Origin of the sequence: Streptomyces sp. NPDC000075 (assembly GCF_040301925.1) — a bacterium.
GTDB lineage: Bacteria > Actinomycetota > Actinomycetes > Streptomycetales > Streptomycetaceae > Streptomyces > Streptomyces polychromogenes.
Genome location: NZ_JBEPFL010000002.1, coordinates 113,157 through 228,499, shown reverse-complemented (window position 1 = coordinate 228,499; position 115,343 = coordinate 113,157). Strand labels below are relative to the sequence as shown.

Below are 115,343 nucleotides of genomic sequence, written 5' to 3'. Positions count from 1 at the left end.
GCCGACCTCGGTGGCGCGGCTGGCCGGCAGGTAGCGGTGGGCGGCGCTCACGTACGCGGGCGCGTCCGGGGCGGTGGGCAGCAGGGCGCGCTGGAGGGTGAGGGAGATGTCCTGGACCCGGCTGTAGAGGCGGGCGTTGTCCAGGCACAGGGCGGCGCGGGAGGCGAGTTCGCGGGCGAGGCCGAGGTCCGGTCCGGTGAAGGCGGGGCGCGCGGCGGAGCGGCCGAAGACGGTGATGCCCTGGACGTGGCCGCGGGCGATGAGCGGGGCGATCAGGACGGAGCCGACGCCGCTGTCGAGGAGCTGGCGCGCGAGGTCCCGGTTGCCGACGGTCCGGGCCGCGAACTCCTCGTCGACGCGGACGCACAGCGGGCGGCCGGTGCTCAGCATCCGGTGGATGCTGGAGCCCGGCGGGTAGGTCACCCGGTCGAGGGCGGCGAGCAGTTCGGCGGCGGGCGGCGGCAGGACGGTGCCGGAGGCGATCCGGCGGGTGATCAGGGGCAGGGCCGGGTCGAAGGCCTCGGAGGGGTACGTCCACTCGACCATCTCGACGACGGAGCCGTCGCAGAACTCCGGCATGACGACGTCGACCAGCTCGCGGGCGGTGGTGTCCACGTCCAGGGTGGTGCCGATGCGGGCACCGGCCCGGTCCAGCAGGGCGAGGCGGCGGCGGGCCGCGGTGGCCTCCAGCAGGGCCCGCTCCCGGTCCGTGACGTCGACCAGCAGGCCGCCCACCCCGGGCCGGGTCCCGGCCGCCCCGCTGAGCGGGAAGAGGCTGACGGAGCGCACCTGGTCCACGTCGGGGCGGCCGGGCGTGCGCATCCCGACCAGGACGCCGACCAGGGGGCGCCCCTCGTCGGCGACGGCGCGCAGCATCCGCCGGAACTCCCCGCCGTCGGCGGTGATCATGATCTCGGAGGTGTCGCGGCCGAGGTGCCCGGCGACCGGGACCCCGTCCATGTCGGCGAGCGCCTGGTTGAGGTGGACGTAGCGGAGGTCCTCGTCGAGCATGACCAGGCCGATGGGGCAGGTCTCGAAGAGGGCGTCGAGGAAGGCGAGGTTGGTCTTGACCCGGTCGAGCTCCTCGCCCCGGCTGGCCAGCGCGATGACCACGGTGCCCTCGGCGGCGTCGGCGGCGCCGGTCACGGGGAAGACGCGGAACCCGCAGTCGAAGACGGTGCCGTCGCGGTGCCGGACCGGCACCCGGCCCCGCCAGTAGCCCAGGGCCAGGGCCCGCTCCACGAGCCGCTCGGCCGGGCCCGGGCCGTCGGGCGGCTCGGGGAAGAGGGCGGCGGCGGGCCGGGCCAGCGCGGTGGCGGCCGGGTACCCGAAGAGGTCCTGTGCGCCCGGGCCCCAGTACCGGACCCGTCCGGCCGCGTCGAGGCCGAGGACGGCGACGGGCACGTGCTCCAGCAGGGACCCCGGCTCGGACCGGATCGGCCCGGGAGCCCGCTCACCCCCCGGCTGGTCCGACGGCACGAGTGGCCTCCTCTGCCCGGAGCACGCCGCGTGGCCGTCCGCCCGCGTGGAGGGGGAGGGCCCCCTTCATTCTGCGCGCCCGCGCCGGCGGCGGCCCCCGGGACGCGCGGAACGCCCCGGCGCCCCGCCCCCGGACCGGCCCGGGGGTCAGCCCTTCGTCAGCGGGGTGTTCGCGGTGGCGGTGCCGTCCGTGCCGGAGACGGTCACCGCGTGGCGGACGCCGTCCGGGCCGAGGACCACGGCCCGCCAGGAGCTGCCGCCGCCCTGCTGGGGGACGGCGCGCAGCGCCTCCACCTTGCCGCCGGGGACGGCCGCGGCCGCCTTCTGCGCGGCCTGGTCGATCGGCAGCGCGGGCAGCGGGGCGGGGGCCGCCGCGCCCTTCCTGCCGGCCTCCCCGTCCAGGCCCGCGGCGCCGTCGCGCACGCCCGGGTGCTTCGGGTGGGGGCGCTCGCCCTGCGGGCCGTGGCCGCCGTGTCCGCCGGGACCGCCGCCGTGGCCGCCGTGGCCGCCGTGGCCGTCCTCGTGGTCGGGCGCGGACCAGGCCCCGCGGCCGTCCTTCCCCATCGGCTCGGGGTGGCCGTGGTGGTGGCCGGCGACCGCCACCGCCACGGCCCCGCCGCCCACGATCACCGCGGCGGCCGCCCCGGCCACCGCCCAGCGCGCGCCGGCGCCCCGGGGCACGACGCGGCCCACGCGGGCCAGCCGGCCCTTGCGCTCGGCCGGGCCCTCACCGGCCACGGCCTCGGGCTGCGGCTCGGGGGTGTGCTCGGGCTGCGGGAAAGACTCAGACATGGCGGGACTCCTCGGAAACCACCGGGCACCGCGCCCGGCTCGTCGCAGAGCCTGCCCAGGCGATGCTGAAGCCCACCTGAAGCCCGCTGAAGACCTCTTCAGCAAAGCGGCGGCCGGGCCTGAGACCCTGGTCGGCATGCGCGTACTGGTGGTGGAGGACGAACGGCGGCTGGCCGCCGCCCTGCAGCGGGGCCTGCGGTCCGAGGGGTTCACGGTGGACGTGGCCCACGACGGCCCGCAGGGGCTGTGGATGGCCTGCGAGCACGCGTACGACCTGATCGTGCTCGACATCATGCTGCCCGGCCTCAACGGATACCGGGTCTGCGCCCGGCTGCGCGCGGCCGGCAACGAGTCCGGGATCCTGATGCTGACCGCGAAGGACGGCGAGTACGACGAGGCGGAGGCGCTGGACACCGGCGCCGACGACTTCCTCTCCAAGCCCTTCTCCTACCTCGTCCTGGTCGCCCGGCTGCGCGCGCTGGCCCGGCGTACGGGCCGGCGCGGCCCCCAGGCGCTGCGGCTGGGCGACCTCGTCGTGGACCCGGCCCGCCACCTGTGCTCGCGCGGGGAGACGGAGATACGGCTGACCGCCCGGGAGTTCGCGGTGCTGGAGTACCTGGCGCGGCGGCCCGGCGAGGTGGTGCCCAAGCGGGAGATCCTGGAGCAGGTCTGGGACAGCGCCTTCGACGGCGATCCGAACGTGGTCGAGGTGCACGTCAGCGCGGTGCGCCGGAAGATCGACGCCCCGTTCGGCCGGTCCGCCCTGGAGACGGTGCGCGGCGTCGGCTACCGGCTGGCGGCCGACGGTGGCTGAGAACCCGGCGGCGCGCGCGGCCGCGAGCGCGGCGGCGCGCGTCCGGCGCGCCCTGACCCCGCCGCTGCGCCGCTGCCGGTCGCTGGCGGGCCGGCTGTGGCCGACCACGGTCCGGGCGCGGGCCACGGCGGGCGCCGTCGTCGTGGTGGCCGCCGCCCTGGCCCTGGCCTCGGTGGCACTGCTCGGGCTGCTCAGGGCCGGGATGCTGCGCAACGCCGAGCGCGACGCGGAGGAGCAGGCGGCGGCCGTCGCCCAGCTCGCCTCGGGCGGCCGTCTCGACCGGATGCGGGCGCCCTTGCGCGGCGTCGACTTCGTACAGGTGGTCAACGCCCGCGGCCGGGTGCTGCGCGCGACCCCGAACCTGGCCGGGCTCCCCGCGCTCGGGCCCGCCGGGCCGCTGCGTCCGGGCACGGTCTTCCACACCTGGCGGATCCGCCCGCTCGGCGGCGAGCACCGCCAGCGGGTCGTGCAGGTCACCACGCAGACCCCGGACGGGCTGGTCGCCGTCTACGTCGGGACCTCGCTGCGGGACGTGGACGCGGCGGACGACACCACCACCGCGGCCCTCGTGGTCGGCGGCCCGCTGCTCCTGGCGCTGGTGGCGCTGGTGACCTGGCGGGTCACCGGCCGCGCCCTGCGGCCCGTCGAGGCGATCCGCGCGGAGGTAGCCGAGATCACCGACCGCGACCTGCACCGCCGGGTGCCGGTGCCGCCCACCGGCGACGAGGTGGCCCGGCTGGCCCGGACGATGAACGGCACGCTGGACCGCCTGGAGTCCTCCGGGATCCGCCAGCGCCAGTTCATCGCGGACGCCTCGCACGAGCTGCGCAGCCCGCTCACCGTGCTGCGCACCCAGCTGGAGGTGGCCCTCGCGGTACGGGACCCCGAGCTGTGGCCGGAGCTGATCAGCGGGGCGCTGGAGGACACCGACCGGCTGGAGCGGCTCTGCTCCGACCTGCTCCTGCTGGCCCGGATCGACGCGGCCCGGCCGGCCGCCTCGGCCAGGCTGGACCTGGGCGGCCTGGTGCGGGACGCGGTGGACTCGCGGCTGGGCGACCGGGTCCCGGTCGGCGTCCGCGCCGAGGCCGGGGTCGAGGTGGAGGGCAGCGAGCTGTGGCTGACCCGGGTGGTGACCAACCTGCTGGACAACGCCCAGCGGTTCGCCGCCGGGCGGGTGGAGGTCACGCTGCGCACCTCGGGCCCGCCGCAGGCGCGCACGGCCGTCCTGGAGGTCCGCGACGACGGCCCCGGCATCCCGCCCGCCGACCGGGAGCGGGTCTTCGAGCGGTTCACCCGCCTCGACGACGCCCGCAGCCGCGACCACGGCGGCGCCGGCCTCGGACTGGCCATCGCCCGAGACCTGGCCGCCCACCACGGCGGCACGCTCACGGCCGAGCGCTCCCGCGAGGGTGCCCGCCTGGTACTGCGGCTGCCCGTCCTCCCGCCAGCGTAGGACCGGACCATCCTCCATTCCACACCTGCCGCCCATATGGCTGTTTCCACAAGCATCTGCGAGGCGGTATACGAAACCACCCTCGTGGATGCAGGATGCAACCATGAATGTACGCACTCAGGACGGCAGCGCCGGGGACGTGGATTACGGAACCATCACTTCCGGCCATTCCCCGTTCAGGCGGCCCGACACCCGTATCGCGCGCTTCATCGCCGAAGCCCTGGGTGAGGCCCGCACGGTCCTCAACGTCGGAGCCGGCGCCGGCTCGTACGAGAACGCGGCCCGCGAGGTGACCGCAGTCGAGCCCTCCCGGTCGATGCGCGCCCGGCGCCCGGCCCGCCTGACGCGCGCCGTCGACGCCGTCGCCGAGGAACTGCCCTTCGCGGACGGTGAGTTCGACGGGGCGATGACCCTGTTCAGCGTGCACCAGTGGAGCGACGTCACCCGGGGCCTGCGCGAGATGCGGCGGGTCACCCGGGGCCCGGTGGTCGTGCTCACCTGCGCCCCCGAACTGGTCCGCGACTTCTGGCTGTACGAGTACGCCCCCGAGGTCCTGGACACCGAGGCCCTGCGCCACCCGCGCGTGGAGGACATCGCGGCGGCCCTCGGCGGCACGGGGGCGGTCCACACCGTGCCGATCCCGCTGGACTGCACCGACGGCTTCAACGAGGCCTACTACGGGCGCCCCGAGATGCTCCTCGACCCGGCCGCCCGCCAGGCCTGCTCGGCGTGGAGCTTCGTCGACGACGGGGTGCGCCAGCGCTTCGACGAGAACCTGCGCCGCGACCTGGCGTCCGGTGCCTGGGACGACCGCCACGGGCACCTGCGCACGCAGAGCACCTACGAGGGCTCGCTGGTCCTCGTCCGCGCGACCCCGGATCCCGCCTGACGCCCGCCCGCGGCCTGACGCGCGCTCGCCGCCGGGCGCCCGCTGCGGCCGTCCTGACGGGACCCTGACGCCCCCGGCCCGGGTCCATACGGATCGCTGACGGCCCGCGCACCCGGACCTGCCGTTGAATGGAGCCCGGACACGGCCCGCCGGATCCCGGCGGGCGGGCGGCTGGGGAGGAGCGGCGGTGCGACGACGCGTGGTGGCGGGTGTGAGCGGGAGTCCCGGGAGCCTGACGGCCCTGCACCGGGCCGCCGCCGAGGCCCGGTCGCGGGGCGCGGAGCTGTGGGCGGTGCTGGCCTGGCAGGCCCCGGGCGGGGGCCTGGCCGGCCGCACCTCGTGCGTGTGCTCCCCCTATCCCGAGTGCCGTGCCGCCGCGGTCGAGCGGCTGCGCGAGGCCCTGGACGCGGCCTTCGGGCCCGGCGGGCCGGGCGTCACTCTGGCCGGGCAGGCGGTCCGGGGCCTGCCCGGGGCCGCGCTGGTCGACGCCGTCCGGGGCGACGAGGACCTGCTGGTGGTCGGCGCGGGGCGGCACGGGCGGCTGCTGGGCGCGCTGCGGCCGTCGGTGGCCCGGTACTGCGTGGCGCACGCGCCGTGCCCCGTCCTCACGGTGCCGCCGAGCCCGCTGGAGGCCGAACTGCGCGCCGCGCGGAGGCGGGTACCGCTGGACGCGCGGGAACTGGCGCCCTGACCCCTCCGGGCGACGGCCGTCCGGAACCCGGCCGTCTCTTGTCCGATTCGCGGCCCCTCGTCACGCGGGGGGCACGCTAAGATCACGGCGTGGTCACAGCCCGGTCGTCCCGCATGCCGCGGGCCCGCTCCCGCGCGGGTCTGCCGCACCTGCTCGGGCTGACCCTGCTGCTCCTGGTGCTGGCCTGCGCACACGGCGCCGACGGCGCCCACGCCGCGACCGACCACGCCACCGCCCAGCACGCCGCGGCACCCGCCACCACCCCCGAACCCCAGCCGGCCCGGACCACCACGGTCGCGGCCACCCCTCATACCGCCACCATGGGTCCCGACGTCCTCCGCCCCACCACCACCCAGGCCGACACCGCCGGGGGCACCGCGCTCCAGGTCGGCGCCGTCTGGGGCGACGCGCCCCTGAGCGGTGACGGCCGGGCCCGTGCCGATCGGGCCGGTGTGGCCGCGGCGGGGGACGCCGTCGGGCGTCACGACCCCGGGCACCCCGTCCACGAGTGCGTGCCCGCGCCGCCCCGGGCGGCCTCCGGCAGCGACTCCCCCGCCGCCCCCGCCACCCCCGTCGAGGGCTGCGCCCCGGCCGGTGGCCCCTCCCGTACGGGCACGGCCCGCGCGGCCGCGCCGTCGGGCGCCGCCGCACCGGCCCCTCCCGGAAGCCCGGCCGTCCTGCGGGTGTAGGCAGCGGGGTCCACGCCGCCGGCGACCCCGCACGCACCGCCGTGCCCGGGAGCCTCCCCCGCGATCCCCCGCCGCCCCGCCCCTGACCCGGGCCGGGGGGCGCCCGCCGCACGGAGGAAGAGTGCCCGCCCATCCCCGCGTACGCCCGTTCCACCCGCTCAAGGCCCACCGCTCCGCGCTGCTCGTCGCCCTGCTCGCGGCGCTGCTGTTCACGGCCCCCTCCTGCTCCTCCCCCACGCACGCGCACGTCGCGGACGGCTCGCCGGTCGCCGGAGCCGCGCTCCAGCCCGGACCCACCGGGGCTGAAGGGCACCCGCACCCCGGCCACGGCCACGGCTTCGCCTGCTCCGCCTCCGACCCGGCCCCCGCCGCCCGGCCCGGCACCCCCCAGCCCGCCGGAGCCGCCCGGCCCCAGGCCGTACCGGGGCCCGTCACCGCCTCCGGCCAGGCCCGAGCGCCCGGCACCGCCGGGCCCGCCCGCGCCCGTTCCGCACGTTCCACTCTGGCCGTCGTCTGCCGGTGGCGGCTCTAGGCCACCCCGTGAGCCCGCGCGCGGCGGCTGAGGCGGACCCCACGGGGAACTCGGCCCCGCCACGGCACGACTCCTCCCGAGAGCGACCACCCGACGCACCACCAAACGAGAGCGGAACCATGCATCCTTCGGCCACCGACGTCACCCCGCCCGCCCGCACCACCCTCTCCGGACTGGTCGGCAACACCCCCCTGCTGCGCGTCAGCGAGCCCCTGTCCCCGGCGGGCCGCGGCTTCTGGGCGAAGCTGGAGGGCTTCAACCCCGGCGGCATCAAGGACCGCCCCGGCCTGCACATGGTCGAGCGGGCCCGCGCCCGGGGGGACCTGGCACCCGGCGCCCGGATCATCGAGTCCACCAGCGGCACCCTGGGCCTGGGCCTGGCCCTGGCCGGGATGGTCCACGGACACCCCGTCACCCTGGTCACCGACCCCGGCCTGGAACCCTCGATGACCCGGCTGCTGACCGCCTACGGGGCCCGGGTCGACGTCGTCTCCGAACCCCATCCCGCCGGCGGCTGGCAGCAGGCGCGCCGGGACCGGGTCACCGAACTGCTGGCCAGGCACCCCGGCTCCTGGTGCCCGGACCAGTACAACAACCCGGACAACACCACCGCCTACACCCCGCTCGCCCTCGAACTGGCCACCGAGCTGGGCCACGTCGACGTCCTGGTGTGCAGCGTCGGCACCGGGGGCCACTCGGCGGGCGTCTCGCGCGTCCTGCGCCAGCTCTACCCCGAGCTGAAGGTGGTCGGCGTGGACACCATCGGCTCCACCATCTTCGGCCAGCCCGCCCGCACCCGGCTGATGCGCGGACTCGGCTCCAGCATCTACCCCCGCAACGTCGCCTACGAGCAGTTCTCCGAGGTGCACTGGGTCGCTCCGGGCGAGGCCGTGTGGACCTGCCGCCAGCTGGCCTCCTCGCACTACGCCACCGGCGGCTGGAGCGTCGGCGCGGTCGCCCTGGTCGCCGGATGGCTGGCCCGCACCATGCCCCGGGAGACCCGGATCGCGGCGGTCTTCCCCGACGGCCCGCAGCGCTATCTCGGCACCGTGTACGACGACGACTACTGCGCCGCGCACGGCCTGCTCGACTCCCCTCCCGCACCGGAGCCCGACACGATCGGGCGGCTGGACGAGAAGGAGGTCACCCGCTGGACCCGCTGCGCCACCGTGGTCGACCCGCTCACCCTGACCCGGGCGGAGGTGCCCGCCTGATGAAGGGCACCCTCGCACAGGTCCGTACGTACGAGCGCAGCGTCCAGCTGCTGATGGTGAACCAGTTCACCATCAACCTCGGCTTCTACATGCTCATGCCCTACCTGGCCGCCCACCTGGCCGGACCGCTCGGGCTGGCGGGCTGGACGGTCGGGCTGATCCTCGGCGTCCGCAACTTCAGCCAGCAGGGCATGTTCCTCATCGGCGGCACCCTCGCCGACCGGCTCGGCTACAAGCCGATGATCGTCGCCGGGCTGGCGCTGCGCATCGCCGGTTTCGCCACGCTCGGCCTGGTGGACTCCGTCCCCGCGCTCATCGCCGCCTCCGCCGCGACGGGCCTGGCCGGGGCCCTGTTCAACCCGGCCAGCCGGGCCTATCTGGCGGCCGACGCGGGCGAGCGCCGTGTCGAGGCCTTCGCCCTGTTCAACGTCTTCTACCAGGCCGGGATCCTGCTGGGCCCGCTGGTGGGCATGGTGCTGACGGGCGTCGACTTCCGGATCACCTGCCTGACGGCGGCCGGGATCTTCGCGGTGCTGAGCCTCGTGCAGATCCGGGCCCTGCCGCAGCGGCGCGGCGGGGACTCCCCGGCGGAGCGGGCCCACGGGCCCCGGGAGGGGGTGCTGACGCAGTGGCGCGGCATCCTGCGCAACCGCCCGTTCCTGCTGTTCTCGGTCGCCATGATCGGCTCGTACGTGATGACCTTCCAGGTGTACATGGCCCTTCCGCTGGAGGTCCGCCGCATCGGCGGCGAGGGCCGCTTCGGCACGGCGGCGGTGGCGGTGCTGTTCGCCGTCTCGGGGCTGAGCACGATCCTCTTCCAGACCCGGGTCACCGCCTGGTGCAAGGCCAGGATGGAGCCGGGACGGGCCCTGGCCTGGGGGCTGTTCGCGATGGGCGCCGCCTTCCTGCCGCTGCTGGCCGCCACGGCGCTGCCGGTTCCGGACTCGGTGACGGGGACGCGGCTGCTGGCGGCGGTACCGCCGGTGCTGTCGGCGCTGCTGCTGGCGGTGGGCACGATGATCGCCTACCCCTTCGAGATGGACACCATCGTCCGCCTCTGCGGGGACCGCCTGGTGGCGACGCACTACGGGCTGTACAACACCGTCTGCGGGGTGGGCATCGCGCTCGGCAACCTGCTCACGGGCGCCGCGCTGGACGCGGCCCGCGCGGCGGGGATGTCCGCCCTGCCCTGGCTGGCGCTGTTCGCCCTCGGGCTCGGCTGCACGGCCGCGCTGTACGGGCTCCACCGCACCGGCCGCCTGGCACCGCCCCCGCGCGAGGCCGCGGCGCGGGAGGCCGTGACCGCCTGAGGCGGGCCCGTTCCCCGGTGCTCCCGGCGCCGGGGAACGGGCAACACAGCCGCCAAACTCCTGTAACACCACGGTCGTTGTACGGTACACACCGCCCGCGTAGCGTCATCGGCATGTCCGAACTCCACCTCGCCGTCGCCCTCGACGGCGCCGGCTGGCACCCGGCGGCCTGGCGCGAGCCGGGTGCCCGGCCGGCGGAACTGTTCACGGCCCGCTACTGGGCCGACGTGGTCGCCGAGGCCGAGGCGGGGCTCCTCGACTTCGTCACCTTCGAGGACGCCCTGGCCCTCCAGTCGTCCTCGGCGACCGCCCCCGACGAACGCACCGACCAGGTGCGCGGGCGGCTGGACGCGGTCCTCACCGCCGCCCGGGTCGCCCCGCTCACCCGGCACATCGGGCTGGTCCCCAGCGTGACGGCCACCCACACCGAGCCCTTCCACGTCTCCAAGGCGATCGCCACCCTCGACTACGTCAGCCGGGGCCGGGCGGGCCTGCGCGTCCAGACCTCCTCACTGCCGTACGAGGCCGCGCACTTCGGGCGCCGGACCTTCCCGGCGCCGGTGGGCGAGCCGGCCGGGGAGGCGGCCGACCACGTGGAGGTGGTCCGCAGGCTGTGGGACAGCTGGGAGGACGACGCCGAGATACGCGACGTGGCCACCGGCCGCTTCCTCGACCGGGCCAAGCTCCACCCCATCGACTTCACCGGGCCGCACTTCAGCGTGCGGGGCCCGTCGATCACCCCGCGCCCGCCGCAGGGACAGCCCCTCGTGACGGCCTCGGCGGGCGCGGTGGCCCCCCGGCCCGGCTCCGTCGACCTCGTGTACGTCACCCCGCGCGACGGGGACGAGGCGCTCGCGGCGGCGGCCGCCCACACCGGGACCGCGCACGTCTTCGCCGACCTCACGGTCTTCCTGGACCTGGACGGTCCGGCGGCGGCCGCCCGCCGCGAGCGCCTCGACGCCACGGCGGGGCAGCCGGCCCCCACGGACGCGGCCGTGTTCACGGGGACCCCGGCCGCCCTCGCCGGGCTGCTCCTCGACCGGCGGGACGCGGGCCTGACCGGCTTCCGGCTGCGCCCGGCCGTGATCGCCCACGACCTCCCGCTGATCACCCGCCACCTGGTCCCCGAACTCCAGCGGCGGGGCGCCTTCAGGACGGCGTACGGGGCCCCGACGCTGCGCGGGCTGCTGGGCCTGGAACGCCCCGCCAACCGGTACGCCGCCGCCCCCACGGCCTGACCCCGCCCCGGCGGACGCACCCTCCAGACGGAACCGGAAGGACACGATGAGCACCCAGCCGCGCAAGCGGATCCACCTCGCGGCCCATTTCCCCGGGGTCAACAACACCACCGTGTGGAGCGACCCGGCGGCCGGCAGCCACATCGAGTTCGACTCCTTCGTGCGCTTCGCCCGGACCGCGGAGCGCGCCAAGTTCGACTTCCTCTTCCTCGCCGAGGGGCTGCGCCTGCGCGAACAGGGCGGGAAGATCTACGACCTGGACGTGGCCGGCCGGCCCGACACCTTCACCGTCCTCGCCGCGCTGGCCGCCGTCACCGACCGGATCGGCCTGACCGGCACCATCAACTCCACCTTCAACGAGCCCTACGAGGTGGCCCGCCAGTTCGCCACCCTCGACCACCTGTCCGCCGGACGCGCCGCCTGGAACGTGGTCACCTCCTGGGACGCCTTCACCGGTGAGAACTTCCGGCGCGGCGGCTTCCTGCCCCGCGAGGACCGCTACACCCGGGCCCGGGAGTTCCTGGCCACCGCCACCGAACTGTTCGACTCCTGGGACGGCACCGAGATCGCCGCCGACCCCGCCACCGGCACCTTCCTGCGCGACGCCCGCGCCGGCGCCTTCGAACACCGGGGGCACCACTTCGACATCGGGGGCCGCTTCAACGTCCCGCGCGGCCCGCAGGGCCGGCCGGTCGTCTTCCAGGCGGGGGACTCCGACGAGGGCCGGGAGTTCGCCGCCGCGCACGCCGACGCGATCTTCAGCCGGTACGGAACCCTGGAGGAGGGCCGCGCCTTCCACGCGGACGTCAAGCGGCGCCTCGCCCGCTACGGCCGCCGCCACGACCAGCTGCTGATCCTGCCCGCCGCCACCTTCGTCCTCGGGGACACCGACGCCGAGGCCCGCGAACTCGCCCACGAGGTACGCCGTCTCCAGGTCAGCGGGGCCACCGCCATCGCGTTCCTGGAGCACGTCTGGAACCGGGACCTGTCCGGCTACGACCCCGACGGGCCGCTGCCCGACGTCGACCCCGAGCCCGGCGAGAACACCGTCGCGCTGGGGCGGGCGAGCGTACGGATGTTCCGCGACCCCCTCGCCACCGCCCGGCAGTGGCGGGAGCTCGCCGAGGCCAAGAACCTCTCCATCCGCGAGCTCGTCATCGAGACCACCGGCCGCCAGACCTTCGTCGGCTCCCCCGCCACCGTCGCCGCCTCGATCGACGAGCTGGTGCAGGCGGACGCCGCCGACGGGTTCATCCTGGTCCCCCACCTGACCCCGGACGGGCTGGAGGGCTTCGCCGACACCGTCGTCCCGCTGCTCCAGGAACGCGGGGTGTTCCGCCACGACTACGAGGGGACCACCCTGCGCGAGCACCTCGGGCTCGGCGTACCGGCGGCCGGGTCCCCCTGAGCTTCCGGGACACCGCGCCCGGTGTCCCCGCCGTCCCCCGTCACCCGGCCCGCAAGGAGACCCGGCATGTCCCGCATCCCCCTCGGGGTCCTCGACCTCATCCCCGTGCCCACCGGCTCCACCGTGGCCGACGCCCTGCACCACACCATCGACCTGGCCCGGCAGACCGAACGGCTCGGCTACGCCCGCTACTGGTTCGCCGAGCACCACCTCAACCCCGGGCTGGCGGGGGTCTCCCCGGCGGTGGTCCTGGCGCTGACCGCCTCCGCCACCTCCACGATCCGGATCGGCTCCGGCGCCGTCCAGCTCGGGCACCGCACCGCGCTGTCCACGGTGGAGGAGTTCGGCCTGATCGACGCCCTGCACCCGGGCCGCCTCGACCTGGGCCTGGGCCGCTCGGCGGGCGCCCCCGCCCCGCGCCCGGACGGCGCCGAACCCTTCGAGGGGTACACCCCGAACGGTCTGCGGATCCCGCCGCGCTTCTCGTTCGCCCACCTCCTCGGCCACCCGAACGTGGCCCTCCAGCGGACACTGCTGAACCTGCCGGGCGCCCGCCCGCAGGACTACGCGGAACAGGTCGAGGACGTGCTCGCGCTGCTGCGCGGCGAGTACCGCTCGCCCGAGGGCCTCGCGGCGCACGCCGTCCCCGGCGAGGGGGCGGACGTGGAGGTGTGGATCCTGGGCAGCAGCGGCGGTCAGAGCGCGGAGACCGCCGGCCGGCACGGCCTGCCGTTCGCGGCGAACTACCACGTCACCCCGGCGACCGTCCTGGAGGCGGCGGAGGGCTACCGGGCCGCGTTCAAACCGTCGGCCCGCCTGGACCGGCCGTACCTGAGCGTCTCCGCCGACGTGGTCGTGGCCCCGGACGACGCCTCGGCGCGGGAGCTGGCCGCCGGGTACGCGCCCTGGGTGCGCAGCATCCGCACCGCCGAGGGCGCCATCCCCTTCCCCGCTCCGGACGAGGCCCGCGCGCTCACGGCCGGCTGGTCCGAGGCCGACCACGCCCTGGTCGCCGACCGGGTGGAGACGCAGTTCACGGGCTCGCCGCAGACCGTGGCCGACCAGTTGGAGCGGCTCCAGGAGGCCACCGGGGCAGACGAGTTGCTCATCACCACGATCACGCACGACCACGCGGACCGGGTCCGCTCGTACCGTCTCCTGGCGGAGGAATGGGCCCGCCGCTGACGCCCGGGCGCCCGCCGGGGCCGGGGCCGGATCTCCGTCACGGCGGACGGAGTACTACTCTGTGCGACGTGACGATGCAGAAGGGTGCCGTTGTGGACGTCGACGCGATAATCGAGGACCTCCGTACGCTCGTCGAGGTCGAGTCCCCCTCGCGCGACGTGGAGGCCCTGGCGGCGTCGGCGAAGGCCGTGGCCGGGATCATCGAGCACCGTCTGGGCGGCCACGCGGTCCTGGTCGACAGCGAGGCCGGTCCGCACGTCCACTGGTCGGGCGGCGGCGAACCGAAGGTGCTGCTCCTCGGCCACCACGACACGGTGTTCCCGCTCGGGACCCTGGAGCGCCGCCCGTTCACCGTCCGGGACGGCCGGGTCACCGGCCCGGGGGTGTTCGACATGCTGGGCGGCATCGTGCAGGCGGTCCACGGGCTGGCCACGCTCGCCGACCGGTCGGGCGTCGAGATCCTGATGACCGCCGACGAGGAGGTCGGCTCCCGGTCCTCCCGGGCCCTGCTGGAGGAACGCGCCCTGGCCTGCGGAGCCGTCCTGGTCCTGGAGGGCGCCGCCGACGGCGGGGGCCTCAAGACCGGGCGCAAGGGCTGCGGCGCCTTCCAGGTCTCCATCGCCGGCCGGGCCTCCCACGCGGGGCTGGAGCCCGCGGCCGGGGTCAACGCCCTGGTCGAGGCGGCCCACCAGGTCCTGGACATCGCGGCGTTCGGCCGTCCCGAGGCCGGCACGACCGTCACCCCGACGGTGGCGGCCGCGGGCACCCTGGAGAACGTCGTCCCGGCGGAGGCCACCGTCGTGGTGGACGTGCGCGTGGAGACGGCCGAGGAGCGCGAGCGCGTCGAGTCCGCCTTCGCATCCCTGGCCCCGCACCTGCCCGGCGCGCGGATCACGGTCGAAGGGTCCATCACCCGGCCCCCGATGCCCGAGTCGGCGGCGGCCGGTCTGTTCGCGGTGGCGCAGCGGCTGCTGCCCGGAATCGAGGCCCGGGCGGTGGGCGGCGGCAGCGACGGCAACTTCACGGCCGCGCTGGGCGTCCCGACGCTGGACGGCCTCGGGGCCGTCGGCGGCGGCGCCCACGCGGACCACGAGTACGTGGTGATCGAGGCCATGGCCGAGCGGGCGCTGCTGGTCGCGGGCCTGGTGGCCACCCTTAAGAACCCCTGAACTCAGAACCCCTGAACCCACCGGAGCGCCGGGCCCGTCGCGGTGGACGGGCCCGGCGTTCGCGTGCGGCGGCCGGCTCAGGGCCGCCGCCGGGTCAGACGCGGTCGGCCGCGATCAGGACGTACTGGAACGAGCCGTCCCGGTAGGACTCGATGAACGCCTCCTCGATCCCGGTGACCAGGGAGGACGTGGCCCGCAGCTCCCAGTAGGGCAGGGTGTCGGGGGTCAGGTCGATCACGGCCTGGGGGACGAGGCGGTTGTCGGCCATGGCGCGCAGGTACTCGCGGCGGGAGTGGATGTTGCACTCGAAGTGGGCGTTGATCTGCGAGACCCACTTGGAGGGCTGGCCGTAACGCGGGTTCCAGCAGCCGGTGATGGTGACGTAGCGGCCGCCGACCGCGAGGATGCGGGAGTGCTCGGCCATCAGGTCGTGCAGGTCGACGTACATGCTCGACTCGTTGTTCCAGGAACCGGCGGCCTGCCCGGTCTCGAAGGGCATGTCGAGCATGTTGCAGACGCGGGAGTGAACCGATTCCTCGATCCCCAGTTCGCGGGCGCGGTTGTTGCCGAAGTCGGCCTGCTTGGCGGAGAGCGTGACGCCCTCGACCTTGCAGCCGAAACGCTGGTGGGCCATCACCATCGAACCGCCGCGGCCGCAGCCGGCGTCCACGAGGGTGTCGTCGCGCCCGATGGCGCCGAGGTGGTCCAGGAGGAGCTCGGCCTGGGCCGACTCCAGCCGGTGCAGTTCGGCGACCAGCTTCTTCTCGTATGCGCTGTCCTCGGTGTCCCCGAGGGCGGCGTGGTCGACGGCCCCGATGCCGTAGTGGTGGTGGTAAAGGCCGTCGACGTCGCCGAGGCGCAGGTTGACGGGCCTGGCCTCCTCGTTCCAGTAGCGGGCGATGTCGCCCTGGTAGGGCGTCGCGGGAGCGGGGATGAACGGGGTGGTGCTGACGGTGCTGGTCATGGAATAAGTCCCCTCGTTTACCAGAAATCGGGCAGGGTGTATCGGTAGGTGTTGGATGCGTGCCAGTAGTGGTTGCCGTCGACCCACGTGGCCACGCCCTTCAGGAAGCGGGCCACGCGCGGGTCGGGGCAGGCCGCGGCGAGCGCGGCGGACTCGGCCTCGAACTCGTGCATGAGGTCGTTGTGGACCTCGACCGCCTTCAGGTAGGCCTCCTTGTCGGAGAGACCTTCCTTCTCGGCGATCACCACCGGCAGGTTCAGGTGCTTGCCGGGGCTGCGGAGCTCCTTCATGTAGGAGTAGAGGTCGTTGGAGAGGGTGGTGGCGTTGCCGGCGAGCGCGATGACCCGTTGCATGGCGGGCAGCGCGTGCAGGTCCGCCGGGAGTTCGTAGCCGCCGACGGTGTCGGTGATCGTGGGGCAGGGGCGGAAGTTGTTGAACTGGCGCATGGCCAGGTACTCCCACACCTCCGGGACGTACTCCGTCTCGTCCCAGGCGGCCTCGGCGAGGTATCCCAGGTGCAGCCGGGCCATGTCGTGCCGGAAGCGGTCGGCCTGGGACGGGCTGGCCGACCGGGTGAAGTACTCCATGGCCGACGCGTAGCAGCGGCGGGCGGCGTCGGAGGAGAGCGACTCCTCCCACGCCGACTGGTACTCCTTCGTGGTGTGGACCGGGTCGAGGGCGGTGTGCGCGAGGAGCAGCCGGCCTCCGACGTCGGGCTGGGTGGCGCCGTCCTCGCAGTAGGCGTCGTCGACCACGTTCTCGGCGACCATCAGGCGGGCCGCGAGCATCAGGTGGTCGACGGTGGGGGCGTCCGGGTGGCAGGCCACCATGTATCGGCTCACGGAGAAGCCGTCGAACCGGTCCTCCCATTCCGGGGGGAAGGCCTGGACCTCGTCCACCGCCCACGCCTTGACGCGGCGGCTGAGCTCCTCCACCCGTACGGGGTCCGGTTCCGGGACCGGGTGGTGGTAGAGGCCCGGGATCGGCCGGATGGCCGCCGGCGCGGCGGGCTCCGGGGCGGCCGGGGGTTCCTCGCCCCGGGTCCAGTGCAGGCCCACCGTGCCCAGGCCGCTCGGACCGCGCAGGATCCGCAGCAGGGCGTCGGCCGAGTGCGCGCCCACGTCGGTCCCGGTCGGCGGGGTCACGGGCGCCGGGGCGGGGGCCTCGGCCGCCGGGGCGCTGCCGAAGGGCCGTACCGGCCGGCCGGGCAGGACCCGGCCGCCGCCCACGGCCGCTTCGGCGGGTACGTGGACGGGCGCGAGGGCGTCGGCGAGGGCAGGGGCCCCGAAGCGGGCCGCCGGGACGGGTGGGCCCGGCTGCTGGGTGGAGGGCCCGGGGTCGGGCATCCGAAACTCCTTGGTGAGGTGGGTGGGCCGTCCCGCGCCCCGGGCATGCTCGGTCGGCCCGGGACGGCCCGGGCTGTCGTGGCCGTCGCGGCCGTGGTGGAACTAGTCGCGCCGGCGGGCGATCTGTACGTTCTCCAGCACGCCGAGCGCGTCGGGCACGAGGATCGCGGCGGAGTAGTAGGTGGAGACCAGGTAGGAGATGATCGACCGCTCGTCGATGCCCATGAAGCGCACGGACAGGCCGGGCTCGTACTCCTCGGGCAGGCCGGTCTGGCGCAGGCCGATGACGCCCTGGTTGTCCTCGCCGATGCGCATGGCGAGGATGGAGCTGGTGTTCTCCTTGGTGATCGGGATCTTGTTGCAGGGCAGGATCGGGACCCCGCGCCAGGCCGGGACCTGCTGTCCGCCGAGGTCGACGTGGTCCGGGTAGAGCCCGCGCGCGTTGAACTCGCGCCCGATCGCCGCGATCGTCTTGGGGTGGGCGAAGAGGAAGCGGGTGCCACGGCGGCGGCAGAGCAGCTCGTCGAGGTCGTCCGGGGTGGGCGGGCCGGAGTGGGTCTGGATCCGCTGCTTGAAGTCGGCGTTGTGGAGCAGGCCGAACTCCCGGTTGTTGATCAGCTCGTGCTCCTGGCGCTCGCGCAGCGCCTCGATGGTGAGCCTGAGCTGTTCCTCCGTCTGGTTGTGCGGCCCGTTGTAGAGGTCGGCGACCCTGGTGTGGACCCGCAGGACGGTCTGCGCGACGGAGAGCTCGTACTCGCGCGGGTTGAGCTCGTAGTCGACGAAGGCGCCGGGCAGTTCGGCCTCGCCGGTGTGGCCGGCCGACATGGCGATCTCGGCCTCGCCGTGACGGTTCTGCCGCTGGAGCGGGAGGGAGCTGAACCTGCGGATGTGCTCCTGGAGGTGGGGCGCCTGGGCCAGGACGGCGGCGAACTCCGCGCGGGAGAGCGTGAGCAGGGTGCCGGGGGTGTCGGCGGTGGCGGTGTAGTCCCAGGTGGCGTCGGCGTCCAGCAGGGCGTTCTCGCCGAAGCGCTCGCCGTCGGCGAGGACGGCCACGGCGACCTCGTCGCCGTACTTGCCGACGGAGGTCTGGCTGATGCGGCCGTGGGCGATGAGGTGGATCTGGTCGGCGGGGGTGCCCCGCTCCACGAGGACCTCACCGGCCCGGAAGTCGCGCTGGACGCAGCGGTCGGCGATCGCGGTGAGCACCTGGACGTCGTCGAAGCCGCGCAGCAGGGCGAGTTCGCCGAGCTCCTGCGGGATCACGCGGACGCTGGCGCCGTCCTGGACGAAGTCGATGGTGCCGTCGCCGACCGTGTAGCTGAGGCGGCGGTTGACCCGGTAGGTACCGCCCTTGGTCTCGACCCAGGGGAGGGTCCGCAGCAGCCACCGGGAGGTGATCTCCTGCATCTGCGGGGCGGACTTGGTGGTGGTGGCAAGGTTGCGGGCCGCGGCCGTGCTCAGGCTCTGCTGCTGGGGCGGTTCCTGCAGCTGCGCTTCCGGGCTGGTGTCAATGGTCATCGGACGAGCTTCTCCTTCGTAAAACTGGAAAAAACAGGATGAATATCCGGGAATCCGTCCAGATCCTGAGGAACAGTAACGGCCTGTTCGGCCGAGCGGCCTTGAAACGCCGTTGGTATTACTTCGATGCAGTGATCTTTCCGGGTGGGATGTTTGGGGCGCCGACCAGCGGTTTCCGGCCGTCGGTGCACGAAAAAGGCCCCTCCCGTCGCGGTGGTTCCGCGGCGGGAGGGGCCGGAGACTGCCCGTGGGGGCGGTCCGTCAGGTGCGGTACGCGAAGTACGTCGCGTTCGGGTACGACGCGAGGATGCTCGCGAGCGACTTCCGGTACGTGTTGGTGGAGTGGTACGTCAGGTAAGGCATTCCGGCCTTGCTGCGGTACGTCACCATCATGGAGTGGTCCTTGGACCCGTCCCGGTTGAAGTCCGCCTGCAGGATGTCGCCGACGTCCAGCTGGTAGACGTTGGCCAGGTTCGCGGCCCGCTGGTTGGAGAGCGTGAACCAGGCCCACTCGTTGGCGCCGACCCACGAGTCGGACTGCCGGCTGCCGTCGTACCACCAGTTGCGGTAGTCCGTCGAGGTGCCCGGTACCGGCTTCCATCCCCCCGCGTTCAGTGCCTGGCTGATGAAGTTGGTGCAGTCGCCGCCGTTGCCGCTGAACTTGCGGTACGCCGGGTTGTAGTTGCTCCAGTACTTCTCCGCGTACTGCGCCATGGCGGTGTAGTTGTACGCACCGCCGGTCAGCGTCTTGGGCTTGGCCGTCGCCGGGTACTTGGTGGACGCGGGCGTGCCGTCCGGGTACTGGTTGCCGTCGTCCGTGACGACGGCCGCCTTGACGGCGACCGGCTCGTTGACGGCCACCGGGCCGTTCTCCTGCGACTTGATCGTCTGGAGCTCCCAGTCACCGCCCTTCTTGCCGGTGAGGGTGAGCTCGTAGCGCGTCTTGAAGTCGGTGGTCGAGGGCTCGTCCCCGTTCACCTTCTTGTAGGTGAGCGTGGTCTGCTCGGTGACCTGGACGGTCGCCTTCCCCCCGGTCACGGTGGCACGGTCGACCGTGACCTTCGTGTCGGCGCCGCTGTAGACCTCGCCCAGCTGCGCCAGCCGCGTCTTGCGCTCGCGCAGCGACTGGATCGCCGCGTCCTGTTCCTTCTTCAGCCCGTCCGACACGCGGGCCTTCTTCTTGCCCCCCTGGCCGTGGCCGTGGCGCACGGTCTGGCCGTCGACCAGCGCCTGGGTGCGCTGCGAGAGCACGTCGTCCGCGAGGCGGCCGAAGGCTTCGGTCGTGGCCTTGTCGGCCTCAGCGGGCCCGGAGACGGCGTTCGCCGAGTAGGCGAAGAAACCTCCGGACGCCACGGCCACGGTCAGGGCCGCGATGGCGGCGGGCCTGAACCTCTTAGGTATCACTGTTTTCCCCTTGTCACCCGGTCCACACGGACCGGGAGGACGGAATTTTCGCACAACTAGCCGACTGATTCGCCGCGTTCCGCTTTGTCACCGGATGCCCGGTAGGAGCAGCCCACCAGCGCAGCCGCGCGACTCCGCTTCGTCACCATGACGGGCCCCCGGCCCGCGGGGGCCGCCGGGCGTGGGCACACCCACCGGCTCACAGCAAATGCATCTAGGGTGTCCGGGAAAGCACGGAAGAGGGAGCATCCGCAGTGGCCAGGCACGATACGGGCGGAACAGGGCGGTCCCGGGGCAGGCGCATACCCTCGGAGGCCGGCGGAGCGCCCTCCCCGGGCCGCCGGGGCGGAGCGGGGTCGCGCCGCCGCCCCCGCGCGGGCGCGGGCCGGCTGCGGGCACGGCTGGGGGCGCTCGCGCCGGGTCTGGCGCGGGTGCTCGCGCCCGCCGCCGCCCGCGTCCGCCCGCTGCTGCGGCGGATGCGGCCCGCGTACCCGAGGCCCGGCCGCAGCGGCTGGCGGCGCTGGATACCCTCCTGGCGCCAGTGGCTGGGCGCCTGCCTGTACCTGTGCACGGGCCTCGTCGGCTTCGTGGGCATCGCGTACGCCACCACGGACATACCGGACGACCTCAACTCGTTCGCCACACAGCAGGACAACATCTACTACTGGGCCGACGGTTCCACCATGGCCCGCACCGGCTGGGTCAGCCGGCAGGAGATGCCCCTGGACAAGGTGCCCCCCAAGGTCCAGGGAGCCGTGCTCGCGGCCGAGAACGCCAGTTTCTACACGGACCCCGGGGTCTCCCCCTCCGGGTTCATGCGCGCCGTGCGCGCCGCGCTGACGGGCGGCGAGACCCAGGGCGGGTCCACCATCACCCAGCAGTACGTGAAGAACGCCTACCTGAACCAGGACCGGACCCTCTCCCGGAAGTTCACCGAGATCCTGCTGGCCCTGAAGCTGGACAACCAGACGGGCAAGAAGCAGATCCTCCAGGACTACCTCAACACCAGCTGGTTCGGGCGCGGCACGTACGGCATCCAGCGCGCCTCCCAGGCGTACTACGGCAAGGACGTCTCGAAGCTCAACGCCAGCGAGGGCGCCTTCCTCGCCTCCCTCCTCAAAGGCGCCGGCCTCTACGACCCCGCGCTCGGCCCGGAGAACCACAAGCGGGCCGTGGAGCGCTGGAGCTGGATCCTGGACCGCATGGTCGACACCGGGCAGCTCACGGCCGCGGAGCGGGCCACGTACACGCAGTTCCCGGAGCCCTCGGGTCCGGGCACGGCCGGCACCCCCGGCGCCCAGAACGGCTACCTGGTGGAGCTGGCCAAGGCGTACGCGATCAAGGCCGGGCACATCAAGGACTCCGACTTCGACCTCGGCGGCTACCAGATCTACACGACCTTCGACCAGTCCCGCATGGCGGCGCTGACGGACGCCGTGCAGAAGGCCCAGAAGGACTTCGACCCGGAGAAGCGGCCCGCGACCGACACCCACGCGAAGATCGGCGCGGCGAGCGTCGCCCCGGACGGGCGGCTGCTCGCGGTCTACGGCGGCCCCGACTACCTCAAGCAGGGCTTCAACCAGGCGAACTCGACGACGATCCCGGTCGGGACGGCGTTCACCCCGCTCGTCTACGCGGCCGCCCTGGAGGAGGGGGTGGTGCGCACGCGCGGCAAGGACCGGACGCCCGTCTCCCCCACCACGGTGTACGACGGCAACGACCAGGTGACCGTGCAGACCCCGGAGGGCCCGTACTGGGACCGCAGCGGCAAGGTGGTCAAGGGCCGCAACGACGGGAACAAGAGCTGGGGACAGGTGACCCTTCAGCAGGCCGTCGCCAACTCGGTCAACACCCCGATGCTCCAGCTCGGGCTCGACGTCGGACTCGACCGGGTGGAGACCTTCGCGGAGGGGGCGGGCCTGCTGCCGTCGAGCCTCGGGACGCGGATCCCCACGTTCTCGCTCGGGGAGAACTCCAAGCCCAGCGCGATCCGCATGGCCGGCGCCTACGCGGCCTTCGCGGCCGACGGCATGCACACCGACCCCTACTCGGTGCGCTCGGTCAGCCGCAACGGCGCCGCCGTACCGCTGGAGGCGGCGCCGAAGCCGGTCCGGGCGATGTCGGCGAAGACGGCCCGCTCGGTGACGGAGGCCCTGCGCGGCGCCGTCACCGACGGTTCGGCGAAGACGGCGGCCAAGGCGCACCCCGGGGCGGCGGGCAAGACCGGGACCACGGCGGCGAACACGGCGGGCTGGTTCGTGGCGAACACCGAGAAGGAGTCCACGGCGGTGGTCGTCTACCGGATGGCGCTGACGGACCTGATCGCGCAGCCGCTGACCGGGCTGGGCGGGGACGCCCCCGGCACGCCGGGCAGCGAGCGGGCGGTGCAGGTGTGGGCGGATTACATCAGAGCGGTGAAGTGACCGGGGGCGGGGGCGGGGTCACCTCCGGCCCCGCCCCCGGCCCCCTCACTTGACCAGCGTGTTCCAGTCGGGCGCCTGCGCCGGGTCCAGCATGCGCAGCTGGGCCAGGACCTTGGGGTCCTGGGCGTCGAGCCAGTCCGACAGCTCCTTGAAGGACACGCAGCGGACGTCCGAGCGCGGGCAGACGTCCCGCATCACGTCCTCGACGGCCTGCATGTAGATGCCGCCGTTCCAGTCCTCGAAGTGGTTGCCGATGAACATCGGCGCCCGGCTGCCGTTGTAGACGCGGTTGAAGCCGTTCATGTACGAGCCGCGGGTCTGCGCCTCCCAGGCCGGGTACTTCGCCGGGTCGCCCTTGGTGCTGTCGCCGGACTGGTTGTAGAGGAAGTTGAAGTCCATGGAGAGGACCTGGAGCTCCTTGCCCTGGAGGGGCACGAGCTGGAGGGGGAAGTTCCAGATGCCGTTCATCTTGGACGGCCACAGCTGGAAGTCGCCCGAGGAGCTCGCGTCGTAGCGCCAGCCGTACGGCTTGATCGCCGTCAGGAGGTTCTTCTGGCCCTCCAGGCAGGGCGCGCGGCCGCCGACGACCTCGCGGTCGGGGTCGAAGGGCAGCGGCGCCTCCTTGGTGAAGCCGGTGTTGGTCTTCCAGTTCTTGACGAACGCGTACGTCTGGTCGATCTCGCTCTTCCACTCGTCGGGGCTCCAGTCCCCGCCGCCCTTGGGGCCGCAGAAGTGCCCGTTGAAGTGCGACCCGATCTCGTTGCCGTCGGTCCAGGCGCCGCGCAGCTGGCCCAGGGTGGACTTCACGTGCGGGACGGTCGGGTAGGAGATGGCGGCCGCGCCCTGCGGGTGCTGCGGCGGGCGGTAGAGCGCCTTCTTGTCGTCGGGCAGGAGGTAGATGCCCGTGAGGAAGAAGGTCATGTGGGCCTTGTTCTCCTTGGCCACCTGGCGGAAGTGCGAGAAGAGGTGGTCATCGCCTTCCAGGGCGCCGTCCCAGGAGAAGACCACGAACTGCGGCGGCTTCTCGCCGGGCTTGAGCTTCTCCGGCTTGAGCTGGTTCGGCTGTGGTCCGGTGTAGGAGGTGGAGCCGTCGCCCAGCACCTTGACCTTGCCGTCCCAGGGCTGCTCGGCGCCCTTGGCGGCGGCGGCCGCGTCGGCGGCGCTCTCCGAGGCGGCCAGCTTGGCGTCGCGCTGCGCGGCCCCCGAGGCACCGCCCAGGGTGAAGGCGTACGCGGTGGCCGCCGCCCCACCCAGGGCGACGACGGCCGTGGCTATGCCCAGGCGCTTGCGGCTGCGCGCCTTCCGCCGGAGCTTGCGGGCACTCCGGGACTCCGTCCGGTTGCCCGGAACGGTGTCGGTGTCGGCCATGCCTGTCGTCCCCCCTGATCACCGCAGCCGGGCCGCCGCGCGTGGATGGTTCGTACGAATATAGAACTTGTCGGCACTCTTCCCGCACCCCGGACCCCCCTCGTCCGGTACTTCACAGCCACCTCACAGTCCGTTCGGGCCTCCGGCGCGCGTGCGCCTCCTGTCCTTCCCGGAACATTCCGTTCCATTCCCGCCACGGGGGCGGCGGCGCGGGCTCCGGTCGCACGGGCGGCCGCCTCCCGCCGGGGGCGTGCGCCGCCCGGGCGGGAGGCGGCCGCATGGGACTTATACGGCATCTGGCCAAGGTGCGTGTTCACGGCGGGCTTCGCCGGGTAGGCGCCGGGCGTGGGTTATGTGACCGCCGGCCAGGGGTTCTCCCGCGACAGCCGGTACCTGACGACGCGGATCACCGCCGACGGGCGGGACGGCTACCCGGTGGAGCCCGGGCGCTACCGCCTGGTGGTCAGCCGGGCCTGCCCCTGGGCGAGCCGGGCGGTCGTCGTACGGCGGCTCCTCGGGCTGGAGGAGGCCCTGCCCATGGCCGTGGCGGGGCCGGTCCACGACGAGCGAAGCTGGACCTTCGACCTCGACCCGGGCGGGCGCGACCCCGTGCTGGGCATCAAGCGGCTCCGGGAGGCCTACTTCGCCCGCGACCCCGGCTACGACCGGGGGATCACCGTGCCGGCGATCGTGGACGTCCCCACCGGGCGGGTGGTGACCAACGACTTCCCGCAGATCACCCTCGACCTCTCGCTGGAGTGGACGGCGTACCACCGCCCCGGCGCGCCGGCGCTCTACCCGCCGGAGCTGCGCGCCGAGATCGACGGCGTGAACGAGGCGGTCTACCGGGACGTGAACAACGGCGTCTACCGGGCCGGGTTCGCCGGCTCCCAGGAGGCGTACGCCGAGGCGTACCGGAGCCTGTTCGACCGGCTGGAACGGCTGTCCGAGCGGCTGGAGCGGTCCCGCTACCTCGTCGGTGACACCATCACGGAGGCGGACGTGCGGCTGTTCACCACCCTGGTGCGCTTCGACGCCGTCTACCACGGCCACTTCAAGTGCAACCGGCGCAAGCTGACCGAGATGCCCGTGCTGTGGGCGTACGCCCGGGACCTGTTCCAGACACCCGGCTTCGGCGACACGGTCGACTTCGTCCACATCAAGCGGCACTACCACCTGGTGCACACGGACATCAACCCGACCGGCATCGTGCCGGCGGGTCCCGACCTGCGGGGCTGGCTCGCCCCGCACGGCCGCGCCGGCCTGGGCGGCCGCCCGTTCGGCGACGGCACCGCCCCCGGCCCCGTACCTCCCGGTGAGGCGGTGCCGTACGCCCACGGCCCGCTCGGCTGAACCGCGGGCACGAAGGGGCGTTTCCAGAGGGTTTGTCCACCCGACGGGTGGGCAGCCGCGCTCGTACAGGCGCGAGGCGCCCGGGACGGAGGACCGAGATGTCGACCAACACACTCATAGCCGTCGTCGTGGCCGCGGTGGTCGTGGTGCTCGCCATCACCGTGACGCTCGCGCTCCTCGCGCGACGGCGTCACCTGCGCAACCGCTTCGGGCCGGAGTACGAGCGCACGGTCGAGGAGAAGGGCGGCGTCCTGGCCGCCGAGCGCGATCTGCACGCCCGCGAGGTCCGGCACGACAAGCTCGACATCAGGGAACTTCCCCCCGAGCGGCGCGGCGAGTTCGCCGACCGCTGGAGCGAGGTCCAGGAGCACTTCGTGGACCAGCCGGCGGGCGCGGTCGACGAGGCCGACGAACTGGTGGCGAAGCTGATGAGGGAACGCGGCTACCCGACCGACGGGTACCGCGGCGCCGTCCGCGACCTCTCGGTCGAGCACGGCCGGACCCTCGAGCACTACCGGGCCGCCCACGACATCAGGACGCGCGGCGCGGGCGGACAGGCCACCACGGAGGAGCTCCGTGCGGCGATGGTGCACTACCGCGCCCTGTTCGACGAACTGCTGACGGACCAGAGGAGCCGGTGACATGGGCACCCACGACGAGACCGAGCGGGGCACGGCCCCCCTGACCACCGAGGACCTCGCGGACCCGGGCAGTGCGGGCGCCGGCCCGGGCACGGGACCCGCGGTGTACCCGGGCGAAGCGACCGGGGAGGACCTGTCGGGCGGCTCGGCCGCCGGACGGGAGGACGAGGGGTTCGGCGCGGCGGACGAGGCGGACGAGGAGATCAGCGGGTCCGGCCGGGCGGTGGACGGCTCTCCCGGCCCGGCGGGCGAGGCGTCCGCCGGAGCCGGGACGGACGGGAGCGGGGACGGGCAGCCGCTGCTCGCCACCGGGGACGCCGAGCGGTTCCGCACCGCCTGGAGCGAGATCCAGGGCCGCTTCGTCGACGACCCGCGCGAGGCCGTCACCTCGGCCGACACCCTGGTCGCCGAGGTCATGCAGAGCCTCGCCGGCACCTTCGCCTCGCACAAGCAGGAGCTGGAGGGCCAGTGGCAGCGCGGTGACGACGTGGCGACGGAGGACCTGCGCCAGGCCCTCCAGCACTACCGCTCGTTCTTCAACCGCCTTCTGAACGCCTGAGGACCGACGCGGAGGTGCCGCCGGCCAAACCGGCGGCACCTGCGCGTCCGGCCGCTACACCCCGGGGATCTGCCGGGCCCTGAACGCGGCGCGTACGGCGGCCGCCGCGTCGGCCCCGTACATGCGCTGCGCGGTGGCGACGGTCGCCAGCGCCGCGTCCTGGAAGCTCGTGTCGGGGCGGAACCCGAACTGGGCGTTCACGATGATCCGGCCGGCGGTACGGGCGCCGAGCGCCTGCCGGATGTCGAACAGCGCCCGGGACCAGATCTCCCCGTCCGCGTGGACCTCGCCGACGCGGTCGGCGTAGACCTTGTTCCCGTCCACCCGCCGCAGGCAGTGCGGGGCCGCGCTGTACTCGACCGAGTCCCAGTCGCCGACGCAGGCCAGGTCGGTCTTGCGCGGCCAGCCGTACTTGTCGTCCGCGTACGCGCCGACGGAGACGGCCAGGAAGTCGCCGAAGGCCTCGCCGATCGCGCCGGACTCCGGGGAGGTGCCGAAGCCGGGCACCTGGGCGTTGTGCACGGCGTGCCCGTACTCGTGGACGATGACCTCGGCGTCCTCGGCGTCGTCCACACCGCCCTTGCCGAAGCGGATCTCGGTCTTCGTGTCGGAGAAGAAGGAGTTGTCGGCGCCCCACTGGTTGATCCGGACGGGCTGCACGCGGTCGTTGGCACCGGGCAGCTCGCTGCCGAAGCCGAGGCTCTGGAGGTACTCCTGGGCCTCGTTGACCCAGAAGTACGCCATGACCTGTTCGAACTGGTCGTCCTTGCGGCTGTACGAGCCGACGTCCGCGAGGCGCGCCGGGGCGCCGGTCTCCGACCGTACGGCCGCCCACTTACCCGAGAGGGCGCCGCTCGCGTCGAGGTTGCGCAGGGCGGCCACCGCGTACGCGGAGGCGGGGACGGCGGCGTTGCCGTCCTTGCCGTCGGTCAGCGACTGGTCGCCGGAGGACTGGACGGGGTTGACCATGAAGACCCGGGCCTGGGGCAGCGCGGATCCGGCCGTGCCGGCTCCGGCGGCCTGGGCGGAGACCGGGCCGGCGAGGGTGAGCGTGGCCACGGTGGCGGTGGCCGCGGCGACGAGGCCGCGGGATATGCGGCGAGCCATACAGATCCTCCTGGGACGGGGGGTGGGAGGGGCGTGCGTGGTGCGGCCGTGATCCTTGCGCACGCGACCCCCTTTTGACCAGGCCCTTGACGCCGCGGGGTGCCTCCGCCGGAAATCATCCGGAGCCGCCCGGTGGCCGCCGGCCGTGGACACGGCCGGCGGCGGGCGTGGAGAAGCCCGGCCCCGGGGGGAAGCGAGGGGGGCCGGGCGGGACCGCGGGGGTCGTGGACCGGGGGGAAGGATCACGACGCGCCCCGCGGGCCCGTGCTGCGTCTGCCCCGCCGGAGCGGAGCCAACCCCCGCTCGTCAGCCCATGACGTGGCAGGTGCCGTCGCGGACCATGTCGAGGTGCTCGGCGACGACGGGACGCGCCTGCTTCGCGGCCGCGACCACCCGGGCGTCCGACCCGTTGGCGATCTCGCCGTCGATCGCCTTGAGGGTGGCCTGGTGGGCGTCCGACTGGGCCTTCAGCCACGCCGTGTCGTAGGCGGGGGTCCCGGCCTTGCCCTGGATCTCCTCCAGCTGCCGCCGCTGCGCCGCGGTGGGCTTGTCGGGGAGGGTGACGTCCAGCTTCCGCGCGAGCGCCTTGAGGTCGGCGTCCAGTTTGGTGTGGTCCTTGACCAGGGTGGCGCCCACGTCCTTGACGCAGGTCATGTCCGCGTTCGTCCGCGTGTCCGTGCCCGCGGCGATCTCGGCCAGGTTGCCCTGGTGGACGGTCACGACGAACTTCTGGTCGTCGTTCCCCGCCTGCCCGGCCGCGAGGGCGGCGGGGGTGAAGGTGCCCATGGCGACGGTGGCCACCGCCGCGGCGATGGCGAAGCGTGAGGGGCGCATGCCGGCCTCCTGGAGGGAAACGGCCGGCGCCCGGCTGGCGGCCGGCCGGTTTCCCGGCGTCTACCCCGGCCCGCCCGCCCAAACGGCGTCCGCCGGGGGGCGGGGCGGAGGGGTCAGCGGCCGAGCGCCTCCTTCAGTTCGGCCTTGTCCATCTGGGAGCGGCCCTTGATGTTCCGCTTCTTCGCCTCGTTGTAGAGCTGGTCCTTCGTCGGCCCCTGGGAGCCGCTGTGCGACCGCTGGCCGCCACGCTTGGACGAGGACATGTCCTCGGTGGAGGACCGGCTGGCCGTCTTCGACTCGCCGGAGCGGGCGCGTTCCTTGTTCACCGTGCGGGCGGCGATCTCCTCGGCCCGCTTCGTGGACTCGCCGCGGTCGAGCGCCGATTCCTTGATGTGCTCGTACTGCCGTTCCCTCTTGGGGGAGGAGCCACGGGGCATGGCCTTCTCCTTCCGTTCCTCTGGCCTCTGGCCTCTGGGTGACGGGCCGGCCCGTGCCGGCCGTATCCGGCGCCTACCCGCTGTGCGCGCGGTCATGGCCGCGCTCACGGGCGGACGGCATTCACCCGTCCGGCCCGCATGGGCCCCCGGATCCGGGGAAGACGCGGTCGTCCGAGACTCCGAGAGGAGGCCGTCATGTCTGCGAAGGGAAGCAGTCACCCGGACGGGGCCGTCAGCCGTTCCGGCCGGAAACCGGCGGGGCCGTGGCAGGACTTCGACGAGGTCATGGAGCGGATGCTCGACCTGTTCGGGACCGACCGGCCCGCCGGGCGCGGGCACGGCAGTGAGACCGCGCCGGAGGGGGGCAGGCGTCGATGAGTGAGAACGAGGCCCGGGGGGACGAGGTGTACCGCCCCCACGGCGAGGCGGAGCCCGGCGAATCGCAGCCGGACATGGAGAACGCGCTCGGCGAGCCGGACGCGGACCGGATCCTGGACACCGGCTACTCGCCGCCCGACCGGCCCCTGGCGGCCGAACGGCACGGCACCACCGCCGGGGAACAGCGCGCCGGGGAGACGCTCGACCAGCGGCTCGCGCAGGAGGAGCCGGAGCGGGACGACGCCGGGGCGGGCACCGGTTCGCAGACCGTTCCGGGAGAGGACGAGGCGGGCGCGGCCGGCGGGGAGGAGAGCGAGGACATGTCCGGCGATCCCCACGGCGACGCGTCCACGGCGGGCCGGGAGAGGGCCGGCCGGATGGCCCCGGCCGAGGAGCGGCCGCCGGTGCGGCACCTCTCCGTGGTGGCCCGCGACACCGGGATCGACGGCGGCGCGGCTTCCGCGGAGGAGGCGGCCGTGCACGTGGTCGAGGAGGAACCGGAGCGCGGAACCTGACGGCGGCCGGACGCCGAGCGCGGTCCCGGGAACGCGAGCCGTCCCGGGACCGTTGCACGACCACGCCCGCCCGGCGGGGCGCTCACGCACGCCCGCCCGGCGGGGTACTCACGCCGGGAAGCGCTCCCAGACCCGGTGTCCGCCCAGTGCGTGGGCGAGTCCGTCCAGGACCGACTCGCCGGAGCCGCCGACGATGACGCCGGGGGCGTCCGCGGCGATCCCGGCGGCCGCCAGCACCCGCTCGCCCCCGTTCCAGCCGGCGATGGCCTTGCCGTGCCGGTAGGCCTCGGTGACCAGGAGCAGCACGCGCGGGTCGAGTTCCGGCGCACCGGGGGCGCCGGCCTTCGCGTCGCGCGCGCCGCCGGCGTCGGCGGCGGGCCGTGGGGCGCCGGCGAGGACGACGGCGTCGTACTCCACCGAACGCGCCGTCGCGAAGGTGCGCTGTACGGGGACGGGTTCACCGTCGCCGTCGAGCGCGGCGCCGGTCGGGGCGATGACCAGGGGGAGCATGCCCTGGGCGAGGGCGGCCCGCCGGACGGTCCGCACCTCGCCGGGGTCGCCGGCCGGGTCGGCGACGATGCCGATGACCCGGCCGGCGACCGGCCAGACCCCGCCCACCTGGGACAGCGCGGGGCTGGGCGTGACGTCGGCGAGGGGGACGGTGGGCTCGGCGGCGGGCAGACCGAGCCCGGCGGCGACCTGTGCGCACAGGCCGGGGTCGATGTTGGCGAGGACGCCGACCATCCCTTCCTTGACCGCCTGTTCGTCGCACTTGCCCAGTTCGAAGGTGTACGCGGCGATGATGTGCTCGCGCTCCGGCGGACTCATGCTCAGCCAGAACAGGCGCGCCTGGCTGAAGTGGTCGCGGAAGGAGGCGGCGGCCTCGCGGCTCTTGTCCGCGGCGGGGACGCGCACCGGCGCCTCGACGTACGCCGCCGAGTCCGCTCCCGCCGTGAACGGGCAGCCGCCCTCCAGGCTGTTGGGCCGGTAGGGCGCCACGCCCGTGTGCACGGCGCTCTGGTGCATGCCGTCGCGCAGCATGTCGTTGACCGGGGCGTGCGGCCGGTTGACGGGGATCTGGGCGAAGTTGGGGCCGCCGAGCCGGCTGATCTGCGTATCCAGGTACGAGAAGAGGCGGCCGGCGAGCAGCGGGTCGTCGGTGATGTCGACCCCGGGCACCAGGTGCCCGGGGTGGAAGGCGACCTGCTCGGTTTCCGCGAAGAAGTTCTTCGGGTTGGCGTTGAGGACCAGCCGGCCGACGGGCTGCACGGGTGAGCGTTCCTCCGGCACGATCTTGGTGGGGTCGAGGAGGTCGATGCCCTCGAAGGTCTGCCCGGGGGTATCGGGGAAGACCTGGATGCCGAGTTCCCACGCGGGGAAGGCGCCGGACTCGATGGCGTCGAAGAGGTCGCGGCGGTGGAAGTCCGGGTCCATGCCGCCGATCATCTGGGCTTCCTCCCAGGTCAGGGAGTGCACGCCCAGTTCGGGCTTCCAGTGGAACTTGGCCAGTGCCGTCTCCCCCGCCCCGTTGACCAGCCGGAAGGTGTGGACGCCGAAGCCCTCCATCATCCGGTAGGAACGGGGGATGCCCCGGTCGGACATGTTCCACAGGGTGTGGTGGGTGGCCTCGGTGTGCAGGGAGACGAAGTCCCAGAAGGTGTCGTGCGCGCTCTGGGCCTGCGGTATCTCGCGGTCCGGTTGCGGTTTGGCGGCGTGGACGACGTCGGGGAACTTGAGCGCGTCCTGGATGAAGAAGACCGGGATGTTGTTGCCCACCAGGTCGAAGGTGCCCTCCCCGGTGTAGAACTTCACGGCGAAGCCCCGGGTGTCGCGCACCGTGTCGGCGGATCCTCGGGAGCCCAGCACGGTGGAGAAGCGGACGAACACGGGCGTCTCGACGTCGCGGCCGAGGAAGGCCGCCTTGCAGACCTCTCCGGCCGCCCCGTAGCCGCGGAAGACGCCGTGGGCGCCCGCGCCCCGGGCGTGCACCACGCGTTCGGGGATCCGTTCGTGGTCGAAGTGCGTGATCTTCTCGCGCAGGTGGTGGTCCTGGAGGAGGACCGGACCGCGCGGGCCGGCCTTCAGCGAGTGGTCGCTCTCGTACAGCCGGGTGCCCTGCGCGTTCGTCAGGTACGCCCCGCTCGGGGCCTCGGGCGCGGGGGCCCCGCCGGCGGGGGCGTGCTCGGGCTCGTACTTCTCGGGCATGCTCTCTCCCGGGGGTTGGAGGGGTGTCGCGGGGGGGGGACTAGCGGGCCGGGGACAGGGCGGGGAGGACCTTGGTGCGGAAGTTCTCGAAGAAGGGGGCCTGGTCCTGTCCGATCTGGCCGATGTAGAGCTCGTCGAAGCCGGCGTCCACGTAGGCGCGGATGGCCTCGATGTGGGCCTCGGGGTCGTCCCCGCAGGGCACGCTCTCGGCGACCTGTTCCCGGGTGACCAGCTCGCAGGCCTGCTCGAAGTGGGCGGGTGTGGGCAGGATCTGGGCCAGCTCGCCGGGGAGCAGTTCGCTGGGCCAGAGGCGGTGGACGGTGTCCACGGCCCGGTCGCGGTCCTCGTCCCAGCAGACCTTCAGGCCGCCCACCACCGGCTTGCCGGCGCCGCCGGCCTGCCGGAAGGCGTCGATCAGCTCCTTGCCGGGGCTCATGAGGACGTATCCGTCCCCGATGCGCCCGGCGAGCTCGGCGGCGTTCGGGCCGAAGCCGGAGACGAGGACCGGGGGCGGGGTGTCCGGCACGGTGTAGAGGCGGGCGTTCTCGACGGTGTAGTGGGTGCCGCGGTGGCTGACGAGGTCGCCGGTGAACAGCCTGCGCATGACCTCGACGGCCTCCTCCAGCATGGCGGCCCGGTCGGCGAACGGCGGCCAGCGGTCGCCGTGGACGTGTTCGTTGAGGGCTTCGCCGGTGCCGACGCCGAGGCTGAAGCGGCCGTCCAGCAGGACGCTGGAGGTGGCCGCGGCCTGGGCGGTGACCGCCGGGTGCATCCGGACGGTGGGGCAGGTGACGAGGGTGGTGACCGGCAGGGAGACGGCCTGCGACAGCGCGCCGATCACCGACCAGACCAGGGGGCTGTTGCCCTGGGCGTCGTTCCACGGGTGGAAGTGGTCGGATATCGCCAGCCGGGTGAATCCGGCCTCCTCGGCCCGCCGGGCCTGGTCGAGCAGTTGCGCGGGCGTGAACTCCTCACACGCCAGGAAGTAGCCGAACTCGGTCATGGACAGCACCTTTCACCGGGGCGGGGGCCGGGTGGCCCCGCGGGCTCCCGGTACCGCGTCTGCCCGGGCTCCGCCGCCGGACACCGGGCGGGCATGCCTGACCGGAATGCGGGGACACGCCGGATATGACTACCAACTCTCCCGACCCCGACCCCCGCAACACCACCGGTCTGGAGCCGGGCGGCTCGGTGCCGCCCGGCGAGACCCCTCCCGCCGAGGCGAGCACCGCTTCCGGAGCCGGACCCCACCGCCCGCTCAAGCGGGGCTGGTCCAAGGGGCCGCTCGTGGCCATCGTGCTCCTGGCGGTCCTCGTGGCGCTGTTCTTCCTCGCGTACGGGATCGTCCTCGCCCTGTGACCCGTCCGGGCGTCAGGGCCCGGTCGCCGCTCCCGGTCGCCGGGTGTCGTCCAGGCGGCCCGCCCGCCCGGGACGACACGCCTAGTCGTTCTCGCGGAAGTCCGTGGTGCGGCTGATCACGTCGCGGGCGACCTCGGTCGCGGTGCGGCCGTCGCGGAAGGCCCGGGCGTGGAGCAGGGCGAGGGCCTCGTCGGGGCCGAGGCCCAGCTGGGACATGATCATCCCCGCCGCCTGGTAGACCTCGGTCCGGTGGTTCTCGGCGTCGTGGAGCCAGGCCGCGACCCCCTCGACGGGGGTGGGGCCGTGGCCGAAGGCGGCCAGCAGCACCGTCACCGCGTCCGCCGCGAGCATGGCCGTGCGCAGGGCCGGCGCCTTGAGCATGCCGGGGGCGTCGCGGTACAGGTCCATGGTGCCGAGGACCACCGTGGAGGTGCCCAGCGGCACGGAGAACACCGCCCGGGCCCCGGCTTCGACGGCCTGGGGGGCGAACAGCGGCCACCTGCGGGCGTTCGGGCCGCCGGCCAGGTCGGGGGCGAGCACCGGGGCGAAGACCTCCGCGGCGCGCACGGCCGGCCCCTCCCCCAGGATGAACTGGATCTCCACGATCCGGTGCGCGGTGTCGTCGCTCGCGCAGAGCGGAACGGCGGCGTCGTCACCGCTGAGGCGCATGGCCAGTCCGCTCACGGGCAGCAGGCCGAGGGCGGCATGGCAGAGCCGGGACGGCAGCAGGTCGGCGGGGACGCCGTCCAGGGCCCGCACCATACGCCGCACGACGTCGCGGGGCGCGCCGGCGCCTGCGTCCCCTCCGGGGTCCCCCCGGGCTCGGGGACCGTCGTCGTGCGACCGGTCCGGGGGCATGCTGCTCACCTCCCTGCGCGGCGACCGGACGGGCCCGCCGTGTCAAGGGCCGGCGGGGCCACGGGGGTCGAAGGGGCGCGGCCTTCCGGCGCCGTCCCGCACGGGCCCGGCGGCGGGCTGCGGGCCGGTGGAGAGGAGTTCGAGGAGGCCGACGATCTCGTGCCCCGCTTCGGCGGGGTGGCGGAACCGGCCGCCCGGCACGATGGCGTACCGGTTGCGCCGCCCGTCGGCGGCCCGGTCCCGCAGGAGGTATCCGTCCTGCTCCAGGTCGGCGATGATCGCCTGCACGGTCCGCTCGGTGAGGGCACAGCTCGCGGCCACGTCGCGCAGCCGGACCCCGGGGTCCCGGGAGATCGCGAGGAGGACGCGAGCGTGGCTGGTGAGGAAGGTCCACCGGGGCCGGCGCTCGATAGCCGGTTCCATAACCCCCACTATGCCCCAAACCGGCACGGTATGGATCACCTGCTGAGAATTTCCGGTAAATCTTGACGTACGTCCGGATTCTGTTGAAAATCCGATCAGAGAGCTTTTCGGGCTTCCCTGGAGCTTCCATGACCACCTCCACTGACCCCGAGATCCCCCGCGAGGGGCGCGGGCTCCCCGACGGGACGATGGACGTGACCGTCCTGCGCGAGGGCCCGGACACCGCTGCCGTACGGGTCACCGGCGCGGTCGACGTCGACTGCGCCGACGAGCTGCGCCGGGCGCTGCTCGCCGCCCTCGACGCCAGTCCCGGAGGGATCGGCCTCGACGTCGCCCGGGCGAGCTTCCGTGACTGCTCGGGGCTGAACGTCCTGCTCGACGTGGAGCGCGAGGCCGCCGAGAGGCGCCGGCCGCTGCGGGTCACCGCCGCCCCGCCCGCCGTCCGGCGGCTGCTGGAGGTGGCGGGCCCGCCGGTCGCCGCCGACGCGGACGGGCTTCCCGCCGGGTTCGCGGCACCGGCGCGGCCGGAGGGCCGGCGCGGTTTCGACGTCAGCAGGGCGCGGCTGGAGGTGCCGGACGCCGACGACGGGGTCTGGGTGGTGCTCCTGGAGGGCTCCGTGGAACCGCAGGACCGCTCGGCCCTGCGGCACGCGCTGGACGGCGCCGACCCGGGGACGCCCGCGTACGTGGTCGAACTCGGGGGCCTGACGCTGATGACCCCGGCGGCCACCGCCGTACTGAGCGAGCTGGGGCGCACCCTGTCCGGCCGGGGCCGGCGCCTGCTGCTCGTGGGGCCGCACCGGCTGACCGGCCCGGTCGTGCAGCACAGCCGCACGTCCGGCTTCGTCGAGTTCCACGCGCACCTGGACCGCGCCCTGCTCTCCGCCGCCTCGCCCGCAGGACGACCGGTCCGGGCCGACGAAGGGCCCGGCTGAGGGGCCCGGCTGAGGGGCCCGGCTGAGGGGCCGGCTGAGCAGCCCCGGTGCGGCGCGGTCAGGCCGGGTGGCCTGCTTCGAGGTCCCGTACGTCGCCGTACCGCAGCGGCGCCGAGGCCGTGCCCGAGGACGGCGCCGCCGCCTCGACCGGGGCGAGCAGGAAGCCCTCGTGGTCGCCCCCGGCGACCACGGCCTCGATCCGCCCCGTGAACCAGGCGGCCACCCCCGTCAGCACGGGGCTGCCCTCCCGGCCCGGCCTCCAGCCGACCCCGGCGAACTTGTCCGTGCGGTCCCCGGTCCGGCCGCCGAAGAGCCGCGCCAGCGCCTCCTGGTCCCGGCCCAGCACGTGCACGGTGAGGTGGCGGGCGCGGCGCGCCACGCCGTACGTGTGGTTCTCGACCGACAGCCACACCACGAAGCGCGGCGGATCGATCGAGCACTGCGAGGCGAAGCCGACGAGACACCCGGACCGCTCCCCGTCCGCGGCCGCCGTGACCACGTACAGCGGGCCGTCCTGCGCGACGGCGAAGTCCCCGAGATCCGGTTCCGGCATGGCGGCCGCCTCCTGACGTCTCCCGCCCCCGTCCGCCCCTGCCCCGCCCCACGGCCGGCCATGCGCGGCCGGGCGGCGCGGCGGGATCAGGTGGCGCCCGGGCCCGTACATGGCTCCCGGCACCCCGGGTAGACGCGACGCCATGGAAAAGCACCGTACGACACCGGGTCCGGGGCCGCTGCTCGCGGCGGTCGACCGGCTGGAGCGGGCCCCCCAGGCCGACGCCCTGATCGCGGGGCTCCGCTCGGCGGTCCGGGCCCTTCCCCTCGGCCCCGTGCGCGACCTGCTCCACGGCCGCCCGCTGGGGCATCCGGCCCATCCCCTGCTGGTCCAGGTGCCGATCGGGACCTGGCTCTCGGCCGCCGTACTGGACCTGCTCCCCGAGCGGCACCGCGCCGCCGCCCCGGTCCTGGTCGGGGTCGGCCTGGCCGCGGCGGCGCCCGCGGCCGCCGCGGGCTGGGCGGACTGGGCGGAGCTGCCGCCGGAGCAGGCCCGTACCGGGCTGGTCCACGCCCTGGCCAACACCGCCGGCGTCGCCCTCTACGCCGCCTCCCTCGCGGCCCGGACCCGCGGCCGGCATCGTCGCGGCAGGGCCCTGGCCCTGGCCGGGCTGGCCACCGTCGGCGCGGCCGGCGCGCTGGGCGGCCACCTCGCCTACCGGCAGGCGGCCGGCGCCAACCACGCCGAGCAGGTCGGGCACATGGTCCGCGACGGGTGGCACCACCTGGGCGCGGCGACCGCCTTCCCCGTGGGCCGGGCCGTCCTGGCGCGGATCGACGGCGTGGACGTCCTCGTCGTGCGCGAGGACGACAACAACGTCCACGCGCTGGCCGACCGCTGCTCCCACATGGGCGGCCCGCTGTCGGAAGGGGAGCTGGAGGACGGCTGCGTCCGCTGCCCCTGGCACGGCAGCCGGTTCCGGCTGTCGGACGGCTGGAACGTCGAGGGCCCGGCCACCGCCCCGCAACCCGCCTTCGAGACCCGCGTCGTCGCGGGCCGGGTCGAGGCCCGGCTGCTGCGCGGACGGGAACCGGCGGCGGCCTGAGCCGGGGCGGTGGAGCACGCGTGTACGGGCACGGAACGGCGACGGGGTGAGCGCGATGGCGGCCGCCCGGACGGGCGCGGTCCTGGCGTGGGTGCTGGAGCGCTCCCACGAGGTCTCGGCGCGCCAGATACCGGCACTGATCGACGAGGCGGCGCGCCGGCTGGGGCTGACCGGGACGTGCCTGTACCTGGCCGATCTCCAGCAGGTACGGCTCGTGGCCCTGCCCCAGCTCGCCGCCGACCACCCCGGGACGGAACAGACCACTGACGCCGACGAACGGGCGCGGGCCCTGGACATCGACGGCTCGCTGGCCGGCCTGGCCTACCGCGCCCAGCACCTCCAGCTCTCCCGTGACCGCACCACCGCCTGGGTGCCGATGGTCGACGGGGTCGAACGCCTCGGGGTCATGCGGGCGACCGCGCCGGGGCTGGACGCGGAGGCCCTGGAGGACTGCCGGACCCTGGCGGCCCTGGCCACCCTGATCGTCGTCTCCAAGTCCACCCACCACGACCTGCTGGTCGTCCGGGGGCGCAGCCGGCCGATGACGCTCCAGGCGGAGCTGCTGTGGGCGTTCCTGCCGCCCCGCACGATCGGTACGAGCCAGGCCACCTCGTCGGCCGTCCTGGAGCCCGCGTACGACATCGGCGGCGACGCCTTCGACCACAACTTCAGCGACGGCCTGCTCCACCTGACCCTGCTGGACGCCATGGGGCACGACCTCGCGGCCGGCGGGGCCAGCGCCGCCGGGCTGGCCGCGTGCCGTGCCACCCGCCGCGCGGGCGGCGGTCTGGAGGACGTCGCCACCACCATCGAGCGGACCCTGCACCAGTGGGTCCCGGACCGGCTGATGACCGGGATCCTGGCCCGGCTGGACACCCATCGCGGGGAGCTCGCCTGGATCAACTGCGGCCATCCGCCGCCCCTGCTGATCCGCGACGGACACGTGGTCCCGGCGGCCCTGGAGCGCCCGCCGCAGCTGCCCTTCGGCCTGGGCTTCCACACCGAGGCCCCGCCGGAGGCGTACCGGGCCCGCCTCCAGCCCCGCGACCGGGTCCTCCTCTACAGCGACGGCGTCACCGAGGCGCGCTCCGCCTCGGGCGCGCTGTTCGGCGAGGAGCGGCTGACCGACACCGTCATCCGCTCGATGGCCTCGGGCAGCACGGCCCCCGAGGCGCTGCGCCGGCTGATCCTGGACCTCCTCACCCACCAGGACCAGCGGCTGCACGACGACGCGACGATCCTGCTGTGCGAATGGCACCCCACGCCCTGAACCCGCCCGGAGGAGCCGCGGGCCGCCGGCCCGTCAGAACCCGCCGACGGCGCCCACGTCGCGGAAGCGGCCGGTGTGGCGGCGGCGGTATTCGATCAGGGAGTGCGCCACCGCGGCGCCCTCGCCGACGGCGGCGCCGACGCGCTTGACCGAGCCCGAGCGGACGTCGCCGACGGCGAACACGCCCGGCAGGCTGGTCTCCATGGGAAGGGCGTCGCGGCCGGCTCCGCCGGCGCCGGTGAGGACGTAGCCGCGGTCGTCGAGTTCCAGGGAGCCGTCGAGCCAGTCCGTCGAGGGGCGGCCGCCGATCAGGACGTACAGGCACTGGGCGGGGACGGTGCGTTCGCCGCCGGTGCGTGTCCGCAGGCGCAGGCCCGTGAGCGTGGTCTCACCCAGGCACTCGGCCACCTCGGTGCCGAGCAGGACGTGCAGGCCCGGGGTCCGTTCGATGCGCTGGACCAGGTAGTTCGACATGGAGGCGCCCAGGTCGGTGCCCCGGACGAGGAGGGTGACGGAGCGGGCGTAGCGGGCGAAGTAGAGGGCGGCCTGGCCCGCGGAGTTGCCCGCGCCCACCATGTAGACGTCCTCGCCGGCGGTGGAGGGCGCGTCGGACAGGGAAGCCCCGTAGTACACGCCGGAGTTGAGGAGCCGGTCGGTGCCGGGGCTGGAGAGGCGGTTCCACTCCACGCCCGTGGCCACCACGACGGAGGCCGCCGAGACGGTGGCGGTCTCGGCGGTGCCCGCCTTGACGAACTCGACGGTGTGGTCCCCCGACTGGGCCGGGATCAGCCGGGTCGCCACCCGGGTCGGCTGCCATTCGACGCGGACCCGGCGGGCCTGCTGGAGAGCGCGCTGGGCGAGGTCGCCGCCGGTGAGTCCGACGGGGAAGCCCAGGTAGTTCTCGATCCGGGAGGTCGATCCCGCCTGGCCGCCGGGGGCGTCGTCCTCGATGACGACCACGCTCATGCCCTCGGCGGCGGCGTACACGGCCGTGGAGAGACCGCCGGGGCCGCCGCCGATGACCGCGACGTCGTAGCGCTCGTGCTCGGCCGGCCTGATGAGGCCGAGCCGGTCGGCCAGTTCGCTGACCGGGGGATCGACGAGTTCGGTGCCGTCGCCGAGCCGGACGGTGACCGGCGCGTCCCGTCCGTCCTCCTGCGGCAGCCACCGGAACAGGACGTCGCTGCGGCCGAGGAAGTCGCGGATCGCGTAGGCGGCGGGCGAGAAGCGGTCTCCGCGCACCTCGGCGGTGGGCAGGCCGCCGCGGCGGTCGGCGTTCCAGGTGCACAGGGCGTCGTCGAGGGCGGCCCGCAGCGGCTCGGCGCCGGTGAGCGGCAGCCAGCGGGTGGCCGGGTGCCGTTCGGGATGCGCTCCCGGGTCCTCGTCGGTGACCACCGCGCAGACGGGGACGTCCTGCCCGGCCAGCGCGTGCAGCACCCGCTCCGCCTCGGACAGGCCGCCGACCTGGAGGACGCGGAAGGACGTCCGGTACCAGCCCTGTACCAGCCCGGCCGTCTCGTGGCGGCGGAGCGGATCGGGGTCCGCGACGAGGATCACCGGAAGCGCGGTGTCGGCCATGAAGGGTCTCCTGGGGGTCGATCGGTGAACGGTCCGCCCCGCTCAACGAGCCGAAGATCATTGCGTGGCGCGCGGAATCCCCAGGGGAACGGGCGAACGAAGAGTCGAAGGGGCGAATTCCGGAAGTCCTCGTGATCAATCGGGCCTTGCGGCCGTTCACCGTGAAAGCCCCCGCTGTGAGGGGAACTTGCCATCCCGACGGAGAAGGGGGAGGTCCGTTTCGTGACCGAGAGCCTGGCCGATGTCATCGAGGTCGCCGGGAGCGAGCTGCGCTTCCTGCGCAAGCTCCTCGGAGCCGCCGGCGAGGACGCCTGGGAGCGGCTGCTCGAATGGTTCATCGACGAATGGTTCCGGCTGGACGTGCTGGGGCTGGAGAACATCCCCGCCGACGGGCCTGCGGTGCTGGTCTCCAACCACTCCGGGGCCTGGGGACTGGACGCCTTCGTGCTCCACAAGGTCCTGCGCCGGTCACTGCGGCGCGAGTTGCACGTGCTCGCGGCGCCGTTCGTCTTCCGGCTTCCGGTGCTGGGGCCGTACGCCGCGCGGATGGGCGCCGTGCCCAGCGACCCGAGGGCGGCGCTCAAGCGGCTCGGCGACGGGGAACTGGTCGCGGTGTTCCCGGAGGGGGTCTCCGGGCTGGAGAAACCGTTCCGTGACCGCTACCGGCTCCAGTCCTTCAACCCCGGCTTCGCGGTGGCGGCCCTGCACACCGGGGCGCCGGTGGTACCGGTCGGCGTGATCGGGGCGGAGGAGTCGTCACCGAAGATCGGGGAGCTGCCCGCGCTGGCGAGGTTCCTGGACCTGCCCTACTTCCCGCTGACCTCGCCCTTCCCGCTGCCCGCGAAATGGCTGATCACCATCGGTGAGCCCATCACCCCGCCCGACCGGCCCCGGGGCTTCGGCGACCGCTCGGCTGCCGCCCGGCGGCTGAGCGCCGAGGTGCGGGACACCGTGCAGGGGATGGTCGACCGGGAACGCGGACGGCGGGACGGCTTCCTGCGGTAGGTCGTCCGGACGGTTCCGGGGCGGCGGAGACGGCGCCCGGAACCGTCCGGCGGCTCAGTCGGCCAGCCGGCGGGCGGCCGCGCGGACGTCGGCGGCGGCTCGGGTGCACCGGTCCGCGTGCTCCAGCAGCCGCGTCCGGAAGCGCTCCCCGGTCTCGTCGCCGTTCCAGCCCGGCTCTGCGGCGCAGGCGGCGAGGCGGCGCGCGTGCCCGTCGAGGCGGTCCGCGTCGGCGCGGGCCAGTACCGCGTACGAGGCGGGGCCGGCGGCGTGCCCGGCCGGCGGGACGGCGCCCCCGTCGGCCAGGGCGACGCGCAGGGTGTGCGGGGCGAGGGTGAGCGGCATGCGGTCCGGGGTGAGCGCCGGGGAGAGCAGGGCCGGGCGGGCGGTCGCGGTGAGGATCCGGACGATCTCCTCGGCCACCCGGACGGCGAAGGCGGCGGCGGTGCAGCCGGTCGCGGATCCGCAGAGCGGCGAGGGCCGGTCGTGGCGCGGGGCCCCGCCCGGGTGCCCGTCGGCGTCCTCGCCGCCCGCGTCCCGGGGCAGCCAGGCCGGGGCGGCCAGGACCTCGGTACCCGCCTCGACGATGAACCCCTCCCATACGAAGCGGGTCCGGACGGGGTGGACGGCCGCCTCCACCGGCGGGAAGCGGTCCAGGGCGAGGGCCACGGCCCCGGCGGGGCCGGTCACCGCGGCCGGCATGCCCGCGCCGGTGAGGGCGAGGGCCTGGAGCGCGGTCGTGACGGCCGCCTCCGAGACCACGGCCAGGGTGTGGGCCAGCACATCCTCGCGGCGCCCCTCCCCCGGCGGGACCGCGCCCTCCGTCCGGGCGGCGGGCACGGCCGCCGTGCCCCGGGCCAGGCCCGCCGCCACGGAGCCGGGGTCCGGGTCGGCCAGGTAGGGGGCGAGCCTGCGGTGCAGGGCGGCCGCGCGGCCGTCGTAGGCGCGGCTGCCCGCGGCCGCCGCCGCCCGCGCCAGCACCTCGCTGAGCAGGGTGTCGTCGGCCGCGGCCGTGCCCGCCACCACGCGGCGGGCGACGCGCAGCAGGCCGGACCGCCAGGTCTCCCAGGGCAGGACGTCGTCGTCGCCGCGGGCGCCGGCCACCCGCTCCAGCTCCTCGGCCAGCGGTCCGGCGAGGGCGTCGGCGCCCGGCGCGGCGTCCGGCGGCAGCGGGACGTGGGGGTGCAGGCCGTGGCGGCGCCCGGCCGCGTCGAGCCGTACGGCGGGGGCCAGCGCGTCCGCGGCGGCGCCCTCGGCGAGCAGCCCGGCGGTGCCGGCCGGGCCGGGCGGGACGAGGAACGAGCCGAACGGGGTGCGCAGCCGGACGGCCCGCCCGGAGCCGGTGCGGCACAGGTGCGCGAGGACCGCGCGGGCGGCGCCCTCGCGGGTGAGGGCGTCGAGGCCCAGGGCGCGGGCGGGGGCGTCCGCCCAGGGCAGGCGGTGGGCGAGCATGGCCGCGCCGAACACCGCGTTCTCCAGCGGCCGGGCGGGGGCGGGGGTGGTCATCGGGGGGTGTTCTCCCTCGGGTCACGCGGGGGCACGGACGGGGGCGCGGGCGCGGACGGGGGCGCGGACGCGGGGCGGGTCACCTGTCGCGGAGCATGTACGGCTGGTTGCCGGTGATCTCGCCGTCGTAGCACCCGATCAGGGCGTTGACGCGGTCGCGGTAGTGGGCCAGTTCCCCGCGCAGGCTGTCGGAGTAGGCCTGCGGGGCGTGCGAGAGCGGGTAGTCGTACGACTCGTCGAGCCAGGCCAGCTCCACCCACCGGTCCGGGAGGTCGTGCGGGGAGGCCGGGCCCCGGCCGTCCAGCATGGGGATCACGTCGTGCTTGTTGACCAGGCTGACCACCCGGGTGGTGTGGTCGGCGGGCCGCTTGTTGTCGATCGGGGCGCCGAGGGTGATCACGTGCGTGATCCGGTACTCCGAGGCGACGTCCACGTCGGAGGCCAGGTTCATCGCGGTCAGCCCGCCGAGGCTGTGGCCGACGAGCATCAGCTCCGATCCCGCGGGCACTCCGGCCCGGCGCAGCAGCTTCTTGGCCGCACGGGTGTAGGTGGTGTCGGTGCGCAGGCAGCCGTCGAAGGCGCCGACCAGGTCCTGCGGGGTGCTGTTGCTGAGCAGGGCGAAGCTGGTGCCGGGGAGCAGCAGGACGTGCCGCTCGGCGCCGTCCGCGCAGGCGACGCGGCGCAGCAGGACCAGGCCATGGTTGCCGAGGGCGCCGATGTCGTTGATGTAGCTGACGATGTCGTTGCGGGAGGTGCCGAGGACCTTGGCGAGGATCGGGTCCGGGTCTGCGCGTTCGGCGCGGCCGGGGCCGGGGTTGAGGTACTTGAGGAGGGAGCTGGGCAGGCCGAGGAACGGGTCGGTGGTGGGTACTCCGCCGGCGAGCGTGACCCAGGAGAACTCGTCGTTGACGGGGTTCTCGTCCAGCAGCCCGGTCAGCGCCAGGAGTTCCATGATCACGGGGCTGACGGTGGTGAGGGCGCGGGTGACGCCGAGCCGTTCCACGAGGGCGTGCAGGGCCCGGGCGGCTTCCAGCCGGTCGCCGGCGACGAGGGCGCCGGTGAGGCGGCGGGCGTGCTCGGCGCCCAGGTTGGGGTGGGTCACGGTGGCCGCCTCGATGCGCAGGGCGAAGGCGTCCACCGCCATGGCGACCGCCGCGGGCCGTCGGCGGGTGACGTTGCCGGCGATACGGGCGAGTTCGCCGACGAGGCCGCCGTTGGCGCCGAAGCCGAGCCCGGCCGGGGCGGTCAGCGCCCGTACGCAGGACACCGCCGTGCCGAGGGCCCAGGTGGGGCGGCGCAGGGCCTGGAGTGCGAAGCGGCCGCCGGTGAGCGCTCCGGTGAGGTCGGCTCCGGCCTTCTTGGCGGCGAGGGCGGCGTCGGCGAGCAGCACGGAGGCGGCGATGAGGAGTTCGGTGTCGGTACGCCCGGGGGCGGCCGGCGCCGCGGCCGCGGCCGCGCCCGGGGCGGTGGCGGCCGCGCCCGGGGCGGTGGGGCGCGCGCCGTCGGGGCCCGCTTCGGGGACCCGGGGCGGTCCGGGGGTGCCGGGAGTCCGGGCGGCGCCGGGGGTGGGCTGCCGCTGCCCGTCGGTGAGCTGCCGGGCGGGGTTCCCGGTGGCCTGAGGCGTCACGTTCCAACCTCTCGTCGCATGACCCGCTGTTCGCGACGCATGGTGGCACCGGGCGGGGGCGCCGTCGGCGCACCGGGGCGCCCGCTCCGGCGCACGTGCCGGTCCGCGCCGCCCGGAACGCCCCGCCGCCACGGGAATCCGGGCGCCCGGCGACCCCGGTCGCGCCGCTGCCCGTTCGGGGGACGCCGCCGGGGGCCCGTGGTTGACGCCGCCGCCCCCGGTGCCCGGGCTCCGGGGGCGGCGGGCTCAGCAGGGCTTGCGCCAGGTGTCCAGTTCCGGGTTCTTCATCATCGAGGACAGCTTGAGCTTGCGGGCCTCGGGGCAGAAGCCCGAGGGCGTCCCCTTGTACTCCACGTGGAAGACCGCCTTGTTCGCCTTGATGAAGGGGCTCAGCGCCTCGCACTCGCCGAACTGGGCGCACTCCTCGTTGACCGCGAAGTCGAAGACGCCTTCGAGCTGGGGGATCTGCGGCAGGTCGTTCTTGAGGCCGACGGACAGTCCGCGCGCGTGCGCGATCTCGGCGATCATCCGGTTGTAGGCGAGCTGGTGCTCCCCGGTCAGCGGGAAGCCGGTGTCGTTGCCGTAGGCCTCCACCAGATCGGGTTCCACCGCGTCGAAGCCCTTGTCCCGGCACATGTCGAAACGGCGTTCCATGATCGGGCGGAGCTGGTCGATCCGGCGGATGTCCAGCCAGCGCTCGCCCTTCCAGCCGTTGGGCCTGCCGAACAGGCTGGTGGGGAAGGCGTCCTTGTCCGGCCGGAAGTCCTCCCACGCCCCGACGTTGACGTAGCAGATCACCTTGCGGCCGTCGCGGTGCAGCCGGGCCACGTCGTCGGCGGAGTTCTCGAACCCGTCGATGTCGTACACGGGTACGTCGACCGAGGGGTCGGAGCGCCCGTCGAGCTGCCACTGCCAGGCCAGCCCGGGCTGCGGCTTCCAGCGACCCTTGGCCTGGTCTCCGGGAGCGGAGGGGGACGGGGCGGGCGGCGAGCCGGGTGCGGAGGGGGAGGCCGGGCTGGTGGGTCCGGGCGAGGCGGGTCCCGGCCCCCCGCTCGCGGTGGGGCCGGACGGGGCGGGTGCCGCGTCGTCGTCATCGTCGTCGTTGCCGGCGCAGCCCGTCAGGACCAGTGCGGTGATGACGGTCAGCAGGCCGAGGCGGGCCGGCAGGGTGCGGCTCATCGTTCCATCCCGGTGAGTGCGGGGGTCAACTGTTTCCATGGGTTGGGGAGTTCGCCCGTGACCGGCCCGGACACCGCCGCGCCGCGTTCGCGCGCGGTGCGGACGGCGAGCGGGACCAGGGCCTCGGGCACCCCGTAGACGAGGTGGCAGAAGCGCTCGGGGTCGTGCCGGGCCGTCCAGGACGGCCGGGTGAAGGAGGAGACGTACGTCGACCAGTGCCCTTCGAAGGTGACGGTCAGGTCCGCGAGGCGGACGTACCCGGCGACGGGGTGGACGCCCGGGTTCAGCACCACGGGCGCGGCGCCCAGCCGGCGCAGCGAGCGGACCAGCCGGCGGGCGCCGGGCAGTTCCTCCCGGGTGGGGGCCACGCGGTCGAGGAAGCAGCCGTCGACCGCGTACCACTCCTGGTAGCGGCACATCTCGTGGACCACCTCGACCTGTCCGCGCGCCCCGTAGAAGGTGTCCACGTAGCCGAGGAGGCGGGCGCCGGCCGTCCGCAGCGCGGCGGCCGCGGCGGCGAACGCCGGGTCGGGGCGTTCGCCGGGCCCGTCGGCCGGGTTGAGCACCACCCCGTAGGTGCCGGCGGCGCCGGTGATGAGCCGGTGCCAGGCGCCCGGGTCCTCGGCGGGGTGGACGTACAGCGGCACGAGCAGGGTCATGGCGTCCGGGTTCCCGCCGGGGCGGTCGCCGCCCACAGCGCGGCGAGGGAGTCGCCGAGCCCGTGGACCGGGTGCCAGCCGAGGGCCTCGCCGGCGGCGGTGATGTCCGAGCACTGCCAGGACACCTGGGCGGACCGGGCCGAACCGGCGGCCTCCTCCTCGATCCGGCCCCGGAAGCCCGCCCGCCCGGCCAGGCCCCGTACCAGCTCGCGGACGGGTACCGCCCGGCCGGCGCCGATGTTGAGGACGGGCGGCAGCGGGCCGGGCGCGGTGACCGCGAGCTCCACCGCCCGCGCCACGTCCCGTACGTCCACGAAGTCGCGGTGCGCGGACAGGTCGCCGAGGCGCAGGACCGCCCCCGGATCGGTTCCGGCCTCCCGCAGCAGGGCGGTGATCCGGCCGGGCAGCCCGCCGGCCGGCGCCCCGGGTCCCACCGGGTTGCCCACCCGCAGGACGACGCCGTCCAGCCCGCAGGCGGTGACGGCGACGGTGCCGGCCAGCTTGGTCGCCCCGTACGGGGTGACCGGACAGGCGGTGTCCGACTCGGCCACCCGGGTGCCGGGGGTGCCGGGCCCGTACTCGGCGGCGGAGCCCAGGTGCACCAGGCGGGCCGCGGGCGCCGCCTGCCGCAGCGCGGCGCACAGGGCGGCGGGGCCGCGGGCGTTGACCTCGGCGAGGGTCACGGCGTCCCCGCCGGTCGCGCCCGCGCAGTTGACGACCGCGTCGGGCGCGGCGGCGGCCAGGACGTCCGCCAGCCGTTCGGGCCGGTCGGCCGCGAGGTCGATGCCGAAGTCGGCGCCGGGCGAGCGTCCGCCGTCGAACACCCGCGCGCCCGGGAGGGCGCGCAGGCGGTCGTCGACGTGGGCGCCCAGGTAGCCGGTCCGGCCCAGGACGAGAATGCGCATGAGGTGCTCAGGCTCCCTTGAGCAGCAAGGACTTGCGGCTGGTGAACTCGGCGTTGGCGCGGTCGTAGTCGTCGGGGCGGCCGATGTCGAGCCAGTAGCCGTCGAACGCGTAGGACTGGGGCAGGTTCTGACTGCCCAGCAGGTCCAGGACCAGCTCGTCGAAGCCGAGCGGCAGGCCCGGTGTGTAGTCGTCGAGGGTGGACCGGCTCAGACCGTACACCCCCATGGAGACGTGGTAGTCCATGCTGGGCTTCTCGGTGAAGCCGACCACGCGGCTGGCGTCGGTGGTGAGCACCCCGAAGTCGATGTGCACCTTGCGCGGGTAGGTCGCGATGGTCAGCGGGGCGCCCGAGGCCTCGTGGCGGCGCAGTACGTCGGCGTAGTCGAGGTCGGTGAGCACGTCGCCGTTCATCACGAGGAAGTGCTCGGGGAGCCGGTCGCGGAGGTTGAGCAGGGGGCCCATGGTGCCGAGCGGGCTCTCCTCGGTGGCGTAGTCGATGCTCATGCCCCACTGGGAGCCGTCGCCCACGTAGGCGCGGATGATCTCGCCCAGGTGCCCGATGGCTATGGTGCAGTGGGTGAACCCGGCCCCCGACAGCTGGCGCAGCACGATCTCCAGGATCGCGTGCTGGTCTCCGATGGGCACGAGGGGCTTGGGCAGGGCCGTGGTGTAGGGCCGCAGCCGGACGCCCTTGCCGCCCGCCAGGATCACTGCGTACATGGGTCTCCTCCTAGGGGTTGGGTGGGGGGAGGGTGAGTGATGTGGGGATGTGGAGAACGCCGGCGGAGCGCCCGGCGGTCAGATGTTGTAGATGCCGGTCTTGTAGCGGGCCAGGTTGCCGGGGTCGCGGAAGAACTCGACGGTGTGCGCGAGCCCTTCCTCCAGGGTGTGGCGGGGCCGCCAGCCGGTGGCGGTGGTGAGCCGGGTCGCGTCGGCGACCAGCCGCATCACCTCGGAGGCGGGGGGCCGCAGCCGCTCGCTCTCCTCGCGGACCTCGATGGGGACGTCCATGACCTTGCCGATCAGGGTGACCAGGTCGGCGACCGAGATCTCGCCGCCGGTACCGGAGTTGAAGGTGCGTCCCACGACGCGGTCGGCGGGTGCGGTGCCGGCGGCGAGGAAGGCCTGCGCGGTGTCCTTGACGAAACTGAAGTCGCGGGTGGGGCGCAGGTCGCCCAGGGTGATGACGCGTTCGCCGGCCGCCACCTGGCCGATGACGGTGGGGATGACCGCGCGCATCGACTGGCGGGGTCCGTAGGTGTTGAACGGGCGCAGGGTGACCACGGGGGTCTCGAAGCTGGCGTGGTAGCTGTCGGCCAGCCGGTCGCCGCCGGCCTTCGAAGCGGCGTACGGGGACTGGGTGTTGATGGGGTGGTCCTCGGTGATCGGTACGGTCTGCGCGGTGCCGTACGTCTCACTGGTGGAGGTGTGCACGAGGCGCGGGGTGCCGAGGGCGCGGACGGCCTCCAGCACGTTGAGGGTGCCGGTCACGTTGGTGTCGACGTAGCTGTGCGGGGCCCGGTAGGAGTACGGGATCGCAATGAGCGCGGCCAGGTGGTAGGCGGCTTCGGCGCCTTCGAGGAGGCCGCGGACGGATCCGGGGTCGCGGACGTCGCCGAGGACGATCTCCACCTGGTCGAGGACGTCGGGCGCCAGGGTCTCCAGCCACCCGTACGAGGAGAAGGAGTTGTACTGGGCCATGGCGCGGACCCGGTAGCCGCGGGCGACGAGGGCCTCGGTGAGGTGGGAGCCGATGAAGCCCTCGGCTCCGGTGACGGCGGCGAGCGGTGCGGTGGTCAACGTGTGCACCTTTCAGGTGGGTTGGAGACGCGTACGGGTGTGAGCGCGGTGCGGGGCGGTGCGGTGGGGCGGTCCGGGCGGTCCGGGTGATACGGGTGGTACGCGCGGTCAGGCGTGCCGGGCCGGGCGTCCGAGGATCCACAGGGTGCAGCCGGCCAGGGCCCCGGCGGCGAGGCCGCAGGCCAGGGTCAGGGCGGACGGGCCCGCCGCCGGCCCCAGGAGGGTGACGGCCCCGGCGGCGGCCGCGGCCGCCGCGCAGAGGGCCGCCGGCGGCCAGGCGACCCCGAAGGCCTGGAGCAGCAGGGCGGTCCACAGGGTCGCGGCGAGCAGCAGCAGGGTGGCCGGGCCGGCGCCGGTCAGCAGGGCCACCGGCAGCAGGAGCAGCAGGTAGCCCGTCAGACAGAGGCCCAGGACCCCGGTGGAGCGCAGCAGGAACCCGGCGGGTGTGGAGGCCGCGCCGAGGGCGGTGACGGACAGGCCGCGGAAGCGGTAGAGCAGCCATTCGGCCGGGCCCATGCTCACGGTCAGCGCGATCACCGCGTACGGCTCGGCCCGCCCTTCCAGCAGGACCAGTACGGCGGCCGCCAGTCCGAAGAGCCCGTACGGCAGGGACCTGCGCAGGGGCGGCACGGCGCCCCCGTCGGCGGCGGCCGGGGCGGCGAAGGCGCCCCGCAGGACCCGGGCGACCGCCGCCAGCGTGGCGAGGAGGGCCAGCGCCGGGAGGGCGGTACGGATCACGGGTCCCGGCTCCCACCACGGCAGGACGGCGGCCCCGGCGACCAGCGGGGAGAGCGCGGCCAGCAGCAGCCGTTCGCGGCCCAGCACCAGCAGGATCCCGGCGGCGGCCAGGTAGAGCGACTGGGCGGCGACGGCCCAGGTCACGGCGGAGCCGCCGGCCACGGCGGCCCCCGCCGCGGTGGCGGCGGCCGCCCCGAGCGGCGCTCCGGCGAGCAGGGTCCGGCCGGCCTCGCGCCGCCCGGCCACCATCCGCAGGTAGGCGCGGTGCCCGAGGGCCTGGCCCCAGGCCCAGGAGACGATGCCGGCGACGACCGGCCCGGCGGCGTGCCGGCCGGGGTTCCACAGCGGGGCGGTGAGCAGGTAGGCCAGCCCCGGCAGGGCGAAGAGCAGTCCGCGCAGCAGGCACCGCACGGTGTCGGGGCGCCAGGGGTCCGGCGCCCGGGCGGGCTCCGGGAAGACCCGGGGCACCCGCTCGTAGAGGGCGGCGGCGAGCGAGAAGATGTTGGGGTGTCCGTACCGTTCGCGGATCACCTCGGCGGACAGGCCCTCCGCCTCCAGGAGGGCCGCCACCTCGTAGGGGTGGACGGCGGGCCCGACGCGGTCGGCGAGTTCGGCGGCGAGCCGGCTGACCTCCGCCTCGTCGGGTCCGGGCAGTCTGAGGGTGAGGGTGGTCTCGGCCCAGGCCCGGCGCGGCGGTCTCGCGGCGGTGTCCGCCAGCCGCAGGGCGAGGGTGTCCTGGTGCGCCCCGCCGGGTTCGAGTGACATCGGCCCGCTCATCCGGCGAGGCTCCCCGCGTCGGTGACCGCGTCGGCCCCGGTCTCGCGGGCCGGGCGGCCGTCGGCCGTGCGGGCCGGGACGGCGGCGGGCGGGCGGGCCCGCTCCTGTCTGCGGGCCCGCCCGGCGGCCACGGCCACCGGGGTGAGGAGGACCGGGGCGGGGGCCCCGGCGGGGGCGGGAACCAGAACCGGGGCGGTCCTGGCGCCGGCGGGGGTGCGGACGGCGGTGGCGGGGACCGTGCGGTCGAGGCCGGGCAGTTCGAGGTAGATGGAGCGGAAGGTGTCGATGGTCTGGCGCAGGGTGAACTGCTCGATGACCCGCAGCCGGGCCGCCTCCCCCATCGCGGCGCGCCGCGCGGGGTCCCCGAGGAGTGCGACGGCCGCTTCGGCCATGGCCTCCGGGTCGCGCGGCGGTACGACGAGACCGGCTTCGCCTACGGCCTCCCGTACCCCGCCGACGTCGGTGGAGACGGTGGCCCGGCCGCAGGACATGGCCTCGATGAGGGTGAAGGGGAAGCCCTCGCTGATGCTGGAGAGCATCACCACGTTCCCGGCCGCGTAGGCGTCCTTGATGTCGTCCACCCGCCCTTCGAAGGTGACCGCGTCCTCGTGGCCGAGGTCGCGGGCCAGTGCCTCGCACCGCTCCCGGTAGGCCTCACCGCCGCGCGGCGTCCCGCCGAACAGGCGCAGCCGGGCCTCGGGGACCCGGGCGCGGACCAGGGCGAAGGCACGGATCAGGGTCTCCAGGTCCTTGATCGGGTCGACCCGGCCGGCCCAGCTGAGGGTCGGTACGTCCGGTTCGGGCCCGGCGGGCGGGAAGGCGGCGGGGTCGACGCCGTTGTAGACCGTGCGGATGGCCTGCGGGTCGGCGCCGCCCTCCTCCTCCCACAGCCGGTTGTAGCGGTTGCCGGGGGTGACCAGGGAGGCCCGCCGGTAGCTCTCCTCGGCCAGCAGCCGGAAGAAGCCGAGGACGACGGCCTTGACCGGCCAGCGGTAGGGGGCGGTGCGGTAGCCGAGGTAGCGCTCGCGCAGGTAGACGCCGTGTTCGGTGAGCAGCAGCGGGACGCCGTGCCGTTCCAGTCCGGCGAGTCCGGGCAGGACGGCGACGCCGCCGCTGACGGCGTGAGCCACGCCGTGTTCCGGGGGCGGGGCGGCCAGCGGGCGCAGGGCGTGTTCCAGGAGGGAGGTGGCCGTCAGGGCGTCGTGGAGGGTCGGACGGGATTCGCGGACGGTCAGTCCCGGCCGGTTCCAGACGGCGGCGAGCACCGCGATCGCGTGGTCCCCGCGCAGGAAGGGGCTGAGGGCGCCGTCGGACGCGGCCCGCGCCATCGTGGAGAGGGCGGGCGCGAACCCGTCCTCGGCGCACGGGTCGAGGAGCGCGGTGAGGAACCGCTCGTAGGCGTCGGCGAGCCGGCGGTGGCCGCGGCCGCGGGGCGCGCGGCCCTCGGGGGGTGCTCCCCACATGGGCACCGACCGGACGCCGAGGACGTGGCCGGGCAGGTCCCAGGCCAGGGATTCCCGGCCGGTGCCGGTGACGGCTATGACGTCGAAGTCGATGTCGGGCATGCCCTGGACGAGTTGGTCGCACCAGACGCTGACCCCGCCGTGACTGTGCGGATAGGTGCCTTCGGTGAGCAGGGTGACGTGCGGCGCGCCGGGGCGCCGCGCGCCGGCTTGAGCGTGCATGGGTGTGCTCCACGGCCGGTGTGTGGGGGTGGTCGGGCCGGTCCGGGCCGCGCTGGGCGGCCCGGACGGGCGGGACGCCGGTTCAGCGCCGGCCGGTGTCCGTGCCGCCCGCGCGGACGGCGGGCGGGACGTTGGTTCCGGGTGCCGGTGCGGTGGCGGGCGCCGGTCGGGGCGCGGCCACGGCGGAGGGTGCGGCGGGCGCCGAGGACGGCAGGGTGAGTTCCAGCGGGCTGCCGGCCGAGGGGGTCCAGCCGGAGACGCGTCCCGCGTAGGGGCTGCCGAAGGCGGCGGTGCCCAGCCGGGTACCGGCGGGCAGGGTCGCGGTGACGTCGAGCCCGGCCGGCGCCGTGACGGTGACGGTGTCGCCGACGCGGTAGGCGGTGACCCGGCCGGCCTGGAGGGCGTTCTTCCAGGCGCCGCGGCGCCTCAGTTCGGTGCCGATGTCCTTCATCCGCTCGTTGACCAGCGGGGTGTCGGCGCTGAACAGCGCGTCGTAGCCGTCGATGACCCCGCCGAGCACGGGGTAGGCCAGGCGTTCCTCGGCCAGGTTCGACTGGTGGATGAAGTGCGGCTTCGGGTCGTTGGCGAGGACGTGGCCGAGCGCGGTGCGGGTCTCGGCCGGCACGATCTTCTGGGCGTACCCGGTGGCGGTGTCCAGGGGCGCGGGCAGGCAGGTCGTGGTGTCCGCGTGGTCCTCGCAGATGCCGCTGCCGCCCTGGGCGCGGGAGGTGTAGATCCAGTTGTACTCGTCGACCGCCTCGGCGGCCTTCCCGACGTTGTAGTAGACGTTCATCGGGTAGCGGGCGACGGTGGAGGCGGAGCCGACCTGGCGCTGTTCGGGGTCCCGGGAGTTGTCGGAGGCGACCCACTTGACCCCGTCGCCGGTGAGGGAGGCGGCCAGGTTCGGGTTGTCCTGCGGCTGCTGGGGCAGGACGGCCATGCCGGAGTGCTCGCCGGTGACCAGTTCGTCGTTCTGCAGGGGCAGGCCGAAGCTCTGGCCCCAGAGGCGGTTGAGGACGATCTCGTCGTCGATGGTGGTGCGGCTGACCCACTTGGTGCTGCCGTCGGGGTTGGTGGCGCACCGCCAGGGCACGACGCTGACGTCCTGTTCGCAGCCCAGGAAGGCGTGGGTGTAGGTGTGGTTGACCCAGCGGAACCGGTCGCGGTCGGCCTGGAGCTTGTCGGCCAGCAGGTCGACGCCGTTGTTGTCCTCACGCTGGTCGAGGCTGCCGGCGCCGTTGTAGACCATGTCGAGGGTGAAGTTGCGGGCCGCCTGCCAGTTCTTGGCGTACTCGGCGTCGTCGGCGGTCATCCGGATGGGGTTGGGCGTTCCGCCGCCGCCGGCGCAGTCGACGTCGCCGGGGGTGCAGTTGAGCCGGGTGTCCCAGCGGTCGTCGGCGGCGAAGACGTCGTCGACGTGCACGGAGAAGTAGTTGCGGGAGGCGCCGAGGTGGACGCCGCCGGTCATCCACTCGACGATGCCGCGGGCGAGCAGCCGGTACTGCTGCTGATAGCGGTTGTAGACGAAGGTGACGACGAGTTCGCGCCGACCGTCGTGCTTGTACTCGCCGACGAGGGAGCCGCGCCGGGCGGTGCCGGGGATGGGCGCGTCGACGTAGGGGGTGAAGTCCGCTCCGGGGGCGGGCTGCGCAAGGTAGGCGTAACTCTCGCCGACGGTGGGCGAGTTGTCCTCGAACGGGACGGCGCCTTCGAGGTAGCCGAAGGGGCCGGAGCGGCCGGCGGCGGTGACGCCGGCCTGGACGCCGTCGACGCTGCCCGCGTATCCGCCGGCGACGAAGTACTGGAGGCCGACCTGGGGGCGGGCGTAGGTGTAGGCGTCGACCTGGGGTATCCGGTAGGTCTGCTCGTACGCGGTGAGGGCGGCCATCTCGGCGGAGCCCGCGGTGAACGGATTGTCGTTGGGCAGGACGACCGCCTGGAACTTCGCGCGGGGACGGCCGGCGACGGTGTCGGCGAGGAAGGCCGCGTCGATCGTGGGCCGGTCCGGCCGCGTGAGGTCGACCTGCGTGTACGGCGTCCCCGCCGAGTCCAGTTCCGCCGTGATGGCCTGGACGGCCGGACCCCCGTCGGCCACGACCAGCACCCGCAGGTCCACGCGGGGTGTGGTGTCGGCGTGGGCCGCGCCGGCCGGCAGTCCGGCGGCCGCGATGAGCGCGCCGGCCGATAAGACGGCGGTGCGTATGCTGCGCTTGCTTCGCTTCATGCGGTGAATGTCCCCTCCCCGGGCAGGGGTGAGCGCGGCGCGCACGAAGCGGCGGACGCCCCCCTTGCGCGACGCCGGCCTCCCCCTCAGAAACCAGTCGTCGACGCATCCGTCGCGTCACATGGTGGTGCCTGTGTGTAGCTTTCGTGGGGACGTTGCGAAAACCGACGAAAAAATGTGGGCGGCCAACGGGCCTGTCAGCGTGCGGAGTTGTCCTTTGCCGCCCGTTCCCGCCCCTTCCGGCACCCGATGGGCGGACCGTTCCGCCGGGTATGAGCGCCGGTCCGGAGCCGAGCGGGGTGCCGCCGGACCGAGGCGGTCCGGCGGCACCCTGGGCTAGTGGTCCAGACCACTAGAACGTAAGAACGAGGGCGGTTTCAAGCCACCCCTGGCTGAGCTGACGATGCGTCAGGCACAGAGGACGCGCGTCTCCGGCGTGTAGACCGGGCCGCCGCTGGTGTTCGTGCTGTCGCTGAACTCGGCGTAGTAGTACGAGTAGAAGCCGATGTTGCCGTTGCAGCCGGAATCGGCGGCGACCTTGAGGGTCAGCGTCACCGTGCGGCTCTGGCCGGGGGGTATGGTCGCGCCGTAGTTGCCGCCGAGGTCGGACGGGCCGACGCCGGAACAGGCGGCGGCGCCGGTCGGGGTGGCGACGCTGCACCCGGTGAAGCTGTACTTGAGGTCGGCGCGCTGGTTGGTGAGCCAGGTCGGCGAGATGGTCTGGTAGACGAACCAGACGTCGTACGTCTTGTTGTTGGTGAGCGTCATCGAGAGGTTCACCGTCCCGCCGGGGGTGACGGTCGCGGCGTTCGTGCTGAACGTCAGCGCGGCCGGGGCGGGGTCGGCCTGGGCCGCCGGGGCGAGGCCGAACACGGCCAGGACGAAGGCGAGTGACGCGGTGAGGCCGAAGCGGCTCTTCAGAGGTGATCGCATGGCCCGGGAGGCTAGGACGGCACCTCGGGCGCCGTCTGCCCCCCGGGGGAGCGCGGGGGCGCACAACGGCCGGAAGTGCGCGCCCCGTGAAGGCGCCGTACAGAACCCGTGAACGATGATCACTCACCGTGGAGCAGCAGTCCACGCAGGGTTCCCGACCGGTCGCCCCGGTCCCCGGGGGCCGGGCGGGGCGCCGGGGGCGCGAATGGCTCGTACATGACGCTGGCATTTCCCGGAACGTTGGCCACCGCTTCGCCGTGCCCGCCGGGCCGGAGAGTGGCGGCCGGGGTCCGGGGAGCCCCCTCCGGGGCGTCGTCGCAGAGGAACAGCGTGCCCAGGCGGCCTCCCCTGCCGGAGCTGATGACCCCGGCTCCGACCTCGGTCGTGCCGCGCAGGTACGCCCCGCCGTAGCCCCGGCCGGCCAGGAACACGCCCCAGGTCAGCACGGCGGGCCCGGGCGCGCCGCCCCCTGGCGCGGGGAAGTCCTCCGTCACGGGGCGGACCCGGCGCTGGTCCTCCCAGTGCGCCGGCGCGTACCGCAGCAGGTCCACCCGCTCCCCGGACACCTCGGCCTTCTCGTCCCGGACCAGCCGGGTCCACGGCAGCAGGCCGTCGATCAGCGCCGGCTCCGCCCGGTCGAACAGGGAGCGGTTGCGCTGGTCGCTGAGGAGGGCGAGGGCGGCCTTCGTGCCGTACACCTCGTTCTCCAGCGGGGTGAACAGGTGGACGAGCCCCCGGTCGGCGGCTTCGGTGAGGGGGCGAGCAGGGCCGCGTCCGCAGCCGTGGTGACGTCGTTGACGACGAACCAGCGGTGGACGACGTCGACCCGGCGCCCGGTGACGTAGACCCCGTCCGCGCGGTACTCCACCTGACCGAGGTGGCAGGGCCTGGTCGCGGGGCTGACCGAATGCCGCCGCCCCCGCCGGGTCCTGGCCCTGGCCGCCGTGACCAACGCCGCCGCCTTCGCCGTCTTCGGGCTGCTCCTCGCGGTCCCCGGCCGGCTGGTGGCCCTCGGACTGGTACCGGCGATGGCCCTGTTCACCCTCGCCGAGATGCTCAGCATGCCGCCCAGCGGTGAACTCGGCACCTCGCTCGCGCCGGAGCACATCCGGGGCCGCTACCTCGGTGTCTTCCAGCTCTCCTGGACCGTCGGGAACACCATCGCCCCGGCTCTGCTCACCATGCTCCTGAGCCGGGGGCCGCTGTGGCCCTGGGTGGTCGTGGGGGCGCTGAACCTGCTGGCGTTGCCCCTGGTGCTGAGTCTCGGCGACCGCACCCCACGGGACGGCGCCCGGCAGGAGCCGGCCCCGCCCGCGCAGGAGGGGCTGACGTCGTGACCGGCCACCGCCGCCCGTACCCGGTCCCCCGCAAGGACCAATGGCCCGCCGCCCAGCAGCACGACCCGACCGCCCTGGTCCGCTACGCCCTGGTCCACGACGAGGGCCGGCTGGTCGCGGCCGCGCCGCTGTACGTGGTCGACACCGAGCCCAACGACCTCTACCGGGTGCACGAGGTGGTCCCGGGCCAGGAGCCGGGCAGGGTCGTGCTCGCCGGTTCCCGCCGCGGCTACGTGAACGCCCCGCTCCTCCACCCCCGTCTCGCCCCGCCCCGGCGCGGCGAGGCCCTGGGCCGGCTCGTGGCGGCCGCCCGCTCGCTGGCCGAGGCCGGGCGGGCCCGGCCCTGGTGGCTCTACGTCACCGACGCGGCGGCCGCCGAGCTCGCCGACGCCTGCGGGGCCGCGCCCGTCCGGCTGAACGAGGAGGCGCGCATCCCGCTGCCGGGCGGCTCCTTCGAGGACTACCTCGCCGGGCTGCCCCGGGCCCGCCGCACCTGCGTCCGCCGCGAACGCCGTGCCTTCGCCGAAGCCGGCTACGAACTGCGCACCCTGCGGCTGTCCGAGTGCGCCGACGAGGCCGGCGCCCTGGCCGCTCAGCTCCAGGCGCGCCACCACCACCCGGTGGACCCCGGCTTCATGGCCGCGCTGCTGCGGGAGCAGGCCGAGGGCATGGCGGGCACCGGTGTCGTCCACGCCGCCTACGCCGAGGGCCGGATGGCCGCCTTCAGCCTCTTCTCCCTGCACGCCGGCGCCGTCTGGCTGCGTTCCACGGGGTACGACTACGACCGGCTGCGCGGCGCCCACCTGCCCATCGAGTACGCCTACGCCCACGGCGCGACCGCCGTCCACCTCGGCATGGAGTCCCTGCGGGCCAAAACCCTGCGGGGCGGCGTCACTTCGGCGCTGTGGGCGGTGGCGGGGGGCGTCCCCCCAGGCCCCGCTCAGACCGTGACCGGCCCGGCGCCGTCCAGCGTCGGGTAGTCGGTGTACCCGTCCGCCCCGCCGGTGTAGAAGAGGGCTTCGTCGCGCACCTGGTTGACGGGCGCGCCGCCCCGGAGCCGCTCGACCAGGTCCGGGTTGGCGAGGAAGGGCCGGTCCAGGGAGATCAGGTCGGCCCCCGCCGCGAGGAGCCGTTCGGCCGCCTCCCGGCCGCCGTCGGCGGGCAGCGGCCGCCCCCAGCCGAGCACCGGGTTGGCGATGAGCGTGCCGTGCCACAGCGTGCGGATCCGCCGGAAGAGGGGCTGCTCCGGGTCGGCGAAGACGACGTGGAGGTAGGCGAGGCCCATGTCCGCGAGGGCGTCGAGCAGCGCCGGGTAGATCTCCTCGGTGTCGCCCTCCTCGATGCCGTTGACGGTGAGTCCGGGGGCGATGCGCACGCCCACCCGCTCCGGGCCGACGGCCTCGGCGACGGCCCGGACCACCTCGACCACGAACCGGATGCGGTGGGCCACCGGGCCGCCGTAGGCGTCCGTGCGCCGGTTGGTGCCCCGGGCCAGGAACTGGTGGAGCAGGTAGCCGTTGGCGGCGTGCACCTCCACCCCGGCGAAGCCCGCGTCGACGGCGCGGCGGGCGGCGGCCGCGAAGTCGGCGACGGTGGAACGGATCTCGTCGACGGTCATCTCGCGCGGGACGACCGCCTCCTGCGGTCCGGAGGGGGTCGAGACCGGCTCCGGGAGCGGGACGGGCGAGGGCGCGACCGGGGTCAGTCCGCTGGTGTCGGGGTGGCCGACGCGGCCGCCGTGCTGGATCTGGAGGAACATCCGGCCGCCCGCCCCGCACACCGCGTCGGTGACCCGTCTCCAGCCGTCCACGTGGGAGGGGAGGTGGATGGCGGTGATGTTCGGATAGGTCTGGCCCACGGCGTTCGGCGTGGACGCCTCGGCGATGATCAGCCCCGCCGTGGCGCGCTGCGCGTAGTAGGTGGCCATGACCGGCTGCGGGACGCCTTCGGCCGAGGCGCGGCTGCGGGTCATCGGTGCCATCACCAGCCGGTTGGGCAGGGCGAGGGGGCCCAGCCGGGCCGGCTCGAACAGAGGGGACTCGACAGGCGTGACGGACAAGGGGTTCGCTCCAATCGGCACGGCGGAAGGACCGGGCGGCCCTCACCCACTCTCGGCCGTCCCGCACACCCGAACAAGATCGGTAAGCGCTACGATCGTTGAGCGGAACTCACCGATCGGGGGCCCGGTGCTGGAGCGGCATGAGATCGAGGCGTTCCTGACGCTCGCCGAGGAACTCCACTTCCGGCGCACCTCGGAACGGCTCGGGCTGGCGCAGGGCCGGGTCAGCCAGACCATCAAGAGACTGGAGCGCCGCATCGGCGCCCCGCTCTTCGAACGCACCAGCCGCCACGTCGCCCTGACCGCGATCGGCGCACGGCTGCGTGACGACCTGCTCCCCGGTTACCGGCAGATCCAGCGCGCCGTCGCCCGCGCCACGGAGGCCGGACGGGGCTTCGGCGGGACGCTGCGCGTGGGCTACTCGGGCCCGATGGCGGCCGAGGTGATCCTGAAGGCGGCCGAGCGGTTCCGCACCCGCTACCCCGGGAGCGACGTACAGATCCAGGAGGTGCAGCTGTGTGACCCGTTCGGCCCGATCCGCAGCGGACAGGTGGACCTCCAGGTCACCGAACGGCCGCTGGCCGAACCGGATCTGACGGCCGGCCCTCTCCTGCTCTCCGAGCCCCGCGCGCTGATGGTGCCCGACCGCCACCCCCTCGCCCGGCGCACGTCCGTCCGCCTCGAAGACCTCGCCGAAGCACCCCTCCTGACCATCGACGGCGCGATCCCCCGGTACTGGCTCGACCACCACTACCCGCGGCACACCCCGGCCGGCCGGGCCGTTCCCCGGGGGCGGACGGCGACGTACTGGCTCGAACTGCTCACCCTCGTGGCGGCGGGCGCGGGCGTCTCCCCGGCGTGCGCGACGGTGGAGCGCTACAACGGCCGCCCCGGCATCACCTGGGTGCCCTTCGAGGACGCCCCGCCCGTCGACTTCGGCTTCCTCTGGCCGGCGACGGCCGAGACGGCCCGGATCCGCGCCTTCGTCGACCTGTGCCCGACCCTGGACCCGCCGGCCGGCGTCAGTGCACCCTGGGTCGGCGGGAGCTCCGGAGCCGGAACCGGAGGGCCGTCGTAGCCCTTGACCTCGCCGAAACGGGTACCGGTCGCCCGGTCCTCACGGGCCTGGGGCCTGTTTCAACTGTTGGAGACGATGCGCGCAAGGGTGGTACGACCCATTTCGTACATCGCCGGGTTGGTGTCGATGTAGTACCAGATCGCACCCATGCACTGCTGGAACGCCCACGCCTTGCTGCGCTCCCATTCGAGGTCGTCGCAGCCCAGTTCCTCGCGGAACACCGCGCGGGACGGGTCGTCGAGCAGGTGCCACGCGGCGATGACGTCGAGGGCGGGGTCGGCCGGGGCGAAATCGCCGCTGTCGAGGACACCGGCCAGCCGGCCGCCCTCGACCAGGACGTTGTGCGGGGTCAGGTCGCCGTGGGTCATCACGTCACCCGGCTTGTCGGGGAGCTCGCGGAAGTGGCTCCAGAGCCGGCGGAGCGGGGGCACGTCGAGCAGGCCCTCGCTCTTCTCGAAGCAGAGCTCGACCCATTCGTCGTGGTCGGGCAGGTGGCCGCCCCGGTTCTCGCCCTGGAAGGTGCGGCCCTCGGTGTCGGCGGTCCGCAGCGCCTTGAGGAGACCCGCGAGGTCGCGGGCGAAGTCCGGGGATCCGCCGAAGCCGGCGGTGGCGACCTCTCCGGGGACCCAGGTCTGCACCGACCACGGCAGCGGGTAGCCGCCGCCCGGGTCGCCGAGGGCGACGGGGCGCGGAGCCGCGACCGGACAGTGCTCGGCGAACCGCTGCGAGGCCCGGGCCTCGCGCCGGAGGGTCTCCCGGCAGACCTCGGTGTCCAGCGGCTGGAGGGGGAAGCGGGCCGCCAGCTCGTGGCCGACGCGGAAGATCGCGTTCACCGTGCCGCTCGACGTCAGGCGGCGGACCTCCAGCGCCTTCCATTCGGGGAACTGGGTGGCGATGAGCTCACGGACGGCCTCGTCCTCGATGACGATCTCGTCGTCGTGCATGGTCATGCTCCGTGTGTCCGATCCTTGGTCAGTGGTACCGGCCTGCCTGTGGCCCTTGCGTCCGCGGTCGATGGGGGGCGGGCGCCCGTCGTGTCCACGTCGCAGGTCACCTCGATGACAGCCTCGTCGGAGAGGAACGGCAGGGTCCCGTTGTTGCGTACGCCGACGGCGTGCGGGCGCGCCCCGCTCCTCCAGGAGCTTGGACTTCTTGCTGCGCGTCGGGTCGGCGTACATCCGGAGGAGTTCCGACTCGATCGCGGCGACCTGCTCGCACCGGGTGTCGTGGCAGTAGAAGTAGCGCAGGTGGTACGAGGGCAGGGCGCGGGTTTCGATGCCGATCCAGGCGCCCGGCGCGGCGAGGCGCGCCGCCCGCTCGGCGATGTCCAGGACGACGGGGACCGTGCGCATGGCCTTGGCGAGACCGCCGAAGCCGGTGGTCTCCTGACCGACGCAGCCGCAGCTCATCGGGAGGGTCTCTTCGCCGATCCGGGCCTGCTGTCCGCCGGCGCGGAGCTGGAGGATGACCACGGAGGCGTCGCCGAGACCGGCGTCGAGGTCGCTGGTCCACGTGACGCGTCCGAGGCGTCGTAGTCAGCGAAGGCCGGGTCGACCAGGCACAGATCCGCCTGCGGGAAAAGGCGGGCGAATCCGTCGACGAGTTCCGGCGTGTACGTGGAACCGCCGCCCACACCTGCGATTTTCATTGCCGGCTCCTGCAGTCGTCACCTCGCGGATCGTCGCTCGAGGCACGAAACCAATTCAAACAGAATCAAGAAAAAACTCTGCCTGTCAAGGCAATTGGACGGCACCTGACCGCAATGCGGAATGACTACCTCAACTTCAGCCGCATGGGAGGTCGGGCCGGCCCGTTGACGGCAATCGACGCCAGCGGAGCGACGGGTCCGGCCTGCTCGAAGGAGGCCACCGACCAGGGGGGGCGAGTTCTACACGCCTCGTGCCGTGATCCAGCTGATGGTAGAGCTGGTACGTCCGGAACCGGGGCAGTCGGTCTACGGCCGTGACGGCGCCGGCCTCGGCCTCTTCGGGCAGGAACTGAACGTTGAGACGTGCTCCATCGCCAGGCTGAACCTATTGCAACACAACGTGACGGACGGCTCGGTGCTCTGTGGTGACACCCTGGCCGTATACGGAGAGGGAGATGAAGCACCCGGAACGGATGCGATACGGCTGGACTCCCGCCCAGGCGAAGAAGGCTGATCTGATGAACGTCCAGCACGTGCTCGCCGTGCTGCGTCCGGACGGGATCGGAGCCGTCGTGACCCCGCACGGTGTGCTGTTCCGGGGAGGCTCGGAAGCCGAGATCCGCCGGGGCATCCTTGAAGACGACCGGCTCGTAGCAGTGATTGGTATCGGGCCGAACGTATTCCACGGCACAGCCATCCCGGCCTGCATCCTCGTGCTGCGTGGCAATGGCGGAGCGCCGGTGGGGGAACGCGGCACCGTGCTGTTCGTCAATGCCGAGCGCGAAGTGGTCACCGGCCGGACGCTGAACCGCCTGGAGCCGGAGAACATCGAGAAGATCGTGAGTGCCTTCCGGGAGAGGGCTGACATCGACGGCTTCTCCCGGGTGGTCACGCTGGAGGAGATCGCGGAGAACGATTTCAGCCTCAACATCCCGCGCTACGTCGACGCCGGTCCGCCGGAAGGGCCGTTGCTGGACGTCCGCGCGGCGCTGTTCGGCGGTGTCCCCAGACACGAGGTGGAGGCGGAGGAGCCGAGGTTCCATTCCTTCGGCATCGACCTCGCGGACCTCTTCCAGCCAAGGAACTTGGACTATTTCAGCTTCCCGGCCGAAGGCTGCGAAGCCACGGCCGCCCGCATCCCGGACCTCGCGGCCACCCAGGAGCGCAGGTTCGTCGACCAGTGCTGCCGGTGGTGGGAGGGCGCGGGAGCGCAGATCGCCGAACTCGCGGACGCGAAACAGCTGTTCATGTCACGCTCCCGCCTCATGGCTTCCTTCCGTGAGGAACTCCTGCCATTGGAGCTCCTGGACCCGTACCAGTTGACTGGAGTCTTCGCGGCATGGTGGTCGGACCGGCAGGACGACGTCAGAAGCCTGGAACACCGCGGCTTCCCCGGAGTGATCGAGCGATGGGCGGCGACAGACGGCGAGCTCTCCCGGCACAGCGGCCCGGCGCGCGAACGAGTACTCAAAGTCCTCGGTGACGATCTCTGCTCCCGGTACGAGACCTCGTTCGCAGACCTGGAGCAGCAGAGTCAGGCAGCGACAGAACGGCTCCGATCCCGCCTCCGGGGGCTCGGCTACCGCTGACAGCCCATGCAGGTGCCGGGCCCATCGAGGTCGCCGGAGCGGACCGTGCCCGCACCGGCCGTGACCGCTCCCGACAGTCGGGGCTCACAGGAGTTCCACCACGCCCCTGGAGCCTTCCCGCCCCGGGCCCGAGCCGGCCGAACCAGCCCTCTGTCACTAGGCGTTCCGGCGCCGCAGGCCCAGGCTGACCGGGACGCCTCCCACTGACGGTCCGGTAGATTCAGCGATACGGCTGATCTTCAAGGGAGCGGCAGCATGCCGCGCGTGCGACACGGGGGCAGTGGGTGCGGAGCGGACACGCGCAGGACCGTCGACAGAAGGCCCTGCTGGAGTGCTGGCGCGCGATCGAGCTGTTCAGCCCGCCGACCATCCCGGCGCTGCCCCGCCGACGCCCCGCCGCACGCTCCGGGCCGAGGGACGAGTACGTAACCGACCTGACGCCGGAGCCGGGCCGGCCACCGCTCCTGCCGTGGGCTTCAGACCATCCGGAGACGGGGGCACGGCGGGCACCGTACGGTCGCATGTGGCGGCACGAGGTCTACTGCGGGGTCTTCGACCTGGAACTGCTCCGCCAGGCAATGATCGCCGTACTGCCCGCGGGGACCGATCCCGACCCCGGCGTGCCGCAGACTGAGCTGGTGCTGTCGGGCCAGAGTGCGATGTTCGCGCTGGTCCTGGACGACGAGGGCCGACCGCTCGAAGACACGTCCGTGATTTCCGCGTGCGCCTGGGCTACCGGCCGCCTCTTCGATCCGGGGCCGTCCACACCGGGGTGGCTGGACGGATTTGAGGAACTCGACGAAGCATTCGGCGGGGCGATCGACGAGCTCACGGCCACCACGATCCCTTACGGTCCCACCACACCGGCTGCCGAAACAGCGTACGCGCGGTGGCCCGGCTCCGAGGGTACGGCGGGAGCGCCGGGCACGGCCGGCGGCGGCTGGCAGCGGCTGCTCGCCGAGATTCTGGGCGGCGCCGCCGTCGGCGCGGTCGGGGCCCTGTTCGGCGAGGTCGCCGGCGCCGCCCTCCAGGGCGCGGCGGAACCCCTGGTGCGCCGCGCCGCGGACTGGGCCGCAGCCCGCCGCCCCGCCGAGGAGCAGGTGCGGTCCGGGCGGCCGGACGGCACCCGGGGCGTCCCCGAGGGGTCGTCGGCCGACGGTCCTGACGTGCCGACCGAGGCGGATCACGGGGCTGGCGCCGGTGCCCGTCCACTCGGCTTCGCCGATCTCGTCGCCCTGACCGCGCAGATCGCCGACCTGTGCGGAGTACAGGACCACCTGCGCCCGCAGGTGGTCCGGGTGCGCAGCAGGCTGGTCCAACGGCCGCGGGACCCGCAGGCGAAGGTCGCCGCCGCCGCGCCGTTCTTGAACAGTCTGCTCCCCCCTGATCTGGCCCGGGTGTCCGCTGCCGTCGGGAAGGGGTTCGGCCCGGCGCTGGAGGCGTACCTGACCGAGCTCGACGCCGTCGCCGTGGGGGCGCGGACGGATGTGCGCCGGGAGCGCGGGGTCGTCCTGGAAGGGGTGGCTCCGGAGCTGGTTCCGGCCGGCCGCTGGCCCGCACCGGCGCGGTTCCCGCTCGCGCTGAGCCAGCAGTTCGCGGTCGACCGGATGCTCGCCGACCGGGCGGGAACCACGGGTGGGATGTTCTCCGTGAACGGCCCGCCGGGCACGGGCAAGACCACGATGCTGCGGGACCTGGTCGCCGCACTGGTCGTCGAGCGGGCAGCGGTGCTGGCCACGTTCGACCGGCCCGAGAAGGCGTTCACCGGTCCGGCCTGGCACGGCAGGGACCGCCAGGGTACCTACCCCCGCACCGTGTCGCGGCTCGACCCGCGGCTGACCGGGTTCGAGATCGTGGTCACCTCCTCCAACAACGGCGCCGTGGAGAACATCACCGCCGAACTGCCCGGCATGGGCGCGCTCGGCGAGCACTGGCACGGCGGCCCCGACCACTTCTCCGACCTCGCCTCCGCGCTCCTCGGCGGGCCGGCCTGGGGTCTGGTCGCGGCGGTGCTCGGCAACAAGACCAACCGCAAGGAGTTCGCACAGCGGTTCTGGTGGGGCCGGCTGCCCGAGAAGGAGACCCGGGCCCGCTCCGCTGCGGGACTGCCGCCGCTGCGCGGCATGCAGGACGTCCTGCGCGACTGGCTCCCGCCGAAGCCCCCGCCCGGAGGCCGGCCTCGCGTCACCCCGGCGGACCAGGCTGCGGCGGGGCCCGCCCAGCCCGTGCCGTCGTGGACCGAGGCCGTCGCCGCGTTCCGTACCGCCCAGGCCGAGGTAGAGCGGCTGCGCGCCGAACGCGCCCGGCTGGCCGGGGCCCTGGCGGCCGTCGAGTCCCCGTCGGCCGGGCAGCGGATCGCGGACCGGGAAGCCGCCGTGTCCCGGGCCGACCAGCAGGTCGCCGCCGCCACGGCGGTCCTGGACCGGGCCGCCGCCGCCACCGCCGCCTGCCGGGCCGTCACCGCGGCGGCCGAGGCCGGACACCGCGCGGCCTCCGCGCACGTACCGCGGGCCCGCCAGGAGCTGGCCACCGCCCGCGCGGACCTGTCGGCCGCCCGTGAACTGGCCGCGCACCACCGCGAGTACGTGGCCGCGCTCACCGCCCGCCACGACGCGCCCCCGGCCGTCGAGCGCGGCCTGCGCGGCGGGCTGCGCCGCCTGCTGCAGAGCTCTGCCGACCGGCAGGCCGCCGAAAGGCAGCAGGAGCACACCCAGGCCGAGATCGCGCAACTGCTCATCCAGCAGCGCGCCGCGCTCGACGACTCCCTGGAACAGGTCGCCGCAGCCGTACGTGCCGAGTCCCTGGCCGCCGACCGGCACACACGGTCCGCCGCCTCCGTCGACGAGGCCGCCGCCGGCCTCACCGCCGCCCTCGACCACGAACGGGCCGCGAGCGCGCGGGAGTCCGCGGCAGCCACCTCCCTCCGCCGCGCCCGGCAGGTCGCCGACTCCTCCCGCAGCGACCTGCGGGCCGCGGTGGCCGAACTCGACGGCAGCCACCGCGAACTGCGGGAGGCGGCCCGGACGCTGAGTTCCCTGCCGCTCGGCTGGTCGCACCTCGCCGAAGCCGACCAGGAACTCGGCTCGCCCTGGTCCGACGAGGCATGGTCCACCGCGCGCAGCGACCTGTTCCTGCGCGCCCTCGACCTGCACCGCGCCTTCGTCGCCGGCGCCGCGAAGAAGGTCCGCGGCAACCTCCAGGTCCTCATGGAGCTGATGACCGGTACCAACGGGCCCGTACCCGACGAGGAGGTCGAGCACGCGTGGCAGACCCTCTTCCTCCTGGTGCCCGTCGTCTCCACCACCTTCTCCTCCATCGGCAGCATGTTCGCCCGCCTCGGCCGGGAGTCGATCGGCTGGGTGCTCGTCGACGAGGCCGGGCAGGCCACCCCACAGGCCGCCGCCGGGGCGCTGTGGCGGGCCCGCCGTGCCGTTCTGGTCGGCGATCCGCTCCAGCTCGAACCCGTCGTCACCATGCCCACGGCCCTCCAACGCCGGCTGCTGAACGCCTACGGCGTCGACGAGCACTGGCTGCCCTCGGCCACCTCCGCCCAGGCCGTCGCCGACCGGACCAACCGCTACGGCACCTACCTGCCGGCCCCGGACACCGACGACGAGCACGTCTGGGTGGGCTCGCCGCTGCGCGTGCACCGCCGCTGCGAAGAGCCGATGTTCACGGTCAGCAACGAGGTCGCGTACGGCGGCCTCATGGTCTACGGCACGGCACCCAAGGCGTTCCCCGATGCGGAACGGGACGGCCTGCTCCCCAGCCGCTGGCTCAACACCGACGACCCGGCCCGCCCACCCGAGGCCCCGTGGGGCGAACGCGACCGCCGGGCCTTCGAGTTCGTCCTCGACCACTTGCACCGGCACGGCGTCGACATCGAGCGCGTGCGCGTCATCGCCCCCTTCCGGGCCCTCGTGGCCGAATGCCAGAAGATCTGCCGCGGCCGTGAAGGCTGGACGTCCGCACTGATCGAGGAGCGCTGCGCCACCGTCCACCGGGCCCAGGGCAAGGAAGCCGATGTCGTCGTCCTCGTGCTCGGCGGCGGCCGGCCCGGCGCCCGCGCGTGGGCGGCCGGCACCCCGCACCTGCTCAACGTCGCCGCGAGCCGCGCCAAGCGCCGCCTCTACGTCATCGGCGAGCGCGGCCTGTGGGCCCCGCTCCCCCACTTCGACGTCCTCGCCCGCGAGCTCACCGATTTCCACCACCGCCGCGACCACGCCACCTGGCCGCCGGACGGCGAGTAACCACCGGCGAAACGGCAGAGCAGAGGGCTACACGGGCGTCACGATACGACGCCGCAAGCCCGACTCAAGGCGCAAGCCAGAATCGACCCCTTGGCCCGTGCACGACGGATTCCACTCATCCTCAGAGCGGAAGTCGGCCGACTCGCGCCTGAGCAGCCAGGTCGCGCGTGATTCCCAGAACCCCGGCGAGGGTGCGGGTGAACGCCTGCGCCTGGGGGTCGTAGATCAACGTGGTCTGGGCAGGGCCGTTGTCGGCGGGGGCTGCTATGCCTGGGTGGTCTGTTTGTGCGGGAGGGGAGGGGCTCGTGCCGTACACGGCTGTGCATGCCGTCTTGGGGCGGCTGTATGCGGGGCTGCCGGATCTGGGGTGCGGGATCGTCTGGGAGGACGTCCACCGGGTACGGCCCCGAGCACCACTGTCCTGTCCGGACTGTCAGGGCGCGATGAGTGCGGTGCTGCGGGGCGGGACCCGGTTCTTCGCGCATCACGGAAAGCGGCCGGACGACTGCCCGCTGGAGAACGAGAGCTTCGAGCATCACATGACGAAGCTGGCGCTGCTCGGGGCGATCCGCGATGCGGGCTGGCACGCCGAGCTGGAAGTGAGTGCGCCGGACAAGTCCTGGCGGGCCGACGTGATGGCCACCTCCCCGGACGGCAGCCGGCGGATGGCGTGGGAGGCGCAGTTGTCGCCGATCACCGTTCCCGACATCCAGGCCCGCACAGACCGGTACGCGGAGGCGGGGATCCGAGTGTGCTGGGTGTCGCCGCACGAGAAGTCCCCGAAGTGGATCGACGAGGTGCCCGCAGTGCGGGCTCAGCCTCCGGAGGCCGGCGGGGCGTGGGCGGTGGATGACGGTATTGCCGCGTTCGACTGGAGTTTCGGTGCGTGGGGTGTGCGGACGACGCCGCTGCCGGTGTTCGTTCGGTGGGCGCTGGAGGGTCAGGTCGAGCCCGTGGTAAGTCTGCGCCGGTATCACCGGGTGAAGCGGCGGGTGGGTGGGCGGCTGTGGGTGCTGCGACGTGGGATGTGGTGGACGTCGGCAAAGTCGGCCCGCTTACAGGCCGAGCACGACGTGATGCGCCAGCGCCAGGAGGAGAGGAAGCGGGTCGCGGAAGAGGCGCGGCTGGCGGCGGAAGCGGAGGCCGAGCAGGTCCGCTTGGAGGAAGCCGCCCGGGAGGAGGCGCGCCGCCTGGAGAAGCTGGAGGAGAGTAACCGCAGGGCGCGGGAGTTGTCGGAAGCACGGCACGCCCGGTGGCTGGAAGAACGGGCGGAGCAGGTGGCTCGGCGAAACCGGAAGCTGGCCGAGGCAGAGGAGCGGCGGCTGCGCGAGGAAGCCGAGGAAGCGGAGCGCGTCTTGCGCGCGGAGGAGGCCAGCAGGGCGTGGTGGTCGTTGCTCTCCGGCGCTCAGGTGCGGGAGTTGTTCGAGGCGGTCGCTGCCTGGGCCCGGCAGGAGCACAAGGTGCAGCTACGGATCCCGGATGGGCTCTACCCAGAACCGCGCTACGGCCACGGCGCTCCCCTGTTCAGGCTGGATGGGTACCTGTACGGGGTGGCCCGGCCCTGCCCCGGCCTGCTCGTGCCGTCAAACGGGGTCGGCCAGCTGACGGTGTTCGTCCGGAACAAGACCGAGGCCAAGCTGCTGGCTGGCGTGAAGTGCAAGGAGCTCGTGGTCTTCGATTTGCCGGAGCACGAGCAGCTCCTCTTCGGATAGTCCGACCGCCCCGCGGCCGACAAGGCGCCAACGGCGCGCCAAGCGCGGCCTGGACTGTGAGCATTGCCAACTGCACAGGTCCCGTTACAGGTAAGCACCAATCGAGCCGTCTGCCCTGCCTGCTCTCCACCGGAGCGGTGCGGGCTGAACAACAGTAAGTCCGTCCAGATCATCTATCGCCTCAACGGCTTCATCGACGGGCCGTCACTTACGGCGTACTCACCCATCTCCTGTTCGCCGCGTGCGCACCTTGGGTGCCGTGTTTAAGCTTGGAACCGGTGCTGTGCCTGGTGATCATTTGGGCACAGACTCGACGAAACAGAGCAGGCCGGTGACATCCGCGCACCGGTATGCCGCAGTGCGCGGTATGTGAGCTCCCTTCCGCGCCAGGACTGACGAGGTCATCCTGGTGACATGGCGACCCTCCCGAAGGCTCCCTGCCCCTCTTGCGCCGTCCCGCACGCCCTGCTACCTACGAAACGAATCGGGTACGGGTCGGTCAAGGACCACAAGATCGAGCCCCGGGCACTGGTGCTGTGTCCGGGCAGCATGGTCCACGTCGCTTACGCCGAGGCGCGAGCGTGGCAGCTCGAGTTCGAGCGCGCCCAGCAAGACGCAGCAGCGTCGACCGCGGTGGAAGAAGGACTCTTCTAGGGATGACGATTGGGCAGCCGCCCCTATTCAACTCATCACGGCAACAACGAGGAGCACGCGAGGATGACCCACCCACAGCGTCCCGTCGGTCATCGCCCACCTCCCCACCCCGACGATGGGAGTGTCGTGAGTAGCGGACAGGCGTCGCTGAATGGCAGCGCCGCCCCTGCGCCTTGGGTGGCAGGTGCGGTTGTGGCTCACGAGGGCCGCGTCTTGCTCGTCCGGCGACGGGTTGCCGAGGGCCAACTCTCATGGCAGTTCCCGGCGGGCAAGGTCGAGCCGGGCGAGTCCTTCGAGGTAGCCGCCGTCCGCGAGACGAAGGAGGAGGCCGGTGTGGACGTGGTCCCCGTGGCCCCGCTGGGCGAGCGGGTACATCCGATCACCGGACGACGGGTCTCGTACACGGCCTGCGAGCTGGCCGGGGGGACGGCGCATGTCGCGGACGTCGACGAGATTGCCGAGGTCGCGTGGGTGACCCTGTCAGAGATCCCGCGATACATCCCGTACGGACTCTTCGAACCGGTCCAGCGGCACCTGGACGTCGTCCTTCAACCTTGACATAGCCATCAGGACAAGAGCCGCTGCTGCTTGGCCCAAGCCTGCACGTCCGAAACCTTAAATTGGATCTTCGCGTTGCGGCCAGCGCCGAACTTGTAGGGGGTGAGCCCCAGGCGTGGCGCTTCCCGGTAGACCCACTGGACGGACATGTTCAGGTAGGTCGCTGTCGACTTGACGTCCATGAATTGCGGCGTCACATGGCACTCCAGGGCTTGCGTGAGGGATCAGAGCCCCGCGCCCTGACGTCCAGCAGCCTCGCAGCGGCCCTCGGGTTTGGTGAGGCCGTGCGTCTCCGGTACATGGTCCTGAGCGAGTAGATGCACCGTGTCCCGCGCCCGGCGGGAATACCTGGCGGACCTCGCCGATTGTCGCTTCGGATGATCCGAGGACTTGCAGGGGGGCGGGCGTGAGTGATCTGAAGGCGTTCCGGATACGGGACGGGCGGGCGGTGGAGATGGCGGGGTCCTCCGTCGCGTTGGAGCGAGAGCTCCAGTCGCTGATCGAGGCCAACATGGAGGCCATGCTCGGCATCCGCTTCCTGGCGAGCGAGTACCCGACCGGACGCCATCGCGGGCGGATCGACTCCCTTGGGCTGGACGAGACCGGGACGCCCGTGATCATCGAGTACAAGAGAACCCGGGACAAGGAGGTCATCACCCAGGCGCTCTCCTACCTGGCGTGGCTCGAGGACAGTCACGCGGACTTCGAAAGCCTGGTGCGTGACCAGCTCGGGGCGGCCGCCGTGGAGACGGTCGACTGGACCAATCCGCGGCTGGTCTGCGTGGCCGGCGACTTCACCTCGCACAGCGCCGTCGCGCTGGAGGTCATCGGGCGCCGGATCGACCTCATGGCCTACCGGATGTTCGAGGACGTCGTGACGCTGCAGTTGGTGGCTTCGGTGGGCGGCCAGGCTGCGCCGGTCCGTCGGCGGGTGTCCGCTGTCTCGGAGTCGGCGGGGACGACGGTCCCGAAGTCGGTGCAGCAGTACCTCGACGAAGCTCCGCAGGACCTGCAGGACCTGTTCGCGGATCTGGACGCCGTGCTGCTGGCGTACGGGGACGTCCGCCGGGAGGCCCAGGTTCACTACTTCGCGTACCGCAGGATCAAGAACGTCGCGACCGTGCGCGTCCAGCCGCGCAATCGGGTCCTGGTACTGAACTTGAAGGTGGATCCGCGGACGGTCCAGCTGGTCGAGGGGTTCTCCCGGGACGTGAGCGGTCTGGGGCGCCTCGGGACCGGAGACCTAGAGGTGCGGATCAGGTCGCACGAGGATCTGGAGCGGGCCGGTGAGCTGATCCGGCAGAGCATCGACGCTGGCTGATCGCCACCAGGGCAGAGGGCGGCTGCCGTCCGGTTTTTGCCGGACGGCAGCCGCCCTTCTGTCGTTTCACCCTGCGGGCCCAGGCGCGGCCGTCTCACTTGCCGGGCCCGGCCAGGGCGAAGTCGTCCTGGAGGCTCGTCTCACGGAGACGCTCCTCGGCGATGCCAGCGTAGTGGTCGGAGAGCTCGACGCCGATGAAGTTCCGGCCCTCCAATAGAGCGGCCACCCCGGTAGAGCCGCTGCCGGTGAAGGGGTCGACGACCGTGCCGCCGGGCGGGCAGACCTGGACGAGCTGGCGCATGACCTCGACGGGCTTCTGCGTGATGTGGACCCGGTCCTTGCGGGGCTGGGAGGCGACGTAGTGGCCCGGCAGGTAGAGGTCGCGGGTGTTGTCGAGGGAGCCCTTGACGCCCCAGAGGATGAACTCCGAGTCCTGCTTCGGTCCGCCCTTGCGCGGGCGCGAGGCCGGTTTGATCCACGGGATGGTGCCGGACCAGGTCCAGCCAGCCATCTGAAGGGCGTCCGAAGTGGTCGGCTCCTGCCTCCAGTCGGTGAAGACCATGACGACGGCGTGCTCGCGGCTCACCCGGTACGACTCGGTGAGCAGTTCCGTCAGCCACGCACGGTACGAGCGCTGGTCGCGGTTCTCTCCGGGGAAGTTCTGGAGATCGTGCTTGGCGTCGCCGCTCGTGTACTTCGCCCTCGCGGTGCGGGACGTGCGGTCGGCGCTAGTCCGGCCGCCGGAGTTGTACGGCGGGTCGGTGATCACTGCGTCCACGCTCCCGTCCGGGAGGGACTTCAGCACGGTGAGCGCATCACCTCGGTGCAGGGTGTGTGCCATGAGCTCGCTCTCTTCCAAGTGGGGCATGCCCGCGCCGTCGTAGACCTCGGTGCAGAGGAGCGCGGGCCGGTCAGTCCTCGCGGAAAGGCGAAGGCCATCTCCATTCGAGCAATGCGCTGGAGATTAACGCTCCGATTCGGCTCCACCAACAACGCCGATGGAGGTCCAGGCCGTTTGGTGTGGCCGGAGATCGTCCCTACAGTCCAGCCCAGTTCACAGAGGGAGCTCACCCGCTACGCGCTGAATCGTGTGGCTTTGTGGTCCGTTCGGCGATTCCGCTGCAGGCGCCCTCGTACTCCGATTACTGGGCGAGAGGTCGTCTTTCCATGTGGCTTCTGAGATTACGAGGGCGGCTGACTGCCGCACCGGCGATCCCGTAGGCCCAGCTCCTCGCGGGCCTCTGCGGATTGCCATCCATTCACCTCATGGCTGATTCATTTCCGGCGCGGTGCCGGCGGCCCTTTTCGACGAGAACGCCGGCACCGCGCTGCCCACAAGTAAGGAGCTGTCGATGCGGCATGCCCTGGCACGTCCCGACCCCGAAGCCAGGCACCTGGTTCACCTCGCCAGGCGTGGTCGCCAGTGCTGAAGGTGGCTGCGATAGCCGGTTCGGTGGCCGTCGCTCCGCTTCTCCTCGTGGCTCCACTCGCGGTGGCCCTGGCCGGCGCGCACGGCGCCCAGGCTTCGTGTTCCACGGGCACCAAGGCCGTAGACGCTGCCGCGGTCAGCAAACAGGTGGAGTCGATCCTGGGCGGGCGCGGGGGCGGGGGCGGCTCCGTGTCCGTCGAAGGCCTCGACGACCCCAAGGAGCAGATCCCCAACGCCAAGACCATCCAGGCCACCGGCGTCGCGATGAAGGTTCCGGTTCACGGCCAGATCGTCGCTCTCGCGACCGCCCTCCAGGAGTCGGGCCTCAAGAACTTGAACTACGGCGACCGGGACTCGCTCGGTCTCTTCCAACAGCGCCCGAGCCAGGGTTGGGGCACGGCCGAGCAGGTGCGTGACCCCGTCCATGCATCGACCAAGTTCTACGAGGGCCTGCTCCAGGTGTCGGGGTGGGAGTCGATGACCGTCACCCAAGCCGCCCAGGCGGTCCAGCTCAGCGGATTCCCCGATGCCTACGCGAAATGGGAACCCCTGGCGACGGCCCTGCAGAAGGCCATCGCACCGACGTTGTCCAAGGAGCCTGCCTCAGATACCGGATCCGGCGGAGTCGTCCGAACTGCCGGGTGCGGCTCGGGAGGCGAAGGGACACAGTTCGGGCCGATTCCCGCAGGCGCATTGCCCGACGGATACAAGATCCCGACTGATGCGCTGCCGGCCGTGCAGACGGCAATCCGCTGGGGGCTCGGGCAGCTCGGCACCCCGTACCAATGGGGCGGCGAGTGCACGGACCCGCGGGGTCCAGACCCCATGGGCCGCTGCGACTGCTCCTCCTTGATGCAGATGGCATACAGGGCCGCAGGGGTCAGCCTGACCCGCACCACGTACACCCAGGTAAACGAAGGCGCCGCGGCCAGCGCGGATGCCCTTCGCCCCGGAGATCTCCTGTTCACCCGTGGCACGGCCGCAGTGCCGGAGCACGTCGGCATGTTCATCGGCTCCGGTCTCGTGCTGCACGCGCCGAGGACCGGCGACGTGGTGAAGATCTCGACCCTCGCCAGCTGGCGGCCGGACATCCTCGCCGCTCGCCGCGTCGCCTGACCGGACGCCGCGCCTTACCCCCTCTCCCTTCGCACCACCTTCGCGGGCTTCGCCATGCCCGCGTTCGAACTGGAGTTCCACATGAAGCTCACCGCGGCGATCCAGTACCTCGCCTTCGACCCCGGCGTCTCGCCCAAGGAAGGCGGCCTGCCCGGCCTCGACGTCCTCAAGAACGTCATCAGTTCCATCAACCTCTTCGGCATCATCGCCGTGGTCGGCGCCCTCGCCATCTCTGCGCTGGTGTGGGCCTGGGGCCACCACAGCGGCGGCCATCAGGCCGAGGCGAACGGCAAGAAGGGCACGGTCGTGGCGGCCGGTTGCGCCCTGCTGCTGGGCGCGGCGAACGGGATCGTGGCCTTCTTCTCCGCGATGGGAACTCAGGTCCACTGATGGAGGAAACGCCTTCTCCCTCCGGCAGCCACAGGGCAACGAGGCCCAAGTCCTCCGTGCTGCGGCGAGTGCTCATAGGCGCCGCAGCACTCGCGGTGCTCACGTCTGCAGCCGGCCTTCTCGCGTACCTCGCCCGGGACCGGAATCCCGCCGAGCCGGAGGCCGACTCAACGGGATCCGGCTCGGCATCCGCGGCGCCTACCCCGGCTCCGGCAACCGGCGTCGGCATGGCCGTACCCACACCGCCGAGGACGAGCGATCCGATCGAGTTCGCGAAGGCTGCCACCAAGGCCCTGTGGACGTACGACGCCCGTTCCGGTTCCCAAGAGGCCCACGTGGATGGCCTCAAGAGGTGGATGACCAGCGAGAAGAAGTACGTGGACTGGCCCTCGGTGAACCAGCAGGTGCCAAGTCCGCTGCTCTGGTCGCGGATGCACGACAACGGCCAGCACGCCGGGGCCGAGGTCGCCGAGGGCCACTTCCCTGCCTCGTTCAAGTCCGCGCTGGCTCGCGATCCGGGCGCGATCACGACCGCCTACGTGTACGCCGTCACCGTCACGGGGCGGCAGTCCCTTGCCTGGGCCGGCTCCGGAGCGGGCGCCGAGGCCCGCTCGATCACGGTCGCCGTCCAGTGCCGTCCCGAGACGAACTGCTCCCTCGCCGGCGTCCTGCCCAGCGTCGCGCCCTGATCCCTGAACCACGAAAGGAGGTAGCCCCATGGGCGTTTGCGACCTTCCCATGATGCAGACCGTCTGCTCCGCCGTCGGCGGTGTCGCCGGCTCGACCGGAGACGCGATCACCGACGGCATCGGTGCTTGGATCGCCCGGTCGATCGGCGAGATGGCTCAGGCCGCCGCCGACCTCGCCGCAACGGCCGTCGACAAGACCACCACACCCGACCTGAACGCGGCCTGGTTCAGGGAGAACTACGAGTTGGTGCTGCCGATCGGGCTCGTCCTGATCGTCGGCACCTTCTGCCTGCAGCTGATGCGGGCGGCCTGGAGGCGGGACGAACGCGCGCTGGCCCAGGCCGTCACCGGAACGATCACCGGCGTGCTGTTCGCCTTCGCAGCCATCGCCTTCACGACCGTGGCGATCACAGTCGTCGATGCCTTGTCCGCAGGCCTGTACCAGGCAGCGTCCACCTCCATCGACGACGCCGTGCGGCGCATCGTCAAGGTGTCCGCGCTGGGCGGCATGTACAACCTGGGCTGGGGTGTCCCAGCCCTGGTCGGCTTGGGGTCCACCGTCGGCGCGTTCCTCTACTGGGCCGTCATGGTCGCCCGCAAGGTCGGCATCCTCATCATGGTGACGCTGGCCGTCTTCGCCGGAGCCGGTGGCGGATGGGAAGCCGCCCGCCGCTGGCGCCGCGGGTGGATCGAGGCGACCGCCACACTGGTCGTCAGCAAGCTGCTGATGACGATCGTCTTCCTGCTCGGTGTCTCCGCCATGGGGAAGACCGAGGCTGCAGACGGAATCGGCGCCCTCTCGGACGCCATGGCCGGCATCGTCGTGATGGTCCTGGTGCTGCTCTGCCCGTACATGACCTACAAGTTCGTGCACTGGGCGACGGAGGGCGGCGGCCACGAGGACTTGCACCGCAGCGGCGTCGCCGGCGTGACCGTCGCCGCCAACGCGGCCAAGACCGCGGCCCAGCTCGCGCTCCAGGCCTCGACCGGAGTGCCCGCGCCGCAGGGGCCGGCCACCGTTCCGGGCCAGGGCGTCGGAGGCGTCGCCTCGGGGATCGACCCGACCGGCGGCTCGCCCGACGCTCCCAAGCAGACCCGATTCCGCTTCGGCGAAGACGCGAACGCCGAAGGTGACAAGGGCCAAGCCCTCATCCGCCGGCCGCCCACCGATGGAGACCGGGGTCAGCCTCTGATCACGCGCCCGGGCGGGGCGGCTGGTGGAGCGGCTGCAGCTTCGGCCCCAAGCGTCTCCTCACAGATGGTCCGACCTCCGGCGCCCCCAGGGGCCGGAGGGGTCGCGGCAACCGCAGGTCCGGCACCCACCGGCGGAGCCGTTCCACAACAGTGGATCTACCCCAACCCGCTCGGCAGTCCACACTCCTAACCCGCCCCGGGGAGGGCAAGCCCGCCAGCGCGCCAGCCCGCCCTCCCTCAGTGCATTCTCTTCATCTCGTCTCGTTCCAAGGACGGCTTCGCCATGCCCACCGACCTGACCCAGCCATCGGCTGCCGCCACCGTGAAGTTCCCACACCGGTCCCGGCGCGGCGTGCTTCTCGGCCTGACTGCACCGCAGCTGGCCGGTGTCACCTTCACCGGCTTGCTGCTGCTCGGGGTACTCCTCACCTCCGGGGTACTCGGGGCGATCCGGCTCATCCCTCTCTGGGCGGCGATCCTGGCGGCGGTCTTCGTCCGGCACCACGGCCGGTCCCTCGCCGACTGGGCACCGGTCGCTCTCCGCTACGCCCAGCGTCGACTGACCCGCCAGCTCGTGTGGCTCACCCGGCCCTCCACCCGTCCGCGCCGCGACGGTCTCCTCCACCTGCCGGGCACCGCGGCGTCCCTCCGCGTCGTCACGTCCCCGGACCGCCGTCTCGGTGCCGTGCACGACCCGCACCAGCACACCCTCACCTCCGTCGTGAAGGTCTCCTCGCAGGCCTTCGCCCTGCTCGACCCCGCCACCCAGTCCCACAACGTGTCCGGTTGGGGCCGGACGCTGGCAGCGCTCGCCCGTACCGGGCACGTCGCCCGCATCCAGGTGCTGGAGCGGACGGTGCCCGACTCCGGAGACGCGCTCACCCGCTACTGGACCGAGCACGGCAACGCCGGCGCCCACCTCGCCGGGCCGATCTACTCCGACCTGCTCGCCGTGGCCGGACCGGCAGCCGCGCCGCACGAGAGCTACGTCGCGCTCGCGCTCGACATGAAGGCCGCTCGCCGTCTGATCAACCAGGCGGGAGGCGGGCTTTCCGGCGCGTTCGCCGTTCTGACCCAGCTCGCCTCGACGTTCGACCAGGCCGCTCGCCACTCCGGACTCGTACCGACCGGGTGGCTGTCGGCCGAAGAGGTCGCGGCCGTCATCCGCACCGCCTACGACCCGGCGTCCTCCGCCGCCCTCGACCGCTGGTCCCAAAGCGGTCGGCCACAGGCAGCCCCGGCGGCTGCCGGCCCCGTGGTCCTGGTGGAGAAGGCCGACAGCATCCGTACCGACTCGGCGCACCACGCCACCTTCTGGATCGAGAACTGGCCCCGGATCGAGACCTCGCCCGGCTTCCTGCACCAGCTGCTCTTCACCTCCGGTGTCCGACGGACCCTCTCGCTGACGTACGACCCGAAGGCACTCGACGCTGCCCTCAAGGACGTACAGCGGCGGAAGGCGACCGTGATCGCCGACGCCGCCGAGCGGCAGCGCAAGGGCCAGGTGGACAGCGAGGAGGACGCGGTGGAGTACGCCGACATCAAGGAACGTGAGCGGCAGCTGATCGCAGGGCACGCCGACGTCGGCCTCACCGGGCTGGTCACCGTCTCCGCCGACTCCCACGAGGAGCTGAACGCCGCGTGCGCGGCCATCGAAACGGCCGCCGTATCCGCCCTCGTCGACCTGCGGCCCCTCACCTGGCAGCAGGCCGAGGCGTTCACCAGCGCCGCCCTGCCGCTGGCGCGGGCGTAGGGCCGTACCTGTCACCGACCACCGAGCCACCGCGAAGGGCGCGACCTGATGCCCACCCCGTCCCTACCCGACCTGGCCCTGGCCACAGCGGCCCTCGACTTCCATCGAGCGCTGAACGTCCCGGCCGGCCCCGCTGCCGCCGACCGGGTCGAGCTGGACGCCCTCCACACGCACCTCGTCACCCTGTACGACGTACTCGACGCCCACACGAGCCGCACCACTCCCCTGGCTCCGACCGAGGGGGATCGATTGCGCGCCTGCCGCATCCGGCTCTGGCAGGCGGCCGAGCACCTACACGCCGCCTATCACGCCGCTACCGGTACAGGCCTTGGCGACCTGCCTCGACGGGAGACGTGCCGAGCCCGCCTGCCCGAAGGCGCCCCGGCTCTCACCATCTGCCGCCGCCACCTCACCACGTCCGCACGGGTCCGCCGCGACCACACGCCGGCTGACCTGCGCGACCCCCTCAACCGCTACTGACGCCGCCAAGGAAGAGCGCCACCATGTCCTCGCGTGACCGTGCCACCGCCAGCCCCCTCTTCGTGCCGCACAAGAGCGACCGCCGCTCCGCCCGTGCCGCCAAGGAACAGTTCGCCACCGCCCGCGACCAGGCCCGCGGCGCAGCCCGCCCCGACGACCGCCGCAGGACGACCACCCTCGACCCCGATCTCCAGCCGACCTACCCGGCCGGTGGGCGCCCCGGACCGGCTTCCGCCCGCGGTGGTCGGCTGAAGCTGCCGGCCCACCGCATGACGACCGCCGTCGCGTCCGGGGCCTACCCCTTCCTCGCCGAAGGAGGCCTCGGGTCCCAGGGCATCTACGTCGGCCAGGACGTCCACGCCGAAGCGGCCTTCTGCTACGACCCGTTCGCCCTGTACGGCCGGCTGGAAGGCTTCACCAACCCCAACATCCTCCTCGCCGGCGTGATCGGCATGGGCAAGTCGGCCCTCGCCAAGTCCCTGGCCCTGCGCGCCGTGGCCTTCGGGTACCGGATCTACGTCCCGTGCGACCCGAAGGGCGAGTGGACCGTCGTGGCACAGGAGTTGGGCGGCCAGACCATTTCGATCGGGCCCGGGCTGCCCGGCCGCATCAACCCGCTCGATGCCCCCGCGAAGCCGTACGGTGCGGATGAGCGGGAATGGGCCAATGAGGTGCGCAAGCGACGCCTCCTGCTGCTCGGCTCCCTCGCGAAGACCGTCCTCCGTCGGGAGCTCCACCCCATGGAGCACACGGCTCTCGACATCGCCCTGGACCAGGTCGTGGCCTACCACTCCGCGGTCGGAACGACCCCGCTGCTGGGCGACGTGGCGTACGTACTCAACTCCCCCGACCGGCTCAACGCAGCGACCGGGGAGCCGTCCGGGCGGCTCGGTCGAGCCGCCGAGGACCTGGCCCACGCCCTGCGTCGCCTCATCCACGGCGACCTGTCCGGGATGTTCGACGCCCCGAGCACGGTCGCCTTCGACCCGACCGCGCCCATGCTCTCGATCGACCTGTCCCGGCTCGGTGGCGCGGGCGACGACACCGGTCTCGTACTCGCCATGACCTGTGCCTCGGCCTGGATGGAAGCGGCCTTGTCGGACCCCCGTGGGGGCCGCCGCTGGGTGATCTACGACGAGGCTTGGCGTGTGATGCGGCACAGCGCCCTCCTGGAACGCATGCAGTCCCAGTGGAAGCTGTCCCGCGGCCTCGGGATCGCGAACATGATGGTGATCCACCGGCTCAGTGACCTGCTCACCGCCGGCGACGCGGGATCCCGGGGCCGAGCCCTCGCCGAGGGCCTGCTCACCGACTGCTCGACCCGCATCATCTACCGCCAGGAGGCCGACCAGCTGGCTTCGGCGGCAGCTGTGCTCGGACTGACCGGCGTGGAGACCCAGGCCGTCTCCGCCCTGACGAAGGGCCGCGGCCTATGGAAGGTCGCCGGCCGGAGCTTCATCACGCAGCACCTGCTTCACCCGCGGGAACGGGAGCTGTTCGACACCGACCTCCGCATGGCCGCATGACGTCTACCGCTGATCCGCGGCTCGACCAAGCCGGTCAACCGACCCGACCCTTGCGGCTCCGTGCACCCCTGCATGGCGCCGCGGGCCCTTCGTGCCCGCCACCACAACCCAAACGGAACGACGAAGGAGCTTCGGACAGTGATCTCCCCTACTGATCCTGACGTGGCCTTCGGCTGGCACCCGGAGATGGGCGTGGCGGCCGCCGTCGCTGACGCGCGCCCGTACCTGGACGAGGTCCTACGCGAGCACGGGTTCAGGCACAGCTCGAGCCTCGACGTCTACCTGCTGCCGGCCGGCACCTCGTACGAGGCCGCCATACGTTCGACTGCTGCCGCCAGCCGGCGCTTTCAAGAAGCCCACATCACCGTCGCAGCCGATCCACGGCTCGCAACCATCCGACCCGCTACACACCTGGGCACGAAGGCCGACGGCCCTTCACATCTGCGGCAGGGAGTCGACGTCGCCCACATCCTGGAGAAGATCCACGAGCGGCACGGCAGCTCGGACTCCGCTCACGGTTCCGTCATCGACACGGCGGCCACCTGGTGCGAGCAGTTGGGCACCGCCGCCGCACGCGAGCTCGCGGACGATCTGCGTTCGCTCTCCACCGAGGTGAGGGAGCCAGTGCGCCCGCCGTCCCGGACTACGCAAGCCCGAGCAGCCTCAGCCTCCTCGCCGCACCGCCCAGGGTCGATGCCAACCGTGCCGCCGACCACCTCACTCTCCAGCTCGGCCCCGCCCCGGGCCAGTCGTCGGACCCGCTGACTCTTCCCCGCCCCGCTTCACCGGACCGGACTGCGCCTTGCTCACACCCCGTACCAGCACTCCCACGAGCACCACCGGCACGGACTCCCTCGTCTACCTGCTGTTCGCTGCCCTCGGCGTCGGCATCGGTGCGGGGTCCCTGGCTTGGTTCTTCGGCAACCTGGCCAACGACCTGATCGGGTTCCAGAGGCCCTGGGCCCCGTACGAGCCAACGACCGCTTTGCTCCACTCCCGCGATCTCTGGCCAGGCCTTCCCGAAACTGCTCTGGTCATCGCCTGCTACGTCCTGCCCGCGCTGATCACGCTGGCTTCCGCGTTGCTGGCCATATGGATCTGGTTCCGCCTGCGCGGCAACCCGAAGGGACTGGCGGGTCAGCGTGAGCTCACGTCCCTCCTGCCGAAGGAGGGCGCGACCAAGTCGATCAGCCTGCGCACCAGCCTGAAAGGCAGCAGGCCGAAGGACGTGGCGCCGGACGATCGGGGAGTGCTGCTCGGCACGCTGCAGCCCGGGCGCAGGGAGATTCGTTCCTCGTGGGAGGACGTCCTGCTCGCCATCATGGCTCCGCGCTCCGGGAAGACTTCGGGACTCGCCATTCCGGCGATCCTCCGCGCCCCCGGCCCGGTCCTCCTGACCTCCAACAAGGCGGCCAACGACGCCTTCACCACAACGTTCGACGCCCGTGCCCGGGTGGGAACGGTCTGGGCGCTCGACCCTCAGCAGATCGCCCATGCGGATCGGAACACTTGGTGGGACATCCTGGCGGATGCCCGTGACCTGGCCGGCGCCCGACGGCTGGCAGGACACTTCGTCACCGCCTCCGTCGACGAGTCGAGTGCGGGCGACTTCTGGTCGACGGCCGCCGCCAACACCCTCACCGCACTCTTCCTCGCTGCCGCCAACGACGGCCGTCCGATCACCGACGTACTGAGCTGGCTCGCCTCGCCCGCTGACCGTACGCCGATCGACCTGCTGCACGATGCCGGGCTCGAGGCGGTCGCCGCACAACTCCACGGCACTGTGGCGGGCGCCGTGGAGACCCGCGACGGCATCTTCGAGACGGCCCGGCAGTACGCAAGCTGCCTGCTCGACCCGGACATCGCGGCATGGGTCACGCCACCGCAGGATCCATCCGCAGTAAGGGAGTTCAGGCCGGAGGCATTCGTCACCAGCATCGACACCGTGTTCCTGCTGTCCAAAGACGGAGGGGGTTCCGCCTCCGCGATCATCGCGGCCGCCGCGGACGCGGTGATGCGTGCTGCGGTGATCCAGGCCGAGCGTGATGGCGGCCGGCTCGACCCTCCCCTACTCGCGATCCTTGACGAGGCCGCCAACGTATGCAGGCTCAAAGACCTACCCGACCTCTACTCCCACCTAGGCTCCCGTGGGGTCATCCCAATCACGATCCTGCAGAGCTACCGGCAGGGCCAGCGCGTCTGGGGGGAGACCGGGATGGACGCTCTGTGGAGCGCCTCGACGATCAAGCTCATCGGCTCGGGCATCGACGATGCCGACTTCGCCGACAAGCTCTCGCGCCTGGTCGGCGACCACGACGTCCGGACCGTCTCGGTGTCCACCAGCGAGTCGGGCAAGTCGACCTCGGTATCGATGCGGCAGGAGCGGATTCTCCCCGCCGATGCGATCCGGGCCCTGCCGAAGGGGTCGGCCCTCCTCCTTGCGACCGGTATCCGCCCCGCGCTCCTCGATCTGAAGCCCTGGTACCGGGAGCCGGGTGCCTCCGTACTTGCTGCCTCTTCGGAGGAAGCGACGGCCGGCATCACCAAGCGGGCGGTCGCCAAGGTCCTCCACCAGCACGACATCGACAAGGCGGCATAGGCGTGACTCCGCTGCTGTACGCCGAACAGGCCACGCTGGGCGCGGTACTCCTGGAGCCGAACCAGCTCGCACGTCTCACGCCGTGGCTTCAGCCATCCCACTTCTATCGTCCGCTCCACCAGGCCCTGTACGGCGCGGCCCTGAAGTTGCGGGACGGCGGTCATCCAGCGACCTCGCTCGGATCGGAGGAAACGGTTCCGCTGTCATGGCTGTCCGACATTGTTGTCGAGGCCGACACCCATGTCCGGGGCCTCACCACGTCGTACGCGCACCAGCTCGTGGCCGCCTGTCCCCGACCAGGAAACGCCGCTGTATACGGGCGGATGGTGCTCGAAGGCGCGATCCGACGGTCCGTTGCACAGCACGCGACCCGGCTCCATCAGGCCGCTCGCGCCGATGCCCTCCGGGGGACACCGGACGAGTCGGTTCGTGAAGTGGAGTTGCTCTCAAAGGCACTCAAAGACCTCGCCCGCCGATGGGGCACCGAGGTTCAGCCTGTTCCACCCTCACGGCCACCTGCCGTCGTGCCCTTCTCACCGGACGAACAGCTGTTGGCGGACGAAGAGCTGCTGCTGGGCAGCCTCACCGCTCGCCCAGCACAGCTGGGACACGTCGTGCAGTGGTTGCACCCCGCCGACTTCGCCGACGCCGGTCACGAGCACGTCTACCGCGCGCTGGGAGGGCTGCACCATCGGGGAGAGCCGGTCGATGAACTGACCGTGCTGTGGGAGATCCAGCGTCGTGGAGCGCTCGCAGACCGCACGCTGGATGCGGAACGCGTGATGGACATCTGCGGCAGCTCCTGTGGCGGTGCGGCCGAACACCTCGGCGAGCGCGTGGTCCGCGCTGCGTTCCTTCGTACGGTCGCGACCACCTCTCGTCACGTCCACGCCCTGGCCGAGGACGAATCCCTCACCCCAGGAAGGCTTGTCGGCCATGCACTGTATGCACTGGAGCCGCTCCACGCGGTCTACGACCGCTTGCTTGCTGCCGGCGGTGATACTCCCGCATCCTCACCTACACCGCCCGTGGACGCCGCACGAGCAGAGGTCGCGCGCGTTCGCAGCAGCACCCATCGTCCGACCACGGCACCCGCACCGGCCGCCGGCATACGGCTGCCCTTCCCCCACCGCGCCCCACGGCGGAGCCATCCTTGACCGGAAAGCCTCCGCGGGCCCGAGGACCGCCTGAGTCCTGTGGGAGGGCCGGTGTCGAGGCACAGCAACCGGGCGGTGCACCAGAACAGGGCGGACGTTGCTTGATGCGGCATTGGAACGCGGCGGTCAGCGGGGAATCGGTCACCATTCGACGTTTGATCAGCGATGTGTCGCGTCAGGCCACGGAGTCCAAGTGGTCCGCACAGAAATCCTGGATGATTCGCAGGTCGACCAGCGCCTTCTCTCGAGCTTCCTGATGACCCGATGTTCCCTTGCCGGCCTTTTCCACCGCCTCGCCGATCACGTCTGTCACCGCCTTCGGGACCAATCGAGTCCCGAAGATGTAGCCCGTGTCGGCTCGGGTGCGCAAATCCCGATCAACCGCGTCCCAGGCCGCAAGGATCGCAGACTGGTTCGCGAGTGGGCCGTCACCACCGGGGTGTTCCAGGGCTCGAACCAAGGCTTGGATGTCCCTGTGTGCCTGAGTGCACAGCTTCCGGTATCGGGACCACATCTTGTGGGTCGCAACAACCGTGGCGATTCCGATCGTGACTGTGAGAGCAGGTAGGGCCTTGACGGTGTCTCGATCGATCCAGGCGAGCAGGGTGTACAGCATCACTGCCGCTCCACCGAAGGCAGTGAAGTTCGACAGGGTGCGGCTGGCCATGGCTCGGTAGGCTCGAGCGGCCAACCGTTGCAACTGGTTCTGCTTCGGCTCGATCCAGCGGGTGAAGAGCGGATAAAGGATGGCGAGAGCGAGCATCGTCGCTGCGTCCGCACCGTGGTCGGACAGGCGACCGGGCTCAGCGATGACCTTGTCCGCGACAGTAAGCGGGTGCATCCAACACCTGACTGCGACAAGCCCCCAGACCCAGAACTTGATGCATTCCCAGCGACTCGTGTAATCGCTCTGGCCAGTGCCGTGCAACCAGCGGATCATGCGGTCAGGGGCGCGGAAGGTGCGCTTGAACCAGCAGCGGATATCCGCCGGTGCCCGCCATTCCTGGCCAAACCCCTCCCATGCGTGGCGTCCGCGCATGGCGAGAAGTAAGCCGCAGACAAAGAGAACGACGCCTGTCCACCGATGCGGGCTGTCGTACAGCGAATTGCCCCAACCGTTGATCACCGCGCCGGCTGGCACGTAGAGGCGCCTCCAGTGGGAGAGCGCGGGGCGAGTCCAATACCAGATCGACATGAGCGAATCGTCTTGGCGGCACAGCATCGACGCCTGCGATTTGATGGAGTTCAGAGGTTACTGGGCTACAGCCGCCGAACCGTAGAACCTGACAGCTGCCCCAGCGTCTCTCCTCCGACCTCTTGATTCCTACAGCAGATCTCCGGCCAGGCCAAGCCGCCCTTTTTCCGGACTGTCGACACTCATCCGTTCGACTTTACATAGGGGTCGCCATGCCTCAAGACGTACACGCTGATCCGGTTCGCGTCGCAGATCACGACCTGGAGGATCTCGTTGCGACGGTGACGCGACTCGTCACGGACAGCCGGAAGCACGGCCAAAGGATCGCGTGCCTCGAAGAACCAGAAGCACTGCTCGCAGAATCCAAGGCCTCCACACTCACCCCGTCACCATGGGCGGCATCAAGCCTCTCCGCAGGCGCCACACCTTCCTTCTTCATCCTCGCCTTGGACGGCGCTGCATACGCCAACGAGCTGGCTGCCCTGTCGGAGTGGGTCCACCACCTCCTGCTGCCCGTCTACGGCCGGGAAATCTCCACCGGCCGCCCCTGGTGCGGGCAGTGGACCGAACACCCAGAGGCCGTCGCCCGCCTCCACGGTCTGTGGCTGGCCTGGCAGCAGCTCACCGATGCGGAGGCCGGGCCCTCCGGGCCCTCCACTTGGCACCGTGATCATTTGGATCCCGTCTGGCTGCAACTCCGCTCCCCCGACGGACCTTTCGGCGCTTGCACGACCAGCGCTGGACGGCCCGCGCACCGGCTTCTCCCGGCGCCTGAAACGGCGGTCTGAGATGGGGCTCCGAGACGAGCACCCGGGCTCGCCCGACTTCCGCCTCACTGGCTTCGCTCCGGCCAACGCCTTGGTTGAGGACAACTTCGAGTTGGTCACCACCGCAACAGACGAGCTCTCCGTCGTCGCTCAGCATCACAGCGCCGACGGTAGGAACACCTACCTGATCTTCTACGACACCACCGCGGTCTACGGTCATCCCGGGGCCCCGGCCTACATCGCCGCCCACGCCACCAGGGATCGTCGGCGACGCGTGTTCGACTTCGAGCACGCGAGCCATCCGCTCGTGCCGCTGGCGCAGAGCTGGTTGACGGAGAGGGGTTTTCCGACCGACGCACTCGTCTCCCTCCCCGCGCACGGGCCCCGCCCCGCGGACGACACGACTTCCCGGCTGGAAGGCCTCCTCCGCGCCAACCCCGGCAACGGCTATCAGGTGTTGGACCACTACACCGAACATGAGAGCCGCCTCGGTTACGGAACCAGGACGACGGCCCTGGTCCACGATGCTCACCCCCGGTCGGCGGCCAACCCGTTCAGGGTGTTCCTGGAAGAGGTCGACCCGGACTTCGAGACCTACACCATCCGGGAGGGGGCGTTCAGCAGCATCGAGGCCGCGGACATCTGGATCGCCGCCGGCAACCTGCCTCTGCCGCAGACGGCGACACCTTCCGTGGGTCGACGTGCTGGGGCAGCTCGAGCGAAGACGGCCTGCCCCGGCCCATCATCGTCGCCATCGCAGAACGCCAATGCTCTTGTACGACGCACAAGCACTCAGTCGCCCGCTGCCCGTAGGGGCGGACGGTGAAGACAGCCCGATTCGCGTTTGCCGCTCATCCCGACGCCCTGGCCGACCTGCGCAACGTGCCCGACCAGATTCGGGACCTGGCCCTGCTGGAGCTCCAGCATCTCGTGCACGGCAATGAACGTGGTGCTGCGATGCACCGGGAGCTCCTCGGCTGTCACAAGGTCTACGTGGATCCCGAGACCCGCTGGCGAATGGTCATCCAGTTCCGCGACGCCCCGCCCTCGTCCCAACACCGGCGCGAGATCTACCTGCTCGCGGTGGGTGAGCGGCAGGACAACGCGGTCTATCGAACCGCGGCACGGCGGCTCCAGCACACGCCGTCGACCGCGGGCCACGACCGTGTGAACCGACGTGCGCAGGTGGCCCGCGCACGGTCCATGCACTCGATGTCCGTACGACAGCCATCGCTTCAGGAGGGCCCCGCCTTTGCCTCTGCCCCCGTCCGTTCCGCCGCCCGCCCCACACGCCGGATCCCTTGAGCACGAGTACGTACTCGCAGCGCCCGTAGCCCTTGCCGGCAGCGGGGCCAGCAGGACCGTCTCCGAATCCCTGGACGCGGCCGTCGGCTGGTCCAAGGCGATCGCCTTCGGGACGGACGCCTATTACACCAGCCCCTGCCAGCGGGTGCGGATCGCGAACCCCGTGGAGAGCCACTACGGGGGCTGGACGATCGCCTTCGCCGAAGATGCTCTCGGAGTACCCGACTGGATCGCGACGCTCGGCCGCGAGACGCCTGCCGAAGTCGTCAGCGCCTTCACCGATGCGCTCGTCGCGGGCTTGGGCAACTCCTTCCGGGACCATCTCCTGGGCGGAGCGCTCTTCGTCCCTACCGGCCCGGCAGCGCTTCTCGCCGAACAGGGTTGGGAGCCTGCCCCCCGACAGTCCGGAGCCCACTTCCAGGTCGCGCCGGACGGCCACGCGGCCTACCGCATACGCCTCGGCCCGGCGCACACGTACGACGAGCTGATGGACCCCGAACTCTCGACGTGGCGGCTGTCCGGAGGTCCAGATCCCCTGACTGCACCGACATGGCAGGCCTACTTCACCGCTGGGACGCCCCAACACCTGATCGCCGCCTCCGCAAAGGCGCTCGCAGACCCCGAACCGGTCTCGCGATATGTTCACGCGATCCCCGAGCGCCATCCACCGCTCGTCACTACCCAGCCCGCGCGACGAGAGCGGTCGCAAACTGCTGCTGCTCGCGCCCGATCCGTACCAGGGTCACGACAACTGCGCGTCCTCGCCACCCCCATGCCTCAAGCCGGGTACACCGCCCCACCTCGCCGTCAACGATGACTGGCGGTGCCCGGCCAAAGACTGCCTCGGATTGAAGGCGCCCTTTTCGCAATTCGCGTGAGTGCTTATCGTCTTTTCCATGGCCAACGGGGTGTACCACACCAAGTACGGCATCACGATCAATTTGACCTTCGAGGACTTGGGCCACCCGGACCGTCCCGGACTGCTGGAGGAAATCACCCAGCCCGTCGGGGAGCGGGACCGTGACCTTCTGCAGTGCCTGACCGACTACCAGGGCGGCGATTGCCAGTGCGCACTTGCCGACAAGACGCCGTGGATGTTCGTACGTCGCCAGCGCCGCGCCGGCCGTGTCGTGTGGGTGGCCGCACACCTTCCGTTGACGCACACCGCAACGCCGGAGGAAAGCGACAAGCACAAGGCCATGAAGGAGCGCATAGCCCGCTCCGCCTCCCGTCACGGGCTCGACGTCCAGGTGGAGGCCCGGTCGTCGGACGGCCGGATCGTCACCGACGTCCTGGTGTCGGGTGCCGGTGGCCGGGTGGGGTGGGAGGCGCAGTACTCGCCGATCAGTGCGAGCCGAGTACGGCGGCGCTCCGGGCGAGCCCGGGAGAACGACATAGCGCCCCTGTGGGTGACCGGCGATGCGTCGTCGGAGATCATCGACCGCGCGCCCTGGACCAGGGTCGACGACGTGCCCTGGCAGCGCATCGTCTCGCCCCTGGCGTTGATCGTCCGAGGTGGTGTGCGGCACCTCCAGATCTGGAAGTGCGCTGCGAGCAGCGAGCGGTCCTGCCCCGAAACGGGTTTTCACTGCGGCAAGTTCCACAGTGGCTGGTTCCTGCCCGCCCTGTGCATACCGCAGGAGCGCGCCACCGCTCTGGATGAACTCGTCGTGACCAGTGCCGACGGCGAACACGTAGCCGTGCGGGTCCGCAACACCCAGGACCCCAGGCGCGCCTCCTACCTCTGGGCGCTGGCCAAAGATGTGGAGCGGTGGCGCGACCTCACCGACGACGGCGAAGGCGAGCCGGAGGACCGGCCGGCGGACGACGAGCCGGTCACCTACACCGAAGAGGAACTCGACAGCTCCTGTCGCTACGGCCACCAGGACCGCCCGTACTTCAGCGACCCGCGGCCCCGGCGGGACATGACGTCCGCCACGGGGCTCCACACCTTCGACATCGCCCCCGATCACCCCTACCGAGCCCCCAGCCGTCCGGTGCAGATGCGCCGTCTGTCCACCCGCGAGCGCGCAGTCATCGCGATGGAACTGGGCTGTCCCGTATGGGAGATCGGACCGTGCATGCTCTGCGCGGAGCCGATTCACCGTTACGGCCGGTCGAGCGGCCTCGCCTGCGTCAGCTGCCGGGCCACAGCCTTGAGCAGGTGACTGGTCAGCGCCGTGGGCGACGGCCTGGCTCTGCCGCACCACGTTCGACGGCGCGCGCGAGCGGGTTCGCGTCCCTGGAGCCCGCCCTCGGAGCTACGGTTCCGGCCGCTGCCGGGAGGTTCGCCACCCGCCGAAGACGCCAGACCAGGACGTCCGTGACGTTGTCGGCCGACTCCAACTCCCTCTGTTCGATCACTCGCTGGAGCAGAGACACCGGCTCGTGGCCGGCGCGCTCTGCTTCGTCGAGCGTCGCGGCCAGCGCATCCCAACCATGTGCCGCCAAGAGCCGATCGGCAAGGTCGGGGAGCGCCGAGCTCAGGGTGCCTGCGTGCCGTCGTCGGGTCGAAGCTGTGAGGCGACGCCCCTGTTCGCGCATCGCGGCGAGCGGGGAGGCTGCGGACGTAAGGTACGCGGCTCGGAGGTGCAGGGCCGTTTGTCGGGCGGCTGCTGCCTGCTGCGCGTGGCCGCGGGCGGAGTGCCACCGAGCGGCAGCCATCGTGGCGAGGACGAGCGTGGACAGAAGCATCGCAGTCGCGCCGCCGTCTTCACCCCGGCCGAGGGCATCGCCGGCCCGGAGGATTCCGCGTGCGGCCGACCTGAGCGCGCGGTTGTCGGCTCGCTCGGCCCGGACGTGGGAGCGGGTGGCGCGCTCGAAGGCACGTGCTGCCTGGTTCAGTTCGCCACGTGTCGCGGAGGCCGACGTCTGGGCGAGTACGTCAAGGAGTTCCCCAAGACCGACGAGTTGCCCAGTGGCGTCCTCGTCATCGTCCGTCACGAGGCTGACAGAAGCTCGCTCGGCCGACGGGACAGCGGCACGGCGGGTTCGGGCAGCCGGCTGATATCGGTCTTGCTGGACATCGGAGCCGTCGTCTTCCAGGCTTCCGGCTGCCAAGCGTCGCCGGATCTTCGGCAGTGACAGGTCGGGAGCCAGTTTCGATCCGGAGAACCAGATCGGCTCCCCGTCCCGGTTACGGTCGCCCGGCAGGGCCACCTTGTAGCCAAGGATGTCGCCGGAAGGCGCCCGACGTTTCTCGAGGCGCAGTCCTGCCTCCCTGATGCGACGGAAGAACTCGTCTTCGGTAGCGGCGCCGGCCAGCGCCTGGCGGACGGATGTGCGCAGGGTCTCCCGCGGCGGTTCCACTCGGCCGGTTCGTTCGGCCTTCGACCGTTCGGCGCTCGTCGGGCGCTGGGCGGCGGTGCGGTCGCCGGGGTTGAGGATCTGGAGGCCGAACTCGGCTTCGATCTTCCGGCATTCGGCCTGTGCTCGGATTCCGTCCTTGTGCCGTCGGGGGCGGCGCCCGTCTTCGCGGACGAGGGTGGCGACGAGGTGGATGTGGTCCTCGGCGTGACGTACGGCGATCCACCGGCAGGCCTGGCTGTCGCCCTCTTCGGCTATGCCGGTGGCGTGGACGATCCGCCGGGCGACCTGGGCCCACTCGGCATCGGTCAGCCGGCGGTCACCGGGGGCGGTCCGTACCGGGCAGTGCCAGACGTGGCGAGCCGGCCGTCGGTCGCTCGGCAGAGCCAGAACCGGCAGGTCGAGTCGGTCGGTGAGCTGCCTGAGGGTGGCGACCGGGTCCCGGCCCGGGTCAGGTGCGAGCTCGGGCAGCCAGGACGCCACCAGGTGGGGGTCGGTGTGCTCGTCCCGTCGGCCCGGTCCGTAGAGGTAGGCGAGGAGACCGTACGTCCGACCGCCCGTGGAGATGTCGGGTACCACGCGGTCAGCGCTTCGCGAGCCGGGTTGCGGAGTCCTCGACCCGGATGGCGGCGCTCAGGACACGGCGTACGGCTTCGTCCGTGTAGTCGGCGTGACCTCCGCTGTTCAGGACGCGGGCGACCTGGTTGAGGTTGTTGCCGGCGCGGGCGAGCTGGGCGGTGGCGCTCATGAGCTCGGCGACGAGCCCGCGCTGGTCGAGGAGCCAGGTCTTCGGTCCGTCCTGGGCTCGGGCGACGGCGACGGCGGCGTCCGCGAGGAAGCCGGCGGTCTTCAGTCCGACGGCCTCAGCGGCGCGTTGGACGTCGTCGAGCTCGTGCTGCGTGAGACGGACGCTGCGTACGAGGTCACGCTGCTCGCGCTGGCGTAGGCGGGGGCGCGTGCGCGGGGCGACGGCGGGCGGCTGCTCCTCCCCTCGCTGCGGGCCGCCCTCGGTCGCAGTGATCGGATCCGGCACCCCCTGGTGCCGGACCTCCCCCGCCCCCTGAGGGGCGGGGGCATGCGCTTCCGAAACTCCTCCGCGGCCATCGGCTGCGGAGGAGTTTCGGAAGCTACAGCTTGCTCGGCCTCGGGCAGGGCAGTCGTGTGTCGGCTGTGAGCTGGTCATCGCTCCTGGCCCGAGGGCTGAGGAGGAAGACCGCGAAGAATCTCGGCGACGTAGTCGAGGGCCAGGACGGGGTGGTGCAGGGTCCGGGGCACGCTGGTCGGGGTCCGCTGTACGGTCCAGATTCCGTCGGGGCCGGCTTCGGCCCGGTGCAGGTGACCGTGATCCTCCAGGACGGTGATCCAGACGTCGGCTTCGGCCTGGGTGGGCGGGGTCGTACGGATGTCCGTGCCTCCGGTTCGAGTCAGTGCGGGGCGGGGGTCTGTCGCGCTGCCGGTCCGGTACCCGAGGCGGTCCGGGCTTCGCTACGCAGCTGGCTCATCAGCACGGTGAGCCGGTCGTTGGAGAGCGGTAGGCCTTGGCCGCGGACGGCGTCCGCGACCACCTGACGGGTGATCCTGTCGGCCTCGGCGACCGCGCGGCGGGCTATCGGGAGGAGCGCGTCGGTCACCGGAGTGGTGTCCTGATGGCCGGTGGCCGCGGTGTCCGGGCGGGGTTCGTCGGCCGGGACGGTCACCTTGGCGTGCACGCGGCGGGTCACCGGCGCAGGTCTGGTGACCGGTTGTCCGCCCTGGTCATCCCCTCCGGTGTGCGTGTGCTGAGGCTGTGGCACGGAGCCGGTCAGCGGGTGGGCCGACTGTCCGGCGTCATTGAGGTCGTCTCGGACAGGGAGTTCGGTGACCCGGCGGGCTATGAGGATGTACAGGTGGACGGCACCGGCCAGGGCGAGCGGTGCGAGGGTGGACATCAGGCCCACCGTCGTGTCGCCGAGCCGGAGACCGGTGCCGGCGGTCTGCTGGTTCAGGCGTACGGCGTGGAGGGCGTTCGCCCCGATCGAGGCGGATGTTGCGGTCCCGAAGAGTAGCCATACGTAGCATCGGGCGGCGAGCGAGGCCGTGCGCAGGACGAGCAAGGCCCGTACGCCGTAGGCGATGAACCCGTCGATCACCAGGGGAAAGACCGCGGTGAGGTAGCCGCGGACGTGGATCGCGGTGGCCATCTGTTGGAGGGCGTCGTACGACAGAGCGCATCCGGCCGCGCCGAGGGCGACCACCGCTGCCCGGTCCCAGCTGGTGGTGCGGACCTGCATCGGGGCATCGAGGCTCACGCGGCCCTCCCGAGGTCCTGCTGGTCGTCCGAGTCGGCCGCCTGGCCAGTGACCACGTGGAGCCTGGGACGACCGGGTCGGTCCATGGCCCGGTTACGCGTCTCGCGCCGACTGCGGCGGTAGAGCTTGTCGGCGTACTCCTCGGTGATCTGGAGTAGCCAGGCCAGCCGTTCGGGCGGCATGCCGTCCCGGAAGGCGGCGCGCGCCACCGCCTTGCGTTCTGCGTCGGTCAGGTGGATGTCCCGGCCGGCCAAGACGGCGTTGACACGCGCGTAGTCGAGCCGGTCCCGGAACTTGCCGTGCAGGGGGTCGCGTTCTTCCTCGGTGAGTCCGCCCCGGATGCCGTCGCGGTCTCCGTTCTCCAGGGCGGCATCCAGGCAGGTGGGCCGGACCGTGCACTGGCCGCAGAAGGCTTTGGCCCGCCGGATGCGGTCGGTCTGGTCCGCCTCAGGGAAGAACAGCTCCGGGTCGACCGGCCGGCGGACGGTGGTGCGGCAGGCTGCCAGGTCCTGCCAGGCGTGGTCGCCGCGGCTGCGCAGGTTCCGGGGCTCGGTGGTGGTCATGCGGGTGTCTCCGTTCGCCCCGGCGCGCGCAGCAGGCGCGCGCCGGGGTGTGGTGCGTGGTTCGGTACGACGGTGCGAGCGCAGCCGTCAGGGCGTGGATCAGGCGTGGATGGCAGCGAGGCGTTGGCGCTCGGCCGCGAGGGCTCGTCTGCGGTCGGGGCCATCGAGGATGACCTTGTCGGTCATCTCGGTGAGGCGTGAAGCGACCCGGTCACCGATGTGCTCCCGGAGGTCGGCCATGCCGAGGTTGGTCGTGAGCAGCGTCGGGAGCATCTCGTTGTAGCGGCGGTTGATGAGCCGCATCGTGATCTCCTCGGTCCATTCGCTGTTCCGGGCCGCGCCGAGGTCGTCGACGATCAGCAGGGGACAGCGGGCGAGGTCCAGGAGTTCGCGCTCCCCGTCGTGCCCTGGACGGGGCCGCAGCTCGGCATACAGGTCCGCGGCCGTGGTGGCCTTCCACCGCAGCCGGACTCCGGCCGACACCAGCGAGCGGACCGCTCCGTACGCCTGGTGCGTCTTGCCGGTTCCGGTGGTGCCGACGATCAGCAGTGAGCGCCCCTGCGCGATGCCGGGGGCTCCGCCGGGGCCGGGCCGTCCGGCCTCGGCGATCTCCCGGACCCAGGCGCTGATGGCCGGATGGTCGGCGAAGGCGCTCCGGTAGCGGGCCGGGATCCGGGCTTCGGCCGCCCGGAGTGCGGGCAGCGGCTCGGAGACCTCGCTCGGAGGCGTGCTCGGGTCCTGGCCCCTGGCGACGAGGATGCTGGTGAGACGGCGGGCGAGCCCGCCGACGCGCTGGGCGTCGTGGTCGCGCATCACAGCTCCTCGGCGTAGGCGGCGGCCGGGTCGGCAGGGTTGGCCCAGGCCCGATGACCGGGCAGGTTAGGGCGCGTTCCCGTCCGCGCCAAACCGGTCGGTGCCGCGTTCATGACCTCGTGGACCACGCTGGGCAGCGTGCTCGGGTGAAGGCCCTTGGCGCGGTGGCGGTTCAATCCCTCGCGGACGTGGGCCGCGTCGATGCCTTCGGAGAGCAGCTTGGATACCTCGCGGCCCAGCCGTCCGAGGACGTCACGGGGCGGTCGGTGCGTGCAGGCTGCGGCGTACTCGGCGATGAGTTCCTGGGCCGAGGCGTGTTCGGGTACGGGAGCGCTCGCGCTCCCCGAAGGTAGAGATCCTAGATCCACGTTCCTAGGTCCTAGATCCGGACCGGGAGCCCTCGCTGCAGGCTCGCGGGGCGCTCCGTGCGTGGTCACGGAGGCCTCATTGAACCCGTTCCGACCTGCATTTTTTCGATTCACGGTGCCCTCAGGGCCGTGTTCTGACGCCTCCGTGAGTCCGCGCTGAGGGGGCACGGGGGTGCCCTGCCGCACTCCATGAGGGCTCCCGAGCACCACACCCGCCTCGTCGTGACGTGCGCAGGCGGGGTGGCGTACGCCGCTGGGCCGGTTGATCTTCTGGTGCAGGTGCCAGCTGACAATGTGGAGGTACCTCTTGCCGTCCTCCCCTGCGTAGCGGCAGACCAGTTCCTGGGTGGCGAGCTGGTCCAGGTCGTCCTCGACACCCACGGGGCCGTGATCCGGGCGCAGGGACCACAGCAGCCCTGCCAGGACCGCGGGTTGGTCACGGAACCGCCCGTGGTCGTCGGCCTGGGTGAGCAGACCGAAGAAGGTGCGTTCGGCGGTGAGGGAGACCGCTGCCAGGGACTCGGAGGCGAAGGCCTCCGGCTTGATGGTTCTGATCCGGGCCATGGTCAGCGCGCCCCTTCGGCTACGGGGCAGCGTTCGGCCGTGGGGCGCAGGACTCCACTATGGAGATCGAGGTCGTGCGGCTGGTCCCAGCGGACATCGGGATGGGCACGGATGATCCAGCGCGCCGCGGTCAGGCCACGTACCCGGGTCAGGGGTATGGCACGACCCAGCCGGTCGTAGGCACGGCAGAAGGGGCTCGGCCAGCTCTGGGTTGGGTCAAGTTGGGAGATCCGCAGTACGGCCGCTCCGGGCGCCATGTCCGCGAGGACGCGGGCGAGCCGGTGTGCCCGTGGGCTCCGGTACTCGGGCATGAGAGAATTCCTCACTCGTAAGTGGGCAGGGCGGCCGTTCTCGTCGAAAAGGCCAGCCGACCAGTCCCGGTTATGAATCCGCGCCCTCAGGGATGTCGGTGCGGTGCCCAGGAGCGGCTAACTCCTGGGCACCGCTGACGTTCAGCGCGGCCTCACCCTCGGGGTGATCCGCCGAGGGATGAGCAACATATGCACGCACCTTCGAACGTTCCAGCGCCCAGAGGGTGTTGCTGGCAACCGACTCCAACTCGACACATTTCGCGGCAGCCTGAAGGCGGCGCAGTTGGGCCGCGCCTACGGTCAGGGCCGAGGGCGACAATCCGCAGAACTCCGCGCACTATCGCGTGCGGGCGTGGACGCGACCGCGATGGAAGCCGATGCGCACCACGCAAGGAACGCACGGCCACAGTCGGTCTCCGTCATATCCCCCTCCTTTCCTGCCGCCTGCCTGGGGGCGGTGCGTGGACGCGGACCCGGCGGGTATCAATCGATCGCCACACCGTCCCTCAAGCGTCCCAGCAGCGGAAGGGAATCCCACTTCCGGAAGTACGATTTCCGGGACTAAAGTCCCTACCGCTTCCAACCGGGAGGTCGCCCCGCTCGCCAGCAAGCAATCCTTGCAATTACTGGGGCCACGCTCAGGGCGCTCACTTCAGGGAATGCTCATGTTGCAGGGAGTGAGGAATGAATCATGTACAGATACCCCGGAAGTCGGGACCAAAGTCCCGACCAGCGTCCCGCCCTGGATGAGCTCATCGGACTCGCCGGACTACTACGTGCCTGGCGGGCAGCGGCCGGCACAAAGATGCGGCGCAGCAAGCCCCTGTCGCAGGCCGAGGTGGCCGCTCGCGCCGGGATGACCGAGCGCTGGTACGGAGAGCTGGAGCGCGGCGCGTCTCCTCGCCTGAGGCGCCCGAAGATAGACCAGCTGGCCGCGGCGCTCCTCCTGGACGAGGACCAGCGCGAGACCCTCTACCTCTACACGGACGGAAGCTCCCCGCCCCGCTCCCCCAGACCTCCGGGCTATACCGAGGACCTCCACCCACTGCAGCTACTGCTCGATCACCAGATGCCACGGCCGGCGTACCTGAGCGATGCCTCGTGGAACATCGTCGGCTTCAACCGGGCGATGGCCCAGTGGTTCCCGTGGGTCCTCGAGCCGCGCCCCAACTTGATGCGCTGGGCCTTGCTGCATCCTGATGCGCGTGAGCAATACGTCGACTGGGAGGGCCACGCGAGGATCTACCTCGCCATGATGAGGATGGCCCTCGTGAAGCACGACCGGCTGCCCGAACTGGTCTCCCTACTGAACGAGGTCTTGTCCGACAGCGAGTGCCGCCGCATCTGGGAGGGCCAGCCGGAGTTGGTCAGCAGCCGCGACGGCCACGTGTTCCGGCTGCACATTTCCCGCTTCGACCACAAGGACATCGAAGTCGTCTCCCAGGTGCTCTACCCCGCGGCGTTCCCGCACCTCCGGTTCGTGGCCATCACGTGGCTCGGCAGCCGGGAAGACCCTGGCGTCGACGCTGACGGCCCCAACGCCGCCATCGCCGTCAACGGCGCCCCGCGGGCCACGCCGCCCCTGCGGGTCGACGGTACCCACCCCCGCCCCTACTGGTCACTCGACTCGTTCGAAGCCGCACGATCACTGGCCGGGTCGTCCCCCGTCGACCTGCCGGCCCTCAGCGACGCCGCCGGGGAGGGAATCCGGCTCACAGCCGACCGGTCGGGGCGGCACGTCATCTGGGCTACGAGCGAGGCCGGCGGCACGGTCGCCTTCGAGGACCTCAAAACGAGGGAAGCCCTCGCACGCATCCCGGTCTCCGCGCTCACCGCTGGCGCACGACGGGAGTACCAGGACCTCCTTCGATCCACCCTGGCTCCTGACGGGGCGACCGCGCTACGGCAGCTGGACGAGCTCCTCGTACCGCAGCTCGACACCATCGATCTCCTGGTCGAGCTGCGCAACCAGCTCAGTCCCGCCCCCGCGTCCGACTGATCGGACATCCTCAAGCGCGACGAGCCCGGTAGTCGGTCGGCGACGTGCCGAGAGTCCGCTGGAAGGCCCGGCGCATCGCCTCGGCGGTGGCGTAGCCACTGGCCGCAGCAACGTGTACGACGTCGTCGTCGGTGTCCTCGAGCAGCCGCCTCGCTGTCTCCAGCCGGGTGTTGGCCACGTAGCGCCCCGGGGTGACGCCCGTCTCCTCGGCGAACGCCCGCGTGAACTGCCGAGCCGAGAGGTTGGCACGACGCGCCAGGGCGTCCACGGACAGGTCCGCGTCAGGGTGTTCGGCGATCCACTGCTGCAGGTCACGCAACTCCTGGCGCTGCGCGAACTGGCCCTGCAGCTGCGTGCTGAACTGCGCCTGACCGCCTGCCCGGCGTAGGAACACGACCATGTGGCGCGCGATGGCGAGGGCTGCGTCCCGCCCCACGTCCTCCTCCACGAGAGCGAGGGCGAGGTCGATGCCAGCGGTGACACCGGCGGACGTGTACACCTCTCCGTCCCGGATGAAGATCGAGTCCGGTTCGACGGCGACGTCGGGATGCCGCTGCGCGAGCTCCTCCGCGCTGCTCCAGTGAGTCGTCGCTCTTTTGCCCGCGAGCAGCCCGGCCTCGGCAAGCAGGAACGCCCCCGTGCAGACGGAAACGATCCGCTCGACGTCTGCTGCGTTCTGCTTCAGCCACGAGACGACACCCGAACGGCCTGCACCGGGGTCGGGGACGCCTGCCGCCCCACCCGGCACGAGCACCGTGTGCGGAACCCCCGCTGCCGCCAGGTCAAGATCGGGCAGCAGCATCACGCCACTGAGGGACACCACAGCGGCCCCGCCCGGGGACGCCGTGGCAATGCGGTAGCCGGTCTGCCCCGGAGCGGTGGCGGAGAGGTATGCGTTGGCCCCCGCCAGCACGCCTACGGGGCCGGTGACGTCCAACGCCTCGACGCCGTCGTAGAGCGGGACCAACACCGTGCGGGGCCTCATACCTCAACGATGCCCACGGTCGCAGGTGGCCGCAATGCAGGCGTTTCCCATCCTGGTGCCAGGCCGGCGCTCGTAAAGTGAGCGCATGACACGGATCAGCAAGCGGAACGCCAGAGCCATTTTACTGGACGGCGACTCCCTCGTGCTGATCAAGCGCACGAAAGTCGGCCAGGATCCGTACTGGGTCACGGTGGGCGGGGGCATCGAGGACGGGGACCGGAGCGTAGAGGACGCGCTCCACCGGGAGGTCTTCGAGGAGCTGGGCGGAAGGCTGGCCAGAGCGGAGCTGGTGCATCTCATCACGGACCCCGTGGCCGACGGCCACGGAGTACAGCACTTCTTCGTTGCACGGCTGGCCCACATGGACCTCGAGGCACGGACTGGCACCGAGTTCGACAAGCCTGAGCGAGGGCGCTACGAGGTCGTCCGCGTTCCTTTCACCGCGGCAGCAATCCGGGAGCTGAATCTGATGCCGCCAGCGCTCGCGGAATTCATGGCCTGCAACGTCGAGGCGCTGAAGGCCGTCCTCGAAACCCAGATCCGAGCGTGCTGATTCGCGATGCTCGGTCCGCGGGCATCCCTCCGGCCCCTCCGTGTCCCAGGTGAACCGTGGTCCTGATCATTCGGTCTGTTCTGCACTTACTGGAGGTGACGCCCGTGCCCGCGAAGGTCACGAAGGAGAAGGTTCTCGTTTACGTCGTGCGCGACGGACGGCTTCTCGTATTCCGCCACACCGACTACTCCTATGAGGAGGTCGGTATCCAGGTCCCAGCGGGCAGCGTCCGCCCCGGAGAGACCCCGGAGGCCGCCGCTCTACGCGAAGCCCGCGAGGAGACGGGCCTTTCAGATTTCAAGATTGTCTGCAAGCTCGGGGAGACCGAGTACGACATCAGCCCTTATCGCCTCGAGATCCAGCACCGGCACGTCTTCCACCTGGAACTCACTGAGCCGACCCCGGAGCGGTGGATGAGCCAGGAAGACCACGACGGCGAGCAGGAGCCGACTCACTTCGAATGCTTCTGGATCCCGCTGGAGGCCGCACACATTCTCCAGTCCGGCCAAGGTGCGCTGCTTGGGCGACTGGTCGAGTAGCCACTGCCGCGGGGTGCCTCCCCCCTGACGCCGGCAGGGAAGGGGGCCAAGCTGCTCGTCGCAGCGCACGGCCTTCGGCACCCGGGAAGGGCTCCGCCTTCCCTATCGCTGCCTCACGCCCCGCGCAGTTGACCCCTCAGGCAGTGTCAGCGGCGCGGGCGGCGCACACCAGCTACAAAGGCAGGAACGGACTGGGCTTGCCGTGCCACGAGATGCGGAGCGCGTCGCGGGCTCGGGTGGCTGCGACGAAGAGCTGGTTACGGCTCTTCATGAGCTCGCGTTCATACCGGGTGGGATCGGTCTTCGCGTACTGCTCCAGGAGAGCTGCACGCGGAAGGATCCCGTCGCTGGCGCCGATGATCGCAAGTTTCTGGTATTCGAGCCCCTTGAATCGGTGCATCGTGCCGATGTGAACCTCGCCGTTCCCCTGCGGCCCTTCCTTGGTGAGAGTGGCTGTGGTGATGCCATGCTTCATCGCCAGGTCCGAAGCGACGCGGCCGGCCATCTCACCGTCGGCGACGCAGACGGCCATGGTGCCGCTCGGGTCGCGTACGGTGCCGTCCGCGCCCGGCTGGGTGATGGCCGCGCGCCACTGCTTGAGGGCGTCGGCGAGCTGGGCAATCTCGTCGGTCCAGTCGGCGCAGGCAACGAACTCGGGAGCTGGGCCGTGCAACAGGGAGTGGTAGCCGTCGAGGCTGTCGGTGCCGTCGTCGAGGTCGTCATAGGTTGCCCCGCTGACAACCTTGGCGGCCTGGTCGAGGATCTCCTGCGTGGTGCGGTAGCTGAGCGTCAGCTTCGAGGCGCGGCCGCGGATCTGGACACCGACGGTGGAAAGGGTCACCTGCCGGTCGTAAATCCGCTGGTGGGTATCGCTTGCAATAAAGAGATCGCCTTCGCCGGACGCGACCATGGCGCGCAGCATCTTCCAATGGGCGGGACTGAGGTCCTGGGCTTCGTCGACGACGATGTGCTGGTAGCGATGACGCACGTAGCGCATGGCGGAGCTGTTGTCGTCGAGGTGGACCAGGTCACCCCCGCCGATGTCCGCCTTGTGCTCGGCACGGACCTTGATCTTGTGGGCACGTTCCATCTCGTAGCGGGCCGCCCGTTCAGCGGCCTGGGCCCAGGTCTCCCGGCCAAGGCCGTTCAGACGCAGAGTGAACTGTTCGAGCAGCTTCCAGATGGCGGCACGTTCGGGGCGGCTCAGGGCACGCCCCATACCGGCGCGGCGGGCTTTGAAGTAGTCCTGGCGGGTCGCTAGGGACTGGCCGAGGACGATCTGTTCCCATTCGTCGAACAGGAACTCGGCACCCCATCGTTGCTCGTCGTGCTCGAAAAGGACCTCCCGAAGGACGTCCAAGGCCGCTTCCCCGCTGATGAGGCTGCGCTGCGAGCCCGGGGCGGCGTTCTCGTTGAGGACGCTCTGCGCGAGCTGGTCGATGTGCTTGATGTCGACGCGGCCGAGCAGTACCGGATCCATGAGCGAGCTGAGCCTTGAGCGCAGGTCGGCCGTGAGGTTCTTGGTGTACGTGGTCAGCAGGATCGGCTTGTTGTGGCCGGGCGGCAGGGCGGCGGCGAGACGAGCGACGCGGTGGAGGGCGACGATGGTCTTGCCAGTCCCAGGGCCGCCGCTGACCCGGGCCGGGCCGCCGTAGTTCCGCTCGACGATCTTGCGCTGGGTGGGGTGGAGGTAGACCTTCCAGGCACGGAAGTCACCCTCGGCAAGGACGTTGCGAATGTCGTCGTCGACCGTAGTGACCGCGGTACGGCTGAGGGCCGCCGCCATGTCGTCCTCGAAGCCCGGCTCGAGTTCGGTGGCAGCGGGCTGGGTGATCTCGCGCTCGACCTCGTCCACCGACATGCCGGATCCGAGGCCGGTGAGGATCTCTGCGGTCAGGCGCGGAGCGCCGGCGATGAGCTGGTCGAGCTCCTCGTCGGTCCCGACGGTGAGGGCAAGGTCGATGAGCGCGTCCGTGACACCGAGTCGGCTCAGGTCTGCCGGGGTGCAGCCCACGAGGAGCGGTTCCGCGGCGGCAACGGCAGGTTCGGGCGTCACGACGGGTGCGGGCGTGGGCTCGACTGCAGCGGTCTGCTCGTCCGGAGCCGGAGTCAGCTGGAGTCCCGCACGCTGGAGGACGCTCTGACCGACGACGCCGAGGTCGACGAACTCGATCTCACCAGTGATCCGATTGATCGCGACGGTGAGTTCCTCGTAGACGTCCTTCCGGTGGCGTACGGCGACGATCAGCCACTGCGGGATGCCATCGACACCGACGCCGGCCCGGGCGAGAAGCGCCCGGTACGAGCGGTCGATCTTGGCTCGGAAGATCCGGCCGTCGCCCTTTAGGGGCTTGAGGTCGAGGCTGGGGTGGTCGGGGTCGGAACGGAATTGGTGACAGAAGTCGTAGAACTTCGTCTTGACCGACGACTCCATCTTGTAGAGCTCGTTTTCGGCCTTCTGGTAGAGGCTGAGGCGTGCGGTCATCGTGCGGCACCCTGTTCTTCGGAGTCTGAGCGGGCTGTGGCGTCGGGAAGGGCGGCCAGCAGGGCGTCGAGGTCGGCGAGCCAGTCGTGAGCCGAGCGGATGGTGAACCCGGCATCGCGGTAGGCACGCCAGGTCTTGTCGCTCTCCTCGTCCTCCTGGTCGTACGGCTCGGCCATGATGGCGATCCGCATGTCTCCGTGGTCCCAGGCAAAGTCGGCGAGCCAGCCTCGTTCGCCGAGTTCGAAGCCGTAGGCAGGAGCCTTCTTGCCGCCGTCGGCCAGGGCGTGGGCGAGGCGGGTGAGCAGGGCCTCAGGTCCGTCCTCGTCGAGGTATTCGAGGATTTCCTGGTCCCACAGCAGGTCCCGCAGCTTCGCTTCCAGCGGGGTGGCCTCCGATGCCTCCACTGCAGGACGCTCTGGCGCGGGCGTGAAAGTGCCGAACTGCACGATCAGAGATTCGAGTTCGCCGAGGCCGCCGAAGGCCTTGAATACCGAGGTGTCGCACTTCGCCGCGGTGGCCGTAGTCAGCTGAACGCCGTCACCGCCGTCATGGGCGAGGAACTGCAGGATGTTGGACCACTGGAGCCAGGAACGCCAGCGTGCCTTGTGCTCGGGCGTGCCGAGCAGCTCGGGTGCTGTGTCGTCGAGGCATACCAGGGCGGACCAGCGCCTGGTGGCTCCGTCGACGAGGAAGGCCACGGGGAGACCGGACTGGTCGCAGGTCTGGAACAGGTTGAGCGTGCCAGTGCCCTGGACGACGGCCGGGTCAGTGCCGTCGGTGCGGCCCCAGGCTTCGAGGAGGAGGTTGAGCGACTGGCGGGTCTGGTCGGGGCTGCCGTTGCCGACGAGGATCTCCTGGCCCGTTCCGAGGAGTCCTCCGACCATGGCCGATGCCCGCCTGCCCCAGGCCGCGTCGTCCGGAGTGCGCAGGTAGGCGAGGAGCATCGTCATCGGGTCGGCGAACGCAGTCGTGACGAGATCGTCGCCACCGTGTTCGGCGAAGAGCTGCTTGGCGATGTCCTGGGCGCTGTGCGGATAGGGGGGCCACACCGGCTCGGCCAGCTCCCGCCCTGAGGAGGTCTGAGCAGTGCCGGCCTGCCGCTCGAAGACTTCGAGGTCATCCCAGGTGAGCTGGAAGACGATGCGCCCGTTCGCCCGGAGCCGGTTGCGTTTGTCGGCGTCACCGGCGAGCCGGTTGTGCCGGCGGGTGGCGTGGTAACGGTGTCCGTCCAGGTAGACAGTGATCTTCTGCTTGGGAGCCTCGGTGCGTTCGAAGGTGAAGTCGGTGCGCGTGAACCCCTCGTTGCGCTGGGTGGTCAAACGCCACCTGTGGACAGTGCCGAACTCGTCCAGCTGCAGGTAGGCGCTGTTGTCGCTGCTCTCCTCCAGCGCGACATTGTTGCGCGGGCCGGCCCATCCACGCAGGGCCTTGAGGAAGCGTGCCTCGAGGTCGGACTCAACCTGTCCGTCGAGGCCAATCTGGTCGGTGTTGCCTACCGGCTTTGTGTTCCAGGCGTCGGTGTCGGTGCCGAGGAGTTCGTCGAGGATCTCCCGGGCCGCCTGGCGCGAGACGCGGTCGATGTGCTGTTCGTCGGCGTATCGGTACAGGCATCGGTGGCAGGCCGGCACGGCCTCCCCGTTGCAGGGGCACTCGTCGAGCAGGCGGCGCGCGCCCTCGAGTACCTGCCGAAAAGCAGCCGGGTCGGTCAGCCGGTCGAGGTAGCCGGTGCCGTGCGGGAGGCGGTCGTACAGGACGAGGAAGTGCCGCTTTTCAGCGGTGTCGCGGTCCGGCATGGTGGCAATGGTGGTGTCAAGGTGCTGCGGGTCGCCGCCGAAGGCTGCGTCCACCCCCAGGCGCAGGGCCGCTTGGAATGAGTGGACCCGCTCCTCTACGAGGACAGTCGCAGCGGGCAGCAGGATGCGCAGGGCTTCGGTTTCCAGTTCGTGGGCCAGCAGGACGGGCTCCTGGGACACGCCCTGCTTTCCGCGCCGCAACGGGCACCAGGGGGTGTGGTGCTTGATTTCTCGCTGGCGATTGGCGGAGTTGTCGACGGCGTCTCGGTCGTCATCGAAGACCGGCCGTCCGTCGGCGGTCGCGGCTCCGCAGGCAGTACACACGTGGAAGGGAGAAATGCGCACGGGCCGCCCGGCGAGCTGATCGTTCTCCTGGGCTCCGATGCTGAGCGGCCCGGCGTTGACCCGGCGGATGACGGCGTGGCGGGTGTAGTCCACGCCGAAGATCTCCTTGGTGTGCCGCCAGGACTTGCCCGGGGCGAAGTCCTCCGGGGCGATGTCGACCATGTCCACGACGGTGTAGAAGCGGTGATCGCGGTCGTCGCTCTCGTCGCCGATCCTGGCGTCCTCGCGCTTGTCGCGGGCGGTCACGATGCTGGGTTGGACGATCTGCCACAGGCTGCCGGAGTCGGCAATGCCAGCCTCCCCGCAGCGCGGACAGGGGGTGATGTCGTGCTCTGCGTTCTCGGTGCGGACATAGCCGCACGAGGGGCAGAAGCGCCAGTGGCGCCAGTCCTGGTCCCGGCCGGTGACGATGTCGATGCCGGTGATGCGGTGCTTGTAGCCCTCAGCGTAGAAGGTGTTGCCGGGGGCCAGTTCGGACAGGGCGAAGCTGCGCGGCCGCCCGTAGGAGAATTGCTTCGACTTGTAGCTGTCCCGTCCCTCGGATGTGGTGCCCTCTGGCCAGTACACGCTGGCCTGAAGGGTGGTTGTGGCGTCGATGAGGGCGTAGTTGGGCAGAAGGCCGAGGTCGCACAGCACGGTCTGTGACGGCTGACGCTGGCGCGTGGCTCCCTGCTTCGAGAGGGCGCCCATTTCCGCTTCCAGCTCCGCCTTCGTACGCGCCTGCTCGTCGTCGCCTTCCTTGAGCTCGTCGATGGCAGAACGGATCGTCCGGATACGGGTGCGCAGTTTTTGGTTCTCGCGCTCCCACTCCCGCTCTGCCTTCTCGATCGCGCTGCGGATGCCTCGGACCGCGTACTTCCTCAGCTCCTCCTGGGCGGTCTCGGTCACGCCGGCCGGGAACAGCGCAAGGAAGCCGTCCACGAGCTCCGCACCATGAGCGAGTGCGGCTTCGGTGAAGTCGGCGAGGTAGCCGGAGGGGCCGAAGAGCTCGTCCACACGCCGGGACAGGGCTGCAAGCGGCTTGCCGTCCTCGCGCAGCAGGCGGCCGCGCGCCGCGAGATCGAGAAGGTGGGCGGTGTACTGGCGTCGCAGGATCTCGATGGCCGACAGGTACGAGCCCGGCGGCACGATCCGCCCATCGATCATGTCGCGCGGCCGGTCGAGGAAGTACAGGTCGCGGCGGGATCGGTCGGGGATGGTGAGGAGGAAGGCGTTGCCGGTACGGCGCCCGGCCCGGCCCGCCTGCTGGGCGTAGTTCGCCGGCCGGCGCGGCAGCGCACCGAGGACGACGGCGGACAGGTCGCCGATGTCGATGCCCATCTCCAGAGTGGGCGTGCAGGACAGCACGTTGGGGTCGTTGAACCCCTCTCCCTTGCGGAACGCCTCCTCGACGCGCTCGCGCTTGCCCCGGGAGAGTAGACCCGTGTGCTCGGCGGTGATGACCTGGTACGTCCCAGCTCGCCGGTACAGGCGGCGGTAGTAGTCGTCGCGGTAGTCGCGGTCCCGGTCGTGTCGGTCCACGGTTTCCAGCCACCGGTCGCCCGCGACCAGCCGACCGGCCGAGCAGCGGTACGACTGGCAAGGCTGCCCGTGGTACTGCTCCAGCAGTGAGGGATGGACGGTCTGCTCCCAGAAACACTTCGGGCACCGCACATACGACTCGTTGACCTGGGCCTCGGACAACAACTGCAGCTGGACGGCACCCGGCTGGAGCCCGTAGACGCGGATGGCCGTATCGCGCGGCGTGCGCGCGGCGAGCAGTCCGGCGTCGGTGAGCCGGGGCAGCAGCCGCACCCAGAACTCATCGGCCTGCTCACGGGTCATGTCGAAGCAGCGCTGGGCCCAGGACTGATACCAGGACAGACGTCCCGCGGCGAAGTCGAACTCGCTCTTCTGCTTCGGCCGGGCGAGCAGGAAACTCGGCGCGGAGACGCCCCTGGGAAAGGCCTTCATGCCGCGCGGGCGGCCACCCCAGATGAAGTAGCGGCTTGTTCCCGCCTCGTCGAGGAACTTGTCCAGCCAGCGGTGCCCGACGGCTCCTCTCGTACGCAGTCGCTCCAGCAGGCCGCGTAGGAAGGCCAGGTACCGGTCGTCGTCATGAGCGGTGAGGGCCAGCCCGTGTTGGGCGGACTCCTCGTGGGCGGTACGTACGATCGCGACGGCCGCCCGCTGGTCGGGGATGTTCACCCAGGCGGCGGCGGTGCGGGTCAGTTCGAGGGTACGACCGTTCCGGGAACGGTGACCGAACTCCATCACGGCCTCGAACGCGAACCGCTCACCGATCAGGTCCCAGGTCCTCTTGTCTCCGCCGCGTCCCCTGCCCGACAGCAGTCGCGCAACTCCCGCGTCGTCGTGCAGGTCCGGCGGGACGACTGCGGCGAGCGTCTCACGATCGGTGGTGGACACGACGACGTCGGCGACGAGGTCATTCAGCGCGGTGGACCGCTGCTCGCTGAGGTGCTTGGTGAACAGGGCCCGCAAGGAGAACGTGTACGAGCGGGAGGCAACGAAGCCGGCCCGGTGCGCAGCATCCTGCACCGAGTCGTTGAACATCAGCGTCTTCGTCTCACGCTGCGCCTTGTCCATCTCCCCGTCGGTGAAGAGCTGGGTGATGGACGCGGCGGCAAGTGCGGCAGCGCCCGTACCAAGGAAGCGAATGGTGTTGTGGGTACCGCACGCCGGGCACCAGTCGTCCTTGGCCGCCCGTTCCGCGATGTCCCCGAGCTGAACGAGCACGAAGACCGAATCGGGGCCGGCGGGCTGCGGGTTCCCCTCGTCGTCGTAATCGCCCTGAGGGTCGGGCAGGCGCAGGCGACGGGAGGTACCGTCGAGCACCATGAGCACGCCCGCCCCGCCGGTGGTCAGCGACCTCTGCACCGCCGGGTCCATGGCAGTACGGCCGTTGCCCTCGCGAGCCTCGTTGTCCGTGGCCGCCACCAGGGTGCGCACCTTGGACTTGTTGGCCGTGACGGTGGCCCGTCGAATCTCGTGGGCCCCAAAGCTCAGCTCCTCCAGGTCCGACTCGGGAGCCAGGACCGACCAGCCGGAGCGCCCACACTCGCGGCAGTAGACCGCAGGCAGGAAGACCTTCGTGTCACGCGAGGTGGTCGTATCAGGCGTCGCGCGCAGCCGGCTCTCCGCCCCGATGGTGTCCCAAGCGAACTCAGCCTTCGGCCAGGGGAGCACACCCCTCAGCATGCGGGTGACGGACCGCGCCCACGGGTGCACCTCGACCTGGACGAAGGGGCGGCTGGTCGCGGTCGGCGCCCCAGAGGCGCGCGCAACGGACAGCAGGGCGACGAAGCGGGCGAGTGCCACTGCGGCAACCTGCGGCCGCGTCGTGATCGCCTCGTCCCAGCTCTTCGCCCCACTGCGACGCATCACGTCGAGCACTTCGTCGTAGGTGCACGCGGTACCGTCGAAGGCCTTCAGCACCGCGTACGTCAGACGGTTGCGCCGAAGCGCTGCGCCGAGCACGACCGGATCGGTGATGCGGCTTCCGGTGACGGCCTCGGCGAGATCCGCGAGGGCCTCTGGGCCGGACGCCGGATCCGACAGAGCGGTCAGCGCCTCGGGGGGCGCGGCCTGGCCGGGAAGGAACTTCGCGTCCGTGATCGAATCATCGAGCATGAACTCGTCGACCGTCAGACGGTTCTCACCGATGATCGCGTCCTCGGTGAACTCGGCACCGAAGACGCTGCCGGCCACGGAGAGGAGCTGCCGAACCCCGTCGGCGTCAGTGCCGGAAGCAAGGGTCGCGGAAGTGGCGACGGGAGTGATCGTGCCGAGCGGCTTGCCGGGCTCGTTCGCGCCAACGGCGATGGCGAGGCGGCGCAGCAGCATGGCGACGTCGGTGCCCTGCGCACCGTCGTAGGTGTGGAACTCGTCGACGACCACGTAGCGGATATCGCTGTCGTCCCACAGCGAGCCATCGGCGGCCCGCTGCAGGAGCAGATCGAGCATCTTGTAATTGGTGATCAAGATGTCGGGCGGGGACAGTTGCATGTCCTGCCGGCGGGTGTAAACCCGGTCGTAGTGCGTCGCCGCCTTGTCCCCGATGTACAGGCCGGCTCGTACGCCGCTCAGCTCGTCGTAGTCGCTGAGCAGCGCGTTGATACGGGCCGCTTGGTCAGTGGCCAGGGCGTTCATCGGGTAGAGGAAGATCGCCTTGACCCCGTTGTTCCCGGCCGCGCGCTCGCGGGCGCAGTGATCGAGCACGGGGTACAGGAACGACTCGGTCTTGCCGGAGCCCGTACCCGTCGTGACCAACGTGGGCTGAGGTACATGCCCGTCCTTCGAGGTGAGCCGGGCGAAGGCACGAGCCTGGTGCGCGTACGGCGTCCAGCCGTCCGTACGTACCCAGTCCAGGTGCTGCTGCCAGCCGGCGCCGGCTGGCGTGAAGGGGGTGCGGAGTCGAAGATACGGGCCGCGGAACATGCCCGTCGTCTCGTCCCCAAGGAAGGCGTGGAGCGCCTTGCGGACACCCTCGTCGGCGAGGCCGTACGTCGTGGACAGGTACTGGAGCAGGCTCTCCTTGAGTCCCTGCGCTTCGAGGGTCGGCCTCACGAGGTCGGGACCTCCATCTTCTCCGGGTCCCACAGACCCTTGCTCACTGCTTCGTCGAGGCGCTGCCTGAAGTAGGTGTGGGCTTCACGCATCTCGCGCTCGCGTTCGGCCTTGTAGAAGGGGGCGGTGTATCCGTCGGGGACGGGGGCGGTGGTCGTCGGGTCCTTCTCGTAGGCCTCCCGATAGGACTCAAACTGGGTCCAGTGGTCCTTCGTCTGGTCGAACCCATAGGTGTATCGGTCTCCGGCGATCTTCCGCTCGGTGGCATCGAACCACGTCACTCGGTCGAAATCCTGCATGATCGGGAAACGGGCCCGGTACATGGCGATGAGAGTGTCCGCGTCGATGCCGAGCCAGACGGCGACGAGCGCATCGATCTCGACCAGGGCGGCTCTGCGGGCGTACTCAGTACGGAGTGGGGTGTCACGCTGCCAGCTGGGGGTGACGTCGTGCAGCTCGGTCGTGAGGTTGGGCCACTTGATCGCCCAGGGCTCGTAACCGGGCCAGCTGGGGTCGTAAAGCTCCGCCCAGAGGTCGGCGTAAGCGGTGGTAAGGGCGTTCAGGCGGAGGGTGCGGAGGAGGAGGGCGGGGGCTAGAGGGTGATCAGCATAGGCTGCAGGCATGCCTGCAGCCCGAGCGGGATTGAGGTTGCTGTCACCACTTGTGCGCAGCAAATAGTCACTAGGGATTCCCGCCCACAGACCAGCGTTCAAGACATCTGTACGCCGGTCACCAACTGAAGCACTACACACGCCGTCGATGTGCGATGCCCCGGGCGGCAGCAACGCAACGTACAGACTGCGTTCCGTATCAGGGGCAATCATTCTTCGCCAAGCGATTCGATAGAAATGGGCATACGACTTACTGGCTTTGGCCAGGAGGAACCTCTCTACCTCTTCGTCTTCGACCTCCTCCAGCTGCACCTTGCGCCTGTCTGCGAGCTGCTGCCGTGCCTGCTCCCGCTCCTCCAACGACGCGAGCAGCGCCTCATACCTCTCCGAGTCAGCCCACCGATCCTGCTCGCCTACATACACGTCGCGTGGTGCCACGCGGCGGTACTCGGACTCGGGTACTGCGTCGTCTACGAGCGCCTTCGGGTTAAGACCACATACCTCACCGCTGCCCTGGCTGGGCTGCTTAAACATCGGGTTGGCTACGCCGATCTGCGGCCCCTTGAGGATGACGTCGCTCCACGCTGTCGCCTGGTAGTCGCCCTGGCCATCGACCCCGGTGTTGTAGTCGACAAGTCGCTGGTCCTTGGCAGGGCCGAACTGTGCCTTCTTAGATGCGCCTTCATCAAATCCGACAGAAACTCTCGGCGTTAGCATTCCGAGGCGAAGAGGATAGGCGCCGAGCGCATCGATCGCCGCGTCTTCCGCTGTACTCACCGGTGTGAGGAGGCGCGTGTGCTCCAGAGGCCCCTCATCACCTGCGAGTCTCTGCCACCGTTTGAGGGTGTCAGGGGTAACATGGACGACCCGCTTTGGGTGAGGTCGTTCGTCCCAGTCTCCGTTGTACTTGACACCTGGGTCATCGCCGATGTCCTCGGCAGTGGAGGACCTCCGGAGCGCGTCGACCGTAAAGAGCCACGACAGCGACTCGAAGGAGATCTCCCCTTCGTCCCCATAGATGTGCACACCGAAGTGGCTGGACCTCCCCACCGGCGGCGGGAAGAAGCGGTTGCCCGCATTGACGAAGTCACCGTGCACGCGCAACCGCCGGTACGCCGCTGACCGCAGCGCAACCTCCTTGTCCCCGGCGAAGTGCGTATCGGGGTGCACCATCCCAGCTGTCCCGCCTCGCCCTGTGTGGTCCCAAATCTCGCACATAAACGCCCGATACAAATCAGGCCGAGTGCCTGAGACGAGTGGGTACACCGGTGACGCCGCCAGGTACGACGCCATCGTCACCGTATTCGTCACCTCGTCAAGCAGGTACTCCCGCACCTCCTCGCGCGTAAGTTCATCACCCCTCCGCCTGCCCTTCACCTCCGCCTTCGGCTTCTCTGTGAGCATGAACCACGGTTCGTACTCCGCAAGGACCTGGTCTTCCTTCCACTCCGGACGCACCCACGGAGGGTTGCCCACCTGCAGGTCGAAACCCCCCGCCTCGCTGGCGAAAACGCCTACGAAGTCCAGCTCCCAATGGAGGAATCCCTGTTCTTCCGCGATGTCACGGACGATCCGCATCCACGGGTAGCGGGTCTCGACCGCCTTCCGGGCATCATCCATGTCCATCTCAGGCTGAGTCTGAATCAGCTCTTCGAGGGCCTTCAGGTCCTTGAGCGATTCAACGGACGACAGGATCGTCCCCTGGGCCAAGTCCTTTGTGCCGAGCATGGACTCCAGGAAGGCGATCCAGTCCTCCAGATCTGCCAGCGGGATAATCTCGCGGCGTCGTGCCAGCCCGCGGGGCTTCCTCTGCGGAGAGCGGGTACGCGCCTTCTCTCCCTCCGCCTGCTTCGGGAGTTCCCCTTCGGGATCGTCCTCGCCCAGGGACATCTGGTCACCGTCCAGAGCGAACAGCATCCGGCTCTCGATGACCTGCGGCAGGGCCGTGGGCTCAGGCACGGTCTGCACATTCTCGACGGCCGGCCCTGCCACCGACGACAACAGGGCATCCAGGTCAACCCCAGCCTCCGCCGTGACCACCGGAGCCGTGGTGTACTCCGCGTCCGTCCCGTCCAGCAGCCCCACCTTGTCCAGCGGCCAGAACCACAGCGCGCACCAGGCGTCCATGACCTGCTTGAGGCGCCAGTACGGAGAGCCCTCTGCCTCGAAGAGGTCCTTGAAGACCTGTTCCTTGGTCAGCGGGAGGCTCTGGTCCCCGTTCTGCTTGTCGTGGCGGAGGAAGGCGTACTCCTCTGCATCCTCCCTGCGGGTGGTCCCCCAGACGTCGATGGTGCGGGCGATCTCCTGCTCGCTGAGTTCCATCCGCTTGGCGACGAGCTTCCACAAGAATTCGACACGACGTGCTACCGCCTGCAGTCGGGCGACTTGGCTCGCCTTGCCGCCCGTCGTCTTGGGCTTGGCTTGTACGCCCTTCTTCCATCCCTTGAGCTGATCCACCTGCGGCCGGGCGAGCTGCTCGACCAGCTTCCTCGCATCGCCGCTCGCCCCCGCGACCGCACCCCAACCAGGGGTGGGCAGGAGGAACTGGTGCACGGCGCCCTCCGGTAGCGGCTGCTCCGCACCGTCCCCGGCCGCACGGAACGGCAACTTGGTCGGCGTCTGGGCGCCGATGGTCCGCTCCTTCTTGATGCGCTCGACCTCGTACACCCACCGCCGCGCCCCGATCAAGGAGTTGCCACGCCGCAGGTGGAGGCCAAACCAAGGCGCACGCATACCGGGGTGCATGGTGTTGAGCCACAGCGATACCTCGGCGAGCTCCACACCCGTCTCGTTGAGGTCGATCCCATACGCGTTGTGAAGGGCGATGTACGCCTTCACCTTCTGCTTCGCCTCGAGTGCCTTCGATGTGTCCAGGTTGGCGCCCAGCTCCTCCTGGCGGCGCTTGAGGTACTCCTCCGCGACCAGGTCGATCGCCTTGTTGAGGAACGCCCCGGAGCCGAGGGCCGGTTCGCAGATCGTGTAGCGCAGGAGTTCGCTCGCGCGAGTCCGGACAGGGTTGCCGTCGGCGTCCTCCTGGTCGAGGCGGTGCTTCAGCGCCAGCTCGACGGTGACCTCGGTGAGGGACTCGGGCGTGTAGTACGAGGCGGACGTCTCGCGGTCGCGGCCGGCCAGACGGTAGACGAACCTGCCCGGGGCGTACTTCTTGGCTCCGCGCAGGCCGTGCTGTTCGGTGTCCTCGGCGGAGTACACGACGTGCGTGTTCTCCGGGTAGTCGTTCAGCCGCTCGGCAGGGACGAGCCAGGATCCCTTCTCGGGGTCGCCGTACTGCTTACCGGCCTTCTTGGCACCGGGCTTGGCGACCTCGGCCAGCTCCCTCTTCTCGTCGATGATGCCGGTGTACGACATCAGGCCTTCGTAGACGGCGCCGAGCTGGTTGATGCCAAGATTACGGTAGGAAATGAAGCCGCCCTGCCGGCCCCTCTGGCCAGCCTCCTTCAGCGTGAGCAGACGCAGCACCTCGTGCAGGGCCTCGTTGCGCAGCCGCAGGTCCAACCACCGCGGCCTCTCGTCCCCGTCCTCGTCCCAGCGGGGGTCCAGGACACCAGTACCGATGAGGGTGATCGCCTTGGGGTCGAACAGCTCGCTGCGCAGCGGCTCGAAGCGGAGGCCGCGCTCTTCGCTGCGCTCAGCGGCGGGCTTTTCGTCTCCGGCTTCGGTGCCGTGCGGACGGTGTCCGAAGTTGACCTTGTTGAAGAGGACGTCGAGGGAGGCGTAAAGGTGGAAGCCGTCTCGGCTGTCCTCGTCGACCAGCTTGCGCTCGCGCGCAACCAGCTCGCGCAGCCGGGCGATCGAGTAGCCAGCCTCGTAGGTGGAGTCGTCAGCGGGCAGGATGCCCAGTTCCGGGCGGGCCTCCGCGTACAGGAGGAAGAGGATGCGGTAGAGGTAGCGCAGGGATTCGCGGGTGAGCTGTTTGGCGAACGGGCCCTTCCTGAGGTCCTCGATCTCCCGGGGCTTGACCTTCGCCTCTCGCAGGCGTGCGAGTACCTCGTTCGCGATGATCTCGACCGACTGCTGGAGTCCCTTGCGCAGCTCGGAGTTGACCCCGACGGCGTTGTCCCGGGACGCCTTCAGTAGCTCGTCGATGCGCCGGCCCTTGCCGTCGGGGCGGGGTGCGAGCATGTCGTGCGAGAAGAGTGCTGCGAGGAGGGAGAGTTCACCAGCCTTCGCCGTGTCGTTGCGGGCGAGGGCCGCGTCCAGGCTGGCTGAGAGGTAGCGCCCCTCGGCCCAGGCGTTGCGGTCGGCGAGGACGAGCACGCCACCACACAGCAGCAGGACGAAGCGGGGTGCATCACCGCCGGGCTCGTGGATTTCGCTCTGGAAGAGCCAGGCCGCCAGCTTCTCGCCGACATCGAGGAGGCCGTCCGTGGTCCTGACGGGGTGAACGAGCGGCCCGGCCTCGTCGGGGTCGAGGGAGTCATCGAGGGAGGCCGTCCAGCCGCAGTCGAGGGCTACGATGCCGTCTCCGTGCCACGCGACCTGGAGCTCGTACTCCTTGCCGGCATTGTGCACGGTGATCGGCTCGGGCCGCTCGCCGTAGCCAAGGGCTTTGAGGACAGTGGAGTGCCAGGTGGCGATCCGCTCGGCCCACTCCCCCGTCGGGTCGTCGTAGGTGCTGCCGGGTTCTTCCTGCTGGGCGCGGAAGTGCAGGAAGGGGCGCACGGTGGCCAGGTAGTCACCGCGCAGCCGGGGCAGGAGTTCGCGCGGGGTGGGCTGGGGATCGTGGGGGTCTGTCTCACGGCCGGTCCACAGCGTGAACAGACCCTCGTCGCCCGCTTTGCCCCGCTTGAGGGTGTTCTCCAGCTCCTCGCTGAAGTAGTGGGCGGAGAGGTACTCGCCACGATTGGCGAAGGAGTCGTAGGTGTAGCTCATCGTGCGGACTCCTCGGCGTGCGCGGTGGACGCGGTGGTGGCGTGAAGGGGTTCGAGGACGCAGAGGACCCGCAGCATCGGGTCACCCTCGGTTCGCAGGCGGCGCACGAGGTCACGGCGACGGGCTGCCGTGTCGTACACCTCCTCGATGCGGCGCTGCTGGTTTCCTACGGCGATCAGGGCGCCCTGCTCCCAGACCTGCACCCGGTCCTCGTACGGGGCGAGGTAGGAGTCGACCTGCTTGTCGTAGTCGGCGCGGCGCTCGCGGAGGTGTCTCTCGGCGGCATCGACGGCCGCGGGCACGAGGCTCTGGAGGGCATCGGGGTCAACGGGCTCGGCACGACCGGGCATGTCGGGGCCGACGCCGCAGGCAGCGAGGAACGCCGAGTCCATGCGCCACACCTGGGGGCTCTGCTCGGCGAGGCCGGTGACGGCCATCCACTCCACGACCGTCGGCTTGCCGGCCGCGTTGGAGTACACCCCTTGCAGGAGGTAGACCGGGCCGGCGAGTGCGTCGGGCAAGGCGGCGTCGATCCGCTGGGCCTTGGCCGGGTCGGGCCGGTAGGCGAGGACGAAAGCCTGGTCGTACTTGAGCTTGGCGAGGACCTTGTCCGTCACCCAGTCGAGCACCGGATGGACGTCGGAGACGTAGGAGACGTTGGGCCACTGGGAGGTGGGCTGGTCCGTCTTGCCCTGCTTGGCGTTGCGGGCGGCCTCCAGGCGGTCGGCGGCGTACTGCTTGTCGAAGGTGATGCTCAGCGTGCCGTCGTACTTGGACGTCGTGAGGATCTTCTCCTGCTCCAGGTACGACTTCGGTAGCGCCCGGAAGCGGTACTGCAAGTCGTCGGGCGGAGTGAACTCGATTCGGCCATGGGCCGTCTCGGGCTTCCATCCGAGAGCGGCGCGCTCTGCCTCCGGGTAGATGAGGTCCATCGCGGCGTGGAAGTACGCCTTGGTGTCGGTGAAGACGTGGGGTACGTCGGCCTCGGGCACCGGGGCCGTGCCGAGGTTGGCAGCAGGGGCCGTGGGGTCTGCGAGCCGGGCGTTGGCGCCGGCGAGGAGTCCCGCGAGGAGACCGCCCGACTCCTGCTGGGACTGCTTGATGGAGCGCTCGACGGTGCTGCCCTTGATGAGGTCGCGGGTGAGGCGGTCCTCTTCCTTCTTGTCGTTGTAGAGCCCCGTGACTGCTTCGGCGCTGCCCTCGCCGGTCTCGATCTCGTGCGCCTGGGCCTCGCGCTGCAGCAGGCGCGCACCGACGAGCCGGTCGTCGAGCGTGAGCATCTCGCCGCTCTCTTCGTCGCGCCGCCAGGGCACGTCGGCGGTGAGGGTGACAGCACGGAACTCCGGGCTGACCGCCTGCCCGTAGCGGTCGATGCGTCCGTTGCGCTGCTCGATGCGGATGAGGGACCAGGGCAGGTCGTAGTGGATGAGGTCGTGGCACTGGTGGTGCAGGTTGACGCCTTCGGAGGCGATGTCACCGGTGAACAGCAGCCGTACCGGTTCTTCGAGCCGGCCGAAGCGGTCGACGATCTCTTGCTGTTGCTGGTCGTTGGTGGTGTCACCGTGCATGACCTCAACGACTCCGCC

The 115,343-nt window shown here is 71.8% G+C and carries 91 protein-coding genes and 4 pseudogenes (2 of these 95 cut by a window edge); 49 read left to right on the top strand and 46 right to left on the bottom strand.

The window, feature by feature from the left end; all coding sequences use genetic code 11:
- Both ABT403_RS03150 and ABT403_RS03145 read right to left on the bottom strand, forming a co-directional pair.
- Positions 1 to 1,479 carry the 5' portion of a SpoIIE family protein phosphatase gene (locus tag ABT403_RS03150; RefSeq protein ID WP_344157514.1) on the bottom strand. The gene continues 660 nt to the left of window position 1, outside the view, so the window shows 1,479 of its 2,139 coding nt (coding positions 1-1,479); the start codon lies at positions 1,477 to 1,479; its stop codon lies beyond the left edge, outside the window.
- Positions 1,480 to 1,626: 147 nt separating this feature from the next.
- Complete coding sequence (locus ABT403_RS03145; protein ID WP_344157511.1) at positions 1,627 to 2,271, bottom strand: hypothetical protein; 645 nt, start codon at positions 2,269 to 2,271, stop codon at positions 1,627 to 1,629.
- 136 nt (positions 2,272 to 2,407) lie between these two features.
- On the opposite strand from ABT403_RS03145, the gene ABT403_RS03140 reads away from it, so the two are divergent.
- The 12 genes from ABT403_RS03140 to ABT403_RS03085 all read left to right on the top strand — a co-directional run bounded on the left by ABT403_RS03140 (position 2,408) and on the right by ABT403_RS03085 (position 14,863).
- Positions 2,408 to 3,085 (top strand): response regulator transcription factor, encoded by a 678-nt coding sequence (locus ABT403_RS03140; protein WP_344157508.1) that lies wholly within the window; start codon positions 2,408 to 2,410, stop codon positions 3,083 to 3,085.
- A gap of 94 nt (positions 3,086 to 3,179) precedes the next feature.
- Entirely contained in the window at positions 3,180 to 4,538 is a 1,359-nt protein-coding gene (locus ABT403_RS03135; protein ID WP_425580189.1) for an ATP-binding protein, read from the top strand.
- A gap of 103 nt (positions 4,539 to 4,641) precedes the next feature.
- Positions 4,642 to 5,427 carry a class I SAM-dependent methyltransferase gene (locus ABT403_RS03130; protein WP_344157503.1) on the top strand — a complete coding sequence of 262 codons (786 nt, stop codon included), beginning with the start codon at positions 4,642 to 4,644 and terminating at the stop codon, positions 5,425 to 5,427.
- Positions 5,428 to 5,614: 187 nt separating this feature from the next.
- Positions 5,615 to 6,118: a universal stress protein gene (locus tag ABT403_RS03125; protein ID WP_344157500.1), complete on the top strand. Its 504-nt coding sequence runs from the start codon at positions 5,615 to 5,617 to the stop codon at positions 6,116 to 6,118.
- An 89-nt stretch (positions 6,119 to 6,207) separates the two neighbouring features.
- Positions 6,208 to 6,807 carry a hypothetical protein gene (locus tag ABT403_RS03120; protein WP_344157497.1) on the top strand — a complete coding sequence of 200 codons (600 nt, stop codon included), beginning with the start codon at positions 6,208 to 6,210 and terminating at the stop codon, positions 6,805 to 6,807.
- Between the two features lie 121 nt (positions 6,808 to 6,928).
- A complete protein-coding gene (locus tag ABT403_RS03115) occupies positions 6,929 to 7,339 on the top strand; it encodes a hypothetical protein (RefSeq protein WP_344157494.1) in 411 nt (136 codons plus the stop codon).
- A gap of 119 nt (positions 7,340 to 7,458) precedes the next feature.
- On the top strand, positions 7,459 to 8,553 hold the full coding sequence (locus tag ABT403_RS03110) for a PLP-dependent cysteine synthase family protein (protein ID WP_344157491.1): 1,095 nt from the start codon (positions 7,459 to 7,461) through the stop codon (positions 8,551 to 8,553).
- A complete protein-coding gene (locus ABT403_RS03105; protein WP_344157488.1) occupies positions 8,553 to 9,863 on the top strand; it encodes an MDR family MFS transporter in 1,311 nt (436 codons plus the stop codon). Before ABT403_RS03110 ends, ABT403_RS03105 begins: the two co-directional genes overlap by 1 nt.
- A 113-nt stretch (positions 9,864 to 9,976) precedes the next feature.
- Complete coding sequence (locus tag ABT403_RS03100) at positions 9,977 to 11,101, top strand: LLM class flavin-dependent oxidoreductase (RefSeq protein WP_344157484.1); 1,125 nt, start codon at positions 9,977 to 9,979, stop codon at positions 11,099 to 11,101.
- Positions 11,102 to 11,147: 46 nt separating this feature from the next.
- Positions 11,148 to 12,509: an NtaA/DmoA family FMN-dependent monooxygenase gene (locus tag ABT403_RS03095; RefSeq protein ID WP_344157481.1), complete on the top strand. Its 1,362-nt coding sequence runs from the start codon at positions 11,148 to 11,150 to the stop codon at positions 12,507 to 12,509.
- Positions 12,510 to 12,575: 66 nt separating this feature from the next.
- The gene (locus ABT403_RS03090; protein WP_344157478.1) at positions 12,576 to 13,694 is read left to right on the top strand and encodes an LLM class flavin-dependent oxidoreductase; all 1,119 of its coding nucleotides are present in this window, start codon (positions 12,576 to 12,578) and stop codon (positions 13,692 to 13,694) included.
- 74 nt (positions 13,695 to 13,768) lie between these two features.
- On the top strand, positions 13,769 to 14,863 hold the full coding sequence (locus tag ABT403_RS03085; RefSeq protein ID WP_344158938.1) for a M20 family metallopeptidase: 1,095 nt from the start codon (positions 13,769 to 13,771) through the stop codon (positions 14,861 to 14,863).
- A gap of 94 nt (positions 14,864 to 14,957) precedes the next feature.
- On the opposite strand, the gene ABT403_RS03080 is transcribed toward ABT403_RS03085, so the two are convergent.
- From ABT403_RS03080 to ABT403_RS03065, 4 genes are all read right to left on the bottom strand, one after another.
- The gene (locus tag ABT403_RS03080; protein WP_344157475.1) at positions 14,958 to 15,827 is read right to left on the bottom strand and encodes a geranyl diphosphate 2-C-methyltransferase; all 870 of its coding nucleotides are present in this window, start codon (positions 15,825 to 15,827) and stop codon (positions 14,958 to 14,960) included.
- Between the two features lie 17 nt (positions 15,828 to 15,844).
- Positions 15,845 to 17,173 carry a family 2 encapsulin nanocompartment cargo protein terpene cyclase gene (locus tag ABT403_RS03075; protein ID WP_344157472.1) on the bottom strand — a complete coding sequence of 443 codons (1,329 nt, stop codon included), beginning with the start codon at positions 17,171 to 17,173 and terminating at the stop codon, positions 15,845 to 15,847.
- Between the two features lie 102 nt (positions 17,174 to 17,275).
- Positions 17,276 to 18,691 (bottom strand): family 2B encapsulin nanocompartment shell protein, encoded by a 1,416-nt coding sequence (locus ABT403_RS03070; RefSeq protein ID WP_344157469.1) that lies wholly within the window; start codon positions 18,689 to 18,691, stop codon positions 17,276 to 17,278.
- 261 nt (positions 18,692 to 18,952) lie between these two features.
- Positions 18,953 to 20,095, bottom strand: a complete 1,143-nt coding sequence (locus tag ABT403_RS03065; protein ID WP_344157466.1) for an amidase domain-containing protein — start codon at positions 20,093 to 20,095, stop codon at positions 18,953 to 18,955.
- Between the two features lie 254 nt (positions 20,096 to 20,349).
- Between ABT403_RS03065 and ABT403_RS03060 the strand changes: the two genes are divergently transcribed.
- Positions 20,350 to 22,518 (top strand): transglycosylase domain-containing protein, encoded by a 2,169-nt coding sequence (locus tag ABT403_RS03060; protein WP_425580168.1) that lies wholly within the window; start codon positions 20,350 to 20,352, stop codon positions 22,516 to 22,518.
- Positions 22,519 to 22,563: 45 nt separating this feature from the next.
- Here ABT403_RS03060 and ABT403_RS03055 read toward each other — a convergent pair whose 3' ends face one another.
- A complete protein-coding gene (locus tag ABT403_RS03055; protein ID WP_344157463.1) occupies positions 22,564 to 23,886 on the bottom strand; it encodes a polysaccharide deacetylase family protein in 1,323 nt (440 codons plus the stop codon).
- Between the two features lie 345 nt (positions 23,887 to 24,231).
- On the opposite strand from ABT403_RS03055, the gene ABT403_RS03050 reads away from it, so the two are divergent.
- The 3 genes from ABT403_RS03050 (at position 24,232) to ABT403_RS03040 (ending at position 26,439) form a co-directional block, all read left to right on the top strand.
- Positions 24,232 to 25,239 carry a glutathione S-transferase family protein gene (locus tag ABT403_RS03050; protein ID WP_344157460.1) on the top strand — a complete coding sequence of 336 codons (1,008 nt, stop codon included), beginning with the start codon at positions 24,232 to 24,234 and terminating at the stop codon, positions 25,237 to 25,239.
- A 98-nt stretch (positions 25,240 to 25,337) separates the two neighbouring features.
- Positions 25,338 to 25,880, top strand: a complete 543-nt coding sequence (locus ABT403_RS03045) for a hypothetical protein (protein ID WP_344157457.1) — start codon at positions 25,338 to 25,340, stop codon at positions 25,878 to 25,880.
- 1 nt (position 25,881) lies between these two features.
- Positions 25,882 to 26,439, top strand: a complete 558-nt coding sequence (locus ABT403_RS03040; RefSeq protein WP_344157454.1) for a hypothetical protein — start codon at positions 25,882 to 25,884, stop codon at positions 26,437 to 26,439.
- Between the two features lie 54 nt (positions 26,440 to 26,493).
- Here ABT403_RS03040 and ABT403_RS03035 read toward each other — a convergent pair whose 3' ends face one another.
- The 3 genes from ABT403_RS03035 to ABT403_RS03025 form a co-directional block, all read right to left on the bottom strand.
- Positions 26,494 to 27,546: a M4 family metallopeptidase gene (locus ABT403_RS03035; RefSeq protein ID WP_344157451.1), complete on the bottom strand. Its 1,053-nt coding sequence runs from the start codon at positions 27,544 to 27,546 to the stop codon at positions 26,494 to 26,496.
- A 306-nt stretch (positions 27,547 to 27,852) separates the two neighbouring features.
- A complete protein-coding gene (locus ABT403_RS03030) occupies positions 27,853 to 28,380 on the bottom strand; it encodes a DUF4142 domain-containing protein (RefSeq protein ID WP_344157448.1) in 528 nt (175 codons plus the stop codon).
- A gap of 113 nt (positions 28,381 to 28,493) precedes the next feature.
- A complete protein-coding gene (locus ABT403_RS03025) occupies positions 28,494 to 28,817 on the bottom strand; it encodes a plasmid stabilization protein (protein ID WP_344157445.1) in 324 nt (107 codons plus the stop codon).
- 195 nt (positions 28,818 to 29,012) lie between these two features.
- Between ABT403_RS03025 and ABT403_RS03020 the strand changes: the two genes are divergently transcribed.
- Both ABT403_RS03020 and ABT403_RS03015 read left to right on the top strand, forming a co-directional pair.
- On the top strand, positions 29,013 to 29,195 hold the full coding sequence (locus ABT403_RS03020) for a hypothetical protein (protein WP_344157442.1): 183 nt from the start codon (positions 29,013 to 29,015) through the stop codon (positions 29,193 to 29,195).
- Positions 29,192 to 29,710, top strand: a complete 519-nt coding sequence (locus tag ABT403_RS03015; RefSeq protein WP_344157439.1) for a DUF5709 domain-containing protein — start codon at positions 29,192 to 29,194, stop codon at positions 29,708 to 29,710. Before ABT403_RS03020 ends, ABT403_RS03015 begins: the two co-directional genes overlap by 4 nt.
- Positions 29,711 to 29,818: 108 nt before the next feature.
- Here ABT403_RS03015 and ABT403_RS03010 read toward each other — a convergent pair whose 3' ends face one another.
- Positions 29,819 to 31,915 (bottom strand): catalase, encoded by a 2,097-nt coding sequence (locus ABT403_RS03010; RefSeq protein WP_344157436.1) that lies wholly within the window; start codon positions 31,913 to 31,915, stop codon positions 29,819 to 29,821.
- 40 nt (positions 31,916 to 31,955) lie between these two features.
- Positions 31,956 to 32,918: a TIGR03557 family F420-dependent LLM class oxidoreductase gene (locus ABT403_RS03005; RefSeq protein WP_344157433.1), complete on the bottom strand. Its 963-nt coding sequence runs from the start codon at positions 32,916 to 32,918 to the stop codon at positions 31,956 to 31,958.
- Positions 32,919 to 33,043: 125 nt separating this feature from the next.
- Between ABT403_RS03005 and ABT403_RS03000 the strand changes: the two genes are divergently transcribed.
- A complete protein-coding gene (locus ABT403_RS03000; protein WP_344157430.1) occupies positions 33,044 to 33,274 on the top strand; it encodes a DUF6480 family protein in 231 nt (76 codons plus the stop codon).
- Between the two features lie 81 nt (positions 33,275 to 33,355).
- Here ABT403_RS03000 and ABT403_RS02995 read toward each other — a convergent pair whose 3' ends face one another.
- Together ABT403_RS02995 and ABT403_RS02990 are read right to left on the bottom strand one after the other, a co-directional pair.
- Positions 33,356 to 34,036, bottom strand: a complete 681-nt coding sequence (locus ABT403_RS02995; RefSeq protein ID WP_344157427.1) for a GAF and ANTAR domain-containing protein — start codon at positions 34,034 to 34,036, stop codon at positions 33,356 to 33,358.
- A gap of 138 nt (positions 34,037 to 34,174) precedes the next feature.
- Complete coding sequence (locus ABT403_RS02990) at positions 34,175 to 34,555, bottom strand: helix-turn-helix transcriptional regulator (protein ID WP_344157424.1); 381 nt, start codon at positions 34,553 to 34,555, stop codon at positions 34,175 to 34,177.
- Positions 34,556 to 34,683: 128 nt separating this feature from the next.
- On the opposite strand from ABT403_RS02990, the gene ABT403_RS02985 reads away from it, so the two are divergent.
- Complete coding sequence (locus tag ABT403_RS02985; RefSeq protein WP_344157421.1) at positions 34,684 to 35,490, top strand: STAS domain-containing protein; 807 nt, start codon at positions 34,684 to 34,686, stop codon at positions 35,488 to 35,490.
- Between the two features lie 58 nt (positions 35,491 to 35,548).
- On the opposite strand, the gene ABT403_RS02980 is transcribed toward ABT403_RS02985, so the two are convergent.
- Entirely contained in the window at positions 35,549 to 36,043 is a 495-nt protein-coding gene (locus ABT403_RS02980) for a flavin reductase family protein (protein ID WP_344157418.1), read from the bottom strand.
- Positions 36,044 to 36,185: 142 nt separating this feature from the next.
- Between ABT403_RS02980 and ABT403_RS02975 the strand changes: the two genes are divergently transcribed.
- Together ABT403_RS02975 and ABT403_RS02970 are read left to right on the top strand one after the other, a co-directional pair.
- Positions 36,186 to 37,088 (top strand): Rieske (2Fe-2S) protein, encoded by a 903-nt coding sequence (locus tag ABT403_RS02975; RefSeq protein ID WP_344157415.1) that lies wholly within the window; start codon positions 36,186 to 36,188, stop codon positions 37,086 to 37,088.
- Between the two features lie 55 nt (positions 37,089 to 37,143).
- Positions 37,144 to 38,358 (top strand): PP2C family protein-serine/threonine phosphatase, encoded by a 1,215-nt coding sequence (locus ABT403_RS02970; RefSeq protein ID WP_344158934.1) that lies wholly within the window; start codon positions 37,144 to 37,146, stop codon positions 38,356 to 38,358.
- Positions 38,359 to 38,391: 33 nt separating this feature from the next.
- Here the strand turns inward: ABT403_RS02970 and ABT403_RS02965 are convergent, their stop codons facing one another.
- Positions 38,392 to 39,936, bottom strand: a complete 1,545-nt coding sequence (locus ABT403_RS02965) for an NAD(P)/FAD-dependent oxidoreductase (RefSeq protein WP_344157412.1) — start codon at positions 39,934 to 39,936, stop codon at positions 38,392 to 38,394.
- 222 nt (positions 39,937 to 40,158) lie between these two features.
- On the opposite strand from ABT403_RS02965, the gene ABT403_RS02960 reads away from it, so the two are divergent.
- Positions 40,159 to 40,941: a lysophospholipid acyltransferase family protein gene (locus ABT403_RS02960; RefSeq protein ID WP_344157409.1), complete on the top strand. Its 783-nt coding sequence runs from the start codon at positions 40,159 to 40,161 to the stop codon at positions 40,939 to 40,941.
- Positions 40,942 to 40,995: 54 nt separating this feature from the next.
- Here the strand turns inward: ABT403_RS02960 and ABT403_RS02955 are convergent, their stop codons facing one another.
- The 12 genes from ABT403_RS02955 to ABT403_RS02900 form a co-directional block, all read right to left on the bottom strand.
- Positions 40,996 to 42,444 carry a cytochrome P450 family protein gene (locus tag ABT403_RS02955; protein ID WP_344157406.1) on the bottom strand — a complete coding sequence of 483 codons (1,449 nt, stop codon included), beginning with the start codon at positions 42,442 to 42,444 and terminating at the stop codon, positions 40,996 to 40,998.
- 79 nt (positions 42,445 to 42,523) lie between these two features.
- Positions 42,524 to 44,071, bottom strand: a complete 1,548-nt coding sequence (locus tag ABT403_RS02950; RefSeq protein ID WP_344157403.1) for a lipase family protein — start codon at positions 44,069 to 44,071, stop codon at positions 42,524 to 42,526.
- Positions 44,072 to 44,317: 246 nt separating this feature from the next.
- Positions 44,318 to 45,250 carry an endo alpha-1,4 polygalactosaminidase gene (locus ABT403_RS02945; protein WP_344157400.1) on the bottom strand — a complete coding sequence of 311 codons (933 nt, stop codon included), beginning with the start codon at positions 45,248 to 45,250 and terminating at the stop codon, positions 44,318 to 44,320.
- Positions 45,247 to 45,909, bottom strand: a complete 663-nt coding sequence (locus ABT403_RS02940) for a spherulation-specific family 4 protein (protein ID WP_344157397.1) — start codon at positions 45,907 to 45,909, stop codon at positions 45,247 to 45,249. Before ABT403_RS02940 ends, ABT403_RS02945 begins: the two co-directional genes overlap by 4 nt.
- Positions 45,906 to 46,814, bottom strand: a complete 909-nt coding sequence (locus tag ABT403_RS02935; RefSeq protein ID WP_344157394.1) for an NAD-dependent epimerase/dehydratase family protein — start codon at positions 46,812 to 46,814, stop codon at positions 45,906 to 45,908. The genes ABT403_RS02940 and ABT403_RS02935 overlap by 4 nt, the downstream gene beginning before the upstream one ends.
- 7 nt (positions 46,815 to 46,821) lie before the next feature.
- Positions 46,822 to 47,535, bottom strand: a complete 714-nt coding sequence (locus ABT403_RS02930) for a nucleotidyltransferase family protein (RefSeq protein ID WP_344157391.1) — start codon at positions 47,533 to 47,535, stop codon at positions 46,822 to 46,824.
- 78 nt (positions 47,536 to 47,613) lie between these two features.
- Positions 47,614 to 48,615, bottom strand: coding sequence for a GDP-mannose 4,6-dehydratase (locus ABT403_RS02925; RefSeq protein ID WP_344157388.1), 1,002 nt, complete (start codon positions 48,613 to 48,615; stop codon positions 47,614 to 47,616).
- Between the two features lie 108 nt (positions 48,616 to 48,723).
- Positions 48,724 to 50,130, bottom strand: coding sequence for a hypothetical protein (locus ABT403_RS02920; protein WP_344157385.1), 1,407 nt, complete (start codon positions 50,128 to 50,130; stop codon positions 48,724 to 48,726).
- Positions 50,127 to 51,815 carry a GT4 family glycosyltransferase PelF gene (pelF, locus tag ABT403_RS02915; RefSeq protein ID WP_344157382.1) on the bottom strand — a complete coding sequence of 563 codons (1,689 nt, stop codon included), beginning with the start codon at positions 51,813 to 51,815 and terminating at the stop codon, positions 50,127 to 50,129. The genes ABT403_RS02920 and pelF overlap by 4 nt, the downstream gene beginning before the upstream one ends.
- An 82-nt stretch (positions 51,816 to 51,897) precedes the next feature.
- A complete protein-coding gene (locus tag ABT403_RS02910) occupies positions 51,898 to 54,039 on the bottom strand; it encodes a hypothetical protein (RefSeq protein ID WP_344157379.1) in 2,142 nt (713 codons plus the stop codon).
- Positions 54,040 to 54,447: 408 nt separating this feature from the next.
- Complete coding sequence (locus tag ABT403_RS02905) at positions 54,448 to 54,972, bottom strand: COG1361 family protein (RefSeq protein WP_344157376.1); 525 nt, start codon at positions 54,970 to 54,972, stop codon at positions 54,448 to 54,450.
- A gap of 119 nt (positions 54,973 to 55,091) precedes the next feature.
- The gene (locus ABT403_RS02900; RefSeq protein ID WP_344157373.1) at positions 55,092 to 55,670 is read right to left on the bottom strand and encodes a hypothetical protein; all 579 of its coding nucleotides are present in this window, start codon (positions 55,668 to 55,670) and stop codon (positions 55,092 to 55,094) included.
- Positions 55,671 to 55,859: 189 nt separating this feature from the next.
- Between ABT403_RS02900 and ABT403_RS02895 the strand changes: the two genes are divergently transcribed.
- Both ABT403_RS02895 and ABT403_RS02890 read left to right on the top strand, forming a co-directional pair.
- Entirely contained in the window at positions 55,860 to 56,309 is a 450-nt protein-coding gene (locus ABT403_RS02895) for an MFS transporter (RefSeq protein WP_344158932.1), read from the top strand.
- The gene (locus ABT403_RS02890; RefSeq protein WP_344157370.1) at positions 56,306 to 57,289 is read left to right on the top strand and encodes a GNAT family N-acetyltransferase; all 984 of its coding nucleotides are present in this window, start codon (positions 56,306 to 56,308) and stop codon (positions 57,287 to 57,289) included. The genes ABT403_RS02895 and ABT403_RS02890 overlap by 4 nt, the downstream gene beginning before the upstream one ends.
- On the opposite strand, the gene ABT403_RS02885 is transcribed toward ABT403_RS02890, so the two are convergent.
- On the bottom strand, positions 57,250 to 58,368 hold the full coding sequence (locus ABT403_RS02885; protein ID WP_344157366.1) for an oxidoreductase: 1,119 nt from the start codon (positions 58,366 to 58,368) through the stop codon (positions 57,250 to 57,252). The two genes, ABT403_RS02890 and ABT403_RS02885, sit on opposite strands and share 40 nt — an antisense overlap.
- On the opposite strand from ABT403_RS02885, the pseudogene ABT403_RS02880 reads away from it, so the two are divergent.
- Positions 58,358 to 59,353 (top strand): annotated as a pseudogene (locus tag ABT403_RS02880) (LysR family transcriptional regulator); the annotation flags it as partial. The gene ABT403_RS02885 and the pseudogene ABT403_RS02880 sit on opposite strands and share 11 nt — an antisense overlap.
- Before the next feature lie 17 nt (positions 59,354 to 59,370).
- On the opposite strand, the pseudogene ABT403_RS38995 reads toward ABT403_RS02880, so the two are convergent.
- The 3 genes and pseudogenes from ABT403_RS38995 to ABT403_RS02870 form a co-directional block, all read right to left on the bottom strand.
- A pseudogene (locus tag ABT403_RS38995) lies at positions 59,371 to 59,496 on the bottom strand (pirin family protein); the annotation flags it as partial.
- Between the two features lie 9 nt (positions 59,497 to 59,505).
- Positions 59,506 to 60,495: an aminoglycoside phosphotransferase family protein gene (locus tag ABT403_RS02875; protein ID WP_344158930.1), complete on the bottom strand. Its 990-nt coding sequence runs from the start codon at positions 60,493 to 60,495 to the stop codon at positions 59,506 to 59,508.
- Positions 60,465 to 61,094: pseudogene (locus ABT403_RS02870) on the bottom strand (family 4 glycosyl hydrolase); the annotation flags it as partial. The pseudogene ABT403_RS02870 and the gene ABT403_RS02875, both read right to left, overlap by 31 nt.
- 238 nt (positions 61,095 to 61,332) lie before the next feature.
- On the opposite strand from ABT403_RS02870, the pseudogene ABT403_RS02865 reads away from it, so the two are divergent.
- The 5 genes and pseudogenes from ABT403_RS02865 to ABT403_RS02845 form a co-directional block, all read left to right on the top strand.
- Positions 61,333 to 61,608: pseudogene (locus ABT403_RS02865) on the top strand (hypothetical protein); the annotation flags it as partial.
- The gene (locus ABT403_RS02860; protein WP_344157360.1) at positions 61,550 to 62,683 is read left to right on the top strand and encodes an N-6 DNA methylase; all 1,134 of its coding nucleotides are present in this window, start codon (positions 61,550 to 61,552) and stop codon (positions 62,681 to 62,683) included. The pseudogene ABT403_RS02865 and the gene ABT403_RS02860, both read left to right, overlap by 59 nt.
- 521 nt (positions 62,684 to 63,204) lie before the next feature.
- On the top strand, positions 63,205 to 66,933 hold the full coding sequence (locus tag ABT403_RS02855) for a DEAD/DEAH box helicase (protein ID WP_344157357.1): 3,729 nt from the start codon (positions 63,205 to 63,207) through the stop codon (positions 66,931 to 66,933).
- Positions 66,934 to 67,376: 443 nt separating this feature from the next.
- Positions 67,377 to 68,645 carry a competence protein CoiA family protein gene (locus ABT403_RS02850; protein WP_486388780.1) on the top strand — a complete coding sequence of 423 codons (1,269 nt, stop codon included), beginning with the start codon at positions 67,377 to 67,379 and terminating at the stop codon, positions 68,643 to 68,645.
- Positions 68,646 to 69,491: 846 nt separating this feature from the next.
- Entirely contained in the window at positions 69,492 to 69,857 is a 366-nt protein-coding gene (locus ABT403_RS02845; RefSeq protein ID WP_344157351.1) for an NUDIX hydrolase, read from the top strand.
- Between the two features lie 8 nt (positions 69,858 to 69,865).
- Here the strand turns inward: ABT403_RS02845 and ABT403_RS02840 are convergent, their stop codons facing one another.
- Positions 69,866 to 70,054 carry a helix-turn-helix transcriptional regulator gene (locus ABT403_RS02840; protein ID WP_344157348.1) on the bottom strand — a complete coding sequence of 63 codons (189 nt, stop codon included), beginning with the start codon at positions 70,052 to 70,054 and terminating at the stop codon, positions 69,866 to 69,868.
- Between the two features lie 209 nt (positions 70,055 to 70,263).
- On the opposite strand from ABT403_RS02840, the gene ABT403_RS02835 reads away from it, so the two are divergent.
- The gene (locus ABT403_RS02835; RefSeq protein ID WP_344157345.1) at positions 70,264 to 71,178 is read left to right on the top strand and encodes a DUF5655 domain-containing protein; all 915 of its coding nucleotides are present in this window, start codon (positions 70,264 to 70,266) and stop codon (positions 71,176 to 71,178) included.
- 94 nt (positions 71,179 to 71,272) lie between these two features.
- Here ABT403_RS02835 and ABT403_RS02830 read toward each other — a convergent pair whose 3' ends face one another.
- On the bottom strand, positions 71,273 to 72,019 hold the full coding sequence (locus ABT403_RS02830; protein ID WP_344158928.1) for a DNA-methyltransferase: 747 nt from the start codon (positions 72,017 to 72,019) through the stop codon (positions 71,273 to 71,275).
- Positions 72,020 to 72,601: 582 nt separating this feature from the next.
- Here ABT403_RS02830 and ABT403_RS02825 point away from each other — a divergent pair.
- From ABT403_RS02825 to ABT403_RS02785, 9 genes are all read left to right on the top strand, one after another.
- Positions 72,602 to 73,723: a C40 family peptidase gene (locus ABT403_RS02825; RefSeq protein ID WP_425580167.1), complete on the top strand. Its 1,122-nt coding sequence runs from the start codon at positions 72,602 to 72,604 to the stop codon at positions 73,721 to 73,723.
- Between the two features lie 54 nt (positions 73,724 to 73,777).
- Positions 73,778 to 74,113 (top strand): DUF6112 family protein, encoded by a 336-nt coding sequence (locus tag ABT403_RS02820; RefSeq protein ID WP_425580166.1) that lies wholly within the window; start codon positions 73,778 to 73,780, stop codon positions 74,111 to 74,113.
- Between the two features lie 227 nt (positions 74,114 to 74,340).
- Positions 74,341 to 74,802 carry a hypothetical protein gene (locus ABT403_RS02815; protein ID WP_344157342.1) on the top strand — a complete coding sequence of 154 codons (462 nt, stop codon included), beginning with the start codon at positions 74,341 to 74,343 and terminating at the stop codon, positions 74,800 to 74,802.
- 28 nt (positions 74,803 to 74,830) lie between these two features.
- A complete protein-coding gene (locus tag ABT403_RS02810) occupies positions 74,831 to 76,186 on the top strand; it encodes an SCO6881 family protein (protein ID WP_425580165.1) in 1,356 nt (451 codons plus the stop codon).
- 93 nt (positions 76,187 to 76,279) lie between these two features.
- Complete coding sequence (locus ABT403_RS02805) at positions 76,280 to 77,749, top strand: SCO6880 family protein (protein WP_344157339.1); 1,470 nt, start codon at positions 76,280 to 76,282, stop codon at positions 77,747 to 77,749.
- A 48-nt stretch (positions 77,750 to 77,797) separates the two neighbouring features.
- A complete protein-coding gene (locus ABT403_RS02800; RefSeq protein ID WP_344157336.1) occupies positions 77,798 to 78,229 on the top strand; it encodes a DUF6238 family protein in 432 nt (143 codons plus the stop codon).
- A gap of 23 nt (positions 78,230 to 78,252) precedes the next feature.
- The gene (locus ABT403_RS02795) at positions 78,253 to 79,755 is read left to right on the top strand and encodes a putative type IV secretion/conjugal transfer ATPase (protein WP_344157333.1); all 1,503 of its coding nucleotides are present in this window, start codon (positions 78,253 to 78,255) and stop codon (positions 79,753 to 79,755) included.
- Between the two features lie 802 nt (positions 79,756 to 80,557).
- Positions 80,558 to 82,354: a type IV secretory system conjugative DNA transfer family protein gene (locus ABT403_RS02790; RefSeq protein ID WP_344157330.1), complete on the top strand. Its 1,797-nt coding sequence runs from the start codon at positions 80,558 to 80,560 to the stop codon at positions 82,352 to 82,354.
- Between the two features lie 2 nt (positions 82,355 to 82,356).
- Positions 82,357 to 83,511: a DnaB-like helicase N-terminal domain-containing protein gene (locus tag ABT403_RS02785; protein WP_344157327.1), complete on the top strand. Its 1,155-nt coding sequence runs from the start codon at positions 82,357 to 82,359 to the stop codon at positions 83,509 to 83,511.
- 175 nt (positions 83,512 to 83,686) lie between these two features.
- On the opposite strand, the gene ABT403_RS02780 is transcribed toward ABT403_RS02785, so the two are convergent.
- Positions 83,687 to 84,706: a hypothetical protein gene (locus ABT403_RS02780; protein ID WP_344157324.1), complete on the bottom strand. Its 1,020-nt coding sequence runs from the start codon at positions 84,704 to 84,706 to the stop codon at positions 83,687 to 83,689.
- Between the two features lie 212 nt (positions 84,707 to 84,918).
- Between ABT403_RS02780 and ABT403_RS02775 the strand changes: the two genes are divergently transcribed.
- The 5 genes from ABT403_RS02775 (at position 84,919) to ABT403_RS02755 (ending at position 88,946) form a co-directional block, all read left to right on the top strand.
- The gene (locus ABT403_RS02775) at positions 84,919 to 85,494 is read left to right on the top strand and encodes a DUF4913 domain-containing protein (RefSeq protein WP_344157321.1); all 576 of its coding nucleotides are present in this window, start codon (positions 84,919 to 84,921) and stop codon (positions 85,492 to 85,494) included.
- Between the two features lies 1 nt (position 85,495).
- Complete coding sequence (locus ABT403_RS02770) at positions 85,496 to 86,299, top strand: hypothetical protein (protein ID WP_344157318.1); 804 nt, start codon at positions 85,496 to 85,498, stop codon at positions 86,297 to 86,299.
- Entirely contained in the window at positions 86,296 to 86,778 is a 483-nt protein-coding gene (locus ABT403_RS02765) for a hypothetical protein (RefSeq protein ID WP_344157315.1), read from the top strand. The genes ABT403_RS02770 and ABT403_RS02765 overlap by 4 nt, the downstream gene beginning before the upstream one ends.
- A complete protein-coding gene (locus ABT403_RS02760; protein WP_344157312.1) occupies positions 86,726 to 87,595 on the top strand; it encodes an SPDY domain-containing protein in 870 nt (289 codons plus the stop codon). The genes ABT403_RS02765 and ABT403_RS02760 overlap by 53 nt, the downstream gene beginning before the upstream one ends.
- A gap of 79 nt (positions 87,596 to 87,674) precedes the next feature.
- The gene (locus ABT403_RS02755) at positions 87,675 to 88,946 is read left to right on the top strand and encodes a competence protein CoiA family protein (RefSeq protein ID WP_344157309.1); all 1,272 of its coding nucleotides are present in this window, start codon (positions 87,675 to 87,677) and stop codon (positions 88,944 to 88,946) included.
- 4 nt (positions 88,947 to 88,950) lie between these two features.
- On the opposite strand, the gene ABT403_RS02750 is transcribed toward ABT403_RS02755, so the two are convergent.
- The 6 genes from ABT403_RS02750 to ABT403_RS02725 form a co-directional block, all read right to left on the bottom strand.
- Positions 88,951 to 90,663, bottom strand: a complete 1,713-nt coding sequence (locus ABT403_RS02750) for a relaxase/mobilization nuclease domain-containing protein (RefSeq protein WP_344157306.1) — start codon at positions 90,661 to 90,663, stop codon at positions 88,951 to 88,953.
- A gap of 4 nt (positions 90,664 to 90,667) precedes the next feature.
- On the bottom strand, positions 90,668 to 91,117 hold the full coding sequence (locus ABT403_RS02745; RefSeq protein ID WP_344157303.1) for a plasmid mobilization protein: 450 nt from the start codon (positions 91,115 to 91,117) through the stop codon (positions 90,668 to 90,670).
- A gap of 391 nt (positions 91,118 to 91,508) precedes the next feature.
- On the bottom strand, positions 91,509 to 92,354 hold the full coding sequence (locus tag ABT403_RS02740; protein ID WP_344158920.1) for a DUF2637 domain-containing protein: 846 nt from the start codon (positions 92,352 to 92,354) through the stop codon (positions 91,509 to 91,511).
- Between the two features lie 14 nt (positions 92,355 to 92,368).
- Positions 92,369 to 92,935: a WhiB family transcriptional regulator gene (locus ABT403_RS02735; RefSeq protein ID WP_344157300.1), complete on the bottom strand. Its 567-nt coding sequence runs from the start codon at positions 92,933 to 92,935 to the stop codon at positions 92,369 to 92,371.
- Between the two features lie 99 nt (positions 92,936 to 93,034).
- The gene (locus ABT403_RS02730) at positions 93,035 to 93,748 is read right to left on the bottom strand and encodes an ATP-binding protein (RefSeq protein ID WP_344157297.1); all 714 of its coding nucleotides are present in this window, start codon (positions 93,746 to 93,748) and stop codon (positions 93,035 to 93,037) included.
- Positions 93,748 to 94,680 carry a hypothetical protein gene (locus tag ABT403_RS02725; protein ID WP_344157294.1) on the bottom strand — a complete coding sequence of 311 codons (933 nt, stop codon included), beginning with the start codon at positions 94,678 to 94,680 and terminating at the stop codon, positions 93,748 to 93,750. The genes ABT403_RS02730 and ABT403_RS02725 overlap by 1 nt, the downstream gene beginning before the upstream one ends.
- A 1,002-nt stretch (positions 94,681 to 95,682) precedes the next feature.
- Here ABT403_RS02725 and ABT403_RS02720 point away from each other — a divergent pair.
- Entirely contained in the window at positions 95,683 to 96,990 is a 1,308-nt protein-coding gene (locus tag ABT403_RS02720; RefSeq protein WP_344157291.1) for a helix-turn-helix transcriptional regulator, read from the top strand.
- A 10-nt stretch (positions 96,991 to 97,000) separates the two neighbouring features.
- Here ABT403_RS02720 and ABT403_RS02715 read toward each other — a convergent pair whose 3' ends face one another.
- Positions 97,001 to 97,975 (bottom strand): GlxA family transcriptional regulator, encoded by a 975-nt coding sequence (locus ABT403_RS02715; RefSeq protein ID WP_344157288.1) that lies wholly within the window; start codon positions 97,973 to 97,975, stop codon positions 97,001 to 97,003.
- Positions 97,976 to 98,060: 85 nt separating this feature from the next.
- On the opposite strand from ABT403_RS02715, the gene ABT403_RS02710 reads away from it, so the two are divergent.
- Both ABT403_RS02710 and ABT403_RS02705 read left to right on the top strand, forming a co-directional pair.
- Positions 98,061 to 98,528, top strand: coding sequence for an NUDIX hydrolase (locus ABT403_RS02710; RefSeq protein ID WP_344157285.1), 468 nt, complete (start codon positions 98,061 to 98,063; stop codon positions 98,526 to 98,528).
- Positions 98,529 to 98,632: 104 nt separating this feature from the next.
- A complete protein-coding gene (locus ABT403_RS02705; protein ID WP_344157282.1) occupies positions 98,633 to 99,067 on the top strand; it encodes an NUDIX hydrolase in 435 nt (144 codons plus the stop codon).
- Between the two features lie 172 nt (positions 99,068 to 99,239).
- On the opposite strand, the gene ABT403_RS02700 is transcribed toward ABT403_RS02705, so the two are convergent.
- The 4 genes in view from ABT403_RS02700 to ABT403_RS02685 are tightly spaced (each overlapping or abutting the next) and all read right to left on the bottom strand, a layout consistent with a single transcriptional unit that may run on beyond the window.
- On the bottom strand, positions 99,240 to 101,552 hold the full coding sequence (locus ABT403_RS02700) for a UvrD-helicase domain-containing protein (RefSeq protein ID WP_344157279.1): 2,313 nt from the start codon (positions 101,550 to 101,552) through the stop codon (positions 99,240 to 99,242).
- Positions 101,549 to 108,256 (bottom strand): DEAD/DEAH box helicase family protein, encoded by a 6,708-nt coding sequence (locus tag ABT403_RS02695; RefSeq protein WP_344157276.1) that lies wholly within the window; start codon positions 108,254 to 108,256, stop codon positions 101,549 to 101,551. Before ABT403_RS02695 ends, ABT403_RS02700 begins: the two co-directional genes overlap by 4 nt.
- Positions 108,253 to 113,757, bottom strand: a complete 5,505-nt coding sequence (locus tag ABT403_RS02690) for a hypothetical protein (RefSeq protein ID WP_344157273.1) — start codon at positions 113,755 to 113,757, stop codon at positions 108,253 to 108,255. The genes ABT403_RS02695 and ABT403_RS02690 overlap by 4 nt, the downstream gene beginning before the upstream one ends.
- Positions 113,754 to 115,343, bottom strand: partial view of a DEAD/DEAH box helicase gene (locus tag ABT403_RS02685; protein ID WP_344157269.1) — the 3' portion only. The gene runs 1,581 nt beyond the window's last position; 1,590 of the gene's 3,171 nt are visible here — the last part of the coding sequence; its start codon lies beyond the right edge, outside the window; its stop codon occupies positions 113,754 to 113,756. The genes ABT403_RS02690 and ABT403_RS02685 overlap by 4 nt, the downstream gene beginning before the upstream one ends.

Bases quoted from the DNA above. Each gene is read 5' to 3' on its own strand.
- ABT403_RS02945 (WP_344157400.1), bottom strand. From the start codon at position 45,250: ATGAGCCGCACCCTGCCGGCCCGCCTCGGCCTGCTGACCGTCATCACC.
- ABT403_RS02830 (WP_344158928.1), bottom strand. From the start codon at position 72,019: ATGGCACACACCCTGCACCGAGGTGATGCGCTCACCGTGCTGAAGTCC.
- ABT403_RS02965 (WP_344157412.1), bottom strand. From the start codon at position 39,936: ATGGCCGACACCGCGCTTCCGGTGATCCTCGTCGCGGACCCCGATCCG.
- ABT403_RS02810 (WP_425580165.1), top strand. From the start codon at position 74,831: ATGGGCGTTTGCGACCTTCCCATGATGCAGACCGTCTGCTCCGCCGTC.
- ABT403_RS03070 (WP_344157469.1), bottom strand. From the start codon at position 18,691: ATGACCATTGACACCAGCCCGGAAGCGCAGCTGCAGGAACCGCCCCAG.
- ABT403_RS03080 (WP_344157475.1), bottom strand. From the start codon at position 15,827: ATGACCAGCACCGTCAGCACCACCCCGTTCATCCCCGCTCCCGCGACG.
- ABT403_RS03145 (WP_344157511.1), bottom strand. From the start codon at position 2,271: ATGTCTGAGTCTTTCCCGCAGCCCGAGCACACCCCCGAGCCGCAGCCC.
- pelF (WP_344157382.1), bottom strand. From the start codon at position 51,815: ATGCACGCTCAAGCCGGCGCGCGGCGCCCCGGCGCGCCGCACGTCACC.
- ABT403_RS03130 (WP_344157503.1), top strand. From the start codon at position 4,642: ATGAATGTACGCACTCAGGACGGCAGCGCCGGGGACGTGGATTACGGA.
- ABT403_RS02980 (WP_344157418.1), bottom strand. From the start codon at position 36,043: ATGCCGGAACCGGATCTCGGGGACTTCGCCGTCGCGCAGGACGGCCCG.
- ABT403_RS02860 (WP_344157360.1), top strand. From the start codon at position 61,550: ATGAAGCACCCGGAACGGATGCGATACGGCTGGACTCCCGCCCAGGCG.
- ABT403_RS02775 (WP_344157321.1), top strand. From the start codon at position 84,919: ATGCCTCAAGACGTACACGCTGATCCGGTTCGCGTCGCAGATCACGAC.
- ABT403_RS03015 (WP_344157439.1), top strand. From the start codon at position 29,192: ATGAGTGAGAACGAGGCCCGGGGGGACGAGGTGTACCGCCCCCACGGC.
- ABT403_RS03105 (WP_344157488.1), top strand. From the start codon at position 8,553: ATGAAGGGCACCCTCGCACAGGTCCGTACGTACGAGCGCAGCGTCCAG.
- ABT403_RS02905 (WP_344157376.1), bottom strand. From the start codon at position 54,972: ATGCGATCACCTCTGAAGAGCCGCTTCGGCCTCACCGCGTCACTCGCC.
- ABT403_RS02715 (WP_344157288.1), bottom strand. From the start codon at position 97,975: ATGAGGCCCCGCACGGTGTTGGTCCCGCTCTACGACGGCGTCGAGGCG.
- ABT403_RS03010 (WP_344157436.1), bottom strand. From the start codon at position 31,915: ATGCCCGAGAAGTACGAGCCCGAGCACGCCCCCGCCGGCGGGGCCCCC.
- ABT403_RS03000 (WP_344157430.1), top strand. From the start codon at position 33,044: ATGACTACCAACTCTCCCGACCCCGACCCCCGCAACACCACCGGTCTG.
- ABT403_RS02805 (WP_344157339.1), top strand. From the start codon at position 76,280: ATGCCCACCGACCTGACCCAGCCATCGGCTGCCGCCACCGTGAAGTTC.
- ABT403_RS03140 (WP_344157508.1), top strand. From the start codon at position 2,408: ATGCGCGTACTGGTGGTGGAGGACGAACGGCGGCTGGCCGCCGCCCTG.
- ABT403_RS02820 (WP_425580166.1), top strand. From the start codon at position 73,778: ATGCCCGCGTTCGAACTGGAGTTCCACATGAAGCTCACCGCGGCGATC.
- ABT403_RS02940 (WP_344157397.1), bottom strand. From the start codon at position 45,909: ATGACCCTGCTCGTGCCGCTGTACGTCCACCCCGCCGAGGACCCGGGC.
- ABT403_RS02800 (WP_344157336.1), top strand. From the start codon at position 77,798: ATGCCCACCCCGTCCCTACCCGACCTGGCCCTGGCCACAGCGGCCCTC.
- ABT403_RS02995 (WP_344157427.1), bottom strand. From the start codon at position 34,036: ATGGTGCGGGCCCTGGACGGCGTCCCCGCCGACCTGCTGCCGTCCCGG.
- ABT403_RS02730 (WP_344157297.1), bottom strand. From the start codon at position 93,748: ATGCGCGACCACGACGCCCAGCGCGTCGGCGGGCTCGCCCGCCGTCTC.
- ABT403_RS02700 (WP_344157279.1), bottom strand. From the start codon at position 101,552: ATGACCGCACGCCTCAGCCTCTACCAGAAGGCCGAAAACGAGCTCTAC.
- ABT403_RS03020 (WP_344157442.1), top strand. From the start codon at position 29,013: ATGTCTGCGAAGGGAAGCAGTCACCCGGACGGGGCCGTCAGCCGTTCC.
- ABT403_RS03005 (WP_344157433.1), bottom strand. From the start codon at position 32,918: ATGACCGAGTTCGGCTACTTCCTGGCGTGTGAGGAGTTCACGCCCGCG.
- ABT403_RS03025 (WP_344157445.1), bottom strand. From the start codon at position 28,817: ATGCCCCGTGGCTCCTCCCCCAAGAGGGAACGGCAGTACGAGCACATC.
- ABT403_RS02855 (WP_344157357.1), top strand. From the start codon at position 63,205: ATGTGGCGGCACGAGGTCTACTGCGGGGTCTTCGACCTGGAACTGCTC.
- ABT403_RS03090 (WP_344157478.1), top strand. From the start codon at position 12,576: ATGTCCCGCATCCCCCTCGGGGTCCTCGACCTCATCCCCGTGCCCACC.
- ABT403_RS03110 (WP_344157491.1), top strand. From the start codon at position 7,459: ATGCATCCTTCGGCCACCGACGTCACCCCGCCCGCCCGCACCACCCTC.
- ABT403_RS02815 (WP_344157342.1), top strand. From the start codon at position 74,341: ATGGCCGTACCCACACCGCCGAGGACGAGCGATCCGATCGAGTTCGCG.
- ABT403_RS02955 (WP_344157406.1), bottom strand. From the start codon at position 42,444: ATGACCACCCCCGCCCCCGCCCGGCCGCTGGAGAACGCGGTGTTCGGC.
- ABT403_RS02975 (WP_344157415.1), top strand. From the start codon at position 36,186: ATGGAAAAGCACCGTACGACACCGGGTCCGGGGCCGCTGCTCGCGGCG.
- ABT403_RS02970 (WP_344158934.1), top strand. From the start codon at position 37,144: ATGGCGGCCGCCCGGACGGGCGCGGTCCTGGCGTGGGTGCTGGAGCGC.
- ABT403_RS03040 (WP_344157454.1), top strand. From the start codon at position 25,882: ATGGGCACCCACGACGAGACCGAGCGGGGCACGGCCCCCCTGACCACC.
- ABT403_RS02930 (WP_344157391.1), bottom strand. From the start codon at position 47,535: ATGTACGCAGTGATCCTGGCGGGCGGCAAGGGCGTCCGGCTGCGGCCC.
- ABT403_RS02725 (WP_344157294.1), bottom strand. From the start codon at position 94,680: ATGGCCCGGATCAGAACCATCAAGCCGGAGGCCTTCGCCTCCGAGTCC.
- ABT403_RS02755 (WP_344157309.1), top strand. From the start codon at position 87,675: ATGGCCAACGGGGTGTACCACACCAAGTACGGCATCACGATCAATTTG.
- ABT403_RS03030 (WP_344157448.1), bottom strand. From the start codon at position 28,380: ATGCGCCCCTCACGCTTCGCCATCGCCGCGGCGGTGGCCACCGTCGCC.
- ABT403_RS02770 (WP_344157318.1), top strand. From the start codon at position 85,496: ATGGGGCTCCGAGACGAGCACCCGGGCTCGCCCGACTTCCGCCTCACT.
- ABT403_RS02740 (WP_344158920.1), bottom strand. From the start codon at position 92,354: ATGCAGGTCCGCACCACCAGCTGGGACCGGGCAGCGGTGGTCGCCCTC.
- ABT403_RS02795 (WP_344157333.1), top strand. From the start codon at position 78,253: ATGTCCTCGCGTGACCGTGCCACCGCCAGCCCCCTCTTCGTGCCGCAC.
- ABT403_RS02985 (WP_344157421.1), top strand. From the start codon at position 34,684: ATGACCACCTCCACTGACCCCGAGATCCCCCGCGAGGGGCGCGGGCTC.
- ABT403_RS03095 (WP_344157481.1), top strand. From the start codon at position 11,148: ATGAGCACCCAGCCGCGCAAGCGGATCCACCTCGCGGCCCATTTCCCC.
- ABT403_RS02735 (WP_344157300.1), bottom strand. From the start codon at position 92,935: ATGACCACCACCGAGCCCCGGAACCTGCGCAGCCGCGGCGACCACGCC.
- ABT403_RS02910 (WP_344157379.1), bottom strand. From the start codon at position 54,039: ATGAAGCGAAGCAAGCGCAGCATACGCACCGCCGTCTTATCGGCCGGC.
- ABT403_RS03075 (WP_344157472.1), bottom strand. From the start codon at position 17,173: ATGCCCGACCCCGGGCCCTCCACCCAGCAGCCGGGCCCACCCGTCCCG.
- ABT403_RS03100 (WP_344157484.1), top strand. From the start codon at position 9,977: ATGTCCGAACTCCACCTCGCCGTCGCCCTCGACGGCGCCGGCTGGCAC.
- ABT403_RS02710 (WP_344157285.1), top strand. From the start codon at position 98,061: ATGACACGGATCAGCAAGCGGAACGCCAGAGCCATTTTACTGGACGGC.
- ABT403_RS03035 (WP_344157451.1), bottom strand. From the start codon at position 27,546: ATGGCTCGCCGCATATCCCGCGGCCTCGTCGCCGCGGCCACCGCCACC.
- ABT403_RS02720 (WP_344157291.1), top strand. From the start codon at position 95,683: ATGTACAGATACCCCGGAAGTCGGGACCAAAGTCCCGACCAGCGTCCC.
- ABT403_RS03045 (WP_344157457.1), top strand. From the start codon at position 25,338: ATGTCGACCAACACACTCATAGCCGTCGTCGTGGCCGCGGTGGTCGTG.
- ABT403_RS02780 (WP_344157324.1), bottom strand. From the start codon at position 84,706: ATGTCGATCTGGTATTGGACTCGCCCCGCGCTCTCCCACTGGAGGCGC.
- ABT403_RS02850 (WP_486388780.1), top strand. From the start codon at position 67,377: ATGAGTGCGGTGCTGCGGGGCGGGACCCGGTTCTTCGCGCATCACGGA.
- ABT403_RS03055 (WP_344157463.1), bottom strand. From the start codon at position 23,886: ATGGCCGACACCGACACCGTTCCGGGCAACCGGACGGAGTCCCGGAGT.
- ABT403_RS03085 (WP_344158938.1), top strand. From the start codon at position 13,769: ATGCAGAAGGGTGCCGTTGTGGACGTCGACGCGATAATCGAGGACCTC.
- ABT403_RS02920 (WP_344157385.1), bottom strand. From the start codon at position 50,130: ATGAGCGGGCCGATGTCACTCGAACCCGGCGGGGCGCACCAGGACACC.
- ABT403_RS02935 (WP_344157394.1), bottom strand. From the start codon at position 46,814: ATGCGCATTCTCGTCCTGGGCCGGACCGGCTACCTGGGCGCCCACGTC.
- ABT403_RS02990 (WP_344157424.1), bottom strand. From the start codon at position 34,555: ATGGAACCGGCTATCGAGCGCCGGCCCCGGTGGACCTTCCTCACCAGC.
- ABT403_RS02690 (WP_344157273.1), bottom strand. From the start codon at position 113,757: ATGAGCTACACCTACGACTCCTTCGCCAATCGTGGCGAGTACCTCTCC.